General features: G+C 64.3%; 88 protein-coding genes, 1 tRNA gene and 3 pseudogenes (2 of these 92 running past the window's edge). 55 read left to right on the top strand and 37 right to left on the bottom strand.

The features are described from left to right. From rpoC to LR961_RS04920, 8 genes are all read left to right on the top strand, one after another. A protein-coding gene (rpoC, locus tag LR961_RS04885) for a DNA-directed RNA polymerase subunit beta' (RefSeq protein ID WP_232147304.1) crosses the window boundary here: on the top strand, positions 1 to 1,452 show its 3' portion. Its footprint begins 2,775 nt before the window's first position; 1,452 of the gene's 4,227 nt are visible here — the last part of the coding sequence; its start codon lies off the left edge, out of view; the stop codon is at positions 1,450 to 1,452. A 227-nt stretch (positions 1,453 to 1,679) separates the two neighbouring features. Next, positions 1,680 to 2,054, top strand: coding sequence for a 30S ribosomal protein S12 (rpsL, locus tag LR961_RS04890; RefSeq protein ID WP_004145320.1), 375 nt, complete (start codon positions 1,680 to 1,682; stop codon positions 2,052 to 2,054). 10 nt (positions 2,055 to 2,064) lie between these two features. Then, on the top strand, positions 2,065 to 2,532 hold the full coding sequence (gene rpsG / locus LR961_RS04895) for a 30S ribosomal protein S7 (RefSeq protein WP_057635971.1): 468 nt from the start codon (positions 2,065 to 2,067) through the stop codon (positions 2,530 to 2,532). Positions 2,533 to 2,670: 138 nt separating this feature from the next. After that, positions 2,671 to 4,812 carry an elongation factor G gene (fusA, locus tag LR961_RS04900; protein WP_232147305.1) on the top strand — a complete coding sequence of 714 codons (2,142 nt, stop codon included), beginning with the start codon at positions 2,671 to 2,673 and terminating at the stop codon, positions 4,810 to 4,812. Between the two features lie 51 nt (positions 4,813 to 4,863). Further along, positions 4,864 to 6,054 (top strand): elongation factor Tu, encoded by a 1,191-nt coding sequence (tuf, locus tag LR961_RS04905; RefSeq protein WP_232147306.1) that lies wholly within the window; start codon positions 4,864 to 4,866, stop codon positions 6,052 to 6,054. A 345-nt stretch (positions 6,055 to 6,399) separates the two neighbouring features. Beyond that, positions 6,400 to 6,771: a BlaI/MecI/CopY family transcriptional regulator gene (locus LR961_RS04910; protein ID WP_232149207.1), complete on the top strand. Its 372-nt coding sequence runs from the start codon at positions 6,400 to 6,402 to the stop codon at positions 6,769 to 6,771. Next, complete coding sequence (locus tag LR961_RS04915; RefSeq protein ID WP_232147307.1) at positions 6,758 to 8,335, top strand: TonB family protein; 1,578 nt, start codon at positions 6,758 to 6,760, stop codon at positions 8,333 to 8,335. Before LR961_RS04910 ends, LR961_RS04915 begins: the two co-directional genes overlap by 14 nt. A gap of 2 nt (positions 8,336 to 8,337) precedes the next feature. Further along, on the top strand, positions 8,338 to 8,910 hold the full coding sequence (locus tag LR961_RS04920) for a hypothetical protein (protein WP_232147308.1): 573 nt from the start codon (positions 8,338 to 8,340) through the stop codon (positions 8,908 to 8,910). A gap of 39 nt (positions 8,911 to 8,949) precedes the next feature. Here the strand turns inward: LR961_RS04920 and LR961_RS04925 are convergent, their stop codons facing one another. Both LR961_RS04925 and LR961_RS04930 read right to left on the bottom strand, forming a co-directional pair. Beyond that, the gene (locus tag LR961_RS04925) at positions 8,950 to 9,768 is read right to left on the bottom strand and encodes a S1/P1 nuclease (RefSeq protein WP_232147309.1); all 819 of its coding nucleotides are present in this window, start codon (positions 9,766 to 9,768) and stop codon (positions 8,950 to 8,952) included. 199 nt (positions 9,769 to 9,967) lie between these two features. Then, complete coding sequence (locus tag LR961_RS04930) at positions 9,968 to 10,612, bottom strand: OmpW family outer membrane protein (protein WP_232147310.1); 645 nt, start codon at positions 10,610 to 10,612, stop codon at positions 9,968 to 9,970. A gap of 211 nt (positions 10,613 to 10,823) precedes the next feature. On the opposite strand from LR961_RS04930, the gene gap reads away from it, so the two are divergent. The 3 genes from gap (at position 10,824) to LR961_RS04945 (ending at position 16,182) form a co-directional block, all read left to right on the top strand. After that, positions 10,824 to 11,825 carry a type I glyceraldehyde-3-phosphate dehydrogenase gene (gene gap, locus LR961_RS04935; RefSeq protein ID WP_232147311.1) on the top strand — a complete coding sequence of 334 codons (1,002 nt, stop codon included), beginning with the start codon at positions 10,824 to 10,826 and terminating at the stop codon, positions 11,823 to 11,825. A 254-nt stretch (positions 11,826 to 12,079) separates the two neighbouring features. Continuing rightward, positions 12,080 to 14,803: a DUF2339 domain-containing protein gene (locus LR961_RS04940; protein ID WP_232147312.1), complete on the top strand. Its 2,724-nt coding sequence runs from the start codon at positions 12,080 to 12,082 to the stop codon at positions 14,801 to 14,803. Next, positions 14,800 to 16,182 carry a DUF3999 family protein gene (locus LR961_RS04945; RefSeq protein ID WP_232147313.1) on the top strand — a complete coding sequence of 461 codons (1,383 nt, stop codon included), beginning with the start codon at positions 14,800 to 14,802 and terminating at the stop codon, positions 16,180 to 16,182. The genes LR961_RS04940 and LR961_RS04945 overlap by 4 nt, the downstream gene beginning before the upstream one ends. Before the next feature lie 75 nt (positions 16,183 to 16,257). On the opposite strand, the gene LR961_RS04950 is transcribed toward LR961_RS04945, so the two are convergent. Then, positions 16,258 to 16,815 (bottom strand): GNAT family protein, encoded by a 558-nt coding sequence (locus LR961_RS04950; RefSeq protein WP_232147314.1) that lies wholly within the window; start codon positions 16,813 to 16,815, stop codon positions 16,258 to 16,260. Between the two features lie 82 nt (positions 16,816 to 16,897). Between LR961_RS04950 and LR961_RS04955 the strand changes: the two genes are divergently transcribed. From LR961_RS04955 to LR961_RS04975, 5 genes are all read left to right on the top strand, one after another. Then, positions 16,898 to 18,076, top strand: coding sequence for a phosphoglycerate kinase (locus LR961_RS04955; RefSeq protein ID WP_232147315.1), 1,179 nt, complete (start codon positions 16,898 to 16,900; stop codon positions 18,074 to 18,076). After that, positions 18,073 to 18,717 (top strand): HAD hydrolase-like protein, encoded by a 645-nt coding sequence (locus tag LR961_RS04960; protein WP_232147316.1) that lies wholly within the window; start codon positions 18,073 to 18,075, stop codon positions 18,715 to 18,717. The genes LR961_RS04955 and LR961_RS04960 overlap by 4 nt, the downstream gene beginning before the upstream one ends. A 481-nt stretch (positions 18,718 to 19,198) precedes the next feature. After that, complete coding sequence (gene pyk, locus LR961_RS04965) at positions 19,199 to 20,665, top strand: pyruvate kinase (protein WP_232147317.1); 1,467 nt, start codon at positions 19,199 to 19,201, stop codon at positions 20,663 to 20,665. A 161-nt stretch (positions 20,666 to 20,826) separates the two neighbouring features. Beyond that, entirely contained in the window at positions 20,827 to 21,831 is a 1,005-nt protein-coding gene (locus tag LR961_RS04970; protein WP_232147318.1) for a class I fructose-bisphosphate aldolase, read from the top strand. A 411-nt stretch (positions 21,832 to 22,242) separates the two neighbouring features. Continuing rightward, the gene (locus LR961_RS04975; RefSeq protein WP_232147319.1) at positions 22,243 to 23,835 is read left to right on the top strand and encodes a M1 family metallopeptidase; all 1,593 of its coding nucleotides are present in this window, start codon (positions 22,243 to 22,245) and stop codon (positions 23,833 to 23,835) included. A 219-nt stretch (positions 23,836 to 24,054) separates the two neighbouring features. On the opposite strand, the gene LR961_RS04980 is transcribed toward LR961_RS04975, so the two are convergent. The 3 genes from LR961_RS04980 to cysG form a co-directional block, all read right to left on the bottom strand. Continuing rightward, positions 24,055 to 24,645, bottom strand: coding sequence for an O-acetyl-ADP-ribose deacetylase (locus LR961_RS04980; RefSeq protein WP_232147320.1), 591 nt, complete (start codon positions 24,643 to 24,645; stop codon positions 24,055 to 24,057). 172 nt (positions 24,646 to 24,817) lie between these two features. Further along, on the bottom strand, positions 24,818 to 25,777 hold the full coding sequence (gene cysK / locus LR961_RS04985) for a cysteine synthase A (RefSeq protein ID WP_232147321.1): 960 nt from the start codon (positions 25,775 to 25,777) through the stop codon (positions 24,818 to 24,820). A 21-nt stretch (positions 25,778 to 25,798) separates the two neighbouring features. Continuing rightward, on the bottom strand, positions 25,799 to 27,262 hold the full coding sequence (gene cysG, locus LR961_RS04990) for a siroheme synthase CysG (RefSeq protein WP_232147322.1): 1,464 nt from the start codon (positions 27,260 to 27,262) through the stop codon (positions 25,799 to 25,801). Between the two features lie 166 nt (positions 27,263 to 27,428). Here cysG and LR961_RS04995 point away from each other — a divergent pair, with 166 nt between their 5' ends. The 5 genes from LR961_RS04995 (at position 27,429) to LR961_RS05015 (ending at position 32,248) form a co-directional block, all read left to right on the top strand. Beyond that, positions 27,429 to 28,412 (top strand): LysR family transcriptional regulator, encoded by a 984-nt coding sequence (locus LR961_RS04995; protein WP_232147323.1) that lies wholly within the window; start codon positions 27,429 to 27,431, stop codon positions 28,410 to 28,412. Between the two features lie 6 nt (positions 28,413 to 28,418). Continuing rightward, positions 28,419 to 28,712, top strand: a complete 294-nt coding sequence (locus LR961_RS05000) for a hypothetical protein (RefSeq protein ID WP_232147324.1) — start codon at positions 28,419 to 28,421, stop codon at positions 28,710 to 28,712. Positions 28,713 to 29,125: 413 nt separating this feature from the next. Then, entirely contained in the window at positions 29,126 to 29,593 is a 468-nt protein-coding gene (locus tag LR961_RS05005) for a DUF2946 family protein (RefSeq protein WP_232147325.1), read from the top strand. A 72-nt stretch (positions 29,594 to 29,665) separates the two neighbouring features. After that, entirely contained in the window at positions 29,666 to 31,726 is a 2,061-nt protein-coding gene (locus LR961_RS05010; protein ID WP_232147326.1) for a TonB-dependent copper receptor, read from the top strand. Between the two features lie 84 nt (positions 31,727 to 31,810). Next, a complete protein-coding gene (locus tag LR961_RS05015) occupies positions 31,811 to 32,248 on the top strand; it encodes a BLUF domain-containing protein (protein ID WP_232147327.1) in 438 nt (145 codons plus the stop codon). Positions 32,249 to 32,498: 250 nt separating this feature from the next. On the opposite strand, the gene LR961_RS05020 is transcribed toward LR961_RS05015, so the two are convergent. The 3 genes from LR961_RS05020 to LR961_RS05030 are packed head-to-tail and all read right to left on the bottom strand — an operon-like array spanning position 32,499 to position 36,891. Further along, the gene (locus LR961_RS05020; RefSeq protein WP_232147328.1) at positions 32,499 to 33,230 is read right to left on the bottom strand and encodes a phosphoadenylyl-sulfate reductase; all 732 of its coding nucleotides are present in this window, start codon (positions 33,228 to 33,230) and stop codon (positions 32,499 to 32,501) included. Continuing rightward, positions 33,227 to 34,990 carry an assimilatory sulfite reductase (NADPH) hemoprotein subunit gene (gene cysI, locus LR961_RS05025; protein ID WP_269670641.1) on the bottom strand — a complete coding sequence of 588 codons (1,764 nt, stop codon included), beginning with the start codon at positions 34,988 to 34,990 and terminating at the stop codon, positions 33,227 to 33,229. Before cysI ends, LR961_RS05020 begins: the two co-directional genes overlap by 4 nt. A 35-nt stretch (positions 34,991 to 35,025) precedes the next feature. Then, entirely contained in the window at positions 35,026 to 36,891 is a 1,866-nt protein-coding gene (locus LR961_RS05030) for an assimilatory sulfite reductase (NADPH) flavoprotein subunit (protein ID WP_232147330.1), read from the bottom strand. A 197-nt stretch (positions 36,892 to 37,088) separates the two neighbouring features. Here LR961_RS05030 and cysD point away from each other — a divergent pair, with 197 nt between their 5' ends. The 6 genes and pseudogenes from cysD (at position 37,089) to LR961_RS05060 (ending at position 47,801) form a co-directional block, all read left to right on the top strand. Then, positions 37,089 to 38,000 carry a sulfate adenylyltransferase subunit CysD gene (gene cysD / locus LR961_RS05035; protein WP_232147331.1) on the top strand — a complete coding sequence of 304 codons (912 nt, stop codon included), beginning with the start codon at positions 37,089 to 37,091 and terminating at the stop codon, positions 37,998 to 38,000. Continuing rightward, a pseudogene (gene cysN / locus LR961_RS05040) lies at positions 38,000 to 39,865 on the top strand (sulfate adenylyltransferase subunit CysN); the annotation flags it as partial. The gene cysD and the pseudogene cysN, both read left to right, overlap by 1 nt. Before the next feature lie 739 nt (positions 39,866 to 40,604). Further along, positions 40,605 to 41,687 carry an efflux RND transporter periplasmic adaptor subunit gene (locus tag LR961_RS05045; protein ID WP_232149209.1) on the top strand — a complete coding sequence of 361 codons (1,083 nt, stop codon included), beginning with the start codon at positions 40,605 to 40,607 and terminating at the stop codon, positions 41,685 to 41,687. Then, positions 41,684 to 44,809, top strand: coding sequence for an efflux RND transporter permease subunit (locus LR961_RS05050; RefSeq protein WP_232147333.1), 3,126 nt, complete (start codon positions 41,684 to 41,686; stop codon positions 44,807 to 44,809). The genes LR961_RS05045 and LR961_RS05050 overlap by 4 nt, the downstream gene beginning before the upstream one ends. Before the next feature lie 622 nt (positions 44,810 to 45,431). Beyond that, positions 45,432 to 46,934: an alanine/glycine:cation symporter family protein gene (locus LR961_RS05055; protein WP_232147334.1), complete on the top strand. Its 1,503-nt coding sequence runs from the start codon at positions 45,432 to 45,434 to the stop codon at positions 46,932 to 46,934. A gap of 15 nt (positions 46,935 to 46,949) precedes the next feature. Continuing rightward, positions 46,950 to 47,801 (top strand): TrmH family RNA methyltransferase, encoded by an 852-nt coding sequence (locus LR961_RS05060; protein WP_232147335.1) that lies wholly within the window; start codon positions 46,950 to 46,952, stop codon positions 47,799 to 47,801. Positions 47,802 to 48,198: 397 nt separating this feature from the next. On the opposite strand, the gene LR961_RS05065 is transcribed toward LR961_RS05060, so the two are convergent. Further along, entirely contained in the window at positions 48,199 to 49,614 is a 1,416-nt protein-coding gene (locus tag LR961_RS05065) for a M20/M25/M40 family metallo-hydrolase (RefSeq protein ID WP_232147336.1), read from the bottom strand. Between the two features lie 318 nt (positions 49,615 to 49,932). Here LR961_RS05065 and LR961_RS05070 point away from each other — a divergent pair, with 318 nt between their 5' ends. Continuing rightward, positions 49,933 to 50,889 (top strand): hypothetical protein, encoded by a 957-nt coding sequence (locus tag LR961_RS05070; protein ID WP_232147337.1) that lies wholly within the window; start codon positions 49,933 to 49,935, stop codon positions 50,887 to 50,889. Between the two features lie 95 nt (positions 50,890 to 50,984). Here LR961_RS05070 and mscL read toward each other — a convergent pair whose 3' ends face one another. From mscL to LR961_RS05085, 3 genes are all read right to left on the bottom strand, one after another. Then, on the bottom strand, positions 50,985 to 51,401 hold the full coding sequence (mscL, locus tag LR961_RS05075; protein WP_232147338.1) for a large-conductance mechanosensitive channel protein MscL: 417 nt from the start codon (positions 51,399 to 51,401) through the stop codon (positions 50,985 to 50,987). A 58-nt stretch (positions 51,402 to 51,459) separates the two neighbouring features. Next, the gene (locus LR961_RS05080; protein WP_232147339.1) at positions 51,460 to 52,164 is read right to left on the bottom strand and encodes a fumarylacetoacetate hydrolase family protein; all 705 of its coding nucleotides are present in this window, start codon (positions 52,162 to 52,164) and stop codon (positions 51,460 to 51,462) included. A gap of 122 nt (positions 52,165 to 52,286) precedes the next feature. Next, positions 52,287 to 52,568 (bottom strand): hypothetical protein, encoded by a 282-nt coding sequence (locus LR961_RS05085; RefSeq protein WP_232147340.1) that lies wholly within the window; start codon positions 52,566 to 52,568, stop codon positions 52,287 to 52,289. A gap of 176 nt (positions 52,569 to 52,744) precedes the next feature. Here LR961_RS05085 and LR961_RS05090 point away from each other — a divergent pair, with 176 nt between their 5' ends. Next, positions 52,745 to 53,098: a Rieske 2Fe-2S domain-containing protein gene (locus tag LR961_RS05090; protein WP_232147341.1), complete on the top strand. Its 354-nt coding sequence runs from the start codon at positions 52,745 to 52,747 to the stop codon at positions 53,096 to 53,098. Positions 53,099 to 53,194: 96 nt separating this feature from the next. Here the strand turns inward: LR961_RS05090 and LR961_RS05095 are convergent, their stop codons facing one another. The 4 genes from LR961_RS05095 to thiS form a co-directional block, all read right to left on the bottom strand. After that, positions 53,195 to 55,042 (bottom strand): SLC13 family permease, encoded by a 1,848-nt coding sequence (locus tag LR961_RS05095; RefSeq protein WP_232147342.1) that lies wholly within the window; start codon positions 55,040 to 55,042, stop codon positions 53,195 to 53,197. A 118-nt stretch (positions 55,043 to 55,160) separates the two neighbouring features. Next, positions 55,161 to 55,913 (bottom strand): tRNA (guanosine(46)-N7)-methyltransferase TrmB, encoded by a 753-nt coding sequence (gene trmB, locus LR961_RS05100; protein ID WP_232147343.1) that lies wholly within the window; start codon positions 55,911 to 55,913, stop codon positions 55,161 to 55,163. Next, positions 55,913 to 56,707, bottom strand: a complete 795-nt coding sequence (locus LR961_RS05105; RefSeq protein WP_232147344.1) for a thiazole synthase — start codon at positions 56,705 to 56,707, stop codon at positions 55,913 to 55,915. Before LR961_RS05105 ends, trmB begins: the two co-directional genes overlap by 1 nt. A gap of 176 nt (positions 56,708 to 56,883) precedes the next feature. Continuing rightward, positions 56,884 to 57,084: a sulfur carrier protein ThiS gene (thiS, locus tag LR961_RS05110; protein ID WP_232147345.1), complete on the bottom strand. Its 201-nt coding sequence runs from the start codon at positions 57,082 to 57,084 to the stop codon at positions 56,884 to 56,886. 172 nt (positions 57,085 to 57,256) lie between these two features. On the opposite strand from thiS, the gene LR961_RS05115 reads away from it, so the two are divergent. The 6 genes from LR961_RS05115 to LR961_RS05140 all read left to right on the top strand — a co-directional run bounded on the left by LR961_RS05115 (position 57,257) and on the right by LR961_RS05140 (position 63,136). Beyond that, a complete protein-coding gene (locus tag LR961_RS05115) occupies positions 57,257 to 59,047 on the top strand; it encodes an autotransporter domain-containing protein (RefSeq protein ID WP_232149211.1) in 1,791 nt (596 codons plus the stop codon). Between the two features lie 128 nt (positions 59,048 to 59,175). After that, positions 59,176 to 59,249 (top strand) — tRNA-Gly (locus tag LR961_RS05120). Between the two features lie 176 nt (positions 59,250 to 59,425). Further along, a complete protein-coding gene (gene rimK, locus LR961_RS05125) occupies positions 59,426 to 60,301 on the top strand; it encodes a 30S ribosomal protein S6--L-glutamate ligase (protein WP_232147346.1) in 876 nt (291 codons plus the stop codon). Between the two features lie 196 nt (positions 60,302 to 60,497). Further along, positions 60,498 to 60,989, top strand: a complete 492-nt coding sequence (locus LR961_RS05130) for a hypothetical protein (RefSeq protein WP_232147347.1) — start codon at positions 60,498 to 60,500, stop codon at positions 60,987 to 60,989. 133 nt (positions 60,990 to 61,122) lie between these two features. Continuing rightward, a complete protein-coding gene (locus tag LR961_RS05135; RefSeq protein WP_232147348.1) occupies positions 61,123 to 61,800 on the top strand; it encodes a response regulator transcription factor in 678 nt (225 codons plus the stop codon). Beyond that, entirely contained in the window at positions 61,793 to 63,136 is a 1,344-nt protein-coding gene (locus LR961_RS05140; RefSeq protein WP_232147349.1) for a HAMP domain-containing sensor histidine kinase, read from the top strand. The genes LR961_RS05135 and LR961_RS05140 overlap by 8 nt, the downstream gene beginning before the upstream one ends. A 225-nt stretch (positions 63,137 to 63,361) precedes the next feature. Here LR961_RS05140 and coaE read toward each other — a convergent pair whose 3' ends face one another. The 3 genes from coaE to LR961_RS05155 form a co-directional block, all read right to left on the bottom strand. After that, positions 63,362 to 63,988, bottom strand: coding sequence for a dephospho-CoA kinase (gene coaE / locus LR961_RS05145; protein ID WP_232147350.1), 627 nt, complete (start codon positions 63,986 to 63,988; stop codon positions 63,362 to 63,364). 293 nt (positions 63,989 to 64,281) lie between these two features. Then, positions 64,282 to 65,142: an A24 family peptidase gene (locus tag LR961_RS05150; protein ID WP_232147351.1), complete on the bottom strand. Its 861-nt coding sequence runs from the start codon at positions 65,140 to 65,142 to the stop codon at positions 64,282 to 64,284. Positions 65,143 to 65,149: 7 nt separating this feature from the next. After that, on the bottom strand, positions 65,150 to 66,409 hold the full coding sequence (locus LR961_RS05155) for a type II secretion system F family protein (protein WP_232147352.1): 1,260 nt from the start codon (positions 66,407 to 66,409) through the stop codon (positions 65,150 to 65,152). Positions 66,410 to 66,953: 544 nt separating this feature from the next. Between LR961_RS05155 and LR961_RS05160 the strand changes: the two are divergent. From LR961_RS05160 to LR961_RS05170, 3 genes and pseudogenes are all read left to right on the top strand, one after another. Next, positions 66,954 to 67,058, top strand: a pseudogene (locus tag LR961_RS05160) (prepilin-type N-terminal cleavage/methylation domain-containing protein); the annotation flags it as partial. A 276-nt stretch (positions 67,059 to 67,334) separates the two neighbouring features. Beyond that, a complete protein-coding gene (locus tag LR961_RS05165) occupies positions 67,335 to 69,260 on the top strand; it encodes a hypothetical protein (RefSeq protein WP_232147353.1) in 1,926 nt (641 codons plus the stop codon). A gap of 146 nt (positions 69,261 to 69,406) precedes the next feature. Further along, a pseudogene (locus tag LR961_RS05170) lies at positions 69,407 to 69,544 on the top strand (prepilin-type N-terminal cleavage/methylation domain-containing protein); the annotation flags it as partial. Between the two features lie 310 nt (positions 69,545 to 69,854). Here LR961_RS05170 and LR961_RS05175 read toward each other — a convergent pair. From LR961_RS05175 to LR961_RS05195, 5 genes are all read right to left on the bottom strand, one after another. After that, a complete protein-coding gene (locus tag LR961_RS05175) occupies positions 69,855 to 70,493 on the bottom strand; it encodes a glycosyltransferase (RefSeq protein ID WP_232147354.1) in 639 nt (212 codons plus the stop codon). A 511-nt stretch (positions 70,494 to 71,004) separates the two neighbouring features. After that, positions 71,005 to 71,820: a class I SAM-dependent methyltransferase gene (locus LR961_RS05180; protein WP_232147355.1), complete on the bottom strand. Its 816-nt coding sequence runs from the start codon at positions 71,818 to 71,820 to the stop codon at positions 71,005 to 71,007. Then, positions 71,817 to 72,764 (bottom strand): YbhN family protein, encoded by a 948-nt coding sequence (locus tag LR961_RS05185; protein WP_232147356.1) that lies wholly within the window; start codon positions 72,762 to 72,764, stop codon positions 71,817 to 71,819. Before LR961_RS05185 ends, LR961_RS05180 begins: the two co-directional genes overlap by 4 nt. Continuing rightward, positions 72,761 to 73,579 (bottom strand): class I SAM-dependent methyltransferase, encoded by an 819-nt coding sequence (locus tag LR961_RS05190; RefSeq protein WP_232147357.1) that lies wholly within the window; start codon positions 73,577 to 73,579, stop codon positions 72,761 to 72,763. Before LR961_RS05190 ends, LR961_RS05185 begins: the two co-directional genes overlap by 4 nt. A gap of 26 nt (positions 73,580 to 73,605) precedes the next feature. After that, positions 73,606 to 74,463: a glycosyltransferase family 2 protein gene (locus tag LR961_RS05195; RefSeq protein ID WP_232147358.1), complete on the bottom strand. Its 858-nt coding sequence runs from the start codon at positions 74,461 to 74,463 to the stop codon at positions 73,606 to 73,608. 153 nt (positions 74,464 to 74,616) lie between these two features. Between LR961_RS05195 and pilB the strand changes: the two genes are divergently transcribed. Next, a complete protein-coding gene (gene pilB, locus LR961_RS05200; protein WP_232147359.1) occupies positions 74,617 to 76,347 on the top strand; it encodes a type IV-A pilus assembly ATPase PilB in 1,731 nt (576 codons plus the stop codon). Between the two features lie 130 nt (positions 76,348 to 76,477). On the opposite strand, the gene LR961_RS05205 is transcribed toward pilB, so the two are convergent. Together LR961_RS05205 and LR961_RS05210 are read right to left on the bottom strand one after the other, a co-directional pair. Next, positions 76,478 to 77,866, bottom strand: a complete 1,389-nt coding sequence (locus tag LR961_RS05205) for a sigma-54 dependent transcriptional regulator (RefSeq protein WP_232147360.1) — start codon at positions 77,864 to 77,866, stop codon at positions 76,478 to 76,480. Positions 77,867 to 77,994: 128 nt separating this feature from the next. Then, a complete protein-coding gene (locus tag LR961_RS05210) occupies positions 77,995 to 79,617 on the bottom strand; it encodes an ATP-binding protein (RefSeq protein ID WP_232147361.1) in 1,623 nt (540 codons plus the stop codon). Between the two features lie 258 nt (positions 79,618 to 79,875). Between LR961_RS05210 and sucC the strand changes: the two genes are divergently transcribed. The 4 genes from sucC (at position 79,876) to LR961_RS05230 (ending at position 84,255) form a co-directional block, all read left to right on the top strand. Further along, a complete protein-coding gene (gene sucC / locus LR961_RS05215; RefSeq protein WP_057635839.1) occupies positions 79,876 to 81,045 on the top strand; it encodes an ADP-forming succinate--CoA ligase subunit beta in 1,170 nt (389 codons plus the stop codon). 21 nt (positions 81,046 to 81,066) lie between these two features. Then, positions 81,067 to 81,942 carry a succinate--CoA ligase subunit alpha gene (gene sucD, locus LR961_RS05220; protein WP_232147362.1) on the top strand — a complete coding sequence of 292 codons (876 nt, stop codon included), beginning with the start codon at positions 81,067 to 81,069 and terminating at the stop codon, positions 81,940 to 81,942. Positions 81,943 to 82,235: 293 nt separating this feature from the next. Then, positions 82,236 to 82,616: an endonuclease domain-containing protein gene (locus LR961_RS05225; RefSeq protein ID WP_332311016.1), complete on the top strand. Its 381-nt coding sequence runs from the start codon at positions 82,236 to 82,238 to the stop codon at positions 82,614 to 82,616. Position 82,617: 1 nt separating this feature from the next. Then, positions 82,618 to 84,255, top strand: coding sequence for an NAD+ synthase (locus tag LR961_RS05230; protein WP_232147364.1), 1,638 nt, complete (start codon positions 82,618 to 82,620; stop codon positions 84,253 to 84,255). A gap of 217 nt (positions 84,256 to 84,472) precedes the next feature. Here LR961_RS05230 and LR961_RS05235 read toward each other — a convergent pair whose 3' ends face one another. Beyond that, the gene (locus tag LR961_RS05235; RefSeq protein WP_232147365.1) at positions 84,473 to 85,354 is read right to left on the bottom strand and encodes an outer membrane protein assembly factor BamD; all 882 of its coding nucleotides are present in this window, start codon (positions 85,352 to 85,354) and stop codon (positions 84,473 to 84,475) included. A 115-nt stretch (positions 85,355 to 85,469) separates the two neighbouring features. Here LR961_RS05235 and rluD point away from each other — a divergent pair, with 115 nt between their 5' ends. Genes rluD through LR961_RS05250 form a run of 3 tightly spaced genes read left to right on the top strand, consistent with a single transcriptional unit; the run spans position 85,470 to position 87,771 of the window. Further along, entirely contained in the window at positions 85,470 to 86,459 is a 990-nt protein-coding gene (rluD, locus tag LR961_RS05240; RefSeq protein ID WP_232147366.1) for a 23S rRNA pseudouridine(1911/1915/1917) synthase RluD, read from the top strand. After that, positions 86,459 to 87,238, top strand: a complete 780-nt coding sequence (pgeF, locus tag LR961_RS05245; protein WP_232147367.1) for a peptidoglycan editing factor PgeF — start codon at positions 86,459 to 86,461, stop codon at positions 87,236 to 87,238. The genes rluD and pgeF overlap by 1 nt, the downstream gene beginning before the upstream one ends. Then, entirely contained in the window at positions 87,235 to 87,771 is a 537-nt protein-coding gene (locus tag LR961_RS05250) for a DUF4166 domain-containing protein (RefSeq protein ID WP_232147368.1), read from the top strand. The genes pgeF and LR961_RS05250 overlap by 4 nt, the downstream gene beginning before the upstream one ends. A gap of 233 nt (positions 87,772 to 88,004) precedes the next feature. Here LR961_RS05250 and otsA read toward each other — a convergent pair whose 3' ends face one another. The 5 genes from otsA to LR961_RS05275 all read right to left on the bottom strand — a co-directional run bounded on the left by otsA (position 88,005) and on the right by LR961_RS05275 (position 96,285). Next, on the bottom strand, positions 88,005 to 89,375 hold the full coding sequence (otsA, locus tag LR961_RS05255) for an alpha,alpha-trehalose-phosphate synthase (UDP-forming) (protein ID WP_232147369.1): 1,371 nt from the start codon (positions 89,373 to 89,375) through the stop codon (positions 88,005 to 88,007). Next, positions 89,372 to 91,153: a glycoside hydrolase family 15 protein gene (locus LR961_RS05260; RefSeq protein ID WP_232147370.1), complete on the bottom strand. Its 1,782-nt coding sequence runs from the start codon at positions 91,151 to 91,153 to the stop codon at positions 89,372 to 89,374. Before LR961_RS05260 ends, otsA begins: the two co-directional genes overlap by 4 nt. Before the next feature lie 14 nt (positions 91,154 to 91,167). Next, entirely contained in the window at positions 91,168 to 91,920 is a 753-nt protein-coding gene (gene otsB, locus LR961_RS05265; RefSeq protein WP_232147371.1) for a trehalose-phosphatase, read from the bottom strand. A gap of 272 nt (positions 91,921 to 92,192) precedes the next feature. Continuing rightward, positions 92,193 to 93,500 (bottom strand): OmpA family protein, encoded by a 1,308-nt coding sequence (locus LR961_RS05270; RefSeq protein ID WP_232147372.1) that lies wholly within the window; start codon positions 93,498 to 93,500, stop codon positions 92,193 to 92,195. Between the two features lie 346 nt (positions 93,501 to 93,846). Next, entirely contained in the window at positions 93,847 to 96,285 is a 2,439-nt protein-coding gene (locus LR961_RS05275) for a TonB-dependent receptor (protein ID WP_232147373.1), read from the bottom strand. A 183-nt stretch (positions 96,286 to 96,468) separates the two neighbouring features. Here LR961_RS05275 and LR961_RS05280 point away from each other — a divergent pair, with 183 nt between their 5' ends. From LR961_RS05280 to LR961_RS05295, 4 genes are all read left to right on the top strand, one after another. Next, positions 96,469 to 96,936, top strand: a complete 468-nt coding sequence (locus tag LR961_RS05280; protein WP_232147374.1) for a DUF3574 domain-containing protein — start codon at positions 96,469 to 96,471, stop codon at positions 96,934 to 96,936. A gap of 123 nt (positions 96,937 to 97,059) precedes the next feature. Then, the gene (locus LR961_RS05285) at positions 97,060 to 98,634 is read left to right on the top strand and encodes a hypothetical protein (RefSeq protein ID WP_232147375.1); all 1,575 of its coding nucleotides are present in this window, start codon (positions 97,060 to 97,062) and stop codon (positions 98,632 to 98,634) included. 215 nt (positions 98,635 to 98,849) lie between these two features. Further along, positions 98,850 to 101,438 (top strand): ATP-dependent chaperone ClpB, encoded by a 2,589-nt coding sequence (gene clpB, locus LR961_RS05290; protein ID WP_232147376.1) that lies wholly within the window; start codon positions 98,850 to 98,852, stop codon positions 101,436 to 101,438. Positions 101,439 to 101,745: 307 nt separating this feature from the next. Further along, complete coding sequence (locus tag LR961_RS05295; protein ID WP_232147377.1) at positions 101,746 to 103,032, top strand: aminotransferase class I/II-fold pyridoxal phosphate-dependent enzyme; 1,287 nt, start codon at positions 101,746 to 101,748, stop codon at positions 103,030 to 103,032. 169 nt (positions 103,033 to 103,201) lie between these two features. Here LR961_RS05295 and LR961_RS05300 read toward each other — a convergent pair whose 3' ends face one another. Continuing rightward, on the bottom strand, positions 103,202 to 103,852 hold the full coding sequence (locus tag LR961_RS05300; RefSeq protein ID WP_232147378.1) for an NAD(P)-dependent oxidoreductase: 651 nt from the start codon (positions 103,850 to 103,852) through the stop codon (positions 103,202 to 103,204). Positions 103,853 to 103,975: 123 nt separating this feature from the next. On the opposite strand from LR961_RS05300, the gene LR961_RS05305 reads away from it, so the two are divergent. Together LR961_RS05305 and LR961_RS05310 are read left to right on the top strand one after the other, a co-directional pair. Then, a complete protein-coding gene (locus LR961_RS05305; RefSeq protein ID WP_232147379.1) occupies positions 103,976 to 104,911 on the top strand; it encodes a LysR family transcriptional regulator in 936 nt (311 codons plus the stop codon). Positions 104,912 to 104,954: 43 nt separating this feature from the next. Beyond that, positions 104,955 to 105,845 (top strand): GyrI-like domain-containing protein, encoded by an 891-nt coding sequence (locus LR961_RS05310; RefSeq protein ID WP_232147380.1) that lies wholly within the window; start codon positions 104,955 to 104,957, stop codon positions 105,843 to 105,845. 270 nt (positions 105,846 to 106,115) lie between these two features. Here the strand turns inward: LR961_RS05310 and ybaL are convergent, their stop codons facing one another. Beyond that, entirely contained in the window at positions 106,116 to 107,831 is a 1,716-nt protein-coding gene (ybaL, locus tag LR961_RS05315) for a YbaL family putative K(+) efflux transporter (protein WP_232147381.1), read from the bottom strand. A 416-nt stretch (positions 107,832 to 108,247) separates the two neighbouring features. Next, complete coding sequence (locus LR961_RS05320) at positions 108,248 to 110,626, bottom strand: TonB-dependent receptor (RefSeq protein ID WP_232147382.1); 2,379 nt, start codon at positions 110,624 to 110,626, stop codon at positions 108,248 to 108,250. A 309-nt stretch (positions 110,627 to 110,935) separates the two neighbouring features. Between LR961_RS05320 and LR961_RS05325 the strand changes: the two genes are divergently transcribed. After that, positions 110,936 to 112,813: an ABC-F family ATP-binding cassette domain-containing protein gene (locus LR961_RS05325; RefSeq protein ID WP_232147383.1), complete on the top strand. Its 1,878-nt coding sequence runs from the start codon at positions 110,936 to 110,938 to the stop codon at positions 112,811 to 112,813. 303 nt (positions 112,814 to 113,116) lie between these two features. Here the strand turns inward: LR961_RS05325 and LR961_RS05330 are convergent, their stop codons facing one another. Beyond that, positions 113,117 to 113,986 (bottom strand): LysR family transcriptional regulator, encoded by an 870-nt coding sequence (locus tag LR961_RS05330; protein WP_232147384.1) that lies wholly within the window; start codon positions 113,984 to 113,986, stop codon positions 113,117 to 113,119. Between the two features lie 167 nt (positions 113,987 to 114,153). On the opposite strand from LR961_RS05330, the gene bla reads away from it, so the two are divergent. Next, positions 114,154 to 115,047: a class A beta-lactamase gene (gene bla, locus LR961_RS05335; RefSeq protein WP_232147385.1), complete on the top strand. Its 894-nt coding sequence runs from the start codon at positions 114,154 to 114,156 to the stop codon at positions 115,045 to 115,047. Positions 115,048 to 115,119: 72 nt separating this feature from the next. Further along, a protein-coding gene (locus tag LR961_RS05340; protein WP_232147386.1) for a cation:proton antiporter crosses the window boundary here: on the top strand, positions 115,120 to 115,343 show its 5' portion. Its footprint extends 1,012 nt past the window's final position; 224 of the gene's 1,236 nt are visible here — the first part of the coding sequence; its start codon is at positions 115,120 to 115,122; its stop codon lies beyond the right edge, outside the window.

Genomic DNA, 115,343 nt, shown 5'->3' on the forward strand with positions numbered 1-115,343 from the left:
GAGCCGGGTACCCAGCTGACCATGCGTACGTTCCACATCGGTGGTGCGGCATCGCGTGCGGCTGCGGTGGACAACATCACCGTCAAGACCACCGGTTCGGTGAAGTTCTCCAACCTCAAGCACGTCGAGCAGGTCAGCGGTGCGCTGGTGGCGGTGTCGCGTTCGGGCGAAATGTCGGTCCTGGACCCGCATGGCCGTGAGCGTGAGCGCTACAAGCTGCCGTACGGCGCGACCATCACCGTCAAGGACGGTGCCGAGGTCAAGGCTGGCCAGACCGTGGCCAACTGGGATCCGCATAACCACCCGATCGTGTCGGAAGTGGCCGGTTTCGTGCGCTTCATCGACTTCATCGATGGCATCACCGTCATCGAGAAGACCGACGAACTGACCGGCCTGGCATCGCGTGAAATCACCGATCCGAAGCGTCGTGGTTCGCAGGCCAAGGATCTGCGTCCGCTGGTCCGCATCGTCGATGGCAAGGGCAATGACCTGACCATCCCGGGCACCGACCTGCCGGCACAGTACCTGCTGCCGCCGCGTTCGATCGTCAACCTGCAGGATGGCGCCCCGGTGGGCGTGGGCGACGTGGTCGCCAAGATCCCGCAGGAAGCATCGAAGACCCGTGACATCACCGGTGGTCTGCCGCGCGTGGCCGACTTGTTCGAAGCACGCAAGCCGAAGGATCCGGCGATCCTGGCCGAGCGTTCGGGCATCATCAGCTTCGGCAAGGACACCAAGGGCAAGCAGCGCCTGATCATCAAGGACACCGATGGTTCCGAGCACGAAGAGCTGATTCCGAAGTACCGTCAGATCATCGTGTTCGAAGGTGAACACGTGACCCGCGGTGAAACCGTGGTGGACGGCGAGCCGAGCCCGCAGGACATCCTGCGCCTGAAGGGCGTGGAAGAGCTGGCGCGCTACCTGGTCAAGGAAATCCAGGACGTGTACCGCCTGCAGGGCGTGAAGATCAACGACAAGCACATCGAAGTGATCTCGCGTCAGATGCTGCGCAAGGTTGAAATCACCGATCAGGGCAGCAGCAAGTTCCTGAACGGCGAACAGGCTGAACGTCAGCGCGTGATCGAGGAGAATGCCAAGCTGGTTGCCCGCAACGAGCTGCCGGCGCAGTTCGATCCGGTGCTGCTGGGCATCACCAAGGCGTCGCTGGCGACCGAGTCGTTCATCTCGGCCGCATCGTTCCAGGAAACCACCCGCGTGCTGACCGAGGCTGCCGTGCGCGGTACCTCCGACAACCTGCGCGGCCTGAAGGAAAACGTGATCGTCGGCCGCCTGATTCCGGCGGGTACCGGTCTTGCGTACCACACCAAGCGCCGTCGCGGCGCCTCCGGCCTGACCGAGTCGGAGATCGAAACCCTGGCCGGTACGGCTGCGGTGGTCGAGTCGGAGGTTGCGGCACCGGAAGCTGAACAGGCTGCTGGTGGCGAAGAGTAATAGTTAGATTCGCCGGTCCGTTCGCGGGCCGGCGGTTCGACCTGAACGGGGTGCACGGAGGCCCCCCTGTAACGGCTCTGGATCAGGGCTGGCCTGGAGGGTGCGCAATTGACCGCGTACTTGACAGGTTGCTACAATCGTCTGTCTCAGCAGGCCAAAAATTTGGCCTGCTTTACATTTTCCGCATCCTATGGCCGTTTTACGGCCCCAATCAGAAGAACCTACTGATGGCGACGATCAACCAGCTGGTACGCAAGCCGCGGCAAGCGACCACCTACAAGAGTGCCTCCCCGGCCCTCGACAAGTGCCCGCAGCGCCGCGGCGTCTGCACGCGCGTGTACACCACCACCCCGAAGAAGCCGAACTCGGCCCTGCGTAAGGTCGCCAAGGTGCGCCTGACGAACCAGGAAGAGGTCATCAGCTACATCGGTGGTGAAGGCCATAACCTGCAGGAGCACTCCGTGGTCCTGATCCGCGGCGGTCGCGTCAAGGACCTGCCGGGTGTGCGTTACCACACCGTCCGTGGCTCGCTCGACGCCGCCGGCGTTGCCAAGCGTCGCCAGGCGCGTTCCAAGTACGGCGCCAAGCGTCCGAAGGCCTGAGGAGTAAGACATGTCCCGTAAAGGTAATACCCCCCAGCGTTCGGTCCTGCCTGATCCGAAGCACGGAAGTGAAACCATCGCCCGCTTCATCAACATGGTGATGCTGAGCGGCAAGAAGTCCGTTGCTGAAAAGATCGTCTATGGCGCCATGGATGTGATCAGCGAGAAGAACCCGAACGCAGTTGAGCTGGTGCAGAAGGCACTGGACAACGTCGCTCCGGGCGTTGAAGTGAAGTCGCGCCGCGTCGGTGGTGCCACGTATCAGGTCCCGGTCGAAGTGCGCGCTTCGCGCAAGATGGCTCTGGCGATGCGTTGGCTGATCGATTCGGCTCGTAAGCGTGGTGAAAACACCATGCCGCGCAAGCTGGCAGCCGAGCTGCTGGACGCTTCGGAAAACCGTGGCGGCGCCATCAAGAAGCGTGAAGAAACTCACCGCATGGCGGAAGCGAACAAGGCCTTCGCTCACTACCGCTGGTGATCCCCAGGGGGCCTTGGAAACAGGGCCCCTGGCACCCATTAATGGTGCCAATGTGGCGCTTGGAGCGCCGCGTCAATCCGAAGGCCGCCGCAAGGCGGCGTTCGGCCATCCGAATTCCAAGAAATTGAGAGGCTCCCCGTGGCCCGTACCACTCCCATCGAGCGTTACCGTAACTTCGGCATCATGGCTCACATCGATGCCGGCAAGACCACCACGTCCGAGCGCATCCTGTTCTACACCGGTAAGAGCCACAAGCTCGGTGAAGTGCACGACGGCGCCGCCACCATGGACTGGATGGAGCAGGAGCAGGAACGTGGCATCACGATCCAGTCCGCTGCCACCACCGCGTTCTGGAAGGGCATGGACAAGTCCCTGCCGGAGCATCGCTTCAACATCATCGACACCCCCGGGCACGTTGACTTCACCATCGAAGTCGAGCGTTCGCTGCGCGTGCTCGACGGTGCCGTGTTTGTGCTGTGCGCCGTCGGTGGCGTGCAGCCGCAGTCGGAAACCGTATGGCGCCAGGCCAACAAGTACCAGGTGCCGCGCATTGCGTTCGTCAACAAGATGGACCGCACCGGCGCGAACTTCTTCAAGGTCCGTGACCAGCTGAAGGCCAAGCTCGGCGCCGTCGCCGTGCCGATGCAGCTGCCGATCGGCGCTGAAGAAGGCTTCAAGGGCGTTGTCGACCTGCTCAAGATGAAGGCCATCCATTGGGATGAAGCCTCGCAGGGCATGAAGTTCGAGTACGGCGAAATCCCGGCTGAACTGCAGGCGCAGGCTGAAGAAGCCCGCACCTTCATGATCGAGACCGCGGCTGAAGCCAGCGAAGAGCTGATGGAAAAGTACCTGGGCGGCGAAGAGCTGGCCGAGGCTGAAATCATCGAAGCGCTGCGTACCCGTACGCTGGCTGTGGAAATCGTGCCGATGTTCTGCGGCTCGGCGTTCAAGAACAAGGGCGTGCAGGCCATGCTCGACGGCGTGATCCAGCTGCTGCCGTCGCCGGTCGACGTGCCGGACGTGAAGGGCGTGGACGTCGACGATGACACCATCGAGATGACCCGCAAGTCCGACGACAAGGCTCCGTTCTCGTCGCTGGCGTTCAAGATCATCACCGACCCGTTCGTGGGCGCGCTGACCTTCTTCCGTGTCTACTCGGGCACGCTGAATGGCGGCGACACCGTGCTGAACTCGGTGAAGAACAAGAAGGAGCGCATTGGCCGCATCCTGCAGATGCACTCCAACAACCGCGAAGAAATCAAGGAAGTGTTGGCCGGTGACATCGCCGCGGCTGTGGGTCTGAAGGACACCACCACCGGTGACACGCTGTGCTCGATCGATGCACCGATCGTGCTGGAGCGCATGGTGTTCCCGGAGCCGGTGATCTCGATGGCTGTCGAGCCGAAGACCAAGTCCGACCAGGAAAAGATGGGTCTGGCTCTGGGCCGCCTGGCGCAGGAAGATCCGTCGTTCCGCGTGAAGACCGACGAAGAATCCGGCCAGACGATCATCTCGGGCATGGGCGAACTGCACCTGGACATCATCGTTGACCGCCTCAAGCGCGAGTTCAACGTTGAAGCCAACGTGGGCAAGCCGCAGGTTGCGTACCGCGAAACCATCCAGGCCGCTGACGTCAAGTCGGATTACAAGCACGCCAAGCAGTCCGGTGGTAAGGGTCAGTACGGTCACGTCGTGATCGAGCTGTCGCCGATCACCGCTGAAGACCGCGCCGATCCGAAGCTGGCTGCCGCCATCAAGGACGACTTCCTGTTCATCAACGACATCACCGGTGGCGTGATCCCGAAGGAATTCATTCCTTCCGTGGAAAAGGGCCTGCGCGAAACCATCACCAGCGGTCCGCTGGCTGGCTTCCCGGTGGTGGACGTCAAGGTCAAGCTGGTGTTTGGTTCGTACCACGACGTTGACTCGTCGGAAATGGCGTTCAAGCTCGCCTCGTCGATGGCCTTCAAGCAGGGCTTCGCCAAGGCCAAGCCGGTGCTGCTGGAGCCGATCATGAAGGTCGAGATCGTGACTCCGGAGGATTACCAGGGTGACGTGATGGGCGACGTGAGCCGCCGTCGTGGCGTCCTGCAGGGTTCGGGCACCACCGGTGACGGTTCGGCCAGCATCATCAACGCGATGATCCCGCTGGGCGAAATGTTTGGTTACGCCACCGCGCTGCGTTCGCAGACCCAGGGTCGCGCAACCTTCACGATGGAGTTCGACCACTACGAGCCGGCGCCGAACAACATCGCCGAAACCGTCATCAAGAAGGCCTGAGTCAACTGACTCAGGCTCTCCCATCAAATTTCAGATAATCAAGGAACTACAATGTCCAAGGGTAAGTTCGAACGTAATAAGCCGCACGTCAACGTCGGCACCATCGGCCACGTCGACCATGGCAAGACCACGCTGACCGCCGCACTGACCAAGATCGGTGCAGAGCGTTTCGGTGGCGAGTTCAAGGACTACTCGGCGATCGACGCCGCGCCGGAAGAGAAGGCTCGTGGTATCACGATCTCGACCGCGCACGTTGAGTACGAATCGGCCAACCGTCACTACGCCCACGTGGATTGCCCGGGCCATGCTGACTACGTCAAGAACATGATCACCGGTGCTGCCCAGATGGACGGCGCGATCCTGGTGTGCTCGGCCGCTGACGGCCCGATGCCGCAGACCCGCGAGCACATCCTGCTGTCGCGTCAGGTCGGCGTGCCGTACATCGTCGTGTTCCTGAACAAGGCCGACATGGTTGACGATGCCGAGCTGCTGGAACTGGTTGAGATGGAAGTCCGCGAGCTGCTGAGCAAGTACGACTTCCCGGGCGACGACACCCCGATCGTGCACGGTTCGGCCCGTCTGGCGCTGGAAGGCGACCAGAGCGACATCGGCGTGCCGGCCATCCTGAAGCTGGTCGATGCACTGGACAGCTGGATCCCGACCCCGGAGCGTGACGTCGACAAGCCGTTCCTGATGCCGGTGGAAGACGTGTTCTCGATCTCGGGCCGCGGCACCGTGGTGACCGGTCGTATCGAGCGCGGCATCATCAAGGTGGGCGACGAAATCGAAATCGTCGGTATCCGTCCGACCCAGAAGACCACCGTCACCGGCGTGGAAATGTTCCGCAAGCTGCTGGACCAGGGTCAGGCAGGTGACAACGCCGGTCTGCTGCTGCGCGGCACCAAGCGTGACGACGTCGAGCGCGGCCAGGTTCTGGCCAAGCCGGGTTCGATCACCCCGCACACCCAGTTCGACGCCGAAGTGTACGTGCTGTCGAAGGACGAAGGCGGCCGTCACACCCCGTTCTTCAAGGGCTACCGTCCGCAGTTCTACTTCCGTACCACCGACATCACCGGCGCTTGCGAACTGCCGGAAGGCGTCGAGATGGTGATGCCGGGTGACAACGTGAAGATGTCGGTCACCCTGATCAACCCGGTGGCAATGGACGAAGGTCTGCGCTTCGCTATCCGCGAAGGCGGCCGTACCGTCGGCGCCGGCGTGGTTGCCAAGATCATCAAGTAATACCGCTGCGTTTCCTTCGGGAAGCAAGGTGTAGAAAAGGGCGGCCTTCGGGCCGCCCTTTTTTTGTGTCCTGCCCGGTGGGAGCCAGGCGCAGTCATGCGCGTGGGCCCGGTGCCACGGCGATGCGAGGGGCGAGCTGGTGGCCTGTGGTCGGCGGCGTGATCTGGCACCGAGGCCTTGGCGCAGACGGTCAAAGCGGGCATACGGTTGGTTGCTTCTTGATATCCGAAGCTTTGGCCCCTGTGGTTCCAGGCCGAGCTGGTCGGTCGAAGCTGTTGCCGGGAGCGGCTTGACATCAGTTCCGTTTACCAATGTAATCGATAAAAATTACGAGCGTAAACGATGATCAGGATCAGCGAAGCCGAAGCGGTCGTCATGGAGGTGTTGTGGGGGCAGCATCCGCTGTCCGCCGACGAGGTGATGGCGCGTTTGCCGGGCGGCAATGACTGGGCCGAGGCGACGGTCAAAACCCTGCTCAACCGGCTGCTCAACAAGGGCGCGATCGAGGCGCAGAAACAGGGCCGGCGCTATCTGTACACGCCGCTGGTCGAGCGTGACGCGTGGGTGCTGGAGGAAAGCAGCAGCCTGCTGGACCGCCTGTTTGATGGCCGCGTTGCCCCCTTGGTGGCGCATTTCAGCCAACACCGACGACTCAGCCGCGATGACGTGGCGCAGCTGCGCAAGCTGCTTGAGGAGCTTGATGATGAACAGCACTGAGTTCCTCGCGGCGCTGTTTGAAACCACGCTGGCGAGCAGCGTGGCGGTGCTGCTGGTGTTGCTGCTGCGTCGGCCGGTGCGCAAACGGCTCGGAGCCAGCGCGGCGTACCTGCTGTGGTTGCTGTTGCCGGTGGCGATGCTGGCGGTGCTGCTGCCGGCACCACGTGTGGCCCCGGTTCCGATGGTGGTCAGTGGTGCGGTGACCCGGTTGGGGGAAATGTCAGCGGTGACAACGACGAGCGCACTGCATTGGTCGCTGTGGCTGATCCTGGTCTGGCTGCTTGGTGCGTTGCTGATGGCCGTCGTGCTGTTCGGCCAGCAGCGCCGCTTCCTGCGTGGGCTGGGTGAGCTGGTCCCCTGCGGGGATGGTTGCTGGCAGGCACAGGTCGTCGCCGGCCTGCCGGCAGCAATGGGGTTGTTGCGGCCGAGGATCGTGCTGCCGGAGGACTTCGAACAGCGATACACCGCGCGCGAGCAGGAGCTGGTGTTGCTGCACGAACGCCTGCACCTGCGTCGTGGCGACATCGCGGTGAACGCGATGTTGGCGCTGTTGCACTGCGTGTACTGGTTCAACCCGTTGCTGCTGATCGCATTGCGACGTTGCCGGGAAGACCAGGAGTTGTCCTGCGACGAGCGTGTCGTTGCGCGCGCGGCCGGTGATCGCCGCTGTTATGGCCAGGCCATGCTCAAGACCGGTTTGGCGTCGTTCCCGTTGCCGGTGGGTTGCCACTGGCAGAACAACCATCCCTTGAAGGAGCGTATTGAGATGTTGAAGCGTCCGGTTCCAGGCAGGAAGCAGTGGGTCTTGATGTTGATGCTGGCGACCGTGTTGTCGTCGGGACTGGGCTACGCGGCGTGGGCGGCGCAGCCGGTACGGCAGGAGTCATCGGCCGAAGGTGAGTTGTATGCCACCTTCGTGCAGGCCACTGCCGATGGCAGCCAGCAACGCTTCGAGCTGCGGCAGGCGGCGGGCATGCCGTTTGCCTTCAAGCTGCGCTCGGGCAAGGGGGTGGAATGGGAGGCGGAGTTCATCGTGGAGCCGGCGGATAGTGGCCTGCTGCGTTTGAAGGGCAGTCTGAAAGCCGACGGTGCGTTGGTGTCATCTCCGACCCTGCTGGTGGAAGCGGACAAGCCGGCAGGGATTGAAGTCTCCACGTCGGACGGCCGTTCGCTGCTGGCCCTGGAGCTGCGTTCCTCCTCGCTGGCAGCACGCGCGCCGGTAGCGGCCGGAAGGATCACCGCCGAGCCGGAGTCGGGAGACTCGATGCCAATCACCGAACGCATGTCGCCGCCGACCTATCCGAAGGAAGCGTTCGCCCAGGGCATTACCGGCAAGGTGCTGCTGTACATCGACGTGGATGCACAGGGCAAGGTTGCCGACGTCAGGGTGGGCGAGTCCCAGCCGCTGGGCGTGTTCGATGCCGCTGCGGTGGCTGCTGCACGGCAATGGGTTTTCACGCCGGCACAGAGGGACGGTAAGGCCGTGGCCGGCAGGATCCAGGTGCCGGTCCAGTTTGATCTCGACGAAAGCGCAGCGCAGGCTGATCCCGGCAACGGGGGGTGAGCATGCGCAGGTGCATCGCTGCAGCGCTGTTGTTGGGGCTGACCGGCTGCGCCAGCGTGCCGCGCGACGAAGAAGTGGCGGACGGCAGCTACAACATCAACCAGCAACTGCTGAACGAGGAACTGGGCGCCGGTGCCGCGGGCGCCATTGAGCCTTACCGGTTGGCGCCGACGGAGGCGTTCCGTATGCCGGAGCCGATTCGGGCTGCCCCGCCGGAGCTTCCGCCCGGCTACGCGCAACGTTCCTTGCCGCCCACCACATTGTGCGTGCGGGTAATCGTGGATGCCGACGGCAGTGTGTTGCGCACCGAGCCGCTGCTGGCGCATTCGCAATGTGGCGCGGGCGCACAGTCACAACATGCACTGCTGCTGCAGGCGGCAGTGGCGGCAACGTCGCGGTGGAGTTTCCAACCGGCCGCGGTTTGCCACTTTGCGGCTGGCAGCGTGCCTGCTGCATCCGGTGATTGCAGCGGTGCCATGCAGGTGGAAACGGTGCCGGTCACGCTGGCCTATGCCTTCACGTTTGAAGTGGAGCAGGGCCGGGCGACGGTGCGCACGCGGGGCGGGCTGCGCTGAGTCTTGCTGCCTGCCGCATGAGCGCGGCAGACGTGGTGATCAGGGCTGCGCTGCGGGCTGGCCGAGCAGTTCGTTCAACACCGCTGCAAGGCGTTCGCCAGCCAACCGTACCTGCGCCTCGGCGACCGGGCGCCAGGTGTCGGCGTAGTCTTCGTCGATCTTGTGGCCACTGGGATACAGGCCCTTGCGGATGGCGATGCGGCAGGTCTGCTCGGCCCAGGGTGCGGCGCTGCGCTGCAGGTTTGGACGGCTGTCGTCGGTGACGACGGGCAGGGTGAGCAGGTGCGCCAGGAACTGCGCGTCGTCGCGTTGCTGGGTATAGAACATGCCGCTGTCCCAGACCGAATGCAGGTTGGTACCGCGACCGCCGTACTGCAGCTGGTAGGTGTTGCCGCCACGGTCATGGCCATAGCCGGCGTGCAGCGGCTGATGGATGTCGCCGACCAGATGCACCACGAATTTCAGTGCCTGCAGGCGCTGTGCATCGGGAAGCTGCGGGTTGGCGAGCAGTGCGCCCTGGTCCTTCAGTGCCTGCACGACGCAATTGCCGTTGCGGCAGTGCTGGGCCGGATCGTAGGTGCAGCCGCCTTCGGCCATGTTGATGTAATGCCAGCCTGCCGAACGCCTGCCCAGGTCCGGATCCTGCGCGCGCAACTGGTCGGCCCACGGCGCGATGCTGTCCAGGGCGGCGCCGGGTTCCAGTGCGAGCAGGCGGTCGACTTCAGCCTTGGCGCGCGGATTGAGCTCGGGTTCGGCGATGCGTGCCACCAGTCGGTGGCCCTGCGCGCCCCAGGCATGGGCGTCGGTGGTGACAAGGGACAGGGCCAGCGCGGCGGGAATCAATGCGGCGATTTTCATTGCCGGTATCTTAGCGGCGCCATTGCAGGCCTGCTTGTCGTGATCTGGCTGTGACCGTTGCCGGCGCGCTGCCGATGACGCCACGCGAACATGTTCGGATAACCGTGTCAGGCAGGTACGGCGGTGATGAAAAAAGCCCCGGCGCATGCCCGGGGCAATAGTGCTGCGGAACGCTGTGTGGAGTATCCGGTGCGGATACTCAGAACTTGAAGACGTAGGCCATGCCGTATACCAGCGGGTCGATCTTGGCGGTGCCCAGCTTGTTGCCGTTGACCTTCACCTTGGTGTCGATGTCGGCCCAGCGCAGGTCCACGCGCAGTGCGCCCTTCTCGCTCAGCGCGAAGTCCAGGCCGGCGTGCGCGGCCAGGCCCCAGGAGTCTTCCAGCCTCAGCTTGGTGCCTTCCAGGGCGCCCTTGCTGTCGGTGCTGAAGAACTTGGTGTAGTTAACACCCAGGCCGACGAACGGGGTGACCTTGCTGCTGTTGGCGAAGTGGTACTGCAGCGAGACCACCGGCGGCAGCTGCTTGGTTTCACCGACCTTGCCGACGCCGTCGATGCTGATTTCATGCTTGAACGGCAGCGCTGCCAGCACTTCGATGCCCACGTTGTCGGCGACGAAGTACTCGAAGGTGACGGTCGGCTTGACGTCGCTGTCGACCTTGGTCGGCAGCGCGCCAAGGCCCAGGGCCGAGCCGTTCAGGTCGCCGGCGTCGGACTTCGGGTCGACGGCGTGGACGCCGACGCCCAGCGTCCAGTCGCCCTTGGACTGGGCCATGGCGGGGGCGGCGGCCAGGGCCATGGCGGCGGCCAGGCCGGAGAGCAACAGGGCGGAGGTCTTGCGCATGTTGTAATTCCGTTACGTGGTGGAGGTGGGGCCAGTGTCCCGGCGGGACCCCGAAGCCGCTTTGATCCTGATCAAACACCACCCGGCGCTCAGCTGGCGGTCAGCCCCACGGTGCGCATCGCAGGGTCAGTGAATGCGGCCGGTCCTGCTAGAATGGCGGCCCCTTTCAACCCCCGCCGCAACGGGCTTGCGGCTGCAGGAGCTTGTGAACATGGCAATCAAGGTCGGCATCAACGGTTTCGGGCGCATCGGGCGCAACGTGCTGCGTTCGGCAGTGCTGAACTTCGGCAACGACATCGAGATCGTGGCCATCAACGATCTGCTGGAGCCGGATTACCTGGCCTACATGCTCAAGTACGACTCCGTGCACGGCCGTTTCAAGGCCGACGTGGCCGTCGAAGGCAACAACCTGCTGGTCAATGGCAAGAAGATCCGCCTGACCCAGGAGCGCGACCCGGCCAACCTGAAGTGGGACGAAGTGGGCGTGGACGTGGTGATCGAGTCCACCGGCCTGTTCCTGACCAAGGAAACCGCGCAGAAGCACATCGATGCCGGCGCCAAGAAGGTGATCCTGTCGGCCCCGTCCAAGGACGACACGCCGATGTTCGTGTTCGGCGTCAACGACAAGACCTACGCCGGCCAGGCGATCATCTCCAACGCTTCGTGCACCACCAACTGCCTGGCCCCGCTGGCCAAGGTCATCAACGACAAGTGGGGCATCAAGCGCGGCCTGATGACCACCGTGCACGCGGCTACCGCCACGCAGAAGACCGTTGACGGCCCGTCCAACAAGGACTGGCGCGGTGGTCGCGGCATCCTGGAAAACATCATTCCGTCCTCCACCGGTGCAGCCAAGGCTGTCGGCGTGGTGATCCCGGAACTGAACAAGAAGCTCACGGGTATGAGCTTCCGCGTGCCGACCTCGGACGTGTCGGTGGTCGACCTGACCGTCGAGCTGGAGAAGGAAGCCACCTACGCCGAAATCTGCGCCGAAGTGAAGGCACAGAGCGAAGGCGCGCTGAAGGGCATCCTGGGCTACACCGAAGACAAGGTCGTGGCGACCGACTTCCGTGGCGAGACCCACACCTCGGTGTTCGATGCCGAAGCCGGCATCGCCCTGGACGGCACCTTCGTCAAGCTGGTCAGCTGGTACGACAACGAGTGGGGCTATTCCAACAAGTGCCTGGAAATGGTGCGCGTTGTCGCCGCCTGATCCGCAGCTGGCATGAATGAAAAAAGGGCGCCTTCGGGCGCCCTTTTTTTGGGGCGGGCAGTCGGGGTGGGGGTAGAGCGCAGCCATGCTCCGCAGGGGCTTTGCCGGGAAGGCCCAGCGAGCATGGCTCGGCGCTACCGGGGGCGATCCCTGGCACGGCCCAGCGTTACGGTGGTTGAGGGGGCGGGGCTTCTTGCGTTTCCATCGTGCGTGGATAAGGTGGTTCGGCACCCCATTGGGGACAAGGACGGCAAATGGACGACACGTTGGTGATCTTGGGAGTGTTGTTGCTGGTGGCGGTGCTGGCCATGCCGGTGCTGTTGGTGATCGCTTTGGTGTCGGTGGCATCGCTCAAGCGCCGGGTAGCCGCGCTGGAGACGGCCATGGCCCAGCCACGGCCTGAAGCCGAGCCAGCCGAAACGACACAGCAACCGTATGCGTGGATGCAGTCCGAGTCCGATGGCGAAGGGGCAGCAACGCTTACCGAGGAAGCGCCGGTCCCGTCGGAGCAGGCACCGCCTGCCGTCGCCATGCCAGTAATACCCCCGTTGCCGGAGCCGGAGCGTCCCATTCCAGCCCGCGCCGCGCCGGAACCTGCCACTGTCGTGCCGGTCGCCCGCGTGGAGCAGGCATGGACGTCGCCACCGCCTTCTGAGCCGGGCGTGGTCGAGCGCGGCATCGAACACATCAAACGCTGGTTCACCAGCGGCAACGTGCCGGTCAAGGTCGGCATGCTGGTGCTGTTGGCCGGTGTGGCGGCATTGCTGAAGCACGCCACCGACCAAGGCTGGTTCAGCATCTCCGATGAGTTCCGCTTGATCGGTATCAGCGCGGCGGCACTGGTGGGACTGGTGTTTGCCTGGCGCAAGCGCGAAAGCCATCGGACGTTCGCGCTGGCCTTGCAGGGCGGGGCGATCGGCGTATTGCTGTTGACGGTGTTTGCCGCGTTCAAGATCTACGGCTTCATCGATGCCGTGCCGGCGTTGTTGATCAGCGTGGTGCTGATTGCCGGGCTGTCGGTGATGGCGGTGCTGCAGGAGTCGCGCACGCTTGCCATTCTCGGCGTGCTGGCCGGGTTCATGGCGCCGATCTGGCTGTCCAGCGACAGCGGCAACCATGTCGGCCTGTTCTCGTATTACGCCCTGCTCAATGCCGGTATCTTCGCCATTGCCTGGGTGCGGCCATGGCGCATCCTCAACCTGCTGGGTTTCGTGTTCACCTGGGGCATCGGTACCGCATGGGGCGTGCTGGCGTACGAGCCGGCCAAGTTCAGCAGCACCGAACCGTTCCTGGTGCTGTTCTTCGCGTTCTATCTGTTGCTGCCGCTGCTGTACGCCCGCAAGGCGGCGACCAAGGGCAGTGCGCGGATCGATGGCTGCCTGTTGTTCGGCACGCCGTTGATCGCGTTCTCGTTGCAGGCAGGGCTGCTGCAGGGTGAGCGCATGCCGCTGGCGTTGTGCGCGCTGGGCGTTGCGGTGTTGTATGCGGTGCTGGCCCGCGCATTGATCAACAAGGAACGGTTGGAAGTGCTTGCGCGCGGTTACGCCATCCTCGCGGTGGGTTTCGCCACGCTGGCGGTGCCGTTGGCATTGTCGGCGCGAGCTACCGCATCGGTATTCGCGCTGGAAGGTGCGGGACTGGTCTGGCTGGGCCTGATGCAGGATCGTCGTCTCGCACGCTGGAGCGGCATCGGCCTGCAGTTGGTCGCCGCTGCGGCGATGGTGCTGGGCTCCAGCAGGGGGCTGCATGCCGACACGACGGTGATTGCCAACGCGGCGTTCATGGGTGCGTTGTTGATTGCGTTGGCCGGCTTCACTACCGCCTGGTTGTATCGCGGCGCCGGCAAGCTGCAGGTTGCCACCGTTGCCTATGTGTGGGGCCTGGCCTGGTGGCTGGGCAACATCACGATGGAGATCAGCGACTTCGTGGACTTCGGTAGCCGCCTGCATGCGGTGCTGGTGATGCTGGGCGTGACCGGTTGGTTGGCGGCCGAAGTGCACCGCCGTACGCCGGCGCAGGCCTTGTCATTGACCACGCTGGGCTGCCTGGTGCTGGCCTTCCCCGTGGCGTTCCTGCAGGTGTCCGAGTACGGCCAGCCGTTCGCCGGTCACGGTGCCTGGGCGTGGCCGCTGTTCGCTGCATTGGGCATCCGCAGCCTGCTGTGCCTGCGCGCCGGCAGTGGCACGGTCGCCGGGTTGTCGCAGCTGGCGTGGTGGCTGTTGTGGCCGACGGTACTGTCGTTGCTGGCCTGGCATATCGGTGATCGTTTCCAACTGGCCGAAGGCTGGGTTGGTCTGTTGCTGGCATTGCCGTGGTTGCTGCTGGCCTGGCTGTCGATGCGCTGCTGGATGTGGTTGAGGCAGCCGCTGGGAGCAGAGTTTGATCGCTACCGACCGGCATTGCAGGCCGGCGTGTTCGGTCTGTTGGGGTTGTGGTGGTTTGCGGCGCTGGCCAGCGCCGGCAGTGCCGCGCCCTTGCCGTGGATCGTGGTGTTCAACCCGCTGGAGCTGGCGCAGATCGCGGTGCTGGTGCTGGTTGCGATGTGGTTGTGGCAGGGGCGTGACGCACGCATCCCGCCGGCGCAGCTGGTCGGCATGGCGTTGGCCGCGTTGGCGCTGGTCACGGTGATGACGTTGCGCGCGGTGCATCATTGGGGCGGTGAAGCGTGGGGCGACCGACTGATCGGCACGCAGCTGGCGCAGACCAGCCTGACGGTGGTGTGGAGCCTGCTTGGCGTGGTGGGCTGGGTGTCCGGCTCGCGTCGCGGGCAGTGGGGCTTGTGGCTGGCCGGCGCGATCCTGATGGGCGTGGTACTGGCCAAGCTGCTGCTGATTGACCGCGGCAACCTGGGTGACCTGCTCGGCATTGGTGCGTTCATCGCCTATGGGTTGCTGTGCACGCTGGTCGGTTGGCTGGCGCCTGCGCCGCCACGGCGGATGGTCGAAGCAACGAACAACAACGAGGAAGCGTCCACATGATCAAGCGTCTGCTGTGGCTGGCCCTGCTGCCGTTGAGCGCGCAGGCTGCCGATGATTTCGCCCGGCAATGGCCGTTGCAGTTGTCGCAGCCCGATGCCGGCGCGTACCGGGTGCCGCTGGACGCGTCGGTCTACGCTGCCGCGCATTGGCGCGACCTGCGCGATGTGCGGGTGATCGATGCCGATGGCAAGCCGGTTGCCAGCGCGGTGTATGCGGCGGCAACGCCATTGTCCGGGCCGGTGCGCCGGGTGGAGCTACAATGGTTCGCGTTGCCGGTGGCGGCCACGGCCGATGACGACCTGAGCGTGGTGGTCGAGCGCGACACGCGCGGCAAGGTGCTGTCGATCCGCAACTCGGTCGGTAGCGGTGGCAGTGCTGGCGCTGCGGCACCGGTATGGCTGGTGGATCTCGGCGATGACGCCGGCAGGGTGCGTGCATTGCTGGTGGACTGGGCCGATGCCGGCGCGTCGCTGGACCTGGGCTACCGGTTGGAAGGCAGCGACGACCTTCGTGGTTGGCAGGTGCTCGATCCGCAGGTGCGGCTGGTGCAGTTGAACAACCAGGGCCGCGAGCTGCGCAACAACACCATCAAGGTGGACAGCGCGCTGCGTTACCTGCGTCTGGTGCCGCTGCAGCGGACCAGCGCACCGGCGCTGCGCGCGCTGCGTGGCGAAGTGGTGGATGCGGTCGATAGCGGTGACTGGCAATGGCTGGAGCTCACCGCCGCAGCCGGTGGCAGCGCCAAGGACGGTTATCAGTACCAACTGCAGGGACGCCCGCCGATCCAGCGTATGGACGTGCGGATGCCGGCCAACAGTGCGGTGAGCTGGAGCGTCTTCAGCCGCGATCCGGATCGCCCCGGTGCCGACGGCATCAACCCGGATTGGCAACTGCTGCGGCGTGGCTGGAATGCCTGGAGCCTGAGTGAGGCCGGCCAGCAGCAGCGTTCGTCGCCGTTGGAAACTTCCGGCGTGATCACCGACAGGCAGTGGCGGTTGTTGGCCGAGGCGGGTTCGGTGCCATCGGAAGCACCGCTGCTGCGACTGGGTTACCGCCCGGGCAGCGTGGTGTTTCTTGCGCAGGGGCGCGCGCCGTATCTGCTGGTTGCAGGCAGCGCGAACGTGGGTGACATGCAGGCGGCACTTGATCCGATGCTGGACGCCTTGCGCGCACGCAATGGCGCGCAATGGCAACCGGCATTCGCCACGCTTGGCGGCAGTGCCGCGCGCGCGGGCGAGGCGGCCTATCAGCCGGCCAAGCCGCCGCGCGATTGGAAGAACGTGCTGCTGTGGGCGGTGCTGGTGATCGGTGCGCTGGTGGTTGCCGGGTTTGCTTTCAGCCTGGTGCGCAGCAGCCGCGTGGACAAGAACGAAACCTGAGGTAGTGCCGAGCCGTCCTCGGCAGGAGCGACTCAGCGGTGAGACCCCGGCGGAGCGTGGCTCCGCCCTGCCGTTTCAGCTTGCTTTGAAATCCCGCCGTAGCAAGCCGTAAATCGCGGTATCGCAGATTTCATCGTTGACGTGCCAACGTTCGCGCAGCAGGCCTTCACGGATGAAGCCCAGTTTTTCCAGCAGCCGCCATGAGGCCTCATTGCGCGGGTCGATGTCGGCTTCAACGCGGCGCAGCTGCAACTGGTCGAACAGATAGCCCAGGATCAGGCGCAATGCTTCGGTGGCCAAGCCGCGTCCCTGCCACTCCGGATGCAGGCTGTAACCGATCTCGGCGCGTCCCTGCTTCAGATCCAGTGCAAACACCGCGCTGGTGCCGATCAGCCGGTCGCTGGCGGCATCGGCGATGGCCCAGACCAGGATGTCCAGTTCGAGGCGTTGGCGCTGGATGTCGGCCACCTTCTGTTCGGCCTGGGCCAGTTCAGTCCAGGCCGGGTAGCTCCAGTAGCGCATCACCGACGGGTCGGAGTGGATGCTGAACAGCGCCGGGGCGTCGCTGATGCGGACGTCGCGCAGGTGCAGCCGGTCGCTGCGTAGTTCAGGTTGGGGAAGGCGTGTCTGCATCGGATTGACCCTTGGGTTTGCCCCCAGCTGACGGGGCGGGCGAAAATGGGAGTTTCCTACCCCCTGCGGAGCAGATCCTGCCATGTCCATCGTTCGCATGACCGACCTCGACCTTTCCGGCAAGCGCGTATTGATCCGCCAGGATCTGAACGTGCCGATCGACGAGAACGGCAAGATCACCTCCGAACAGCGCATCTCCGCCTCGCTGCCGACGCTGAAGCTGGCGCTGGAGAAGGGCGCTGCGGTGCTGGTCACCTCGCACCTGGGCCGCCCGAAGGAGGGTGTGTGGAGCGAGGCCGATTCGCTGGCGCCGGTGGCCAAGCGCCTGTCCGAGCTGCTGGGCGTGGACGTGCCGCTGGTCAAGGACTGGGTGGATGGCGTTGAAGTGGCCCCGGGCAAGATCGTGCTGCTGGAAAACTGCCGCATGAACGTGGGCGAGGGCAAGGACGACGAAGCGCTGTCGAAGAAGTACGCCGCACTGTGCGACGTGTTCGTGATGGATGCCTTCGGCACCGCGCACCGCGCGCAGGCTTCCACGCATGGCGTGATCCGCTTCGCACCGGTCGCCGCTGGCGGCCCGCTGCTGATGGCCGAGCTGGATGCCCTAGACAAGGCGCTGGCCAACCCGGCACGTCCGCTGCTGGCCATCGTCGCCGGCTCCAAGGTGTCGACCAAGCTGGAGCTGCTGTCCAGCCTGGTGGGCAAGGTGGACCAGCTGATCGTCGGTGGCGGCATCGCCAACACCTTCATCGCCGCCGAAGGCCATGGCGTGGGCAAGTCGCTGGTCGAGAACGACCTGCTCGACACCGCCCGCAAGATCGATGCTGACGCCAAGGCACGCGGTGCCGAAATCCCGCTGCCGACCGACGTGGTCGTTGCACCGGCCTTCGCCGCCGACGCACCGGCCACCGTCAAGGCGGTTGATGCAGTGGAAGCGGACGACATGATCCTGGACATCGGCCCGCGGACCGCCGCGCAGTACGCCGAGCTGATCGCCAAGGCCGGCACCGTGGTGTGGAACGGCCCGGTGGGCGTGTTCGAGTTCGACGCGTTCGGCAAGGGCACCGAGGCACTGGCCCGCGCCATCGCCAGCTCGCAGGCGTTCTCCATCGCCGGTGGTGGTGACACGCTGGCCGCCGTGGACAAGTACGGCATCGCCAAGGAAGTGAGCTACATCTCCACCGGCGGCGGCGCGTTCCTGGAGTTCCTGGAAGGCAAGACCTTGCCGGCAGTCGCCGCGCTGGAGGCCCGCGGTTCGTGAGCCGCGATGTATTTTTCTTCGACCTGGACGGCACGCTGATTGATTCGGCGGTCGGCATCACCCGCTGCGTAGCGTACGCGCTGGAAAAGATGCAGCAGCCGGTGCCGCCGATGGTCGAGCTGCGCAAGTGGATCGGCCCGTCGCTGCGCACCAGCTTCACTCCGTTGCTCGGCGACGCGCAGCGGGTGGAGCAGGCGGTGGAGTTGTACCGGGAGCGCTTTGAAGTGATCGGCTGGCAGGAACACGACATCTACGCCGGCATCGGCGAGGTGGTGCAGGGCCTGCATGCGGCCGGTCATCGGCTGGCGGTGGTCACCGCCAAGAACGAGCCGCATGCACGCCTGATCATCGAACACCTGCCGTTTGGTGGCTGCTTCGAGGATGTGATCGGCGCCACCGCCGATGGTTCGCGCAGCAGCAAGCCGCAGTTGATTGCCGAGGCGCTGCAGCGGCTGTCACTGCAGCCGACGCAGTGCTGGATGATCGGCGACCGCCGCATGGACATCGAAGGCGCGCGTCATCACGCCATGCGCAATGTCGGCGTGCTGTGGGGCTTTGGTGGCCGCGAGGAATTGCAGGCCGCCGGTGCCGGAGTGTTGGCTTCGACGCCGGAAGAGTTGGCGGCGTTGCTGCGCGCCTGATCGGGTCGCGCATGATTGGACCAAGGGCTCCGGTTTCCGGGGCCTTTGTTCTTTCAGGGGGATGGCATTTTCCTTGATCCGTCATTGCTGCCTTCGCGGGAATGACGATCCTGACGCTGCGCGGGAGATCTCCTGCCAGGGCGGCGCAGGCATTCGCACCGCCGCATCTTGCCGCCATCGTGATGGCTTGATGGCTCGGTCATGTCCTGTGTGTCCTTCGCAGGCGGCAACAGTTGTCCTTCGCTGACGCTGCCGCCGACGACGCAACTGCAAGGCTTCAGCCACGGCGCGATCACTGCCGTCTGGCACCCCATGCAGGACAGCCGCAGGACCTGCGTTGTCATACCGTACGGTATGTCCGGACGCACTGTCCGCGCTGTCTTTGGGACAGTGCAGAAAGTGATTTATGAAATCGTATGCGACATCGTTGTCATGCAATGGATGTGCTACTTTCGGAGGCTTCATAGGGAGAAGAAGCACCATGACCGAACGCCAGCGACGCACCAAGATCCTCGCCACCCTCGGGCCGGCTACCGACGCCCCAGGCGTGCTGGATGATCTGTTCCGCGCCGGCGTCAACGTGGTCCGTCTGAACTTCTCCCACGGCGATCCCTCCGGCCAGGCCAAGCGTGCGGCCGATGTCCGTGCCGCTGCGCAGCGCGTGGGCGTGGAAGTGGGCATCCTGGCCGACCTGCCGGGCCCGAAGATCCGCATCGAGCGCTTTGCCGAAGGCAAGGTGCAGCTCAAGGCCGGTGACCGTTTCGACCTGATCGCCAGCACCAGTGCACCTGCCGGCGATGCCAGCCAGGTGGGCGTGAGCTATCTGGGCCTGCCGCAGGACGTGGGCCCGGGTGACGTGCTGCTGCTCGATGACGGCCTGATGCAGTTGCAGGTGGTCGAAGTGCAGGGCGAGCGCATCATCAACACCGTGCTCAACGACGGCGTGCTGTCTGACCGCAAGGGCCTGAACAAGCAGGGCGGTGGCCTGTCGCTGGGCGCATTGACCGAGCGTGACAAGGAACTGATCGGCATCGTCGCCAAGATCGGCGTGGACTTCATCGCCGTGTCGTTCTGCCGCAACGCGCAGGACATGAACGATGCACGCGCCATCGCCCAGCAGCACGGTTGCGATGCGGCGCTGGTGTCCAAGATCGAGCGCACTGAAGCCATCGAGAACCTCGAGGAAATCGTCGACGCCAGCGATGTGGTGATGGTGGCGCGTGGCGACCTGGGCGTGGAAATCGGTGATGCCGAGTTGCCGGGCCTGCAGAAGAAAATCATCAAGGCCTCGCTGGCGCAGAACAAGGTGGTGATCACCGCCACGCAGATGCTGCAGTCCATGGTCGAAAGCCCGATCCCGACCCGTGCCGAAGTGCTGGACGTGGCCAACTCGGTCATCGACGGTACCGACGCGGTGATGCTGTCGGCTGAAACCGCAGCCGGTGCTTACCCGGTCAAGGCGGTCGAAGCGATGGCCCGCATCTGCCTGGGCGCCGAGCGCCAGTTCCAGACCGAAACCGACTTCAACGCTTCGCCGCGCAACCTGGAGCGTGCCGACCAGGCGATTGCCATGGCGACGATGTTCCTGTCCCAGCACGTGGGCGTGCGCGCCATCGTGGCGATGACCGAATCCGGTGGCACCGCGCGCTATCTGTCGCGTTTCCGTGCCAAGTCGCCGATCTACGCGGTCACCCGCCACGACGGTGCGCGTCGGCAGATGGCGTTGATGCGTGACGTGTTCCCGATCAACTTCGACAGCCGCGGCTTCACGCCGCGCGAAGCGGCACGCGGCAGCATCCGCCTGCTGGTCGAGTCCGGGTTGCTGGAAGCCGGCGACCGCGTGGTGTTCACCAGTGGCGAGCACATGGAAACCCATGGTGCCACCAACACCTTGCGCCTGCTGGAAGTGGGCGCCGATGGGCGCGCCGGCGGCCTGGGCGACCTCTGAGCGGACTTCAGCAAGCCACCGCTCCGGTCAGAAACTGATCGGAGCGGACAGGAATTGTCCCGGTAAAACCCCTGAAAGCGGTTCCAGACCTTGCCGGCGGCCAGCCGGTGAGCGGGGCGGGCTATAATCCCGGTTTTCCCGCACCCTGTTACAGGAACCTCATGAGCATCGAACTGCTGGCCGAAACCGCCCAGGCAATGGTCGCCCCGGGCAAGGGCATCATCGCCATTGACGAATCCACCGGCACGATCGCCAAGCGCTTTGCCAGCGTCGGCATCGAGAACACGGAAGAGAACCGCCGTGCCTACCGCGAGCTGCTGCTGACCACGCCCAAGCTCAACGAGCACATCTCCGGCGCGATCCTGTACGACGAAACCATCCGCCAGTCGACCAAGGACGGCGTGCCGTTCGCCAAGTACATGGCCGACAACGGCATGATCCCGGGCATCAAGGTCGACAAGGGTGCGCACCCGCTGGCCGGCTGCCCGGGCGAGCTGGTCACCGAAGGCCTGGACGGCCTGCGTGAGCGCCTGCAGGAGTACTACAAGCTCGGCGCCCGTTTCGCCAAGTGGCGTGCGGTCATCAACATCGGCGAGAGCATGCCGTCGGGCACCTGCATCGAGTCCAACGCCCACGCGCTGGCCCGTTATGCCGCCCTGTGCCAGGAATGCGGCCTGGTGCCGATGGTCGAGCCGGAAGTGATCATGGACGGCGACCATGACATCGAAACCTGCTACGAAGTCACCGAAGCCACCCTGCGTTCGCTGTTCGACGCCCTGTACCAGCAGAACGTGGTGCTGGAAGGCACCATCCTGAAGGCTTCGATGGTCATCCCGGGCAAGACCTGCGACGAGCAGGTTGACGTGGAAGAAGTGGCCGAATCGACCGTGATGTGCCTGAAGTCGACCGTGCCGGCCATCATGCCGGGCATCGTGTTCCTGTCCGGCGGCCAGAGCGACGAGCAGTCCACCGCTCACCTCAACGCCATGAACCAGGTCGGCAACCTGCCGTGGCCGCTGAGCTTCTCCTACGGCCGCGCCATGCAGCAGGCCGCGCTGAAGCTGTGGGCCAAGGACATGAAGGGCAACTACGCCGCTGCACAGAAGACCGTGTACGAGCGTGCCAAGGAAAACGGCCAGGCTGCCCTGGGCAAGTGGAACGGCTGATCGCCCACCGCTTGTGATGGATTGAAAACGCCGGCCCAGTGCCGGCGTTTTCGTTTGTGTGGCATGTGGTGGTGGGCGAGGCCTGCATGCTTCCCTCGTACTTGTGGGAGCCGCGTTCGCAGCGAAGCCGATGAAGGGGGGGGCGAGGAGCTGGCTTGCCATTGCAAGTTGCCCATTGCTTGCGATGGATTGAAAACGCCGACCTTGTGCCGGCGGTTTCGTTTGCGTGGTTGTGCTGGTGGGCGACGTCCGCATGCCCCTTGTAGGAGTGGCGTAAGCCGCGAAGCCGGTGACGGAGCGGAGGCGAAGGCCTGATCTGCAATTGTAGGTGGCCGCATGCTCGCTGCGGGGATGGCTTCGCGGTTTGCGCCGCTGCTAAGAACTGTTCACGGGCGAAGTAGAAGCGGCGCAATGTGCTTTCCGCAGCTTGTTTGCAGTTGCAGGAACTTACCCCTCCCCAACCCTCCCCTTGCCTGCGGCAAAGGGAGGGGGCAGATCATGAAGGGCGGCACGCCGCCGCGCGCGCGTGGCCACTGCTTTTTTGCTCCCTCCCTTTGCCGCAGGCAAGAGGAGGGTTGGGGAGGGGTGCTTTTCGCGACATCGCACAAACCCCGCAGCGCCCCGGGCTACGCGTCGCCGTGCTTACAATCGCTGCTTTCCATCAAGGGCTGCAGGATGCGCAAAGGCATGATTCGAAGGGCGTGCGTGACGCTGCTGATGATGTCGTCGATATCCGCTGTCGCAGCAGAAAAACGAGGCTTCGACGTCCTGCATTACACGACGACGCTGGATCTGGATATCGCCGCCGGTGAAGTGCATGGCGAGCAAGTGGTGCGCTTTCGCGCGGCCGATGCGCCGTTGCAGCAGCTGGTGCTGGACAGCGGTGCGCTGGTCGTCGCATCGGCGCAGCACAACGGCAGGCCGCTGGCCTTCGCGCAGGAAAATGGAAGGCTCATCATCAACCTTGCCGAGCCGCTGCAGGCGGGCAAGGAGTCCAGCGTTGAGCTGAAGTATCAGGGCAAGCCAGCATTCGGGCTGGAGTTCGCTGCGGCCCGCAACGAGGTTTATACGATCTTCTCCACCAGCCAATGGATGCCCTCCATCGATGCGCCTGATGAGCGCGCGACGCTGGAACTGGCATTGCGTCTGCCGAAAGAGTTGCTCGCGACCGCGGTGGGCGATGCGTTGCCATCACGTGATCTGGGTGGCGGGCGCATGGAGCACCGTTGGCATCTGCGTACACCGATGCCGGGTTACGTCTACGGATTTGCCGCCGGCCCTTACCGGCATGTGCAGCAGATGCATGGCAAGACGAGGCTTAATTACTACGCGGTGGATCGTTCGCAGGCGGAGTTGCAGCAGGTGTTCACCGCAACCGGGGGCATGCTGGATTTCTTCGCCGATCGCGCCGGGCTTGCCTATCAAGGTGACTACAGCCAGGCGCTGGTGGCGCGCACGATCGGCCAGGAAATGGCGGGCTTGTCGGTGATGTCCGAAGCCTATGGGCAGCGGGTGCTTGATGATCCATCGCAACTGGCGCTGATGGCACACGAGGCCGCGCACCAATGGTGGGGCAATCGTGTGACCTGTGCTGGTTGGGAGCATTTCTGGCTCAACGAAGGCATGGCCAATTTCATGACCGCAGCGTGGTTGCAGCAGTCACAGGGAGAGGCGGCGTACCAGACGATGGTGGAGAGCTGGCGTACGCGAGTGCAGGCGTTGCGCGCGAAGGGCAGCGACCGCGCGCTGGTGTACCCGGACTGGAACAAGCCCAGTGCCGATGATCGTGCGGTGGTCTATCAGAAAGGTGCGTACGTACTGCACCGCTTGCGGCAGACGCTGGGCGAGGAAGTGTTCTGGCGTGGCCTGCGTGAGTACACGCGGGCCAATGATGGCCGCTCGGTGGTGACGGCGGATTTCCAGGCGGCGATGGAAACGGCTGCCGGGCATTCGCTGCAACCGTTCTTCGATGATTGGGTTTACGCGACTGGCGGCGAGCTCTGAGGTTGTTTGTGGGCTTGGGTGGGACGGGTGAGGTTTCTGCTGTCGGGAAGCTACCCCTCCCCAACCCTCCCCTTGCCTACGGCAAAGGGAGGGAGCGATTCATGCTGTTCGGACAGGACGCAGGGTTACTGCTTTCAGGCCCCCTCCCTTTGCCGCAGGCAAGGGGAGGGTTGGGGAGGGGTAAGCACCAGGGGTTCTACAACAATCAGCTGCACCGACTCAGTGCGCGGGAACCCAGCCGTTGGCCGGTGGCGCGACAGACGAAGCCACGGGCTCCTGCGCGAGCCCGGCGCCGGCCAATGCCTGTTGGTAGATCTTGAAGGCCGTTGCGTTGTACGCGACCAGGATGATACGCAGCGGCCGGGCGTGGCTCTTCTGCCAGGTGACGGTTTCGGTGATGGCGATGCTGGCAGCCTGGTGCAGCGGGTATCCATAGACACCGCAGCTGATCGCCGGAAACGCGATGGATTCCAGCTCCATCCGTTCGGCCAGACGCAGCGATTGCCAGTAGCAATTGGCCAGCAGCGCCGCTTCGTCATGGCGACCGTCGCGCCACACCGGGCCGACGGTATGGAACACATGCCGGGCCGGCAATGCGTAACCTGCGGTGGCACGCACCTCGCCGGTGGGGCAACGTACGCCGGGGCGCAGTTCCGGCAAGCGCTCGCATTCGGCCAGCAATCCAGGGCCGGCGGCGCGGTGGATGGCGCCATCCACGCCGCCACCACCCAGCAGGGTTTCGTTGGCCGCGTTGACGATGGCGTCAACGGCCAGTTCGGTGATGTCGCCCTGCCAGACTTCGATGCTCATGATTCTGATCTTCCACCGCCATGAATGAGAAAGACGTGACGGACGCGTACACGCCCGGCGTCGGGGAAGTCTGGGCGCGCGCTGTCTCAAACGCCGCGATTGGATGACGGAAAGCACGAAGGCCGCACCAGGGCGGCCTTCATGGTCAAAGTGTGACGGCGGGTAACGGGTATTACGGAAGGCCTGCCAGCCAGTCGTCGTCCGAGCCGTCGTTGATGTCGGCGAACAGTGGGGTGGAGAAGTAGCGCTCGCCGGTATCGGGCAGTACGGCCAGGATCACCGAACCAGCTTCTGCCTTGGCAGCGACTTCCAGTGCGGTAGCCACCGTGGCGCCGGCCGAGATGCCGACAAAGATGCCTTCCTCGGCCGCCAGCCGGCGCGAGACTTCAATGGCGCGTTCGTCCTGGATTGAATACAGCTCGTCGTAGACCTCGCGGTTGAGCACTTCCGGCACGAAGTCCGGGGTCCAGCCCTGGATCTTGTGCGGGGTGAATTCCTTGCCGGCCAACAGCGCGGCGCCTGCCGGTTCGGTGGCGATGATGCGGGTGTCCGGGCGCGCCAGCTTCAGCACTTCGCCAACGCCAGTCAGAGTGCCACCGGTGCCCCAGCCGCTGACGAAGTAATCCAGGCGCTTGCCGGCGAAGTCGCGCAGGATTTCGGCGGCGGTGGTCTGCCGGTGGAAGGCCGGATTGGCAGGATTGGTGAACTGGCTGGCCAGGAACCAGCCATGCTGGTCGGCCAGTTCCTTGGCCTTGCGCACCATGCCGCTGCCACGCTCGGCGGCCGGGGTCAGGATGACCTTGGCGCCGTAGGCGCGCATCAGCTTGCGGCGTTCGATGGAAAAGGTTTCCACCATCGTCGCCACGAACTTGTAGCCGCGCGCGGCGGCGACCATCGCCAGCGCCACGCCGGTGTTGCCGGAGGTGGCTTCGACGATGGTGTCGCCGGGCTTGAGCAGGCCTTTCTTCTCGGCATCGAGAATGATGGCCAACGCCAGGCGATCCTTGACCGAGCCGCCGGGGTTGAACGATTCCGCCTTGGCGTAGACATCCACGCCGGCCGGCGCCAGACGGTTGAGTTTGACCACCGGGGTGTTGCCGATGGTGTCCAGGATGCTGTTGTAGATGGCCATTGGGAGCTCCGTGAAAGGCGATCAGGCGGCGTCGGCCAGTGTGGCCGGCGAGGTCTTTGCGGGAAGTGAGGAAATGGTGGATGCGGCATGCAGCGGGGCGCTGCCGAACCAGTGCAGCTCGTCGGCCAGCGCGGCGACATCGCCCAGGATCAGCAGGGCCGGTGATTGCACCTGATGCTGACGGGCGGTGTCGGGCAGATCACGCAGCTGGCCGGTGACGACACGCTGGTTGCTGCGTGAGCCGTTCTCGACCAGGGCGAACGGGGTGCTGGCGGGCAGGCCGGCACCGGTCAGGCGCTCGCGGATCTGCTCCAGCGCGGCCACGCCCATGTAGAACACCAGCGTCTGCCGGGCCTTGGCCAGCTCCGGCCAGTCCAGCGTGTCCATCGAATCCCGGCAATGCGCGGTGACCAGACGCAGCTGCTGGGCGTGGTCGCGGTGCGTGAGCGGAATGCCGGCGTAGGCGGCGCAGGCCAGTGCGGCGGTGATGCCCGGGACGACTTCGTAGGGCACGTCATGGGCGCGCAGGAACTGCAATTCCTCGCCGCCACGGCCAAACACGAAGGCATCGCCGCCCTTGAGCCGCACCACGCGGCGGCCGGCGCGGGCATGTTCGAGCATCAGTGCGTGGATGTGTTCCTGCGCGGTGCTGCGGCCCTGCGCGGACTTGCCGACCTCGATGTACTCGGCATCGCGCCGGGCCAGTTGCAGGACCTCGATGCTGACCAGCCGGTCGTAGAGGATCACGTCGGCCTGGTTGAGCGCGCGCAGCGCGGCCAGGGTGAGCAGGCCCGGGTCGCCGGAACCGGCGCCGACCAGCACCACCGAGCCATGCGTGGTGGCTGCCTGGCCGGCGATGGTCTGTGCCAGCAACGCCTGCGCGGCACCGTCCTGGCGGCGTCGCAACAGGCCCAGCAACGGGCCTTCGATCAGGCGATCAAAGAACTGGCGACGCGCGCCCAGTTCCGGAAACCGGCTGCGGATGCTGCCGCGGTGCTGGCCGATCAGTTCCACCAGAGCACCCCAGGCGCCATCGAACAGCTGTTCCAGCTGGCGTCGCACATGACGGGCCACCATCGGTGCAGCGCCGCCACTGGAAATGGCGATCTGCAGCGGGCCGCGTTCGACCACGGCCGGCACGTGGAAGCTGGACAGTTGTGCGTCGTCCACCACGTTCACGAACAGCCGGCGGGCTTCGGCAGCGCTGGCGACGGCACGGTTGGTGGCGGTGTCGTCGGTGGCGGCGATCACCAGCCAGATGTCATCGGCCAGCCATTGCGGGTCGAATTGGCCCTGCAGCCACTGCACCCGCAAGCCTTGGTGCAGCTGGGCCAGTGCAGGCGACAGCTCGGGCGAAACTAGCCGGGGCAGGGCGCCGGCATGCAACAGCGCCAGTACCTTGCGCTCGGCCACCGCGCCGCCACCAACAACCAGCACAGCCTTGCCCTTGAGGGAGGCGAACAGCGGGAACAAGGCGGTGTCCAAGGTGGCGGAGGTGGTTTGGGTGATGGCCGCTGACCGTAGCCCCGGCCCCGGGCGCCCGGAAATGACATGCATCGCCGTAAAAATAACTTTCAGTTATAAGAAGCGTTGGTGATTTGGCCTACAGTCAACCTGCGCTTCTTTCTGACGCCTCAGCCCCGACACTGCGATGACCCTGACCCAACTGCGCTACCTCGTTGCCATTGCCGACGCCGAGCTCAACATCACGCTCGCCGCGACGCGGGTGCATGCCACCCAGCCGGGGTTGTCCAAACAGCTCAAGCAGCTGGAGGATGAATTGGGCTTCCTGTTGTTCGTGCGCAAGGGCCGCAGCCTGGAGTCGGTGACGCCGGCCGGAGAGGAAGTAATCAGCCGCGCCCGTGCGGTGCTGGCCGAGGCCAACAACATCCGCACCTACGCGGCCAACCAGCGCCGCGAGAGCCATGGTCAGCTGATCCTGACCACCACCCACACCCAGGCGCGCTTCGTGCTGCCGCCAGCGGTGGCGCGGATCAAGATGGCCTATCCGCAGGTCAGCGTGCACCTGCAACAGGCTGCCGAAAGCGACGCACTGGACCTGCTCAGCCAGGGCGATGCCGACATCGCCATCATCAGCACCGCAGGCAGCGAACCGACCACCGGCATCGCCGTGCCGCTGTACCGCTGGCGACGGTTGGTTCTGGTCCCCAAGGGGCATCCGCTGGAGCGTGCCGGCAAGACACCGGACATGGCCGCATTGGCCGAGCATCCGCTGATCAGCTACGAATCCTCCACCCGCGCCAGTTCATCGCTGCGGCGTGCCTTCGCATCGCAGGGCCTGGAGCCGGATCTGGCGTTGACCGCGCTGGATGCGGACCTGATCAAGACCTACGTGCGTGCCGGATTGGGCGTGGGCCTGCTGGCGGAAATGGCGGTCAGCGGCAACGACACCGATCTACGCGCATGGCCGGCACCGGCGGCGATCCCGGAGTGCATTGCCTGGGCGGTGCTGCCGCGCGACCGCGTGCTGCGTGATTACGCCTTGGAGCTGGTGCATGTACTGGCCCCGCAGATCGACAAGCGCGACCTGCGCCGCGTGCTGGACGGCAACCAGGAAGCTAATTGGCCCAAGCCGCCAACGTGGGAATCGTTGACGCAGACGATTACGAGTTGAGTCGACGTGTCTGCCAATCACGCCGCATATCACTTCAGCATCACCTGCAGAACCGGCGACGTCACGGTGCTGCACTGCCTGCGTGCGATTGCCCAATGCGTCGAGCAGGCACCTTTTCCGCAGATCGGGTGGGGTGGCAGCACGCATGCGTCGTGGAAGCGAAGCGGCGGCGAGTTCACTATTCGCTTTACTGACGCCGCATACCGTTCAAACTTCGTTTCCGAGTCCAATCGATTGCTTGCCGGCCATTGGTCAATTGTGACGACTCATGATGATGACCCGGCGTCACCCCAGCGCTGAATCGGTAATCGCGGAGAACATGGCCGTCAGCGGGAATGGGCGCAGCGCAACGCCCGCCGCGCAATGTTCAGCGATGGAGGTGCTGTTGTCGTAGGAGCGGCGTAAGCCGCGAAGCTGATGCGGGTTCGGGTTGCAGGAACAGCTGCAATTGCACACAAGCTGGTTGCGGCGATAACACTGGCTTCGCGGCTTACGCCGCTCCTACAAGGTTGCGGACGTCGGTCGAGATTCGGGCGCGTAGGCCTTCCATCGGATGCAGCGCGTAATGGCGGACGTATCGGTATTCATCGGAATGCCAGCTCCGCGGCCGAGGCCACTCCTACGTTCGGCTGCTGCGGTCGCCGCGGTTGCGTCAAACGGTCGCACCCCGCACAGCGGGGCAAACAGATGCGCGCCGATAGAATGCCCGGCTCATGCGCGCGACCCGCTTCCAATCTGTCCTGCTCCTGCTGGCTTTCGCCGCTGCGCTGTTGATGGCGGTGGCGCCGGTGGTCAGCCGCTGGGTGCAGGCCGGGCAGATGCAGCACGCCGGAATGACCATGGCGATGCACTCCGATAGCGGGGCTGCGATGGATCACGGCGTGCACGCAAATGCTCACGCCGGCCATCACGGCATGGACGGCACCGGGCACGCCCTGCACATGGCAGGCGGCAACGCTGAAGCGGCAGAACAGAAAGCGCCGGCCGATCCGCACGCCGCCCACGGTGAGGCCTGCGACTACTGCACCATGGCTTCGCGGCTGTTGCCATGGCTGGCCGTGTTGTTGGTGCTGGCACCGTTGCTGTACCGGCTTGCGCCGGAATCCCCGCGCAATATTACCTTGCCGAGCAGCCTGCGCTGGCCGGCACATCCGGCGCGTGGCCCACCGCTGTTCTCCTGAAAGACACCTACCACTTTCTTTGTCGCGCGCTGCTTTCCGGCAGCGCGTGGCTGTGTCGTATTGGAGAGCCTCATGTACTTTTCTTCCCGCATGCCGGGTGTTCCGGCGTGCCTGTCCGCCTGCGTCTGCCTGGCGCTGTTTCCGCAACTGGCGCGCGCCGATGATCGCCAAGCCACCCAGACCCTAGATACGCTGGTGGTCACCGCCGCCGCACCGTCCTCACCGTTGCATTGGGTGACCGATCCGCGCCTGCCGCGCCAGCCCGTTCCGGCCAGTGATGGCGCCGATTACCTGAAGACCGTTCCGGGCTTCGCGGCCATCCGCAACGGCGGCACCAATGGCGATCCGGTGCTGCGCGGCATGTCCGGTTCGCGGCTTAACATCCTCAGCAACGATGGCAACCTGATCGGTGCCTGCCCATCGCGGATGGACAATCCGCTGTCCTACATCGCGCCGGAAACCTACGACCGCTTGACCATCATCAAGGGGCCGCAGAGCGTGCGTTGGGGCGCCGGTGCATCGGCCGGCACCGTGCGCTTCGAGCGTGATACGCCGCGCTTCACCGCGCCGGGCATGGAACTGCAGGCCAGCGCGCTGACCGGCTCCAACAACCGCAACGACCAGATGCTCGATGCCAGTTTCGGCAGCACGCCGGGTTACGTGCGGATCAACGGCAACCGCTCCGAGTCGGATGATTACCGCGATGGAAACGGCGATGTGGTGCCGTCGCGCTGGCGCAAATGGAATGCCGATGCGGCCATCGGCTGGACGCCCGATGCCGATACCGTGCTTGAACTCAGCGCAGGCACCGGCAATGCGCTGGCCCGTTATGGCGGGCGTGGCATGGACGGGGCAGCGTTCGAGCGCAGCAGTTACGGCCTGCGCTTTGAAAAGGACAACCTGCCAGGCGCCTGGGACAAGCTGCAGGCCAACCTGTACTACAACAATGCCGACCACGTGATGGACAACTACACGCTGCGCACGCCGAACCCGGACAGCAGCATGCCGATGCCGATGGCATCCAACGTGGAGCGCCGTACCACCGGCGGCCGGGTGAGCAGTGAATGGCGTTGGCAGGATGTGGCCATCGTGGCCGGCATCGATGCCCAGGACAGCCGCCATCGCAGTCGTAATGGGATGGGGCGGGGCACCTACAAGCAGACGCCATGGACGCGCGATGCCGAATTCCACTCCCACGGCGTGTTCACTGAGCTGACCGTCGGCGAGGGCACCGCGCAGCGTTGGATCAGCGGCCTGCGCATCGACACTGCGGAGGTCAAGGACCTCCGCCAGCGCGTCGGCATGATGAACATGCCCAACCCGACCGCTGGCAAGACCCGTCAGGAACAGCTCGGCAGCGGGTTCCTGCGCTACGAGCGTGACCACGGCCAGGCCTGGACCTGGTACGCCGGCCTGGGCCACAGCGAGCGCATGCCCGACTACTGGGAACTGTTCTCCGCTGATACCGGCCCGGCCGGCAGCGTGAATGCCTTTGCCGGAGTGAAGCCGGAGACCACCACCCAGCTGGATCTGGGCCTGCAGTTCCGCAGCCAGGAACTGGATGCCTGGGTGTCGGCCTATGCGGGCCGGTTGCAGGACTACATCCTGTTCAACTACCGCAGCGGCGGCATGATGGGCAGCAGCACCCAGGCCAGCAACGTGGACGCGCGCATCGCAGGCGCCGAAGCAGGCCTGGAATGGCGCCCGGTGCAGGGTTGGAAACTGGGCAGCACGCTGGCGTACGCCTGGGGTGAGAACCGCGATGAGAGCCGGCCGCTGCCGCAGATCCCGCCGTTGGAAGGCCGCTTCAGTGCGGCCTACGAACGTGAGCGCTGGTCGGCCGGTGCGTTGTTGCGCGTGGTTGCCCAGCAGAGCCGCGTCAGTCCGGGGCAGGGCAACGTGGTGGCGCAGGACCTTGGGCCAACGGCGGGATTTGCCACGTTCGCGCTCAATGCCAGTTACCGCATCAACCGGAGCGTGCGGGCCAGTGCCGGCGTCGACAATCTATTTGACCGGACATATGCCGAGCATCTGAATCTCGCCGGTAATGCGGATTTCGGTTTTCCTGCCGATCCGGTGCGGATCAATGAGCCTGGCAGATCTTTCTGGCTGAAACTGGATTATCGCTACTGAGTGATGCGAAGTGCCCCGATACCACTTAACGGTAGCGGGGCACTGTGGCATGCTCCGTTCAGCCTCCAGCAAGGATGACTGAGCGTGGCATATCGTGCAGTGGCATACCTGAGTACCGCTGTAGCGGGTTTGACTCTGGCAGACATCGACCATCTGCTGGTGGATGCGCGTGCCCACAACCAAGTGGCCGGCGTCACCGGCGTGCTGTTGTACGACGGGCATCAGTTTTTTCAGTACTTCGAAGGCCCGGAGGAAAACGCGGAGCGCATCTACGAGCGCATCCGCAACTCGCGCATGCACGTGGAGATCAACGAGCTGCACGACTACACGCTGCACCGGCCGCGTTTCCATCATTGGCACATGAGCTGTCGGAACCCGCACGGCAGCGTGCTGCAGAAGCTCTGCAACACGGAATGGCTGCACGCGCTGGAGCAGCTGCAGGAAGAGGTGGGCCAAGGCAGCGGCACGCCGGCATTGCGGGACCTGCTGGCGTTCTGGGAGCGGCAGGTGCGTGTGGCCTGATGGATGCCTGGGCGCCGTGGACGCTGCAAGGATGCTCGCGTGGATGAGTCAACGCTGCGTCCGCCAAGCGCCGTCGCGATCTCGACGTGCGAGGTGCATTGGGTGCTCCCGCGTTTGCGGGTGAGCACCTGGCTTCTGGAGTGATCCCCGCCTGCGCGGGAATGCCGGGACGAGCCCGTGCCGTGATTGCAAACTGGCTGAATGGAGGCGACGCAAGTCCACCTCCATTCGTGCCATACCGCCGCGCGAATCAGATCTCTTCGTGCAACCCGCATTCGCGCTTGAGGCCGAAGAAGCGGGTGTCTTCCTCGCGCATGCCCGGTTCCCAGCGGCGCGTGGTGTGGAAGTCGCCGATCGACACGTAACCCTGTTCCCATAGCGGGTGGTAGGGCAGGTCATGCTGCTTGAGGTACTTCCATACTTCGCGGTCATTCCAGTCGGCGATCGGGTTGACCTTGTAGCGCTCGCCGCGACGTTGCAGCACCGGCGTGTTGGCGCGGCTGGCCGACTGGCTGCGGCGCAGGCCGGTAAACCAGGTGCCGACCTGCAGGTCGTCGAGCGCGCGCTTCATCGGTTCGACCTTGCGCAGGTTGTTGTACTGCTCGATGCCGACCACGCCCTGTTCCCACAGCCGGCCATGGCGCGCCTCCATCCACGCGCGGCTGACCAGCGGGCGGTACACCTTGAGGTTGAGCTTGAGGCGATCGGTCAACTCGTCGGCAAAGCGGTAGGTTTCCGGGAACAGGTAGCCGGTGTCGATCAGGATCACCGGAATATCCGGCCGCTGGCTGCTGAGCAGGTGCAGGGTGACTGCCGACTGTGCGCCAAAGCTCGATGACAGCACATGCGAAGCCGGTGCGTATTCCAGCGCCCAGCGCACGCGTGCCTGCGCGTCCATCGCTTCCAGCTCGGCGTTGAGCACGCCAAGGTCATCCGGAAGCGGAGAGATGGCATCGTTCGAGGATCGGGGCAGGGCGCTCATGCGTGCAGTTCCACGGGAATCTGGCGGTGGGTGGGGTAGGTGGGCAGCTCAACGATGCCGGCGCGATGCAGGAAGTCACCGAAGCCTTCGTCGCTGGAGCGTTCGCCGGCATAGCGCGCGAACAGCGGTTCCAGCGCGGCGAGGATGTCCGGCTCGGTGATGTTTTCGCGGTACAGCGTGTTCAGACGCTGGCCGCGATGGTCGGCGCCGAGCATCAGGTTGTAGCGGCCCGGTGCCTTGCCAACCAGTGCGATCTCGCCCAGGTAGGGGCGTGAGCAACCGTTCGGGCAACCGGAGATGCGCAGCAGGATCGGCGCGTCGCTCAGGCCGTGCTGTTCCAGCAGCGGCTGCAGCTTGGCGCTGAAATCGGGCAGGTAACGTTCGGCCTCGGCCATGGCCAGCCCGCAGGTGGGCAGGGCGACGCAGGCCATCGCCGCGCGCGCCAATGCGGTCGGTGCCTGGTTGCCGGCATCCAGCCCGGCGGCCTGCACCAGTGCATCGATCTGCGCGCGCTGCGCGGCCGGTACGCCGGCGATGACCAGGTTCTGGTTGCCGGTCATGCGGAACTCGCCCTGGTGGATGCGCGCGATTTCCCGCAGTGCGGTCAGGTGCGGCGCGCCGGCGACGTCGGCGATGCGCCCGGCCGACAGCGACAGGGTCAGGTGCCAGCGGCCGTCCTCGCCTTCATTCCAGCCGTATCGGTCGCCGTTGTGGGCAAACGGCTGCGAGCGGCTCGGCTGGAAGGTGATGCCGGCGCGGCGTTCAATCTCGGCAATGACCGTGTCCAGACCATGGTCGTCGATGGTGTACTTGAAGCGCGCACGCTTGCGCACGTCGCGGTTGCCCAGGTCGCGCTGCGTGGTGACCACGGCGGTGGCGACATCAAGCAGGGCGTCACGCGGAATGAAACCGGCGATGTTGGCGATGCGCGGATAGGTTTCGGTATCACCGTGGGTGGCGCCCATGCCGCCGCCGATGCTGACGTCATAACCGAGCAGCACGCCGGTATCGTCGAGCACGCCGATGAATCCCAGGTCGTTGGCGAACACGTCCACATCGTTGATCGGCGGCAGCGCGAAGCCGATCTTGAACTTGCGCGGCAGGTAGCGCTCGCCGTAGATCGGCTCCTCCTCGCTGCCGCTGCCGGCCACGCGTTCCTCGTCCAGCCAGATCTCGTAGTAGGCACGGGTGTTGGGCAGCAGGTGTTCGGAAGTGCGTGCGGCGTCGGCCTGCAACGTGGCATGGGCGCTGGACAGCAGCGGGTTGGCGGCCACCAGCACGTTGCGGTTGACGTCACCGCAGGCGGCCAGGGTGTCGATCAACGCCGCGTTGATGGCCTGCATCGTGGCCTTGAGTTCGCGCTTGATCACGCCATGGAACTGGAACGCCTGGCGGGTGGTGATGCGCAGCGAGTGGTTGCCGAAGCGGGTGGCGATGGCGTCCAGCTTGAGCCATTGCTCCGGGCTGATCACGCCACCGGGAGTGCGGGTGCGGATCATGAACTGATACGCCGGCTCCAGCTTCTGGCGGCGACGCTCGTCGCGCACGTCACGGTCATCCTGCTGGTAGCTGCCGTGGTACTTGATCAGGGTCTGGTCGTCCTCGCGCAGTGCGCCGGTGACCGGGTCGGACAGGCTTTCCAGCAGCGAGCCGCGCAGACGGTTGCTTTCGGCCTTGATCGATTCGACGGAATGGGTGCTCATGTTCTCTTCGCTATGCCTGGAACGTGTGTGTAGGAACGGCGTGCGCCGCCAAGCCAGTGCTGCCGCAGATCGCAGTCAGCACCGCTCAACCGTCAGTACACATCCCGGCCATAACGCCCCTCCGTGTGCAGTTGCGTTAGGTACTCGCGGGCGGCGTCCTCATCCAGCCCGCCGTGTTCGCGCACCACATCCAACAGCGCGGCGTGCACGTCCTTGCCCATGCTGATCGCGCCGCACACGTACAGGTGCGCGCCGTTGCGCAGCCAGTCGTACAGATCGCGGCCACGCGTGCGCAGCCGCTGCTGCACGTAGATCTTGTCGGCCTGGTCGCGGGAGAAGGCCAGATCGAGGCGCTGCAACTCCTTGCGGCGCAGGGCGTCCTGCCACTCGGTCTGGTAAAGGAAATCGGTATTGAAGTGACGCGCACCGAAGAACAGCCAGTTGCGTCCGCTTGCGCCAACCTCGGCACGTTCCTGCACAAAGGCGCGGAACGGCGCCACGCCGGTGCCCGGGCCGATCATGATGATGTCGCGGTTGCCGTCGGCGGGCACGCGGAAGCGTTCGTTGGCTTCGATGAAGACCGGCACCTGGGCGCCTTCCTCCAGCGCGGCCAGGAAGCTGCTGGCCGCACCCTGATGGACGCTGCCGTGCGCGTCGTAGCGCAGTTCATCGACGGTGAGATGGACTTCGTCACCGACGCGCTTGCGGCTGGAGGCAATGGAGTACAAGCGGTGTGCCGCCGGGCGCAGCGTACCGAGCAGGGCTTGCGCGCTCCATTCGGCCGGCCAGCGGCGCAGCACGTCGATCAGCTGGTGGTCGTCGAACACGCGGGTCAGTTCGGCCTTGTGCTCCGGCTCCAGCAGGCGGCTCAGTTCAGGATGCGCGCTGCGCTCGGCCACGCTGGTGAGCAGCGGGCGCGAGATGCGGGTCAGTTCGCGATGCTCCGCCAGCCATTGGGAGAGCGGCCGGCTGTGGCCGTCGTGGGTGACATCGGCATCGCCGCTCAGGCCGGTGGCAGAAAGCACCGCCTCGACCAGCTCCTGCGGATTGCGGTGCACGATGCCCAGTGCATCGCCCGGCTCGTAATGCAGGCCGCTGCCTTCCAGCGACAGCTCGATGTGGTGCACGCGCTTGTCGGCCACGCCGTAATGGGCGTAGGCCGGGCCCTTGAAGTCACGGCCGCTGATGACCTGGCGCGACAGCAGTTCGGCGGCGAATGGATGCTGGGCGCTGTAGGCGCTGTAGGCGCTGTAGGCGCTGTAGGCGCTGACGTGACGCAGCGGGGTGACGTTGCTCGGTGACGGAGCCGCCGTTTCGGCGATGTTGGCGCGGGCATCGGCCAGCGCCTGCACGCGCCACGGCGTAGCCACGGTGTCGATGTCCAGATCGGCCTCGCCGGCCGGCTGCAGGCGTGTGGCGCCCAGTTCGGCCAGGCGGGTGTCCAGCTTGCGGGCGATGCCACAGAACTCGGCGTAGCTGGAATCGCCCAGGCCCAGCACCGCGTACTTCAGTTCCGGCAGCTTGGGGGCGCGCTTGCCGGCGATGAATTCGACCAGGCCGATCGCATCGTCCGGCGGGTCGCCTTCGCCCTGGGTGCTGATGACGATGTAGAGCAGGCGCTCGTTGGCCAGTTCGCGGGTCGGGTAGACGTCGGCGCGGACCAGGCGCACCGGCAGGCCGGTGGCCTCGGCATCGGCCACCAACTGCTCGGCGGCGCCCCGGGCGTTGCCGGTCTGGCTGCCGTAGATCACGGTCAGGCGGTTCTGGCTGGACTGGGCGGCCGACTGGCCGCCGGGGATCACCGCCAGCGCCGGCGCAGGGTGCCCCTGCGCCAGACCCGCAGCGAAACCGGACAGCCACCACAGGCTGTTGCCGTCCAGGCCTTCCACCAGTTGCGTCAGCAGGGCCTTGCGGTCGTCGGGCAAGGGGCTGGGAGGCACGGTGGCGGCGGCGGTCATTTCCAGTCCGGTCTGATAAGGGATGACCGATGCTAGGTAAAGGTTTCGTTGGGCGGAAAGGACCAGCGGTTATCGCTTCATGCCCTGCGTTTATTTCAGCTGGTATGGGCGCCAGCCCCACACTCGCCATCCAGCCTGGGCTTTGTCCGGGTACTGTGTAGCCCTGACCGGGCATTGCCTCCGCCGACCACTTGCTGATGACCGCCAACAGATCCCTGTCCCACCTCGATCGGCTGGAAGCCGAGAGCATCCACATCCTGCGGGAAGTCGCCGCGGCCTTCGACAACCCGGTGCTGTTGTACTCGGTGGGCAAGGACAGTTCGGTACTGCTGCATCTGCTGATGAAGGCGTTCGCCCCGGGTGTGCCGCCGATTCCGCTGCTGCACGTGGACACGCGCTGGAAGTTCGGCGAGATGATCGCCTTCCGCGACCGTCGCGTGGCCGAGACCGGCACCGAGCTGCGGGTGCACATCAACCCGGATGGCATCGCCCAGAACGTCGGCCCGGTGTCGCATGGCCCCAGCGTGCATACCGACGTGATGAAGACCCAGGGCCTGAAGCAGGCATTGGACAAGTGGAAGTTCGATGCGGCCATCGGCGGTGCGCGTCGCGACGAGGAAAAGTCGCGGGCCAAGGAGCGGGTGTTCTCGTTCCGCAATGACCGCCATCGCTGGGACCCCAAGAACCAGCGTCCGGAGCTGTGGAACCTGTACAACGCCCGCATCCACCAGGGTGAAAGCGTGCGCGTGTTTCCGCTGTCCAATTGGACCGAGCTGGATATCTGGCTCTACATCTACCGCGAAAAGATTCCGGTGGTGCCTCTGTACCTGGCGGCCGAGCGGCCGGTGGTGGAGCGCGATGGCAGCCTGATCATGGTTGACGACGAACGCCTGCCGCTGCATCCGGGCGAGGTGCCACAACTGCGCAAGGTGCGTTTCCGCACGCTGGGCTGCTATCCGCTGACCGGCGCGATTGAGTCGGAAGCGGACACGCTGGAAAAAATCATCGCCGAGATGCTGGTGTCCACCAGCTCCGAACGGCAGGGGCGCCTGATCGACCACGACCAGTCCGCCTCGATGGAGAAGAAGAAGCTGGAGGGCTATTTCTGATGAGCGCGGTTGCCACTTCTTCCGATATCTCCACTTACCTGCAACAGCACGAATCCAAGCCGCTGCTGCGCTTCATCACCTGCGGCAGCGTTGATGACGGCAAGAGCACGTTGATCGGCCGCCTGCTGTACGAAAGCAAGCGCCTGTTCGATGACCAACTGGCCGCGCTGGAGGCCGACAGCCGCCGTCACGGCACGCAGGGCGAACGCATCGATTACGCGTTGCTGCTCGACGGCCTGGCCGCCGAGCGCGAGCAGGGCATCACCATCGACGTGGCCTATCGTTACTTCGATACCGACCGTCGCAAATACATCGTTGCCGACTGCCCCGGACATGAGCAGTACACCCGCAACATGGCCACCGGCGCTTCGACCGCCGATGTGGCGGTAGTGCTGGTGGATGCACGCAAGGGCCTGCTGCCGCAGACCCGTCGCCACAGCTACATCATTTCGTTGCTGGGTATCCGTCAGGTGGTGCTGGCGGTGAACAAGATGGACCTGGTGGACTACGACGCCGAGGTGTTCGCGCGCATCGTGCAGGACTACCAGGCGCTGGCTGCGCAGTTGGGCATTGCCCATGTGCAGGCGATTCCGCTGTCGGCACTGGAAGGGCAGAACCTGTCCAGCCGCTCGACGCTGACGCCTTGGTACGACGGTCCGAGCCTGCTTGAGCACCTGGATTCGGTGGTGCTGGAAGATCGTGATGCGGTCAGCGGCCTGCGCTTGCCGGTGCAATGGGTCAATCGCCCGAACCAGGATTTCCGTGGCTTTGCCGGCACGATTGCAGCCGGGCAGGTGCGTGTAGGTGATGCGGTGGTGGTGCTGCCGTCGTCGCGCCGTTCCACGGTCAAGCAGGTGCTGGGCCCGGATGGCCCGTTGGACGTCGCCTCGGCCGGCCAGGCGGTGACGCTGACGCTGGCCGACGAGGTTGATGTCAGCCGTGGCGACGTGATCGCCGCTGCGGATGATCCGCCGGAGGTGGCCGACCAGTTCGCCGCGCACGTGCTGTGGATGGATGATGCCGCGCTGTTGCCCGGGCGCCCATACTGGCTGCAGATTGGCAGCCGTACCGTGGCTGCCAGCGTCAGCGAGATCAAGCATCGCGTGGACGTGAACACACAGGAGCACCTGGCCGCCAAGCGTCTGGAGCTCAACGAAGTTGGCTATTGCAACCTGTCGCTGGATGAGCCGGTGGCGTTCGCCGCCTATGCGCAGAACCGCGCGCTGGGCGGTTTCATCCTGATCGACCGGCAGAGCAACGCCACGGTCGCCGCCGGTACGCTGGACTTCGCCCTGCGCCGCGCCGGCAACGTGCATTGGCAGCATCTGGACGTGGACAAGGCCGCGCGTTCGCGCATCAAGGGCCAGCAGCCCAAGGTGCTGTGGTTTACCGGCCTGTCCGGCGCGGGCAAGTCGACCATCGCCAACCAGGTGGAAAAGCGCCTGCATGCGCAGGGCCGGCATACCTTCCTGCTCGATGGCGACAACGTCCGCCATGGTCTGAACCGGGACCTGGGGTTCACCGACGAAGACCGCGTGGAGAACATCCGCCGCGTGGCCGAAGTGGCGCGGTTGATGGCCGATGCAGGGCTGATCGTGCTGGTCAGTTTCATCTCGCCATTCCGTGCCGAGCGGCAGATGGCGCGCGAGCGTTTCGAGCCGGGTGAGTTCATCGAGGTGTTCGTCGATGTACCGCTGGAGGTTGCCGAAGCACGCGACGTGAAGGGCCTGTACCGCAAGGCCCGCGCCGGGCAGATTCCCAACTTCACCGGCATCGATTCGCCCTATGAAGCCCCGGAAGCCCCGGAGCTGCACCTGCATGCCGATCAGCAGGACACCGCCGCGCTGGTGGAGCAGGTGCTGCGGCTGCTGGAACAGAGCTGAGGCAGGGCAGCGGCTGCGCGCGCCGTTGCCTGATGCTTGCGACATTCGCGCTCCCAATGATGGGAGAAGGTGTCCGCAAGGCGAATGAGGGTGGCAGTTCAGTTCAATTGCCGGGAAGCAGAAGCTCCCCTCATCCGGTGCCGCGCATCTCCTTCTCCCGCTGGCGGGAGAAGGGAGGTAAAGCCTGGTCGCTGGTTTGATACGTGGTGCCGGGAGCGCGGGGCGAAGCGCTGAAGGCTGAGATGCGTTGGGCTAGGTCCTGTCTGTCTTTGCCGGGAGGCGGAAGAGATCCCCTGATCCGATGCGGCGCATCTCCTTCTCCCGCTGGCGGGAGAAAGGACTGGGTGCTGACTCGATGCGTGAGAAGGGAGCCAAAGCCTGACCGCTGGCTTGGTGCCTGGAGCCGGGCACGGAGCGAGGTATGCGAAGTGACGGGGCCCGCGGATTGAAGTGGGCTGGAATACTCCCTTCTCCCGTGCACGGGAGAAGGTGGTGCGCAGCACCGGATGAGGGCCGCTTCTGCTCCGGCGTCCTCGCCCGAGCTTGGCGCATCCCCGCCGCAGGTCTTTCGCCGCCGCGGTGAGCCTTGGAAGGAGCCAACGCCAGGCAGCTTGCCGGCCCTGCCAATTCAGACAGAGACCACCACCACCCCCCTAACGGCACATACCAGCGTCATCCGCGCTCGCTAGACTGCGCGATCGTGTATCAGATGGGACTGTGTATGTTGGGGCGTTTTGTCGTCACCGCTGTCGGTGGCACTGTCTTGGCGCTGGCTTTGGCCGGTTGCAGCCGCAAGAGCGCCGATGCACCGCGCCCGTCGGGCGATGTCGTGCCGGTCACCACCCAGGTGGTCAAACACGCCGCCTGGAACGACACGCTGCAGGCCATCGGTACCGCCAAGGCGCGTGAATCGATCATCGTCACCGCCAAGCTCAGCGAGATCATCGACAAGGTGCATTTCGAGAGTGGTCAGCACGTGGATGCCGGCGCGCCGCTGGTCACCCTGCGCGGTGATGCCCAGCAGGCGGCGCTGTCCCAGTCCCAGGCCACCTTCGCCGAAGCCGACCGTTTGTACCTGCGCCAGCGTGAATTGGCTGCGCAGCAACTGGTCGCGCACTCCACATTGGACACGCAGAAGGCGATCCGCGATGCCGCCGAGGCACGGGTGCGGCAGATGCGCGCGGACATCAGCGACCGCCAGGTGCGCGCGCCGTTCGCCGGCGTGCTGGGCATCCGCCAGGTCAGCCCCGGTTCGCTGGTTACCCCGACCACCACCATTGCCACGCTGGATGACATCTCGCGTGTACACGTCGATTTCCAGGTGCCCGAGGCTGAACTGGCCTCGCTCAAGCCCGGCGACAAGGTCAGCGGCAGCAGCATCGCCTATCCGGGCCGCACCTTTGAAGGTGAGGTGAGCACGGTCGATGCACGGGTCGATCCGGGCAGCCGCGCGGTCACCGTACGCGCCGATTTCGCCAATGCCGACCACGCGCTGCGTCCAGGCATGCTGCTGGATGTGCATGTGTTCCGCCCGGAACGGCAGGCGCTGGTGATCCCGGAGATCGCCGTGGTGCAGGTTGGTCGTGATTCCTTCGTTTACCGGGTCAAGGACGATGCCAGCGTCGAGCGCGTCGATGTGAAGACCGGCACCCGCCGCGCTGGCGTGGTCGAGATCATCACCGGCATCAAGGCCGGTGAGCGCATCGTGGTTGATGGCACCGGCAAGCTGCGCCCGGGCATCCGTGTTGAAGACACCAAGCCGGCCAAGGCCGCCGCACCGGTTGCAAAGGCGACCGCCGGATGAAGCTGTCCGACCTTTCGATCAAGCGGCCGGTACTGGCCGTGGTGATGAGCCTGCTGCTGGTGGTGCTGGGCGTGATGTCGTTCAACCGCCTGACCCTGCGCGAGCTGCCGGCCATCGACCCGCCCATCGTCTCGGTCTCGGTGGACTACACCGGCGCCTCGGCGGCGGTGATCGAGAGCCGCGTCACCCAGGTACTGGAAGACGCGCTGGCCGGCATCGAAGGCATCGATACGATCAACGCCCGCAGTACCAACGGGCGCTCCTCGGTCAGCATCGAGTTCACCGCCAACCGCGACATCGAGGCCGCTGCCAACGACGTGCGCGATGCGGTCAGCCGCGTTGCCGACCGCATGCCCGAGGAAGCACGGCCGCCGGAAATCGCCAAGGTCGAGAGCGATGCCGACCCGATCATCTGGTTCAACATGGCCTCCTCGGCGATGGATACGCTCGAACTGAGCGACTACGCCGAGCGTTACGTGGTGGATCGCTTCTCCAGCATCGATGGCGTGGCCCAGGTGCGTATCGGCGGGCGTCAGCGCTACGCCATGCGCATCTGGCTGGACCGCGACCAGCTGGCCGCACGCGGACTGACCGTGGGTGATGTTGAAACCGCGCTAGGCAACGAGAACGTGGAACTGCCGGCCGGCCGCATCGAATCGGCTGATCGTGACTTCACCCTGCGCGTGGAGCGCAGTTATGTCGCGCCGGCCGACTTTGCCAGCATTCCGCTGGGCAAGGGCAACGACGGCTACGTGGTGCGGCTGGGCGACGTGGCCAAGGTCGAACTGGCCTCGTCCGAGCGCCGCGCCTACTACCGCAGCAACGGCGAGCCGGGTATCGGCCTGGGCATCGTCAAGACTTCCACCGCCAATGCGCTGGACGTGGCCAGGGCCACCCGCGCCGAGGCCGAACGCATCGCCCAGACCCTGCCCAAGGGCACGCAGATCTTCGTCGCCTTCGACAACACCACCTTCATCGAGGCCGCAGTCGAGCGCGTGTACGCCACCCTGGTAGAGGCGATGATCCTGGTGCTGGTGGTGATCTGGCTGTTCCTGGGCAGCCTGCGCGCGGCATTGATTCCGGCGGTGACCGTGCCGGTGTGCCTGGTGGCCGCGTTCATTGCGCTGTTCGCGTTCGGGTTCTCGATCAACCTGTTCACGCTGCTGGCGCTGGTGCTGTGCATTGGCCTGGTGGTGGACGATGCCATCGTCGTGGTCGAGAACGTGCAGCGCCGCATCGACCTGGGCGAACCACCGCTGGTGGCTGCACGCCGGGGCACCACGCAGGTGGCCTTCGCGGTGATCGCCACCACCGCGGTGCTGGTGGCGGTGTTCCTGCCGGTGGGTTTCCTGGAGGGCAACACCGGCCGTCTGTTCCGCGAACTGGCGGTGGCGCTGGCGGCGGCGGTGGCCTTGTCAGCCTTCGTGGCGCTGACCCTGACGCCGATGATGGCGTCCAAGCTGCTCAAGCCGCATAGCGAACAGAAGCCCGGCCGCATCAGCGGCTTCATCAACCGGCAGTTGGACCGGGTGTCGTCGACGTACGCACAGATACTGGAGCGGCATGTTCAGCGCACCTGGGTGTTCGGTGTGCTGATGCTGGCCGCGCTGGCGGCGAGCTGGTGGTTGTTCACCCTGCTGCCGTCGGAGCTGGCTCCGGCCGAAGACCGTGGCTCGTTCCAGATCATGATCGATGGCCCGGAAGGCGCCGGCTACGACTACACGGTCGGCCAGGTGCAGCAGGTCGAACAGATCGTCTCGCGTTTCGTTGGCCCGGAAGAGCCCATCGTGCGCGCCAATCCACGCGTGCCCGGTGGTTGGGGCAACAGCGAGGAAATGCACACCGGCCGCATCAGCGTGTTCCTGCAGCCGTGGCGCGACCGCACCGAGGCCACCACCGATGTGGCCAACGACCTGCAGAAGGAACTCAACGGCCTGAGCGGCGTGCGCGTGCGCACGATGGTCGGCGGCGGCCTGGTGCGCAGCATGGGCCAGCCGTTCCAGATCGTGCTCGGCGGCCCGGAATACGAGGAGATCGCGCAGTGGCGCGATCGCCTGCTGGCGCGCATGGACGAATACCCGGGGCTGGTCGGTGCCGATTCGGACTACAAGGAAACCCGCCCGCAGATGCGGGTGAACATCGACCGCCAGCGTGCGGCCGACCTGGGTATTTCGGTCACCGAGATCGGGCGCGCACTGGAAACGATGATGGGCTCGCGCCGCGTCACCACCTTCGTCGACAACGGCGAGGAGTACGACGTGCTGGTGCAGGCCGGCCGCGAGGGCCGCGCTTCACCGGCCGACCTGTCGGCCATCCAGGTGCGTGCGCGTTCCGGTGAGCTGGTGCCGTTGTCCAATCTGGTCACGCTCAGCGAAGTGGCCGAGGCGGGCAGTCTCAACCGCTTCAACCGCCTGCGCGCGATCACCATCAGCGCCAACGTGGCCCAGGGCCACACGTTGGGTGAGACCATTGCCTGGGTGCAGCAGGTGGCCCGCGAGGAGCTGCCCGAGTACGCGCAGATCGACTGGAAGGGCGAGTCGCGCGAGTACCAGAGCACCGGCGGTGCGGTGGTGCTGACCTTCGCCATGGCCTTGCTCGTGGTGTACCTGGTGCTGGCCGCACAGTTCGAGAGCTTCATCCACCCGCTGGTGATCATGCTGACCGTGCCGCTGGGCGTGCTCGGCGCCTTCATCGGCCTGTACATCAGCGGCGGAACGCTCAACCTGTTCAGCCAGATCGGCATCGTGATGCTGGTGGGCCTGGCGGCCAAGAACGGCATCCTGATCGTCGAGTTCGCCAACCAGCTGCGCGATGAAGGCCGCAACGTGCACCAGGCCATCGTCGAGTCGGCGCGGGTGCGGCTGCGGCCGATCCTGATGACCTCGATTGCGACCGTGGTCGGTGCGATCCCGCTGGTGGTTGCCGGCGGCCCCGGTTCGGCTAGCCGCGCCACCATCGGCATCGTGGTGATCTTCGGCGTCACCGTGTCCACGCTGCTGTCGCTGTTCGTGGTGCCGGCGTTCTACGCGCTGCTGGCGCCGTACACGCAGTCGCCGGAAACGGTGGCCAACGAACTGGAAAAGCAGGAGCGGGAAACGCCTTCGGTGGGCGGGCACGCCTGAGTACAGGCAGAAGCCGGGTTCCTGTAATGGCTTGCGAGGTTTCAGCCCTTCTCCCGTGAATGGGGTGAAGGGCATGCGGCTCATGAACCATGGGTTCATGCATGTCCAAACGCCCAGCGCGCTGCGCTGGGCCGGGGCGCGTAGCGAGGTGCTCCGAAGGCGCGGATGAGGGCAGGACCTGCGGCCGTTGCCGGAAACAACAGCGGCGGCCAGCAAGTGTGAATGCAGCGCAGGCGGCGCTGATCAAAGTGGTGACATGGCCGATGTGGGGGCGTTGCTGGGACTCGCTCCCAGCCGGGCGTCGGGGTGAGTGTGAAGGCCTGCGTGTCGGCGGATCCTGTGCCGCAGGCAACACCGGAGCTGGGCAGTACCGGTTGGCGGCGCGGGCGATGGCGGGCAATCCCGCCTCGGCCTGGCTGCCGCTCAAGAATGGATTCGTAGGGGAAGGCGCGGAGCGCCAATCCGTTTTCCAGAACCGGCAACTGCATGCCATGCGCTGTTTCGGCCGTTTTGGGACTTTGCTGCAATTGCTGGGGTCACTCTGCACATCGCGGCGTAATCGTGGAAGAATCGGCCGGTCCCGGAGCTTGGGGCAGCCACCTTCAGCTTTCCGGGGAACTACGTGGAATCCATCGTCGAATTCATCAACGGCATCATCTGGAGCAACGCGCTCATCTTCATGTGTCTGGGGGCCGGGCTCTGGTTCACCCTGCGCACCCGCTTCATGCAGATCCGCGGCTTCGCGGAAATGTGCCGTCTCACCGTGCGCGGGCAGAAATCCGATGCCGGTGTTTCCTCCTTCCAGGCACTGGCCATGTCGATGGCCGGGCGCATGGGCATCGGCAACATCGCCGGCGTGGCCACGGCCATCGCCTACGGCGGCCCGGGCGCGATCTTCTGGATGTGGGTGATGGGTTTCCTGGGCGCCTCCACTTCCTACGTGGAAAGCACCCTGGCGCAGATCTACAAGGTCAAGGACGCCGAAGGCCGCTACCGTGGCGGCCCGGCGTACTACATCGAAAAGGCCATGGGCCTGAAGTGGTACGCGGCAACCTTCGCGGTGGCCACGGTCATCGCTGCTGGCTTCCTGCTGCCGGGCGTGCAGGCCAACGCCATCGCCGACAGCGCGGTCAACGTGCTGTGCAAGGGCGCTGATGCCTGCGCCTCGGTGGGCGGTGCCGGCAGCATGAAGCTGTGGATCGGCATCGCGGTCGCAGCCGTGCTGGGTGTGATCATCTTCGGTGGCGTCAAGCGCATCGCCAGCTTCGCCGAGGTGGTGGTGCCGTTCATGGCACTGGGCTTCATCCTGATGGCCATCGTGGTGATGATGCTCAATGCCGACAAGGTGCCGGCGATGTTCTCCGACATCTTCTCCAGCGCCTTCGGTGCGCATGCGGCCTTCGGCGGCATCATCGGCCAGGCCATCGCCTGGGGCGTGAAGCGTGGCATCTACGCCAACGAAGCCGGTCAGGGCACCGGCCCGCACGCCGCCGCCGCCGCCGAGGTCTCGCACCCGGCCAAGCAGGGTTACGTGCAGGCCTTCGCGATCTACTTCGACACCATGCTGGTGTGCACTTCGACCGCCTTCCTGGTGCTGTCCACCGGCATGTACAACGTGTTCCGCGAAGTCACCGTCGGTGGTGTGCAGAAGCTGGAGGCCGTATTCACCGGCGTGCCGGGTGTGGCTCCTTCCGAAGGTGCGCTGTTCACCCAGGCCGCGGTGGAGTCGGTGATGCCGGGCTGGGGCGCGGGTTTCGTGGCGCTGGCGCTGTTCTTCTTCGCCTTCACCACGATCATGGCCTACTACTACATGGCCGAAACCAACCTGACCTACCTGGCCGGCAGCAACCGCACGCACCCGGCGGCAACGCTGGTGCTGCGTCTGGGCATCATGGGCATGGTGATCTTCGGTGCCTTCCACAACGCCAAGATGGCCTGGGCACTGGGTGATATCGGCGTCGGCCTGATGGCCTGGTTGAACGTCATCGCCATCCTGATCCTGCAGAAGCCGGCCATGCTGGCGCTGCGTGATTACGAACAACAGAAGAAGCAGGGTCTGGACCCGGTCTTCAATCCGGATGCATTGGGCATCAAGAACGCCGACTTCTGGCGTGGCAACAAATAAGCGAGTAACCGAGCTGTGAGTAATCCCTGGAACAACCGTCGTCCATCCGCCCGCCCGCCACGGGCCACGCCACTTCCGGCCAACCCGCGCGAGGGCGCGGGCACCGGTGCAGGTGGGCCGCCGGTACGCGGCAGCGACGAGCTGCGCCTGTACGGGCTCAACGCGGTGCAGGCGATGTTCGCGCGCCGCCCGCAGGCGCTGCGCAAGCTGTACCTGGCCGAGGACATGATTCCGCGCGTGCAGCCGATGCTGAAATGGTGCGTGGCCAACCGCGTCGGCTACCGCGTGGTGGCCGATGGCGATCTGAACAAGCTCGCTGCAACCACCCATCACGAAGGCATCGTGGCCGACGTTGTGCGCCAGGATCCGTTGACGCTGGCGGCATGGCTGGCCGGTTTGGGCGCTGGCCCGGCGCTGGCGTTGTGGCTCGACGGCGTGGGCAACCCGCACAACTTCGGTGCGATCCTGCGCTCGGCGGCGCACTTTGGCGTTGCGGCGATCCTGCTGCCGGCCGAAACGACGTTGGCGTTGTCCGGCGCGGCTGCGCGCGTGGCTGAAGGTGGCGCGGAGTCGGTGCCGCTGGTGCGGCTGCCGGCATTGCCGCAGGCCGTGGCGCAACTGCGCGATGCTGGTTTCGGCCTGGCGGCGACGCTGGTGGAGGGGGGCGACAATCTGTTCAACACCGCGTTGCCGGCGCGCATGGTCTACGTGATGGGCGCTGAAGGCCAAGGCATGGACCGTGACTTCGCGCAGAGCTGCGATCTGCGTCTGTCGATTCCGGGCTCGGGTGCGGTGGAAAGCTTGAACGTGGCTTCGGCCACGGCGGTGTTCCTGTCGAGCTGGTGCAGCCAGCGTGGCAAGGGCTGATTCAACGGATTGCACGAACAACAAAGGCGCCGGAAGGCGCCGTTGTTGTTTCTGCCGATAGCGCGGTAGAGCGGGGCCATGCTCCGCTATGGCCTTGCCTGTGATATTCGTATCGAGCATGGCTCGGTGCTACCGCTTCGTGTGCTTCATCGCTGGTGGCAGCGCTTTTGATATTCGTGCCGGGCATGAAGAACAGCCCTTTCCCCCTTCTCTTGCCTGCGGCAAAGGGGAGGAGGCGAGAGCGGCTTTCGCTGCAATCCGACGGCCCTCGCAGCGCACGCCCTCCCTTTTGCGTAGCAAATGGGAGGGTTGGGGAGGGGTAGCTTTCATCCAGGCAATCAAAAGCCAAGAACGAAGAAGGCGCCCTTTGGCGCCTTCTTCGCTACCACTCGCGCACTCACTCGCGCGGCGGCACCACATCCTTGGCTTCACTGCCAAAGCTGCCGTCCGACTCCGCGGCCAGGTAGGCGAACACGGTGTACGCGGCCACGTTCTGTGCCAATGCCTTCGGGTCGATCTTGTCGAGCGTGTCGTTCGGGGTGTGGTGCAGGTCGAAATAATCGGTCCCGTCCTGCGCCAGCCATGCCCATGCGCCGCCCTTGGCAGCGAGCGGGCTGACGTCCGGGCCGGGGCCGCCTTCGTTGGCGCGGTATTCGATGCCCAGCGGCGCGAGCGCTTCGGCAATCTTGGCAGTGGCTTCGCGCGAACCGGCGGGGTTGCCTGAGCCGGTGTTGAACGCATAGATGCGGCCAGCGCCGAAGTCGCTTTCAGCAGCGATGTGCTGCTGCACGATTTCACCGGCGGTCGCGCGCGCTGCGGCATAGGCCTTGCCGCCGTGCAGCCCCTGTTCTTCGTTGGCGAAGGCGATCACGCGGATGGTGCGCTTGGGGGCCTGCTTGAGATTGCCGATCAGATGGCCGGCGGCCATGGTGATGCCGATACCGGCGCCATCGTCGATCGCCCCGGTGCCCAGGTCCCAGGAATCCAGGTGGCCGCCGATCACCACCACTTCCTTGGGCAGGCTGCGGCCGGTGATCTCGCCGATCACGTTCTGCGAGGTGTAACTGCCGTCCCAGCCGCAATCCAGTGCGATGCGGATACGGGTGGCACCACGCGCGACCAGGCGGTTGAGCTGATCCGCATCCGGCCCGGACAAGGCGGCAGCCGGGACCGGCGTGAGGCCTTCGTCGAAACGGGTGATGCCGGTATGCGGCATGCGGTGCGAGTCGGTGCCGGCCGAACGCATGATGTAGCCGATGGCGCCCTTGCGGATGGCTTCGGACGGACCGCGGCTGCGCACGGTGCCGCCGATGCCGTAGTCCATGCCGTTACGGCTGCGGTTCATGGTGAAGTCGACATAGGCGATCTTGCCGGCCAGCGAACCTTCCGGCGCGGCCTTGAGTGCATCCAGGCCCTCGAAACGGACGACCTCGGCTTCGACCGTGCCGGCCGGGCTGCCGCCGAGCGCGGTGATGGTCAGGGGCTGCGGATGCGCGCCGAGTACCGAGGCGTGTTCACTGCGACGCTCCCATTTCGGGAAGGTGACCGGCTCGGTCCAGACCTTGTCGAAACCCAATGCCTTGAACTTGGCCTTGGCCCATTCCACTGCACGGGCATCGGCTTCACTGCCGGCCATGCGCGGACCGATTTCGGTGGTCAACGACTCCACCACCTGCCAGCCGGTGTTGTCGGCCAATGCCTGCTCGCGCAGCTGCGCGGCGGTGGTCAGTGCGCCATCAGGAATCCGGGTGGTCGCTGCGCTGGCCGAAGCACACAGCAGCAAGGTGGCAAGAGCAAGGGCAGTGCGGCGCATCGAGTCAACTCCGAGGGGCGATCGTGAAGCTTAGCAGTCGTTGCCTGGCTGGCCATGTGCCAGTTGGGATAGGGCGTGCGGGTTGCAGGAGCAGTGCGTGCAACGCACTGCCGCCGCTTCTCGACCAAGCCGTTGCCGCAACTGCGGACTAGATCGGAAGTGGCATGAAAACAGGCCATTACGACATGCATTCACGACATGCATTTGGGACTTTCCCCATAGCCGCGTCGCACCTGCGCAAGCGAGCCTGAGCAGCCACCAGGTCGGTGGATCAACCCGCAGGAGTACAGGATGAAACGGCAGTGCAGAGCAGCAGGGATGCTGTTGGCGATGGTGGTTGTGCCGACAGGTACATGGGCGCAGGCGCGCTCGATGGAGGATGCACGCTTCACTGGCCCATTGCTGACCTCCAGCGCCAACGCACAGGCGCCGGGAGCGTTCTTCATGCAGCCCTATCTGATCCACACGCGCACGAGTGGCAGCTATGACGGGAAAGGTGACCGCCACCGTCTGGAGGAGCGTGGCCGCGATACAAAACTCAGCGTGCTGATGGGCTACGGCATCAGCAAGCGGCTGACCGGGGAGTTGTCGGTCAATGGTGGGCGTTCGTCGTCGGGCCGGCAGCATGGCGACGGGCTGCGCTTTGGTGATAGTTCGGTGCGCTTGAAGTACGTGTTGCGCCCCGGTGATGCGTTGACCAGCAGGATGACGGTCAGTGCCATGCTCAACCAGTCGCTGGCTACCGGCAGTCATGACCGGCTCGGTGACAATGTGCTCAACGGGCGCGGAAACGGCAGCTATCGCACGGGGCTTTCACTGCTGGGGCAACAAGTGTTGTGGATGCCGAACGGGCGTCCGCTGCGTTGGCGCTGGCAGGCGAACTGGAGCCCATCGCCGGGTGATGTGCGGGTTCGTGGCAGCAGCGTGTATGGCACGGGTGCCGGCTTCGATGGTCATGCCAGCCCTGGCGTCAACAGCAGCGCGCTGTTGGCAATGGAATACAGCATCAACCGCAACTGGGTGGTGGCGATGGACCTGCGGGGCAGTCACAAGGGCCGCACCACGCTGGAGGGCAATGACATGAACCGTGACGGATACAGCCAGTGGACGCAGCGGGTGGGCAGGAGCAGTCGCAGCTTCAGTATCGCGCCAGCGGTGGAGTACATCATCAACGACAACGTTGGCGTGTTGGCCGGTGTGCAGGCGTCGTTGCCGGGTGGGCGCAACAGCGCCTCGTTCGTCAGCCCGCAGGTGTCGATGACACTGTCTTTCTAGGCAGCGATGGGGCGGTGATGTTCAACGCACGCCGGCGCTGAAAAGAAAACGGCCAGGAGCAACTGCTCCTGGCCGTTCTCGTTTGTCACGTTGGCTCAACGCTTGTTGAGGCTGTCGCGGATTTCGCGCAACAACAGCACTTCTTCGCTCGGTTCGGCCGGAGCCGCCGGAGCTTCGGTCTTCTTGCGCGAGAGCCTGTTGACCACCTTGACCAGCATGAAGATGGCAAAGGCCACGATGACGAACTGGATCAGGGTGTTGATGAAGTCGCCATAGCCGAGCACAACGGCCGGGATCTCCTTGCCATCGGCACCGATCTTGGCCGGGGACAAGGTCAGGGCCAGGCTGGAGAAATCGACATTGCCGACCAGCATGCCGATCGGCGGCATGATCACCTTGTCCACCAGCGAGGTGACGATCTTGCCGAATGCACCACCGATCACGACACCGACCGCCAGGTCGATGACGTTGCCGCGCATGGCGAATTCCTTGAACTCGCTGATCATTCCCATGAGTTTCTCCTGTGTATGCGGGTAGGGGCGCCGCCGCAGCGTACCCCAGTGGATGTCATCAGGCGATCAAGCCATCGCATCGAGCCACATCGCCCAGACGCGCGCTGAAGCGATCACCAGGTTGCAGCGCGGCAACGCCGGCCGGTGTACCCATGAACACCAGGTCGCCCGCGCGCAGTGCATACAGTTTGGAGAGTTCGTGCAGGATGTCCGGCACGTTCCAGATCATCTGATCCAGCGTCGACTTCTGTCGCAGCTGGCCGTTGATTTCCAGCGACAGTTCCAGCGATGCCAGCGCACCCACCTGCTCGGCGAGCACCAGTGTGCTGACCGGGGCGGAATGATCAAAACCCTTGGCGATATCCCAGGGGCCACCCTTGGCCTTGGCGGCGGCCTGCAGGTCACGGCGGGTGAGGTCCAGGCCAACGCCGTAGGCCAGCACCAGCGACATCGCATCGGCGACCGGCAGCACCCCGGCCGGCGCGTCCTTGCCCAGCGCGACAACCAGTTCGACCTCGTGGTGCAGGTCGTCCGTGGCGGGCGGGTAAGGCACGGCGGCATCGCCGATGACGACGGCGTCGGCAGGCTTCATGAAGAACATCGGCTGGCCACGCTCGGCGTTGGACGCCGGTGCGGCGGCGCCCATCTCGCGGGCGTGGTCGGCAAAGTTGCGGCCCACGCAGTAGATGCGGTGCACGGGGAACGTACCGCCACCGGCCACCGGGATGCGTGGCTGGGGCAGGGCGGGAATCAGATCGGTCATGGTTGGCGTCCACGTGAAACGACGCCGAAGTCTAACGGAGCCAGGCAGCCCTGTAGAGCGCAGCCATGCTGCGCTGGGGCTCTACCGGTGAAGTTCTGCCGAGCATGGCTCGGCACGACGGATTACAGCGTATGCGGCAGCGGTGCCTTGGGCACCACGCGGTACTCGGCGTCCACCACGTTGGGGTCGGCCTTTTGGACGGCGCGGTTCCTGCGTGCGGCCAACAGCTTCCATGCCAGGCCACCGAGGATCATCGCGGCACCCACGAACACACCGACCACCACCAGCAAGGCAAGAATCGCCAGGCCAAGCAGACCCAGGGCAATCCGCACCAACGGATTGCGCGGCTTGCGCGGCGCGAACAGGTTGCGGAGCTTGGCGAACTGGATGTAGTGGATTTGCATGAAGATCAGGTGACAGTGAGTCTGCCCCGGAGTATCAGGGGCGATGTCCGCCAATGCGTGAATTTGTCGTTAAATCAGAGTGCAATCCAGTGGTCTGGAAGGGCTGCCGGTCAGCTTTGTCCAACCGGTCACAGTACGCATGCGACAATCCGCACCTGTTTTTGCGCGGTGTTCCAATGTCCAGCTCCTTGCCCCACGAAACTGAATTGGCCTTGTTTGATGCGTTGCCGGACCAGGGCTTCCATGCGGTGACCGCCGTGCTCGATGGCGACGCCGAACCGATGGTGTTGTACCGCGACGGTGACCAGGTGCGAGCCTGGTTGAACGTCTGTCCACATGCAGGGCGTGCATTGGACTGGGCGCCGGGGCAGTTCCTCAAGAGCCGTGAAGGGCATCTGGTGTGCGCTGTACATGGTGCGTCGTTCGAGCTGCAGCACGGCACGTGCGTGGCTGGACCCTGCAAGGGTGATTCACTGCGCGCGGTACCGGTGCAGGTGCGTGACGGCCGGGTGTTGCTGGGCGGAGTGTAAGCAGCGGTTGTAGCCTCCGCGTCGGGATGCTCGGCGTGAAAGAGCATGCTGGGGGCACCCGGGCTTGCGTCGCCTGCGCTGCAGGCACGCTGCGGCTCAGAACATGATGTTGATCATCACCACCACGATCAGCGTGTAGAGCAACGACAGCGGCCCACCGACGCGCCACATCTCGCGCGGGGTGTACTTGGCCGGGCCCATCGCCATCGAGATGACCGGGTTGGAAGCGGTCATCAGGTTGTTGGAGGCCGACAACGCCACGATCAACGCGAACGCGGTGGGGTTGCCGCCAGCAGCGAGCGCCAGGTTTACCGCGATGGGCACCATCACGATGGTTGCGCCGACATGGCTGATCACCAGCGAGAACGCGGTGGTCAACAGCGCCAGTGCCAGTTCCAGCGCCCATACCGGAATGCCACTGGGCAGCTTGTCGATGGTGTGGCCGGCAATCCAGGCCGCGGCGCCGCTGCTGTCCATGGCCCAGCCCAGTGGAATCAGGCCGGCCATCATGAAGATGGTTTTCCAGTTGATCGCCGCGTAGGCCTCGTCCATGCGCAGCACGCCAGTCAACAGCATGCCGGCCACGCCGGTAAGCAGTGTCAGCGCGACCGGCAGGTGCGAGGTGAGGGCGATGATGATGGTGATGGCGAAGATCGCCATCGCGATCTTGAACTTGTGCGGGCGCTGCTCGCCTTTCGGGAAATCGGTGACCACCACGAAGTCGCGGCTTTCCGCGGCGGTGGCCAGATCTTGCCAGATGCTGTGGAACACCAGCATGTCGCCAGCGCGCAGCGGTGTGTTGCGGACATCCTCGCGGATGACCTGCTTGTCACGGTTGATCGCCAGCAGGCTGATGCCGCGCTCCTTGCGCAGGCGCAGTTGCCCGGCGGTCTTGCCGATGATGCGCGAGGTGGGCGGGATGACCGCTTCGGAAATGCCGGCGCGGGCGGGGTTGAACAGGTCGCCTAGCTGGCGCAGGCGTGAGGACATGCGCAGGAACTGGTTCTGCGCGAAGTCCGATACCTGCTGCTTCGGCCCCATCGCGCCGATCACGCTGCCCACCCAGATGCGCATGTCGGCCGGCGGCGACAGGCGCGTGTCGTTGCCGGTCTTCAGTGCCAGCAGCAGTGGCGCGTCGAAGATGTTCTCGGCTTCGCCCACGGTCATGCCAACCAGCGGGCTTTCGGCGCTGACCAGCAGCTCGAATACATCACCTTCGATACCGTAGGCCTTAGCGAAATAGCTTTCGGTACGCGCCGGAGCCTGGCCGTCCTCGGTTTCGCCTTCTTCTTCCCTGAGCTTGCGGCTGCCGTAAAAGCGGAAGTACAGCAGCGAAGCCACCAGCAATGCCACGCCGATTGGCAGCGGCGCGAACATGCGCAGCGGCTCGATGGTGGCGGTGCCGGAGGGCAGGTTGTTGTTGGCCGACATCAACAGATCGTTGAGCAGGATCAACGGGGAATTGCCGACCATGGTCAACGCGCCGCCCATCACGATGGCGGCGGAGATCGGCAGCAGCTGGCGCTTGAGTGTGAGTGCGGTGCGCGAGGCCAGCCGCGAAGCCACCGGCAGGTACAGCGCCATCACCGACGGGTTCTGCATGAACGAGGAGTTCAAGCCGGCCGTGGCGCTGGTCAACAGCAGCAGGCGCTGCTCAAGCCCATGCGAGCGTCGCAGCAGCCAGCCGGCCAGTCGGTTCAGCGCGCCGGTGCGGTCCAGCCCGGCGCCGAGAATGGTGGTGGCGATGATGCTCATCACCGCGTTACCGGAGAAACCGCCGAAGATTTCCTCCGGAGCGATCAGCCCGGTAACGCCCAGCACCACCATCACCACCAGCGCGACCACGTCGGCGCGGATGCGTTCGAACAGGAACATCGCCATCGTGAAACCGACCAGCCCGAGGACGAGCTTCATGTCGGTTGTCAGCGTCAGCGCGGTATCCATTTAGAGCAGCGAACCCGGAGTGGAGAGTGGGGAGTGGAAGCGGTGCTGCACGTGAGCCTGCACCGCGTCCATCAGACATGCGTCGGCTTCACTGGCGCGTGAACGCATCATCGCAGTTTCATTCCCCGATGCCCGTTCCCTGCTTGTCATACAGCAGATCCCAGACGCCATGACCCAGCTTCTGGCCGCGGGTCTCGAAGTGCGTCTGCGGGCGCCAGTCCGGGCGCGGCACGCTGCCACGCGGGCCGGCGCGGTTGACCAGCCCCTCGGTGACATCCAGCACGTCCCACATCTGCTCGGCGTAGTCGGCCCAGTCGGTGGCGCAATGCAGGCGGCCACCCGGGCGCAGCTTGCGCACCAGCAGCTCGGCGAAGGACGGCTGCACCAGGCGGCGCTTGTTGTGGCGCTTCTTGTGCCACGGATCGGGGAAGTAGATGCGCACTTCGTCCAATGCGCCGTCAGCGATTTCCTTCTCCAGCACTTCCACCGCATCGTGGTGGTAGAGCTTGACGTGGTCGGCGTTGTCGTCGGCCAGCGCGTTGAGCAGGCGGCCCACACCCGGGGCGTGCACTTCGATGCCGATGTAGTCCTTGGACGGATCGAACTGCGCGGCATAGCGCAATGCCGCGCCGTTGCCGAAGCCGATTTCCAGCACCTTGGGCGCGACGCGGCCGAAGGTGGCATCCAGATCACGCGGCTCGCCATTGAAGTCGATGCCGAAACGCGGCCAGCGTTCGTCGAACGCGCGCTGCTGGGCCGGAGTGAAACGGCCCTGGCGCAGCACGAAGCTGCGCACTTCGCGGCGGCCTTCGGTCACGGTGAAGGGCTTGGGCGGTGCCTTGGAGCCGGCGCTTTCAAAGGGATTGGTCATCAGCCGATCAACCCATCCACCGGGGAGGACGCGCTGGCATAACGCTTGCGCGGAATACGGCCGGCCAGGAACGCTTCGCGCCCGGCTTCCACGGCCTTGCGCATGGCGCTGGCCATCAGCACCGGGTTGCGGGCGCCGGCAATGGCGGTGTTCATCAGCACGCCGTCGCAGCCCAGTTCCATCGCGATGGCGGCATCGGAAGCGGTGCCGACACCGGCGTCGACGATGATCGGCACCTTGGCGTTTTCGATGATCTCGATCAGGTTGTACTTGTTCTGGATGCCCAGGCCCGAACCGATCGGCGCGGCCAGCGGCATCACCGCAGCGCAGCCGATCTCCTCCAGGCGCTTGGCCAGGATCGGGTCGTCGGAGGTGTAGACCATGACGTCGAAGCCGTCCTTGACCAGTTGCTCGGCGGCCTTGAGGGTGGCCATCACGTCCGGGTACAGGGTCTTCTGGTCGCCCAGCACTTCCAGCTTGGTCAGGTTGTGGCCGTCGAGCAGCTCACGCGCCAGGCGGCAGGTGCGCACCGCGTCCTCGGCGGTGTAGCAGCCGGCGGTGTTGGGCAGGATGGCGTAGCGGTCCGGCGGCAGCACGTCGAGCAGGTTGGGCTCGCCGGGGTTCTGGCCGATGTTGGTGCGGCGGATGGCCACGGTGACGATCTGGGCGCCAGCGGCTTCGGTGGCCAGGCGGGTTTCTTCCAGATCCTTGAACTTGCCGGTGCCGGTCAGCAGCCGGGAGGAATAGGTCTTGCCGGCGATGACCAGCGAGTCAGAGGGGGCATTTGCATTCATGCGCGGAATTATCACCCATCAAGGCCCGCATCGTGGTGCACGCGCTTCGCGTTATCGCCGGGCCACACGCGGCGGGAGCGATGCCGGAATGTGCCGGCACAGCCAAGCCATGCTCGGCTCGAGTCATGCCGGGGGTGCGGCTGCCGGGCACGGCGCGTCACTACCGCTGAGAAGACTCAGCCGCCGCCCAGCGCGTGCACGATCTCGACCAGGTCACCGTCCTGCAGGACATGTTCACCATGGCGGCTGCGCGGCACGATCTCGCCATTGACCTCGATGGCTACCCGGCGTTCGGCCAGCCCTTCGGCGGCGAGCAGTTCGGTCAGGGTCAACGGAGCCGGGAATGGGCGGGTTTCGCCATTGAGCTGGATGTTCATGCCGCCATTTTCGCCAGTGCGCCGGCAAAAGCCCAGCGGCCATGCGGCGTCGCAGCGTGTACGTCTTACGGCGGAATGAAAAACTAACAACGTGCGGCGGCGTACGTGCCCCGTCCTTCCCTCATGCAAGGAGCTTCACATGTCCCTTTTTTCCCGCCCGCTGCGTTCGGTGCTGGCCGTCGCCTGCGCACTGGCCGCCATGCCGGCCATGGCCCAGGCGCCGTTCTCCAAGACCGTGTTCTTCGGTGACAGCCTGACCGACACCGGCTATTTCCGCCCGGTGCTGATGAAGGTGAACCCGAATGCGTCGATGGTGGGCCGCTTCACCACCAATCCGGGCTGGGTCTGGGCGGACCATGTGGCCAATCATTTCGGTACCAGTTCGCTGCCCAACGGCAACGGCCAGACTGGCGACAACTACGCTGCCGGCGGCGCCCGTGTGGGCGTTGATGAATTGGGGCAGCTTGGGCCGACTCCTTCGCTGAGGACCCAGGCAGCCGGTTATCTGGCAGCCAATGGCGGCAAGGCCGATGCCCGCGCGCTCTACACCGTCTGGGGCGGGCCGAACGACGTGTTCGCCGCGCAGAGGAACCCGGCCCAGGCGCAGGCGATCATTGGTGCGGCGGTAACCGACCAGATCACCCTGGTCGGCACGCTGAAGGCGGCCGGTGCCCAGTACGTGCTGGTGCCGAACCTGCCGGATATCGGCCTGACCCCGATGGCGCGTGATGGCCAGGCTGCCGGCATGGCAGCAGGCACCGCTGCGGCCAAGGCCTACAACAACGCGTTGTACGGTGGTTTGAAGCAGGCCGGGATCGAGTTCATCCCGCTGGACACCTTCACCATCCTGCAGGAAATCGTCGCCAACCCGGGCGCCTACGGCTTCACCAACGTCAGTGACCGCGCCTGTACTTCGGGCTCGTCGCTGACCTGCACTCTGCAGAATTTCGCTACCCCCGACGCCGCCAACACCTACGTGTTCGCCGACGACGTGCATCCGACCACCGGTGCGCACCAGATCCTGGGCGAGTACGCCATCTCGGTGATCGAAGCGCCGCGCCTGCAGCAGATCCTGAGCCACTCGGCCCAGACCACTGGCCGTGCTCGTGCCGACCAGGTGGGTGCACACCTGGGTGGCCGTCCGGCCGACGGCATGAGCTGGTGGGGCAATCTGCGTGGTGACATCCAGCGTTATGCTCATGCCGACCTGTATGACGGCATGGCGCCGGCTGGTCTGTTCGGCGTGGATTGGGCGCGTGATGGCATGGTGCTGGGTGGTTTTGCCGGCTACGGCCGCATGGACGCGGACTTCGGCAACAGCCAGGGCGACTTCACCCAGGACGACACCACGCTGGGCCTGTTCGCCGGCTGGTACGGCGACAAGGCGTGGGTCAATGGTCAGGCCAGCTACAGCTGGTTGGGTTATGACGTGACCCGCAAGGTCCAGCTTGGCCCGGCCACCCGTGAGCACAAGGGCTCGCCGGACGGCAGCAACCTCACCGTCGCTGTGAATGGTGGTTACGACTTTGGCCAGGAAGGTGGTTTCCGCCATGGTCCGGTGGCCGGGGTAACCTGGCAGAAGGTCAAGCTTGACGGTTACAGCGAGAGCAACGTCAGTGCCACGGCGCTGGGGTATGGCGACCAGGACGTGGACTCCATGGTGGGCCGCATTGGTTGGCAGGCCCGCTTCGATGGCGGCAATCTCAAGCCCTACGTGCAGGTCACCTACGACCACGAGTTCGAAGACGGCGAGTCGCAGGCCAGCGCGTGGCTGCAGACCGTGGCCGACGCGGGTACCTACAAGGTGCCGGGGTTGGAGTTCGACCGCAATTACGTCACCGCCGTACTTGGCGCACGAGTGAACCTTTGGGGCCTGAGCAGCAATATCGGTGTCAGCACCACGACGATGCAGAAGTCGGCACGCGATGCCACGTTGTTTGCCAGCTTCGGCGGCAGCTTCTAAGCCATCGACTGTGTGAGCGGAAGGCGGTGCCGGTCATCGGCATCGCCTTCCTTTCGTCCGAGAAACGGTGCAACGAGCCGGCCCCCGTTGCGCTGCACAGGCGCGCCCGCATAGACTTGCCGCCTGATGCGGGTGTAGCTCAATGGTAGAGCAGAAGCTTCCCAAGCTTACGACGAGGGTTCGATTCCCTTCACCCGCTCCACGGCGCGACGCGTACGTGTCCCAGGCCTGATCGGTGTGATCGCAACGGCCTGCTTCCCTCCTCGCGAACGCCCATGACCAGTGCGCTGTGCGCCGGGTCGAACGCATGTGGCTGTTTGTCGTCATGGTTGATCAGTCCCGCGCTATGCTGCGCGCCTCCCGCCCGGCACTGCCGCGATGAAACTGGCCATCCTCTCCCGTAATACCAAGCTCTACTCGACGCGGCGCCTGGTCGAGGCCGGCCGTGCGCGTGGCCACACCGTGCGCGTACTGGATCCGCTGCGTTGCTATATGCGCATCACTGCCGGCGGCTTCAGCATGCATTACAAGGGCCGGCCGCTGGCGGGTTTCGACGCGGTGATACCGCGTATCGGCGCCTCGATCACCCGTTATGGCACGGCGGTGCTGCGCCAGTTCGAGCTGATGGGCGCGCGCACCCCCAATCCGTCCGATGCGATCCTGCGCGCCCGCGACAAACTGCGTGCCCACCAGCTGCTCGCGGCCAAGGGCATCGACATGCCGATGACTGTGTTCGGCGACAACCCCGATGACACCGACGACCTGCTCTCGATGCTGGGGCCGCCGCCGCACGTGGTGAAGCTCAGCGAGGGCACCCAGGGCCGGGGGGTGATCCTGACCGAGAAGCTCAGCGCGTCCAAGGGCACGGTGGAAGCGCTGCGTGGTCTGTATGCCAACTTCCTCGTACAGGAGTTCATCGCCGAGGCCGAGGGGGCGGATCTGCGTTGCCTGGTGGTGGGCGACCAGGTGGTGGCGACCATGCGTCGGCAGGCCCAGGAAGGGGATTTCCGCTCCAACCTGCATGCCGGTGGCAGTGCCCAGGCAGTGGTCTGCAGCAGGGCGGAGCAACAGGTGGCGGTGCGGTCTGCCAAGGCCTTGGGGCTGGGCATTGCCGGCGTCGACCTGATCCGCTCCAAGCGCGGCCCGCTGGTACTGGAGGTCAACTCGACCCCCGGCCTGGAAGGTATCGAGAGCATTTCCGGGGGGGATGTGGCCGGGCGGATGATCGAATACGTGACCGGCCTCAAGCGCTGACGGGCAGCCTGCAATTTGTTTGCATGGATTTAACAGGCCTTTAATCCGCCTGGCCCTAGCCTGCTTGCACTGTACTTCGCCCTCCTCAGCGGGTCCGGTGATCGGGAATCTTTCAGGCCCTGGCGGAATCCGCCAGGGCCTTGTTTTTACTGGCTATTTTTTTGTTGTTGTTGTGTCGTTTGGCTGGCGTTAAAGTGTGAACAAGTCCAAGGAGAGGGTGTTCATGGTTCGGAAATTTTTGTTCGCAGCATTGTTTGCATTGCCCATCACCGTTTTGGCTGGCTCATCGGAGTTGCCGTTGCGGCCCAATGCTCCCTTCCAGGCGCAGCAGGTAAAGGTGCGCTCGGACCTGATGGGAGGCGAGGCTTATAGTGAGATCGCTGCCGCCGATCGTGATCGGGTGATTGCTGCGCTTGATCGCATGTCGTTGATTATTGGGAATGGAACGCTTGAAGCACTGAGTCCGGATCAGCAGGTCCAGGTCTTCAATGATCAGGAGTTCGTCAACAACGTGTTGACGAAGGCGCGTAGCGATAGTCGCCTTGTGTGCCGCAGGCAGAAGACGATTGGTTCGCACATGCCAGCCACCCAGTGCCTGACGGTGGCAGAGCGTGAGCGTATGCGCCGTAATGTTCAAAATCAGGTTGGACCGCTGCGTACCGGGAAAAACACCGAATTCAGCAACTAAGCTCGGTACGATGAACTGGTGTGGCTCGCTTTTGCTTTCGACTTGCGGGAAGTTAATAAAGGCTGTGCTGTAATTCCTGACAAGCGAGCCTCCGGCTCGCTTGTACTTTCCAAGACATAAGGTGCCCGCACACGTGCGTATTCTTGTAATCGAAGACAACAGCGACATCGCGGCCAACCTCGGTGACTACCTGGAGGACCGTGGCCACACGGTGGATTTTGCCGCCGATGGCGTCACTGGCCTGCACCTGGCCGTGGTGCATGATTTCGATGCGATCGTGCTCGATCTCAACCTGCCGGGCATGGACGGCATCGAGGTCTGTCGCAAGCTGCGTAACGATGCGCGCAAGCAGACACCGGTGCTGATGCTCACCGCCCGTGATTCGCTGGACAACAAGCTCGCCGGCTTTGATTCCGGCGCCGATGATTACCTGATCAAGCCGTTCGCCCTGCAGGAAGTGGAAGTGCGGCTCAATGCGCTGTCCCGTCGTGGCAAGGGCGCACACACACGGGTGCTGGAAGTTGGCGATCTGGAGTACAACCTGGACACGCTCGAAGTGCGTCGTCAGGCCAAGCTGCTGCAGTTGAACCCGACTGCACTGAAGATCCTGCAGGCGCTGATGGAGGCCTCGCCAGCGGTGGTCACCCGGCAGGAGCTGGAGACCCGCGTCTGGGGTGAAGAGCTGCCGGACTCGGATTCCCTGCGTGTGCATATCCATGGCCTGCGCGCGGTGGTGGACAAGCCGTTCGGCGCACCGATGATCCAGACCCGCCACGGCATCGGGTACCGTATCGCCGCCCCAGATGCCTGAAAAAGCAGCGCCTGGGCCGGTGCGCAAGCGGGGGCGCTATCGCCGCCGCCTGCGCAGCCGCATTATCCTCTCGTTCCTGTTGTTGGGCTTCTGCCTGACCGCATTGTTTGCGTTCGCGACGAACTGGGCGCGCCAGCGGGTAGAAAACCAGCTGGTCGAGGATGTCATGAACCGCAATTTGGACGCATCCTGGCAGAGCTACATCCGCAGTGGCGGCAAGGATGTGATGGCGCCGGTGCAACAGATCCGCGCGATCCTGATCCGTCCGGACATGCCGGACAAGCTTGAAAGCCTGCGCCGGGACTATCCGGAATGGGAGAGGTTGCAGGACGGTATTCACAACATCAGTGGCGAAGATGCGGACGGCAAGCCGTTCTATTACAAGGTGGGCGTGCGCAAGACGCCGGATGCCTGGTTCTTCATCGCTTATGATATGAGCCAGGCAATGCGCGGCGAGCAGCAACTCAAGCGCGCATTGTTCCTGTCGGTGGTCGTTTTCAGCCTGTTGTCCTGGGTGCTGGGTTGGTGGTCGGCATCGCGGGTGATGCGCCCGGTGTCGGATCTGGCAGCGCGTCTGCGCGCGTACCGCGGTGGCACGAAACATCCCGAGCCGCTGGCACCACGCTTTCCGGATGACGAAGTCGGGCAGTTGGCCGAAGCCTTGGACGACTACTCGACGCGGCTGACCGAAGTGGTGCAGCGCGATCGTGAGTTCAATGCCGACGTCAGCCATGAACTGCGCACACCACTGGCGGTGATTCGCGGTGCAACCGAGTTGTTGCTGGCGCGTCCCGGTCTGGATGACAAGGTGCTGCAGCGCTTGCAGCGTATCCAGCGTGCCGAGCAGCAGTGCAGTGACTTGATTGGTTCATTGTTGTTGCTGTCGCGCAACGAGCGCGGGCAGGGCAGCAGCAATGTGGCCAGGGTGGCCGAGCAGTTGCTTGAGTCGCACCGTGCGCAGTTGGGTGGCAAGCCACTGGAGCTGGAGCTGGAGGGTGAGCGCGATCTGGTCATTGATGCACCGGAAGCGGCACTTTCTGTCGCGCTCGGCAACCTGATCGGCAACGCGGTCAAGTACACGCAGGATGGGCGGGTGTTGGTGCGGGTTGGCAAGGAGGCGGTGGAGGTCATCGACTCCGGCCCAGGGCTCAGCGAGAAAGACGCTGCCAGCCTGTTTCAGCGTGGTTATCGCGGTACCCATGCCGGTTACTCGCAGGGTGGTGGTATCGGCTTGTCTATCGTCAGCCGGCTCTGCACGCTCTATGGCTGGCAGGTGAGCATTCGTCCGGGCGAAGAGCGCGGTGTGGTGGCTACGCTGACCTTTGCGCCCGGCTGAAAAGCTCTGGGCGCAGCTACATCAATGCTGTGCACGAATGCGGGGCTGAAGCCGCAGTGGCGGCACAAGCGGAAGCCGCAAATCCAGGTGGAATTCACATCTGCCTTCTCCCGAGGTGGGGGAGGGGGATGCGCGGCGTTGGGCGATGGGGCTTTGCACCTCCTGTACATGGCAGACAGCGTGGGTTGGTCGGGCTGCCTCATGGCCTCGCGCCCGACACCGCTCCTACAGGAGAGTGGGGCTGGCTGCGGCCAGCTCCCGATAACGTAGGTCAAGCATTTCGATGTGCGCCTGCAACCGATCTGGATGGTCATCGTTAACGATGACATCGTCCGCCAATGCCAACCGCTGCTCACGGCTGGCCTGGGCCTGGATCATGCGGTCGGCCAGCCCGGCATCAATGTTGTCGCGGCGGAGCAGGCGCGCGTGTTGGATGGCCTGCGGTGCATCCACGACCAGGATGCGATGCAGCCACGGATAGGCGGGGCGGCCGCCGGCTTCGGTCAGTAATGGGATTGCGGCGATCGCATAAGGGCTGTCAGCGGCTTCGCAGACAGCGCGCACGCGGGCGCGGATGGCCGGGTGGGTGATGGCTTCCAGGGCGCGACGTTCTTCCGTATTCGCAAACACGCGTTGCCGTAGTTTGGCGCGGTCCAGATTGCCGTCGGTCAGCAGGATGTCGGTACCGAAGCGATGGGCTATTTCCTGCAGTGCCGGGCTGCCGGCAGCGACAACCTCGCGTGCCGCGACATCCGCATCGGCGACCGTAACGCCCAGCGCCTCAAAACGACGGCTGACCTCGCTCTTCCCTGAAGCGATGCCGCCGGTAAGGCCGACAATGAAGTTGCTCATGTGTGCGCGCTGATCCGGAACGGTGAGCGCAATGATAGCGTCGAAGGAGGGGGCGGCTGGTCAGCCGACCCAGAACGTAGCGCTGCGGGAACGGCCTGAGCCGTGAGGCCAGCAGCGCGGAGCCGTAAGGATGCTCGGATGCATGCGGGCGAACAGTTTGGTTGCGCGCAGTACAATCCGGCGATGCGCGGGAAGGTCTTGTCAGTTCTGCTGCGCCGGCAGTACTTCCGGTGAGCAATGCGTAACCTGTCGGCTTTGACGTTTCTGCAGCCCCTGCGAAGCTAGCCTCAGCGCTACCATCCTGCCAGCTGCTTGTAGCCGTCGATCATCGGGTCGCCCCACATGAAAACCAGCCAGCCAGCGATGGCCAGGTAAGGACCGAACGGAATGGGCGTGGCGCGGTCGCGGCCGCGCGAATACAGCCAGATCGAACCGACGATGGCGCCGACCAGCGAGGACAGCAGGATGATCGGCAGAATGCCCTTCAGCCCGCACCAGGCGCCCAGTGCGGCCAACAGCTTGAAGTCGCCGTGACCCATGCCTTCCTTGCCGGTGAGCTGTTTGAACAGCCACCACACCGTCCATAGCGACAGGTAACCCACCGCCGCGCCGATCAATGCCGGCTTGGCCGGCATGTACAGGTTGTCCATGCTGCCGATCAGACCCAGCCACATCAGCGGCAGCGTGAGCTGGTCGGGCAGCAGTTGGGTGCGCAGGTCGATACCGGACAGGGCGACCAGGAAGCAGCTCAGCACGATCGCGCCAAAGCCCTGCCAGCCGAAGCCGAACTGCCAAACGCTGGCCAACACCATCAGCGCAGTGACCAGTTCCACCAGTGGATACTGGAGGGAGATGGGTGCCTGACAGTGCCGGCATTTGCCGCGCTGGATCAACCAGCTGAACAGTGGAATGTTCTCGTACCAGCTCAGCTTGTGTTTGCAGTGCGGGCAGTGCGACGGCTCGACCACGATCCCCGGCGGTGGCGGTTCGTAGATGTCCGGCTCTTCAAGGATTTCGCGCGCGTCACGCTTCCACTGCCACTCCATGCGCTTGGGCAAGCGCAGAATCACCACATTGAGGAAGCTGCCAATCAGCAGCCCCAGCCCTGCTGCAGCGGGATAGCCAAGGCCGGGGTGCTGGTCGAGAAATGCCATGCGTCAATTATCCAACAATCGAGGCGAGCTTGAAGATCGGCAGGTACATGCCGATGACCATGCCGCCGACGACTACGCCGATGAACACCATGATCAATGGCTCGATCAGGCTGCTCAGCGCATCCACGGCATGGTTCACTTCCTGCTCGAAGTACTCGGCGACCTTGAACAGCATGGTGTCCAGCGCACCTGCTTCCTCGCCGATGGCGGTCATCTGTACGACCATGTGTGGGAACAGGCCGATCTGTTTCATGGCCATGTTGACCGGGTAACCAACAGCCACGTCATCGCGCATGCGGAGCACCGCTTCTTCGTAGACGCTGCTGCCGGTGGCGCCGGCGACGATGCTCAATGCTTCCACGAGCGGGACGCCAGCCTTGAACGTCACCGCAGTGGTGCGAGCGAAGCGTGCGATGGCACTGTTATGCAGGATCTGCCCAATCACCGGGACCTTGAGTGCGAGCTTGTCCATGCCGTGTTGCATTGCTGTGGAACGCTTGTACGCAGCAATAAAGCCGACAACCGAGCCGATGACGAGGAGCAATATCAGCCACCACCAGCCGACCATGAATCGTGACGCCGACACGATCATCTGGGTGAAGAAGGGCAGGTCCGCACCAAACCCCTTGAAGACTTCCTCAAACTGCGGAACAACCCAGATCAGAAGGATGGAGCTGACCAACAGTGCAACGGCGATGGTCATCGCCGGATAAAAGAGCGCCTTCTTGATCTTGCCCTTCAGGGTCTCGAGGTTCTCCTGATAGTTGGCAATCGTGTCCAGCACGGTTTCCAGCACACCGGCGCCTTCGCCTGCGCGGACCAGGTTGCGGTAGAGCTCATCGAACTGTACCGGGTGCTTGCTGACGGCTTCATACAGCGAAGCGCCGCCTTCCAGGTCTGCCCGGATCGTGCCCACCAGTTTGGCCATGCGCGGGTTCTTGTGGCCGCCTCCAATGATCTCCAGCGCCGTCACAATCGGAACGCCGGACTTCATCATCGTCGCCATCTGGCGGCTGAAGAAGGCGATGTCCTTTGGCTTGATCGGCTTACCTGCGGCGCCGAACAGTGGCTTCGGCTTGGGCTTGACCACCGTGGGGGTGATGCCCAGGCGGCGCAGCTCGGCCTTGAGCAGGTTCATGCTCTTGGCATCCTGCTCACCCTTCATTTTGACGCCCCGCTTGTCGGTCCCCTCCCAGACAAACGGCTGCATCTGGCTGGTGCTGCGCCCAGCCGGCTCTTTACTGATCGCGTTGCGGGTAACGGCCATTTTCTCTCCCCGTCCAGCCATCCCCAGGCCAGACAACAGCCGCATGGTAGCCGGTCAAGAGGCTGTAGGCACAGTCTGACAATGGACTTTGGCGGCATCCGTCACATCGGCGGGTCCTCGGCCTGCTGGCCTGATGGGGCGGGCAGCTTGGCATTAGTAGAGCCGGATTCGTAGCCGTGGCCTTGGCTGCGACGCCACGGCCATTCTTGCAGTGTGTGGTCCGGCGGGAGTTCGTGGTTTCGCGGGCAAGGCCACCCTCGCGCATGCTGGCGCTGGATGAAGCCAGCCGGCCGTCGTCGGTTCGAGTTGATGCAGTTGCCGCAAAGGGGGGGGGGGTGTCACATTGTGACGTGACGTGTCACCTTGAGGTGCCGTTCCGGAAACCCGTAACTGGGGCTTCCCTTCTCTGAAGATGCTGCCATCATTGCTACCGGGGAGCGGGGAAGTGTTCGATCAGTTGGCATGCAACCTGCTTTGTAACCCCATGCGAGCGGGCGTTTCGCCTGTAACCATGTCCACTACCAAACCTCTAGGGGATGTACTCATGAAGAAGCAGCAGGGCTTTACCCTGATCGAACTGATGATCGTCGTTGCGATCATTGCCATCCTGGCCGCCATTGCGCTGCCGCAGTACCGCAACTACACCCAGCGTTCGGCCAATGGCGCCTGCCTGGCTGAAGCGAAGGCCTACATGGGCGCTGCGGTTGCCAATCTGGCCGATGACCGTACTGCTCCGCCGTACGCTGCTGGTGATGCGAAGGCATGTTCTGGCGTTGATGCAGTGCCGACGACGTCTATGTACAGCACTGGCGGTTCGGTGACCTTCAGTGCCCAGACCAAGGGCAATGCAAGCATCAAGCAGGATACCAAGTGCAACGTGGGTAGTGGTTCGTGTGACCTCATTCCCTGATTTGACGCTTGTTGCTTGAAAGAAAAGCGCCGAGAGGCGCTTTTCTTTTTTGCGAACGGCCACGATGTTTGCCAAGATTTGACGGACTTTCCTGGATACTTAATGGCTCTTTCATCAAACCGCTTTCTGATTCTGGCAGCTGTGTTGACTGCACTGGCGGTATGTCTTTTTCTGCCAGGCATGGGTGGCGGCTTCATTTTTGATGACAAGCCCAACATCGTGACGAATGCGAATCTGCATGTCACGCATCTGGATTCGGAGAGTCTGTTCTATGCCGCTTATAGCTTTGAGCCGGGGCGTGGCTCACGGGCGTTGCCGATGCTTACGTTCGCGCTGGATCATTTGCGCGGTGGTTTGGATGCTCGGGTGTTCAAGAGTACCAACCTTCTGATTCACGCTCTGACGACTTTAGCGCTTGCGTTTTTCCTGCGCCAACTGTTAATCCTGAACCAATGGGCGCCGAGGCGTGCTGCGATTGCGGCGCTGGTGCTGGCTTTCCTCTGGGCCATCCATCCGTTGCAGGTATCGTCGGTACTTTATATTGTGCAGCGGATGCAGACGCTCTGCACGTTGTTCATGGTATTGGCGCTGTGGGCATATCTTTTGATGCGGCAAGCGCAGTGCGAGGGTAATCGCAGTCGCTTATACGCTGTCTTGCTGGGATTGTTCTGGGCGTTGGGGATGGCGAGCAAGGAAGACGCTGCGCTGCTCCCCGTGTATACGCTTGTCATTGAGCTGACGGTCTTCCGATTTGCGGCCGCGCGCCCGGTGCTGGCTGCGGTATGGCGCTGGGGTTATTTGTTTCTTGCTATTGTTGGGGTTCTGGTTTACGTCTTTGTGGCCATTCCTCAGTATTGGCATTCGGGGGCTTATGCGGGGCGGGATTTTTCGAGCTACGAGAGGTTGCTGACCCAGGGGCGGGTTCTTTCGATGTATCTGCAGCAGATATTGCTGCCGCTTCCTGATTCGATGCCGTTCTACTACGATGATCTCGTTGTTTCCCGAGGTTGGTTTCAGCCCTTGTCAACAGTGTTGGCCTGGTTGGCGCTGCTGGGTTTGGCGATGTGGGCAGTTGTTTGGCTGCATAAACGGCCGCTGTTTAGCCTTGGTATTCTTATTTTCTTTGCTGGCCATGTGCTGACGAGCAATATATTCAATCTGGAGCTTGCCTTTGAGCACCGAAATCAGATCCCAATGATGGGTGTTCTTATTTCGCTGGCGGATTTGACGGTTCTGGCATTCCAGTATTTGCGATTAAGGTGCGGGCCATTGACGGTTGCGCTGCTGGGCGCTGTGCTCTGTATTCTGGGTGCGGCTACAGTAATGCGTGCTTACAGCTGGGGGGATCCCCTGCGTTTCGCTGAGAAGAGTGTCGAATTGGCGCCTGACTCTGGGCGGTCCTGGTTGATGCTTGGTTCGGTCTACGCTGATCGAAGTGGGTTGGATCCTCGCAGTCCTTGGTTCCCTCTGGCAATCAGTACAAGTGTGTCCGGCGCCAGGCGTACTCAGTCAGCGCCGCTCATGGTGAATGTCGTAACATTTAAGACTATTGCTGGGCAGGTGGTTGAAGCGGATTGGGATAGGCTTCTGCTTCGTATGCGGGTGGTGCCAATGAGTGCCGAGAATGTCAATATACTCTGGGTTCTTCTCGGGAATGCGGAAAAGGGAATTCCGGTGGATGAGCGAAAGTTGCTGGAACTGATGGAGATAGTTTCGAGTAGGACTTCATTGGCTCCGGGAGAGTATCTTCGGATTGGCGCCTATATTCACAATGATTCAATGCAGCCAAGTAAGGCGTTGTCTTATCTAAAGACGGCGGTTAAGGTTTCAGAGCCGGGTGATCCGGATATTGCCAGAATGATGGAGCAGCTGAGCGCAGCTGGCAGGGGGGACTGGGTAGAAGAGCTTCGCATGGTCAAGCCCGATGGAGGGAGGGGCTGATGGTGCATCACTTCCTGCCCGGCTGAGCGTCAGGAACAAGGGCTCCGATTATTCGATTCGGTCACATGTCAGGCTTATGCCAATGAGTAGTTGGCATGCTTCATGCTTGGGTTTTGGTACATCAAGGGGATTTGGAGTTGCGAAAGATGTCTAGGGATGCCAGCGGTTTTACGTTGATTGAGCTCATGATCGTGGTTGCTATCATCGCTATACTGGCGGCAATTGCATTACCGCAGTATCGAAATTACACCCAGCGTTCAGCGAATGCCGCTTGCTTGTCGGAGGCTAGGGCCTACATGAGCACTTCGGTTACCGAGCTTGCACAGTACACACTTCCGCCAGCATTTGAGCCTAAAGCTTGCGATACTACGACTAATCTCGGCTTGACCACTGGGGACTTTGCAACCCCGCGAACTGTAACTTTTGATAGCCGGGCTAGAGGTAGTGCTGGTGCCAAGAAGGATGTAGATTGCAACACCGGAAGTGCGCAGTGTCAGTTGCAGCCCTGATTCTTAAAGTCGATCGGAGTATCGGCTGCTTGGAAGTGATCGCAAGCATCGCTACGTTAGCGCGTGTAGCGGATCCTTCGAAGTCTCAATGTAGGTTCTCTATCAGTTGACGCCAGCGCAGGCTGAGTGACGAGTTGGAGAGAAACCGTTGGAAGTATTGTGAGGCATCGTGCCCCAGCTGAAGCCTTCGTTCGGCAGACGAGGCTAGGGATCGGATGGTTTTGGCAAGTTCCACTGGGTCCGCCATTGAGTGGATCATTGGGGGCTGGGGAGTGCCCAGCGGTAGGCTGAAATTTCCTTGAGAAATGACTGCTTTGCCTGCTGCAAGTGCCTGGTAGATTTTGAAAGGCAAGACCCTTGAAGCCTTGCCGTCACCGCCGAAAATGCCAAGACAAATATCTGCCTGAGACAGATGCTCTGAGAGGGTATCCGGCGATTGCCAGGTTCGTATCCAGGTAACGGAGTCGTTCGCATGGAGCCATGGGGCAGCTGCAGCAGACTCTTGACCATCGCCGATTATTACGAACTCGATGTCGGTTTCGGTGCGCAGTGCGTGAATGGCTTTCGCAATGACTGTTGTTCCTTGTAGAGGAACAAAAGTGCCGATGAATAGGACTTTTACTTTCTTGCGGTGAATGGTGGGGGGCATTTTTTCTGGTTGTGGATGCAGCGCCAGAGGGATGCTGAGAATGCGCTCGCGTGGAACGTGGAAGGTGCTGCTCATGTGATCTGCATTGGCCTCCGTGTCGCTGATTATTACTTCCGCGGCGCGAAGTGCACGTGACTCAATCTTGAGAAGTACTCGGCAAGCTAGGCCTTTGGCGTTCCCGAGGCCCCGATCCTGATAAAGTGAATCCCAAATGGTTATATAAGCGTCGCAAATGCAGCGGGGCCGGATGCCTTTGGGTAGCCATGAGAGTAGCCAGAGGGTGATGATGCCGGGGTAAGGGATGTAGGTAATGCTGGATTTTGGGCTTAGTGTCAGGAGCTTCACGCATGACGCTAGGTTGTAAATGAGGATCCTGCTGATGGAGTAAATGGCCTTGTGTACAGGCGCACTAGATAGCTTCCAGAGGGTTAGGTTGGAGGGAAGCCAGAAGCTGCAATCTGTCACTTTGGCCAGCTTGGTTGATCGAATTAGTCCGATCGTATTCCAAGCATTTGGGTAGCCCTCTCCGCGGAGCCCGGCGCCGGCGATGAAAATGTGATTCGGAGAGGACTTTGGCATCTGCATTCTATTTCTGAGCGGTAATGATGAGGTTCAGCGAGTTTTCGGCTTCCTCGTCGATGATGAAGTCGCGTTCGTCGAAGCAAAACTCATTAATTTCTGATGCATTGCGCGGCCGATTTCGTGCTGCGAGTACTCTGTGGGCAAGGTTGAGAGCGGCAATGCGGATTGAGTCAGGCAGAAAGGGGAGGGTTGCTGGTAGGCATAACCACTTGGTGCGTCTATAGCGGTTGATCTCGACGGATGCTATTTTCCAGCTGGCACCCATTCGAAAGCGCTTGGTGATCGATAAATGTCTGCCGATCAAGTTGGCGAGAGTATCCATGTCGTACTCGCGGAGATGCCACCTATTCCAAGGTTTTTGACCTGGGAACAGGCGGTTTCTTCTGTCTGGTGTAATAACGATTAGCGTGCCGCCGGGTGCAAGGACCCTGCGTGCTTCTTGGAGGTAGCCATCTTCGTCACTTACGTGTTCGATTACCTGAAAGGAAAGGACGACATCGAAGCTGCTGTCCGGAAATGGCAATCGCGCATCCGGCTCAATCTTCTGGAAGTGCAGATTATCGCGCTGATAGTTTTCATCAGCGTAGGCGATGGCTTCGCCTGAAATATCTACGCCGTATACTTCTGCTGCTTTCTGTGACAGGCGCATGGCGCCATAGCCGGAGCCACAACCTAGATCCAGCACTTTCTTATCACCACATATTTCTTCAGCAAAGCGATAGCTTGCTGCGTGCATTGAGTAAATGGTGTACGCACCTAGTGTGTGCATGTAAGCGTCTTCGATGACGCGCTCGCCTGTGGGCTCAAGTTCGATTTTCATGGTGGTGTCGGTTGATGGCTTCGGCGGGTTCGCAGAATCAAAATGGAGACGGCAAAGGCCAGTAAGTCTCCCAGCATGCTGCTCGCGCGTGCAAGCATGACCAGTTGGATTATCTGGTCGTTGCTTCCATGGCCCTTCAGTATCAAGAGCATGATGCCCTCTCTGGCCCCTAGGCCTGCAGGTGCGCCTGGGGCTAAAAAGCCCAGTATCCAGGCGATGGCAAATGATGAGGTCGCAACTGCGTAGCTGATGTTCCCGTCGACCCCGATAGCCAAAGCCAGTAGCCAGATTCCCAGACCAATGGCAAGGTAGTTGAGGCAATAGGCCGAAAGAGCCTTGAATGTTGTTATCGGCCCCGGCAGGCCGCCCATCCAGTAGAGCAGTTTGTCGAAACGGCCATTTGTGGAGAGATTCTTGGTGGGTACATCAATGCAGAGCAACAAGATCCCTGTACAACTGGCCAGAAGTGCAACGAGCACCAAGGGCATGTGACCAGAGATCTCGGGCCGCCATGCATTCGGCGCAAGTAGCAGGGCGCCAACCAATATGCTTGCTGCAGCGGCCAGGATGGTTTCCTGAATTACAGTGCCGGCATATGCCGGCATGGGAATGCCTTGCTTCAGCGACAGTGTGACGCGACAGATATGCTGTGCGACATTGCCCGGTATGTATTTGGCCAGTTGTGTGGCGCCCATCAAGCTGCTTAATTGTATTGAATCGTGCTTATGGCCTTGGCGCAGGAGAAGTTGCCGCCAAGCTACGCCACTGAGTGGGTAGATCATTGCATAGCAAAGGCTTGCCAGAGCCAGAGCAATGATGGTGCTGGCATCACTCAGCGTTGCTTTGAGAAGGCTTAGGTCGAGGTGCTTCCAGCAGAACCAGAAGAAATATCCAGTCAACACGGTGGCTGCTAATAGGCTAAGAAGGCGCCAGGCAAGCTTCATCTGCGACTAGCCATTACCAAGTAACCACTTCCCCAATTCCGGTTTCTCGTCACGTATTGCGCGCCCGAGGCTACGGCTATCAGTGCTCGTCCGGGGAGCGAGTGTGTCCATCGGCTAATACGGAGATAGTTGCGCCGATCAATGCCGCTCGCGGCGGTAGCCTCGCTTTTGGAGTCGGTTTTTCGCTCAATGAGCATCCTGCTATAAATGAGGTTGCCCAGAGCTTCAGTGGCATTTGCCAGGGGGAAACCGTAGCACTCGAAGTGGTCGATTTTCAGTCCGCAATCAATGATTAGTTTTCGTATGTCGTTACGGTCGTAGCGGCGCCAGTGCCCAGCCCACGCATCGCCTGAGCCCCAGCGTGATCGGTGTGCGGGTACAGAAAGAACGATCTTGCCTTGAGGCCGGAGCCAGTGAAGCCACTCCTCAATTGCGGCGTAGTCATCTTCGATATGTTCAAGAACATCAAATGCACATATGACGTCAAAATTTCCGCTCCAATCCGCATGCGGGATTGGACTGATGTCATGTGTGCTTTGTGCGGCCCTGGCTAGTTGAGATGCCATTACCAAAGCTCGTGAAGATGTTTCCAGACCCTGCGCGGAATAGCCGCGACGCGCAAGGTCACAGAGCAGCGCGCCTGCACCACAGCCGATCTCCAACAGCTTTGTTGAAGGAGAGGTTTCCTTAAGGAGGGAAAGGATACGGGCGCGTCGTAAAAGGTAGCGAATTGGAGGTGTCCAGCCGATCGCAGGCGCAACGATTCCCAACTCCTCGGAATACTTGACTTGCGATGTTGGGCTACTGTCATTCATGGGCTTGGATGGGTGTCACTGCGTCGTCAACTGTCGCGACGGTACGTTAGATTGGTGATCTGTTCTGAGATCAGACCGATGAGAAAAATGATCACTGCCGCGCTGAACAGTAGTGTGCTCATGTTGGTGAGCCGATGCACGGTTGCATACGTATATCCGTAGTAGCCAAGTCCGGTGAGGAAGAATGCCAGCGCGATCGGCGCAAACAATTTCATCGGTGAATACAACGTCGCAATCTTGAAAATGATCAGCAGAAAGCGAATGCCATCCTTGATCGGTCGAATATGGCTGCCATTCCCGACACGTTTGGCGACAGGAATCGGCACATAGGCCACCGGGTACGCGCTGCGAAAGAACGCCATGGTGCTGGTGGTCGGGTAGCTGAAGCCATTCGGGAGCAGGTGCAGGAATTCGCGGAACTTGCCTGCGCGCACCGCGCGGAAGCCGGAAGTGAGGTCGTCGATCTGATGGCCGGTCATGTGGCTGGCCAGTCGGTTGTAGAACGCATTGGCCAAACCCCGGTGGAGGTTGGCCTGGCCGTCGCTGTCGCGGGCGCCAACGACCATGTCGAAGCCTTCTTCGAGTTTGCTCAGCAACTGGCCGATGTGGCTTGCACTGTGCTGGCCGTCAGCATCCATGAATACCAGGATGTTGCCGCTGGCTGCGCGGGCTCCGCGTTTGATGGCGGCACCGTTGCCCATCGAGTAAGGGCTGCTGAGTACGGCGGCCCCTAGTTCCTGCGCGACCTGTGCGGTCTGATCGGTTGAGCCATCGTTGACCACGATGATCTCCGCATCCGGATAGGCTGCCCGCAGAGCGGGCAGGGTGCGTTTCAATCCTTCGGCCTCGTTTTTCGCGGGCAGGATGATGCTTAGTTCTGGCACGACTGGTTACCGGTAGTTCTCCCCGCTGCCATAGTAGCCGGGTTCGCGGAGGGGATGAGGGACGCCGGGCCGGTTTTTGGCAGCGGGCGTGGCTGGTGGGATACTTCGGCATGCGTACAATTGCCGGGCAATCGTCCGGCCCAGGGGAACTCAATGAATACCGCCGTCACCGCCAACCTGGTTGGCATCACCGGGATTGCCCGGCGCCTGGTCCAGGATGGGGCCCTGGAAGAGGCCGTTGCGCGTAGCGCGATGGCGCAGGCGGCCGATGCCAAGGTGCCGTTGTCGCAGTGGCTGTCTGACAAGAAGCTGGTTTCTGCGGCGAACATGGCCGCGGCCAATGCGATGGAATTCGGCATGCCGTTGCTGGATGTGTCGGTGTTCGACGCCAACCAGAACGCAATGAAGCTGGTCAGCGAGGAGTTGCTGCGCAAGCATCAGGTGCTGCCGCTGTTCAAGCGCGGCGGCAAGTTGTTCGTCGGTACCTTCAATCCGACCCAGCCGTTGGACGAGATCAAATTCCACACCAACCTGGTGGTCGAGCCGATCCTGGTGGACGAGGACCAGATCCGGCGCACGCTGGATCTCTGGCTTGCCAGCAACGACAGCATCGGCGGCGCGCTCGGCGGCGACGATGAGGAAATGGGCGATCTGGATGTCAGCGCCGGCGACGAGGACATGTCCGGCGGTGGCGATGCGGGCATCGACGCCAAGGGTGACGATACCCCGGTCGTGAAGTTCGTCAACAAGGTGCTGGTGGATGCGATCCGCAAGGGCGCTTCGGATATCCACTTTGAACCGTACGAAGACGATTACCGGGTGCGCTTCCGCATCGATGGCCTGCTCAAGACCGTGGCCAAGGCGCCGATCAAGCTGAACCAGCGCATCGCCGCGCGCCTGAAGGTGATGGCGCAGCTGGATATCGCCGAGAAGCGCGTGCCGCAGGACGGCCGCATCAAGCTCAATCTGTCCAAGAGCAAGCAGATCGACTTCCGCGTCAGCACGCTGCCGACGTTGTTCGGCGAAAAGACGGTGCTGCGTATCCTCGATGGCAGCGCGGCCAAGCTCGGCATCGACAAGCTGGGTTACGAGCCGGAGCAGCAGAAGTTGTTCCTGGAGGCCATCCACAAGCCGTACGGCATGGTGCTGGTCACCGGCCCGACCGGCTCGGGCAAGACGGTGTCGCTGTACACGGCCTTGGGCATCCTCAACGATGACACGCGCAATATTTCCACCGCTGAAGACCCGGTGGAAATCCGTCTGCCCGGCGTCAACCAGGTGCAGCAGAACAACAAGCGCGGCATGACCTTCGCCGCTGCGCTGCGCTCGTTCCTGCGACAGGATCCGGACATCATCATGGTCGGTGAAATCCGTGACCTTGAAACGGCCGAGATCGCCATCAAGGCCGCGCAGACCGGCCACATGGTGCTGTCCACGCTGCACACCAACGATGCGCCGCAGACCATCGCACGTCTGATGAACATGGGCATCGCGCCGTACAACATCACCTCGTCGGTGACGCTGGTGATCGCACAGCGACTGGCGCGCCGGTTGTGCAACAACTGCAAGCGGCCGGCGCAGCTACCGGAAAATGCGCTGTTGGCCGAAGGTTTCACCGCCGCACAGATCGCCCAGGGCATCCAGTTGTATGAGCAGGTCGGTTGCGATGAATGCACCGAGGGTTACAAGGGGCGTACCGGCATCTACCAGGTGATGCCGATGACCGATGAGATTGCTGCCATCGTCCTGCAGGGCGGCAACGCGATGGATATCGCCGAGGCCTCGCAGAAGATTGGGGTCAATGACCTGCGCCAGTCGGCATTGGCCAAGGCCGCGCAGGGCATCACCAGCCTGGCGGAGATCAACCGCGTCACCAAGGATTGAGTGCGGCGGGGTTGTCGTAAACGAGAAACGCCGGGCATTGCCCGGCGTTTTCGTATCTGCAGTGCCGAACCATCTCCGGCAGCGGGTATGGCCGGGCAACCCCCAGCGGAGCTTGGCTCCGTTCTACCGGCTATTCCATGCCCAGCTTTTTCAGCTTGTAGCGCAGGGCACGGAAGGTGATGCCGAGTTGGGCGGCGGTCCGGGTCTTGTTCCAGCGATTCTCTTCCAGCGCCTTCTGGATCGCGGCGCGCTCGAGTTGCTCGATGTAGGAAGGTAGGGCGGCGTTGCCGGTTTCAGCATCGGCGGGGCTTTCCTCAGGCGCGGCGAATGTGACCGGAGACTCCGGTCGCAGGGCCGGTGGTGAGGCAGGCAGGCGCAGGTCGCTGGCACCGATGCTGTCGCCATCGGCCAGCGCCAGGGCGCGCTCAAGGATGTTCTCCAGTTCGCGTACGTTGCCCGGGAACGGGTGGCTGGCCAGCGCGCCGACGGCCGAAGGCGTCAGAACGGGGGTGTTCTGGCCCTGTGCCAGCGCCAGGCGCTTGAGGATGGTAGCGGCCAGTTGCGGCAGGTCGTCGCGGCGTTCGCGCAGGGGCGGTACCCGCAACTCGATGACATTGATGCGGTAATACAGGTCATGGCGAAACTGGCCTTCCTGCACCTGTGTGCCCAGGTCCTTGTGGGTGGCCGAAAGGATGCGCACATCCACCGGGACTTCCGTGGAAGCACCGACCGGGCGGACTGACTTTTCCTGGATGGCGCGCAGCAGCTTGACCTGCATCTGCAACGGCAGCTCGGCCACTTCGTCCAGAAACAGGGTGCCGCCATTGGCCGCCTGGAACAGGCCCTGCTTGTCGGCATGGGCGCCGGTGAAGCTGCCCTTGCGGTGGCCGAAGAATTCGCTCTCCATCAGCTCGCCGGGAATGGCGCCGCAGTTGACCGGAATGAACGGACCAATGGCCCGTGCGCCCTGGTCGTGGATGGTGCGGGCCACCAGTTCCTTGCCCACGCCTGATTCGCCCAGGATGTAAACCGGCGCCTGGCTGCGCGCCACCTTGGCGATGGTTGCGCGTAGTTCGTCCATTGCCGGGGAACTGCCCAGCAGGCGGGTGGCGTTCTCCTGGGGCGCCGGCGTGGTGGGGCGGCTGGCGTTGTTCAGTTCGAGCGCGTGACGCACCAGGCCGCGCAGCACGTTGATGTCCACCGGCTTGCTCACGAAGTCAAAGGCGCCGGCCTTGAGCGCCTCAACCGCCAGGTCCATGCTGCCGAAGGCGGTGATCATCGCCACCGGCGTGCGTGGATGGTCACGGGCGATCTCGGTGACCAACTCGATGCCGTTGCCATCGGGCAGGCGCATGTCGGTCAGGCACAGGTCGAAAGGATTGCTTGCCAGTAGCTCGCGCGCCTCGGCCAGGTTGGCGGCAGTGCTGATGCGCAAGCCCATTCGGCCGAGCGTCAGTACCAGCAGTTCGCGGATGTCGCGCTCGTCGTCGACGATCAGGGCGCTATGTGTTGCAGTCATGGGCAAAACGATAGCCGAGGAAGCTGCGCACGCCAAATGCCCAGCCTGAAAGAGCGGAGCGGGTTCGCACAAATGGGCGGGAAGTTGCCGGTTGGAGTTCCATTCCAGCCTCCGCCTCCACCCGCATGTCAGGCGCTGGCGCTGGTGAAAGTGGTCTTGGGGGTTGCCAGCGTCAGGCGGAAACAGGCGCCGCCGGCGGGCACGGAAACGTAGTCCAGTTGCGCCTGGTTGGCCCGGCACAGCTCGCGGGCGATGTACAGACCCAGGCCGGTGCCGTGCTCGGAGGTGGTGTAGAACGGGCGGAACAACTGGGCGGCGATGGCATCGGGAATGCCCGGGCCGCGGTCCATTACATCGATCACCGCTAGGCGCTCGCCCCGGGTGACGCGGATGCGCACCCGCGCCGGTTCGTCGACCAGGCGCCCGTACTTCAGTGCGTTGTGGACCAGCGCGCTCAGCACCTGGTGCAGATGGCGCGGGTCCATCAGCGCCGGCACCGAGGAATCGCGGATCGATGCTTCCAGGCTGTCGGTTTCCAGTGACAGGGTCTGGCGGTGCTCGATCACAAAGCGGCGTACGAAGGCGGCAAGATCCAGATTCTCCGGGTTGGCGCGTTCGCGCCGCGCCAGCGCCAGCACGCTTTCGACGATGCCATTGGTGCGCTGGCATTGCTGGTGGATGATCTGCAGCAGGCGTCGGTCGGCGTCGCCCAGGTCGGTGGATTCCTCCAGCAATTGGGTGGCGTAGTTGATTGCCGCCAATGGGTTGCGGATCTCGTGGGCCAGGCTGGCCGAGAACCGTCCCAGGGTGGAAAGCGTCAGCGACTCGGCGCGCTTGGAGACCACGGTTGTGTCGTCCAGAAACACCAGGGTCATGTCACTGTCGGCCAGTAGTCGCGCAAAGCGCGGCAGGACCTCGGCCTGGTCGGGCATCAGTTGCAGCGCCTGTTCTTCTTCGCGCCAGCCGCCGCGCCAGCGCTGCAGGCGTCGGGCCAGCTCCGGTGATGCCGAGGCCAGGGTCGTGCGTTCGGTGGCCAGAGTGCCTTCCATGTCGCCGAGCAGGGCGGTGGCTGCTTCATTGGCCAGGGTGATGCGGCCGTGGATATCCACCACCAGCACACCGGTGCGCATGCGGCGGATGATCAGTTCGTTGACCTCGAACAGGTTGGCCACCTCGGCGCCACGCCGATCCGCCAGCTGCTGGGTGCGGCGGGTGCGGCTGCCGATCTGGTAGCAGATGAAGGCCAACGCAAGGTAGCTGGTGACGAACATCGCCAGCTCGGCCAGGGTGCGGTTGGCAGGGCTGTTTTCCAGGGCGTTCCAGATGAACGCGGCAACGCTGGCGATGCTGGCCAGCAGGGCCGCCAGCATCGCCCGTGGCAACGGCAGCAACAATCCGGCGGCGGCGATGTTGAACAGCAACGACATCGAAATGCCGGCGCCCGCTTCGGGCAGCGCGTGGTTGAGCAGGGTGGCGGCAACGATGTCCACCATCACGCTCCAGAACACGATGGCCTGCAGCCAGCGCTCGTTGCGGCCCCAGAACAGCAGTGCGACGCTGACCACCAGGTAGCTGATGGACACAGTCTCGGCCAGCAGGGGCCGTTGAGGCTCGGCCACCAGCATGGTCATGGGGCTGAACACCAGGGCGCACAGCAAGGACGCAACCAGCACCCGGTACAGCGCGAAGAAGTACAGCTCTCGACGCGGAATCGATTCGATGCGGTCGATGAGCGAGGGGCTGGGGGCCAAGCCGAAGCTCCAGTTCAGGCGGAATCGTCCGAGTATAGGTGCGCAGGGGCCGGTGCAGGGCACTGGAGCCGCCGCCGCCGGTGGTTGGCAAGTTGCTGAAAAACCGCCAGAAAACGTGCCGAGGCTGGCCACTTGTACAGACTTCTTTGCGCCTCGACGTTCGCTCGGCCACAATAGTGGGCCCGCCGCGGTCCACGCTGGCGCCCCACGCGGGGCCCGAGGAGATGCGTGCGGTCGTTCCTATTCCCACGGTGACGCATGAATTTCCACGAATACCAGTCAAAACAACTGCTTGCCGAGTACGGCATCCCGGTCCCGGCCGGCAAGGTCGCGGCTACCCCGGACGAAGCCGTTGCAGCAGCCCAGTCGCTGGGCCAGGGCCCCTGGATGGTCAAGGCGCAGATCCATGCTGGCGGTCGCGGCAAGGCAGGCGGCGTCAAGTTCTGCAAGACCACCGACGACGTGAAGGCCGCTGCGGCCAAGATGCTCGGCACCAAGATGGCCACCTACCAGACCGCCGGCGTCGAGCTGCCGGTCAACCTGGTGCTGGTGACCACCGCCGGTGAGATCGTCAAGGAACTGTACCTGTCGGTGCTGGTTGACCGTGGCACCAAGACCATCACCTACATCGCTTCTTCGGAAGGCGGCGTGGAGATCGAGCAGGTTGCCGCTGAAACCCCGGAGCTGATCCACTCGCTCAACGTCGACTTCGTTGAAGGCGTGCAGGGTTACCACGGCCGTGATTTCGGCTTCAAGCTGGGCCTGACCGCCAAGCAGGCCGGCCAGTTCGCCAACATCATGGTGAACCTGTACCGCCTGTTCAATGAAAAGGACCTGGCGCTGGTTGAAATCAACCCGCTGGCCATCCTGGACGACGGCAACCTGTACGCGCTGGACGGCAAGTTCGACAGCGACGACAACGCCGCGTTCCGTCAGAAGGCACTGGTCGCCATGCGCGACAAGACCCAGGAAGATCCGACCGAAGTGATCGCTTCGGAGCTGGACATCAACTACGTCACCATGGACGGCAACATCGGCTGCATGGTCAACGGTGCAGGCCTGGCCATGGCCACCATGGACGTCATCAAGCTCAACGGCGGCGAGCCGGCGAACTTCCTGGACGTGGGCGGCGGTGCCAACAAGCAGCGCGTCATTGAAGCGTTCAAGCTGATCCTGTCCTCGGACAAGGTCGAAGGCATCTTCGTCAACATCTTCGGCGGCATCGTCCGTTGCGACATGATTGCCGAAGGCATCATCGCCGCCGTGAAGGAAGTGGGCGTCAAGGTTCCGGTCGTGGTGCGCCTGGAAGGCACCAACGTGGAAGAAGGCAAGCAGCTGCTGCGTGACAGCGGCATGGCCATCATCCCGGCTGACAACATCAACGACGGCGCCAAGAAGGTCGTTGAAGCTGTCAAGAACGCCGCCTGATCCGACACCGAAGGAAATCCAATGTCAGTTTTGATCAACAAGAACACCAAGGTGATCGTGCAGGGCTTCACCGGCCAGCAGGGCACCTTCCACGCCACTCAGATGATCGAGTACGGCACCCAGGTTGTCGGCGGCGTGACCCCGGGCAAGGGCGGCACCACCCACATCGACCTGCCGGTGTTCAACACCGTGGCCGATGCCGTGCAGAGCACCGGCGCCAACGCTTCGGTCATCTACGTGCCGCCGCCGTACGCGGCTGACGCGATCCTGGAAGCCGCTGCTGCCGGCATCAAGGTCATCGTCTGCATCACCGAAGGCATCCCGGTGCTGGACATGCTGCGCGTCAAGAACGTGCTGACCCGTTCGCATCCGGACACCGTGCTGGTCGGTCCGAACTGCCCCGGCGTCATCACCCCGGGCGAGTGCAAGATCGGCATCATGCCGGGCCACATCCACATGCCGGGCAAGATCGGCATTGTGTCGCGTTCGGGCACGCTGACCTATGAAGCCGTCAAGCAGACCACGGAAGTTGGCCTGGGCCAGTCCACCTGCATCGGCATCGGTGGTGACCCGATCAACGGCCTGAACTTCGTCGACTGCCTGAAGCTGTTCAACGAAGACCCGCAGACCCTGGGCATCATCATGGTCGGCGAAATCGGCGGCGACGCTGAAGAAGCCGGTGCCGAGTACATCAAGAACCACGTCAAGAAGCCGGTCGTCGGCTTCATCGCCGGTGCTTCGGCTCCGGCCGGCAAGCGCATGGGCCACGCCGGTGCGATTGCATCGGGCGGCAAGGGCACTGCCGAAGGCAAGTTCGCGGCGATGGAAGCCGCTGGCGTCGTTACCGTCCGCTCGCCGGGCGACCTGGGCGCTGCCATTGCCAAGCTGGTCAAGTAACAGCTGACTGCTGGTGATGTTTTGAGAAGGCCGCCCTTGGGCGGCCTTCTTTTTTGGTGAAGCTGAAGGCTTGCCCTCACCCCTGCCCCTCTCCCGTAAACGGGAGAGGGGAAAGCCAAAGCCAGAGGCAAAGCACGAGCAGTAGCAGTAGCAGGCTGCTGCTGTCCCCTCTCCCGTTTACGGGAGAGGGGTGGGGGTGAGGGCGGCTTTCCGAGCAGAACAAATAGCTACCCCTGATTCCGGGGTCAACACGTTCAAAAGATCCTTCTTCCTCCAACGGAAGTAGCGATCCCATGCGGAAAGGGGCCAAAACCAACAGCGCCCGAGCCCTGCGCCGGCGCATGACCGATGCCGAGCGTCGGCTCTGGTATCACCTGCGCGATCACCGCCTGCCTGGCTTCAAATTCCGTCGCCAACACCCCATCGGCCCCTACATCGTCGATTTCGTCTGCCTCGAACATCGGCTTGTCGTGGAACTGGATGGTGGCCAGCATGCCGCCGACCCCGATGATCCGGTTCGTGAAGCCTTCCTGAGGGGCAAGGGCTACCGCATGCTGCGCTTCTGGAATAATGAGGTCCTGAAGCACACCGCCGCGGTCTGCAAAAGCATCCACCGCGAAATGTCGGTCAATCCAGTCCCCGCCGGGTGCGGGGGCCAAGCAGAAGGCTGTTGATATGTCCCAATCGCTACGCATCGCCCTGGCCCAGTTCGATTTCCCGGTGGGTGATGTGACCGGCAATGCCGGCCGCATCATCCAATTGATGCACGAGGCGCGCGATGAGTACGGCGCCGATGTGGTGCTGTTCCCGGAACTGGCCATCAGCGGCTATCCACCGGAAGACCTGCTGCTGCGTCCGGCCTTTCTGCGCGACTGCGAACAGGCCATTGCCCGCATTGCGACCGAGGCAACCGGCGTCGTGGCGGTGGTGGGCTGGCCACAGAGCGCTGGGGCGGTGGTCTACAACGCGGCCAGCGTGCTGCGCAACGGCGAAGTCGCGACCACCTACCGCAAGCGCGAGCTGCCCAACTACGCGGTCTTCGACGAACGGCGTTACTTTGACGTGGACCCCGATCGTGACAACTGCGTGTTCGAGGTCAACGGCGTGCAGGTCGGCCTGGTGATCTGTGAGGACCTGTGGTTCTCCGAGCCGCTGATGGGCACCGTGAAAGCCGGTGCCGAGGTGGTGCTGGTGCCCAACGCCTCGCCCTACGAACGCGGCAAGCACGCCCAGCGCGATGCGCTGTTGGCCGAGCGGTGCAGTGAGAGCAAGGTGGGCATCGCCTACCTGAACACGGTGGGCGGCCAGGACGCGCTGGTGTTCGACGGCGCGTCGGTGGTGGCCGATGGCGATGGTTCCGTGCATCCGGCGGCGGTGGCATTCGCCGAGGAGATGCTGGTTGTCGAGTACAACGTGGAAGCGCGCAGTTTCATGCCGCTGCGCTGGATCGACGACGGCGACGAAAGCATGGACGCGCTGGCCTGGCGTGCGGTGACCCGTGGAATCCAGGACTACTGCAGCAAGAATGGCTTCAGCAAGGTCTGGCTGGGGCTCTCTGGCGGTATCGACTCCGCACTGGTACTGGCACTGGCGGTGGATGCGCTGGGCGCGGACAACGTCACCGCGGTGAGCCTGCCCTCGCGCTACACCGCCGATCTGTCCAATGATCTGGCGGTCGAACAGTGCCGCGCGCTGGGCGTGAAGCTGGAGACGGTGCCGATCGAACCGGCGTTCCAGGGGCTGATGCAGTCGCTGTCGGCGATGTTCGAGGGCCAGGCAGCGGACGTGACCGAGGAGAACCTGCAGTCGCGCAGCCGTGGCGTGATCCTGATGGCGCTTGCCAACAAGTTCGGCGGCCTGTTGCTGACCACCGGCAACAAGAGCGAGTACGCGGTGGGCTACGCCACCATCTATGGCGACATGTGCGGTGGCTATGCGCCGCTGAAGGACCTGTACAAGACCGAGGTCTACGGGTTGTCCAAGTGGCGCAACACCGTAGGCGGTGCGCCTGTGATCCCGCCCGCGGTGATCGCCCGCGCACCGTCGGCCGAGCTGCGTGAGAACCAGACCGATCAGGATTCACTGCCGGCCTACGACGTGCTGGACGGCATCCTGTATCGCTTCATCGACCAGGAACAGTCGCGCGAGGACATTATCGGCGCGGGCTATTCGCCTGAGGTGGTGGACCGGGTGTTGCGACTGGTGCGCATCAGCGAATGGAAGCGGCACCAGGCCGCGCCGGGGCCGAAGGTCTCGCGCCGTGCGTTCGGTCGCGAGCGGCGCTACCCGATCAGCAACGGCTACTGGGGTTGAGGGGTTTCTCTCCTTCTGGTGCGATTGCCGAGCCCCTTTGTCCCTTGCATCAGCGCAAGGACGGGGGGCGCGGAGCGGCGGCGCAGGGGAGGAGTGGGAGGTAGCCCGAAAGCGGGGGCTTGATCCCATCCCGGACCAAGCAGGCGCCCGATCACGCGGGCAAAAGAAAAGGGGCCTTGCGGCCCCTTTTCAGTATCAGTCGTCGAACCGTGCAGCCTTAGTCGCGATTCATGGTCGCATTGCTCTGACCAGTGGCCACGGACTTCTCGCCAGCGAACGGGTTGAGCTTGCGGATCATCCACGGGTACTTCGGCCAGTTGCCGGCCAGCCAAGGGTGCTCGGGCTGGTTCAGCTCCAGCACGCGGCGGGCGTCGTCGGCCAGGGTCTTGTTGCCGATGTGGGTGTAGGCCTCGCCCAGCAGCGCCACGGCGTCGTACTGGAAGGCGCTCTGCGGGTAGGTTTCCAGCAGGTAGTTGGCGCGGCCGGCGGCCGAGACCCAGGCGCCGCGACGGGCGTAGTACAGGGCGTTGTCCAGCTCGTGCTGGGCGAACACGTCGCGCAGCTCGACCATGCGCTGGCGTGCGTCGGCGGCGTAGCGGCTGTTCGGGTAGCGCTCGGTGACGATGTTGAAGTCGGCATAGGCCTGGCGCGGGGTGGCCAGGTCACGACGGCTCGGGTCAAGCGACCACACCCGGCGCAGGAATACCGTGTCGCGGTTGCCGTTGGCCAGGCCGCGCAGGTAGTACAGGTAGGCGATGTTGCGGTGGGTCGGGTAGGTGCGGATGAAGCGGTCGATGCTCGACACCGCGTCATCGTTCTTGCCGGCCTTGTACTGGGCATAGGCGGTTTCGATCATCGCCTGCTCGGTGTATGGGCCGTACGGATACTGCGCAATCAAGCGCTTGAAGCTGCTTTCGGCGCCGGACCAGTTGCCGCCCTCCATCAGCTTGTGGCTCTTTTCAAAGAGCTGTTCGACCGGCGCGCCTTCGTCGGCGTCCTTCTTCTTGTCGCCGCGGTGGCAACCAGTAGCGACGAAAACCAGAACCAGCAGCAGGGCGGTAAGGCGGACGGGCGCGGACAGCAGGGAGCGTCGGATCATGGGTCGGGGCAGGACGCGGCAGGAATACGAAGGGGCGATGATAGCCTAGTGGCCTGTCCTGCGACTGACTGTTGCCGTCAGGACCCCCCAAATCGCCTCTACCCGGTCCAGAAACATGTCCGAGAACACCTCCTCCAGCCAGCGCCAGGCGCTGGTCCCCGATTCGGCCGCAGGCCGCCGCTTCGACGCGGTGCTGGCCGAACTCTTCCCCGAATTCTCCCGCTCACGGCTGACCGAGTGGATCAAATCCGGCGCAGTGCTGCTCGATGGCGAGCCGGCACGTCCGCGTGATCCGGTTCGCGGTGGCGAGCTGGCTACGCTGAATGCGGTGCTGGAAACCGAGGTCAACGCGCTGCCGGAGGACATCCCGCTGTCCATCCTGTACGAGGACGAGCACGTGTTCGTCATCGACAAGCCGGCCGGTCTGGTGGTCCACCCCGGCGCCGGCAATCCCACCGGCACGCTGGTCAATGCGCTGCTGTTCCGTGACCCGGAAATCGCCAAGGTGCCTCGCGCCGGCGTGGTCCACCGCCTGGACAAGGACACCAGCGGCATCATGATGGTGGCCCGTACGGTGCAGGCGCAGACCGCGCTGGTGGAGCAGTTGGCTGCCCGTGAGGTGCACCGCCAGTACCTGGCCGTGGTGGTTGGCGCGCTGGTCTCCGGCGGCAGCGTGGATGCGCCGATCGACCGCCACCCGCGTGACCGCCTGCGCATGGGCGTGCGCGAGGACGGCAAGGACGCGGTGACCCATTACCGCCTGCGTGAGCGCTTCCGCGCGCATACGGCGCTGGAGTGCCGCCTGGAAACTGGTCGTACCCACCAGATCCGCGTGCACATGGCGCATCTGAAGCACGCCATCGTCGGTGACCCGCTGTACGGCGGCGCGCTGAAGCTGCCCAAGGGCGCCAGCGACGAGCTGGTCGCGCAGCTGCGCGGCTTCAAGCGCCAGGCGCTGCATGCCGAAACGCTGGAGTTCCAGCACCCGATCACCGGCGAGACCATCAGCAACACCGCGCCGGTGCCGGCCGACCTGCTGGCACTGATGAAGGCGCTGCGCGAGGACTCCAAGGCGTTTGCCGAGCGCGACCGGGACCGCTGGTAATGGCCGACGCGTTGCCGCTGCTGATGGCCGATTGGCCAGCGCCGCCGGGCGTGCATGCCTTCACCACGCAGCGGCATGGCGCGGGTGGCTCGCTGCCGCCGTTCGATACGTTCAACCTGGGCAACCGGACCGCGGCCGATGGCGATGATCCGGCGCAGGTGCAGCGTAATCGCGACGAACTGATCCGGCTTGCCGGGCTGCCGTCCGCGCCGCACTGGCTGCGTCAGGTGCACGGCACCGGTGTGCTGCGTTTCGAAGCGCCGCCCCGAGGGCAGGGTATCGAGGCCGAGCCGGCTGCCGACGCGGCGGTGACGTCGGTGCCCGGCGTGGTGCTGGCCATCCTCACCGCCGATTGCCTGCCGGCGGTATTCGCCGCGCGCGACGGCAGCGAAGTCGCCGCGGCCCATGCGGGCTGGCGTGGCTTGGCCGACGGCATGCTGGAGGCCACCTTGGCCGCGATGCAGACGCCGGCTGCTGAGGTGGTTGCCTGGCTCGGGCCGGCGGCAGGCCCGGACAATTACGAGGTCGGCAGCGACGTGCGTGATGCCTTCCTGGCCCATTCCGGTGCCGCCGAGCTGGCATTCACGGCGACTCGCCCGGGGCATTGGCGGGTTGATCTGTACGCACTTGCCCGGCAGCGCTTGCAGGCGGCCGGTATGAAGCCGGCTGACATTCATGGTGGTGACCACTGCACCATCGGCGAGGCCGCACGCTGGTTCTCGCACCGGCGGGATCGACGCAGCGGTCGTATCGCAACGCTGGTGTGGATGGCGCCATGACCCGGCCGTTGTTCGAACAGGTGCTTGGCGCCGGGTTCGGGCAACTGCCGCCGCAACTCCGCGCGCTGCATTCGGTGCGAGGGAGGCAGCGCTGGAGTGGGCAGGGTGAAGTCCTGCGTGGCACGCATTGGCTGGTGGCGCCATGCGCGTGGCTGGCGCGCTTGCCGCCTACATCTTCAGTGCCGGTCAGCGTTGAGTTCGTGGTGGATGCGAACGGTGAACAATGGAACCGCCAGTTCGGCCCGGCGCGCATGGCGTCGCGGCTGTGGCAGCGCAATGGGCAGCTGATGGAACGGCTGGGGGCGATGCGCTTCTGCTTTGCACTGGACGTGGTGGAGGGGCAGATCCTGTGGCGGGCACAGCGCGTGTGGGCGTTCGGCATCGTGCCGTTGCCGGCACGCTGGTTTGCCCAGGTGCATTGCCGTGAGCGCGAGCGTAATGGGCGCTACGAGTTTCTGGTGGATGTCGCGATGCCGGTGATCGGGCGGTTGATCCGATATGAGGGTTGGCTGTTGCCGGACGGGAGCAGGTGAAGGGCGAAGAGCTACCCTCACCCCAACCCCTCTCCCGCCGGCGGGAGAGGGGCTAGTTCACTGCGAGTCGATGCATCCGCTCTCTCGCAGGCGGGAAGGCGGCTAGCTCATTGCGAGTCGCCGCATTCCGCTCTCCCACATGCTGGAGAGGGACTGCTTACTTACAAGTCGGCGCATTCAGAGCCTCTCTCCCGTTTAAGGGAGAGGGGTTGGGGTGAGGGCAGGCTCCTGCTCTACACGCCTGCTTCCAACGCCTGCAGGTAATCCCGCCGCCAGCGGTTGATGTCGTGCTCGCGCAGGTGCTCCATCATCACCCGCCAACGTTCGATGCGTTCGGCGCGCGGCATGTTGGCGGCGGTGGCGATGGCGTCGGCCACGCCGTCCAGGTCATGCGGGTTGACCAGCAGGGCCTGCTTCAGTTCGTCGGCTGCACCGGCCAGCAGGGACAGCACCAGCACGCCGGGATTGTCCGAGTCCTGTGAGGCCACATACTCCTTGGCCACCAGGTTCATGCCGTCGCGCAGCGGCGTTACCAGCCCCACCGCTGCCTCGCGATAGAAGCCGGTCAGGGTGCTGTGCGCATAGTTCTGGTTGACGTAACGCAGCGGCGTCCAGTCGGCGTCGGCATGGCCACCGTTGATATGCCCGGCCAGTTGTTCCAGTTCACTGCGCAGCCGGCGGTACTCGTTGACACTGCCGCGCGATACCGGCGCGATCTGCAGGTAGGTCATGCTGCCTTTCTGTCGCGGATAACGGCGCAGATAGTGCTCGAAGCCGTGAAAGCGTTCAGGCAGGCCCTTGGAATAATCCAGCCGGTCCACGCCGATGGCGAGCTTGCGGTTTTCCAGGCTTTGTCGCAGTGCACGCACCGACTTGATGCTGGTCGCGGTGCGGGCCTGTCGCGCGATGTGCTCGGTGTCGATGCCGATCGGAAAGGCCGAGGTACGTACCCGGCGGCCATCGGAGGCCTGGATCCAGTTGGCGTCGATCAGGCGGCCGCCGCCGAACAGGCGCGCATAGGACTGGAAGCGGTCCACGTCGCGGCGGGTCTGGAAGCCCAGCAGGTCGTAGGCATACAGCGTTGAAAACAACGAGCGGTGATCGGGCAGGGCCTGGATCAGGTCCGCCGAAGGCACCGGCACGTGCAGGAAGAAGCCGATGCGACAACCGATGCCACGCTCGCGCAGCAGTGCCGCCAGTGGAATCAGGTGGTAGTCGTGGATCCACACCGTATCGTCTTCGCGCAGCAGCGGCGCTAGCTTGTCGGCGAACAACGCATTGACCCGCCAATAGCCTTCGCGCTTGCGCCGGTCGTAATCCACCAGATCCAGGCGGAAATGCAGCAATGGCCACAAGGCGCGGTTGGAAAAGCCGTTGTAGTACGCATCCAGATCCGGCTTGGAGAGATCCATCGTGACGAAGCGGATGCCGCCCTCGGTCTGTTCGCTCAGTGCGCCGCTGGGCTCCGATACGCTGCGCCCGCTCCAGCCGAACCACATCCCGCCACGCTCCTGCAGCGCTGCAAGCAGTCCCACCGCAAGCCCGCCGGCGCGGTTTTCGCCCGGCTGCGCGACGCGGTTGGAGACCACCACCAGTCGGCTCACGAAGCCTCCTGCCAGTTGCGCGACAGGCGCATCGCCGCCGTGATCAGGCCGACGTGCGAGTAGGTCTGCGGGAAGTTGCCCCATTGTTCGCCATCGCTGAAGGCCAGGTCTTCGGACAGCAGGCCGACATGATTGCGCTGGGCCAGGACGTTCTCGAACATCTCGCGTGCTTCGTCGATGCGGCCGATGGCGGCCAGTGCGTCGATGTACCAGAACGTGCAGATGGTGAAGCTGGTTTCCGGCGTGCCGAAGTCATCCGGTGCGATGTAGCGGAACAGCGCGCCCTCATGCTTGAGATCGCGGCCGATGGCCTGGACCGTGGCGATGTAGCGCGGGTCCATCGCATCGATGAAGCCGATGTCGGCCAGCAGCAACAGGGAGGCGTCGAGGTGATGGCCGTCCCAGGCATCGGTGAAATGGCCACGCACCGGATTCCAGGCGCGCTCCAGCACCCGCTCACGCACGACGTTGGCGCGCTCGCGCCACAGCGTTGCGCGCTCATGCAGGTCCAGCCGGGTGGCGATCTTGGACAGCCGATCGCATGCGGCCCAGCACATCGCCGAGGTGTACGTGTGCACCGACGTACGGCCCCGGAACTCCCACAAACCGGCATCGGGTACGTCGTGCAGGGCATGGGCGCGCTCGCCCAGCAACTCCAGTCGCGCGAAGGTATGCGCATCGCCGGGCGCTTCCAGTCGCTGGTCGAAGAACAACTGGGTGGAGGCAAGCACCACCGAACCGTACACATCGTGCTGCTTCTGCACCCAGGCCAGGTTGCCGCGCCGCACCGGGCCCATGCCGCGATAACCGGCCAGTGATGGTACTTCGTGTTCTTCCAGATGCGTTTCCATGCCAATGCCGTACAGCGGCTGCAGCGTGCCGTCGGTGCTGGCCAGATTGAAGATGTAGCGCAGGAACTCTTCCATCGAGCGGGTCGCGCCGAGGCGATTGAGCGCACGCACGACGAAGGCGGCATCGCGCAGCCAGCAATAGCGGTAGTCCCAGTTGCGGGAGCTGCCCGGTGCCTCCGGGATGGAGGTGGTCATCGCCGCGATGATGGCGCCGCTGTCCTCGTATTGGCACAGCTTCAAGGTGATGGCGCTGCGGATGACCGCTTCCTGCCATTCCAGCGGAACGGAAAGGTAACGAACCCATTCGCGCCAGTAGTCGGTGGTGCGCTGCTGGGCTTCCTGGGCATAGCCGGAGAGCGTGCGTTCGAGGGTTTCATCCACGCCCAGCACCAGCTCCATCGGTTGTGCGAGTACGAACGGCAGTCCATCGCGAACGAAACGCACCGGTACGTCGGTGGTAAGGCGCAGGGTGAAACCGGGCAGCAGCCAACGCAGATGATTGCTGCCCCACGTGCTTTCGGGCTTGCGCGCGCCCCAGTCGGCCAGTGGCCGCACGTGGACGCGGATGCGTGGGCTGCCCGACAGCGGACGGATGCGGCGGATCAGGCTCGGCGGCCGGTAGATGCGCCCGTGGCGTTTCCAGCGTGGCGCGAAATCGATCACTTCCACCGCGCCGCCGTGGCTGTCGTGCAGCACGGTACGTACGATGGCGGTGTTGGCGATGTAGTGCTGTTCGCTGTCGGCGAAGTCTTCCAGCTCGATAATGAAATCGCCGCCTTCCTGCTCGCGCGGGGAGAGCAACGCGCAGAACGCCGGATCACCATCGAAGGCGGGCAGGCAGCTCCAGACGATGCGGGCGCGTTTGTCGATCAGTGCGCCGTAGCTGCCATTGCCGATGACGGCCAGGTCGAGGTTGGCCTGGTGCATGGGTTCTCCTGTTGTCAGGTGGATCGGGCGGCGTTGTGCAGCCACGCATGGACGGCGGCCACATCCGCCAGCGCGTAGCGCGCAAGGCTGTGCGTGCGTGCGCCGACCAGCACGCCGTGGCCACCGAGCTGTGCGGCGATGCCAAAGCCGTGTTCGTCGGTGAGGTCATCGCCGATGAATACCGGGCGGCGGCCAGCGAACGGCGGTGCTTCCATCAACGCCAGCAGGGCCTTGCCCTTGTCGTGGTCGGCGGCGATGAATTCGATGACGTGGTTGCCGGGTTGCACGCGTACGCCGGGCAGGTGCGGCAGTTGCGCGCGGGCGAAGGCGATGACTGCCGAAGCGGCGTCGGGCGCATTGCGCCAATGCAGCGCCAGCGCCTGGCCCTTGTTTTCCACCAGCATGCCGGGGTGGCGCTGGGCGAGGTTTTCCGCTTGCCGGTGCAATGCATGCAGCCAGTGCGCGGTGGCTGAGACGGGCGGGTCAGCGTTGGCTGTGTGCCGCAGTTGCGCGCCATGCAGGCCGGCAGCCGGTAGTCGCACCGGTGAGAACAGCGCATCGAGTTGGGAAATGCTGCGGCCGCTGACCAAGGCCAACGCGCCTTTCAGGCGCAGCGATAGCAGGGCTAGCAGATGCGGTAGGTCGTCGGCTGGAATCACCTTGTCCGGGTGGTCGGCAAAAGCGACCAAGGTGCCGTCGACATCGAGAAACAACGCATCGTTGTCTGCCAGCGCCGGGGGAGGCGAACGCTGTAGTTCTTCGAGCATGCGGCCACTATGACGCAGGGGATGTTAGGGGGAGGTGTGCGGTGGTTGTGCTTTGGAGTGGCTCTCACTCTGAACCCCTTGAAAAGCAGCGCTCACCCTCATTTCCCAGAAGAGTTGCGCTCACCCCACCCCCTCTCCCGCACGCGGGAGAGGGGGTGGGGTGAGGGGAGTCTTGAAGTTTTTCTCGTCAGCGTTGCGCATTCAAAGAAACGCTGAAAACAACAAGCCGGCCATGTGGCCGGCTTGTCATCAACAACCGCTGCAATCGCGCATCACTTGGTCACGGTGAACTCGATGCGGCGGTTCTGCGCCTTGCCTTCCTCGGTGTCGTTGCTGGCACGCGGCTTGTCCTGACCGTAGCCCTTGCTGCTGAGCGTGCCGGCAGCTACGCCCAGTTCGCTCAGCTTGGCCACCACCGCATCGGCACGCTGCTGGCTCAAGGTCACGTTGGCGGCGGCATCGCCGGTATTGTCGGTGTGGCCGCCGACCTCGATCCTGGTACCAGCCGGTGCCTGCTTGATCGCATTGGCGGCACTGGTCAGCGTTTCGGCGCTGTCGCGGGTGATGGTGGCCGACCCGGTGTCGAAGTAGATGTTCATCAGGTTCAGTGCCTTGACCAGGTCATCGCCGCTGAAGCCGGCCTTGAGCCCTGCCAATGCCGCTGCTGCCCGATCCCACAGGCCGCTGATCTCGAAGCCGCCGAACAGGCCACGCAGTTTGTCGCTGAGGGCGAAACGCTCGGCTTCGGTCAGCTTGCTGGTGTCGATGCTGAGCTTGTTGCCGTCGAAGCCGAACTTCAGGCCGTTGGCCTTCAGGTCGGGCAGGGCGGTGATCAGCTTGTCCAGCCAGCCAGCGGGAAGGGTTGCCCGGTCGACAGTGATGTCGCCGGACAAATTGCCTTCGCCGAAGTTGGCTTTCAACGCATCCCAAAGACGGGTCTTGTCTGCTTCGCTGGGGACCTGGCCGCTGACCGTGACCTTGCCGTCCACGTTCTCGAAACCGAAGCGGGGTTCAGCCTGTGCGACGGGCGTTGCAGGCTGCATGGTGGTGGCCGGTTCGACCGGAGCCGGTGCCACGGCTTCTTCCTTCTTGCAGTTGCGGAACAACGCAAGGATGGCCAGCAGCACCAATAGTGGAATCAGCCATTTCCACCAGCCACCGCCGCTCTTGGCCACGGGCTTGTTGGGCGTGGTGCCAAACCAGTTGTTGTAGTCGGCCGGAAGCGATGTGGGGATGGTGCCGCCGCGGGTGAGTTGGCCCACGATCTTGGGCAACAGCCAGGCGCCGGCCATGTTGACCGCTGCGGCCGGAATGCCGAGCTTGGTGGCAATGCCACTGGCGATGTTCTGGCCGAAACCGGCGCTGAACTGGTCCGGCTGCAATACGTTGTCGCCGGGGGTGGTGCCGATCCAGGACGAGAAAAGCCCGTCCAGTCCGGCATCGGTGAAGCGTTTCTGCAGGCCGGCAAAGCCGCCGTTGGCAGGGTTGAAGATGGCATCGACAAGCAGGCGCACAAGCTGTCCTGCGTTGTCGCCGAGATGGAAGCGGTTTGCCGCTTCCCGGATCAGCAACTGGAACATATACGTCTCCAAACGGGGGGTTGGACCGGGCTTGTGTGATGCCGGTAGACGTAAGGGAAGCGATGGGCCGTTAAATCGGCATGAATGGGATTTAAACGCGATCGTCACCTGGGGTTTTTCGGGTTTTGGCGCCTTGCCGAGCTCCAATGAAGCTTCCCCTCACCCCAACCCCTCTCCCGCAGGCGGGAGAGGGGCTTCAAGCAGCAAGCCGAGCAGCACTGCGCCCCTCTACCGTGCACCAGGGAGGGGCTGATGCAACTACAAGCCGACGCCGTGCTGGCCCCTCTCCCGCCTGCGGGAGAGGGGTTGGGGTGAGGGCAGCTTCCCGCAAGTTATCGATCAGAACTCAGAACACGTAACGCACGCGCCCGTACCAGTACGCGCCGTTGCTGCCGACCGGCGAGAGCACGTCGTAGGGCAGGTTGCCGAAGTAGTAGATGTCTTCGTTCGACTTGTCCGGGTAGTTGTCGGTCAGGTTCTGCCCGCCGATGGCCACGCTCCATTGCGGGGTGATGCGGTATTCCACTTCCGCATCCAGCTGCCATTCCGCGCCGTATGTCTGCGTCGGCACGTAACCGCCGCCGAAATCGAACACGCGCGTGACCGAGCCGTAACGGCTGACCCGGCTGCTCAGCGACCAATCGTCATTGGCCCAGCTGGCGGCCAACTGCGCGCGGGTACGCGGTGCGGCGTCGGTGAGCGTGTTGCTCTCCTCGACACCGAACAGCACGTAGTCCGGGTCCAGTGCCAGCAGCTGCGACGGCGTGGCCACCACGTTCTTCAGTTCGGTCTTGGTGTAGCTCCAGGTACCGGTCAACAGCAGGTCGCCATTGCCGAGCGACTGCCGCCAGTTGGCGACGAACTCGGCGCCCCGGCTGCGGGTGTCGGCTGCGTTGACGAAGTAGTTGGCGCTCTCGATGCCACCCACGCCGAACCGCTGCTGCACGAAATCGGTCAGTGCATCACCGCTGATGCTCTCCGACAGTGCGATGCGGTCGTCGATATCGATCTGGAACAGGTCCAGCGACATGTCGAAATGGTTGCCGATCTGGCTGGTGAAACCGAGGCTGATGTTGGTCGATTTTTCCGGTTTCAGCTCGGTGGCGCCCAGCGCACGCGCGATGGGGTTGTTCACCGACAGCAGGCGGCCCTGCACCAGCTGGCCGCCGGCGGTGTAGCCGGTGGAAGTGGATTCGTAGCCGATCTGGCTCAACGACGGCGCGCGGAAGTTGTTGGAGATCGAACCGCGCAGCGCGAACGCCGGCACGAACGCATAACGCGCGCCGAGCTTGCCGGTCAGTTCACCGCCGAAATCCTGGTAGTGCTCGTAACGCGCGGCGATGTCGGTGGAGAATTTCTCGCCGAAGGTGGAGGACAGGCTGGTGTAGGCGCTGATGACATCGCGCGACAGGTCCGCTTCGTCCTGCGGGGTCAGGCCGCCGCCGGCCTGGGAGCCGGTCGGGCGGTCGGTGTACGGGCCGGCCGCGTAGCTGGCCGGGTCGCCGGCGCCGGTTTCGTAACTTTCGTGGCGGCCTTCCACGCCAAAGCCCAGGCTGTGGCTGTCGTTCTCGCGCACGAAGATGCGGCCAAGATCGAAATTGGCGGTGGTCTGCTCGAAACTGAAATCGCCGGTCTTGAAACGGGTGGGGCTGCTCGGGCCGAGCGAGGCGTTGAGCGAATCGCGCAGGCGGTAGGTGAACTCGTTGCGACCGTGGTCCAGGCTGGCGTCGTAGTTCCACTCGCCCCACTGGCCGCGTGCGCCGCCGACCAGTTGCACGTCGAGGTTTTCGCCTTCGGACACCGGCCGGTAGCCATTGGGGTACAGCTCCCGCCAGTTGGCTTCGCCATCCGGATAGCGGAAGTAATTGGCGCCTTCGGTATCGCGCTGGTTGTAGGTGCCGAATGCGTAGGCCTTGGAGGTTTCGCCAAACGGAATTTCGGCGTTGAACCAGGCGTTGAGGTCCTTGCTGGCACCATCGCCAAGCGCGTAGTTGCGCTTGCCGGCCAGGGCCAGGTTGTCCGGCGTCTGCGCTTCCCACGGCGGGATCTGATCAAAGCCGGCCCGGTTGGTGGCTTCGCGGTTCTTGTATTCCAGGCCGACGCGCAGGAAGCCACCGTCGTCGGTCAGGGCGGTGCCGACCTTGGCGCTGACGTAGCTGCTCTGGCCGTCGGTGAGGGTGCGGTTGATCGGCTCCAGATCGGTGTGGTGCGCGCCGAAGCTCGCCTCGATGGCGCCGCCTTCCGGGGCGTCGTCGAGGATCACGTTGATCACGCCGGCCACCGCGTCCGAACCGTACAGCGCGCCGGCGCCGTCACGCAGCACTTCGATGCGCTTGATCGCGCTGACCGGGATGGCATTGAAATCCACCGGCGTGGTGCCCTTGCCGATCTTGCTGTCGGTATTGACCAGCGCGGTGTTGTGGCGGCGCTTGCCGTTGATCAGCACCAGCACCTGGTCCGGTGACAGGCCGCGCAGCTGTGCGGCACGCACGTGGTCGGCGCCGCCGGAGTTGGACTGGCGCGGGAAGTTGAACGACGGCAGCAGCGCCTGCAATGCGCTGCCCAGCTCGCCGTTGACCACGCCGGCCTTGCGGATGTCCTCGGCGGTGAGTACGTCCACCGGCGAGGTGGATTCGAGCACGGTGCGGTCAACGGCGCGGGTGCCGGTGACGATCACCGTGTCCAGCGTGGTGGCGCTGCCAGGCGCGGCATCCTGGGCAAAAGCAGGGGAAGACAGCACCAGCGCGATGGCCAGGCCGAGCGGGGCCGAGGTGGGGCGGGACATGCGAACTCCGGAAAAACGTGGGGAAGGACGAAATGCGTACATCCATCCGGATGAAGCGATATATTATCTTCGCGTTAACGCATGGCCGCTTGCAAGCGCCATCGGCAATCTGCTCATGAGCAGACGCGATATCCCCAGCGGTGCAATGGATGCCACCGTATTTCCTGTTTCCGGAGGTTTTCCATGAAGTTGCATGCCGTTTTCCTACCCTTGCTGCTGTGTTTTGCCGGCAGCGTCATTGCCGCGCCGCCGGTGGAAAAACCCACCGCCTCGCTGCACGGCGATGCCCAGCGCCCCGCCGAAGCCGGTGGCTGGGTGCGCAGTGAGCTGTATTTCGGGGTGGGCGAGGAGGGCGGTGCCTCCGCGCGTGCGCAGACGGATGTGATCAGCGAGGCGCAATGGCGGGCCTTCCTGGACAAGGAAGTGACGCCGCGCTTCCCGGACGGCCTGACCGTGTTCGACGCCTATGGCCAGTGGCTGTTCCGCGGCGCTGCCGAGCCCAACCGCCTGCGCACCAAGGTGCTGGTGGTGCTGCATGAAGACAGCCCGCAGCGGCGCAACGACATCGAGGCGATCCGCCTGGCCTGGAAGCAGGCCACCAGGCACCAGTCGGTGCTGTGGTCGCGGCAGGCGGTGGAGGTTTCGTTCTGATAGCGGCTTCGGCAGCCGTGTTTCTGGCGCATAGTTCGCCTTCCGCTTCTGCTGTACTTCACCCCTTGCCCTCACCCCAACCCCTCTTCCGCTTACGGCAGCGGGGCTCAAGCTGACTCCCCCATGTCCACATCGCAGCATTCCTCCCGCCGCTGGTTCGTCCCCGGCGATCTCAATGGCTTCTTCGGCCTGGTGGTCGACAACCTGTCGATCCTCGGCTTCATCGCGATGGCGTTGACGGTCATCTTCCAGTTCCCGGCCGAGGTGGTATTCGGGCGGATGTTCCCCGGTACCGCCTTTGGCGTGCTGGTGGGCAACCTGATGTACACGTGGATGGCGCGACGACTGGCCACGCGCACTGGCCGTGATGACGTCACCGCGATGCCGCTGGGCCTGGATGCGCCCACCAGCATCGGCATGGCGCTGCTGGTGCTGGGGCCGGCCTTTGTTGGCTTCAAGCAGCAGGGACTGGACCCGCACGCGGCGGCGATGGCCACCTGGCAGTTGGGCATGGCCTCGCTGGTGGTGATGGGCCTGCTCAAGCTGGTGCTGTCCTTTGCCGGTGATGCGGTATCGCGGCATGTGCCGCGAGCGGCCTTGCTGGGTTCCATTGGTGGCGCCGCACTGATGCTGCTGGGGTTTCTGCCCTTGATCGAAAGCCTGCGCCAGCCGCTGGTCGGCCTGGTCACGCTGGGCGTGCTGCTGTACGTGCTGGTGGCGCGCGGCGTGGTGCCGTTGCGCCTGCCGGGCGTGCTGTTCGCGTTGCTGGTGGGTGTGGCGCTGTACTACGGGCTGGGTTCGGCCGGCGTGTTGACCGGCTTCCAGTGGCCGCCGGCGATTTCGTTCGCACTGGCGCTGCCGCTGCCGTCGCTGGGCTTCGTCGACGGCCTGCCGTTGACCGTGCCGTATCTGTCGCTGCTGCTGCCGTTCGGCCTGCTGATGGTGGTCGGTGGCATCAACGTGGCCGAGAGCGCGCGTGCGGCCGGTGACGATTACCGCACCCGCGATGTGCTGCTGGTCGAAGCCATTGCAACGCTGGTGGCCGGCGTCTGCGGCGGCGTGGCGCAGACCACGCCTTACATCGGCCAGCCGGCGTACAAGCGCCTGGGTGCACGTACCGGTTACACGCTGCTGACCGGCCTGTTCATCGGTATCGGCGGCATGCTGGGCGTGGTGGCCGGACTGGTGCAATGGCTGCCGGTGGCGGTGCTGGCGCCGATCATCGTGTTTGTCGGGCTGGACATCACCGTGCAGGCGTTCCAGCAGACCAAGCGCGAACACGCCATCGCCGTGGCATTGGCGTTCCTGCCGGCGGTGGCCTACCTGATCAACATTAAGTTCGGCACCTGGGTCACGCCGGACGCGGCGGCGGCAATGTATGCGGCAGTGGATGGCCACGGCTTGTCGGACGTGGCCACGCTGCAACTGCTGGGCAACGGTTTCATCATCACCGCGATGTTGTGGGCCGCGGCACTGGTGGCCCTGATCGAGCGCCGCCCGGGCGTTGCGGTGCTGCTGTTGCTGGTTGGCGGGGTGCTCAGCGCATTTGGTGTGATCCATTCCACCGATCCGCGCGGCGGCATCTATCTGCCGTGGCAGCTGGAAGGCCTGCGCCAGCAGATCACCCTGCAGGTGACTGCTGCATACGCGGTGCTGGCAACGGTCATCGGACTGATGTCGCTGCAGAAGCAGCGGTGAGGGCTGCGAGGGCCGGGAGGGAATCCCGGTCCTCGAATGACCGGTGATGCCGGGCCCTGCTCGGCAGGGGCGTTGCCGGAAACGTCTCCAGCGCAGCATGGCTGCGTTCCATAGCGTGAATGGGCAGGCGCGCTGCCCTTGAATCACGCCGTCGCAACCGCATCTGATCCAGTATCGCCAGCAATGTTGGCACTTCATACTGAGGAAGAAGACCCATGCGGATGGATAAGCTCACCTCCAACTTCCAGAAGGCGCTGTCCGACGCGCAGTCTCTGGCCGTTGGCCGCGACAACAACATCATCGAACCGGTGCATGTGCTCAGCGCATTGCTCGACCAGCCCGGCGGCAGCAGCCGTCCGTTGCTGGCGCAGGCCGGCGTCAACGTGCCGGTGCTGCGCGAGCGCCTGGCCGAATCACTGGATGCACTGCCCAAGGTTTCCGGCCAGGCCGGCAACCTGTCGATGGGCAATGACCTGAGCCGCCTGCTCAACAACACCGACAAGCTGGCCCAGCAGCACAACGATCAGTTCATCGCCAGCGAGTGGTTCCTGCTGGCAGCGGTGGATGACGGTGGCGCGGCCGGCATGGCGCTGCGTGCAGCCGGTGCCGACAAGAAAAAGATCGAAGCCGCCATCGACAAGCTGCGCGGCGGCGAAACCGTGCAGAGCGAAAACGCCGAGGAGCAGCGCCAGGCGCTGGAGAAGTACACCATCGACCTGACCGCGCGTGCCGAAAGCGGCAAGCTTGATCCGGTGATCGGCCGCGACGAGGAAATCCGCCGCACCATCCAGGTGTTGCAGCGTCGCACCAAGAACAACCCGGTGCTGATCGGCGAGCCCGGCGTGGGCAAGACCGCCATTGTCGAGGGCCTGGCCCAGCGCATCATCAACGACGAAGTGCCCGAAGGCCTGCGTGGCAAGCGCGTGCTCTCGCTGGACATGGGCGCGTTGATTGCCGGTGCCAAGTTCCGTGGCGAGTTCGAGGAGCGGCTGAAGGCCGTGCTCAGTGATCTGTCCAAGAACGAAGGCCAGATCATCCTGTTCATCGACGAACTGCACACCATGGTCGGCGCCGGCAAGGCCGATGGCGCGATGGATGCGGGCAACATGCTCAAGCCGGCGTTGGCGCGCGGCGAGCTGCATTGCATCGGCGCCACCACGCTGGACGAATACCGCCAATACATCGAAAAGGATGCCGCGCTGGAACGTCGTTTCCAGAAGGTGTTCGTGGGCGAGCCGACGGTGGAAGACACCATCGCGATCCTGCGTGGCCTGAAGGAACGCTACGCGGTGCATCACGGTGTGGAGATCACCGACCCGGCGGTCGTTGCCGCCGCGACGCTGTCCAACCGCTACATCACCGACCGCCAGCTGCCGGACAAGGCCATCGACCTGATGGACGAGGCCGCTTCGCGCATCCGCATGGAAATCGATTCCAAGCCGGAGGAACTGGATCGTCTGGAACGCCGTTTGATCCAGCTCAAGATCCAGCGCGAGATGTTGAAGAAGGAGAAGGACGAGGCCTCGCGCAAGCGTCTGGCTGACCTGGAAACCGATATCGACACGCTGGAGCGCGAGTTCTCCGACCTCAACGAAATCTGGAAGTCGGAAAAGGCCGCGTTGCAGGGCGCTACCAAGATCAAGGAGCAGGTGGAGAAGGCCAAGCTCGACCTGGAGGCCGCACAGCGCCGGCAGGATTTCGCCAAGATGAGCGAGATCCAGTACGGCGTGCTGCCCAACCTGGAGAAGCAGTTGCAGGCCGCGCAGGAAATGGAGCACAAGGACTTCCGGTTGGTGCAGGACCGGGTGACCGACGAGGAAATCGCCGAGGTCGTCTCGCGCTGGACCGGCATTCCGGTCAGCAAGATGCTGGAAGGCGAGCGCGACAAGCTGCTGCGCATGGAAGACATGCTGCACAACCGCGTTGTCGGCCAGGAAGAGGCGATCCGCGTGGTGTCCGATGCGGTGCGTCGTTCGCGTGCGGGGCTGTCCGATCCGAACCGTCCCAGTGGCTCGTTCCTGTTCCTCGGCCCGACCGGCGTGGGCAAGACCGAGCTGACCAAGGCCTTGGCGGACTTCCTGTTCGATTCGCCCGACGCGATGGTGCGCATCGACATGAGTGAGTTCATGGAGAAGCACAGCGTGTCGCGCCTGATCGGTGCGCCCCCGGGCTACGTGGGCTACGAGGAAGGTGGCTACCTTACCGAAGCGGTGCGCCGCCGCCCGTACAGCGTGATCCTGCTGGACGAGGTGGAGAAGGCGCATCCGGATGTGTTCAACATCCTGCTGCAGGTGCTGGACGATGGCCGCCTGACCGACGGTCAGGGCCGCACCGTGGACTTCCGCAACACCGTCATCGTGATGACCTCGAACCTGGGCTCGCACCAGATCCAGGACATGAGCGGTGACGACAGCCCGGAGGCGTACACGCAGATGAAGGCGGCGGTGATGGGCGTGGTGCAGGCGCACTTCCGTCCGGAGTTCATCAATCGCCTGGACGACATCGTCGTGTTCCATCCGCTGGACAAGCAGCAGATCAAGCAGATCGCGCGCATCCAGATGCGTGGCCTGGAGAAGCGGCTGGGCGAGCGTGGATTGGCACTGGATGTGTCCGACTCGGCGTTCGATGTGTTGAGCAACGTCGGCTTCGACCCGGTCTATGGCGCGCGCCCGTTGAAGCGTGCGATCCAGGCGCAGCTGGAGAACCCGTTGGCGCAGAAGATCCTGTCCGGCGAGTTCGTCAGCGGCGACACGATCAAGGTGGAAGCCGGTGGTGGCGGGCATCTGCAGTTTGGCAAAGGCTGAAAGCTAAAAGCTAAGTACTGAAAACCGCCCTCACCCCAACCCCTCTCCCGTACACGGGAGAGGGGCTTTTTTTGTGACTTACAGATGGCTCTCCTGCATGCAGAGGAGGGGCCTTTACAAGCAATCCGGCAGATGGCTCCCCTCTCCCGCGTGCGGGAGAGGGGTAGGGGTGAGGGCGCTGTTGAGTTTTTGAACCAACAGGCATCAGCTCATTCCAACGGCTCACAAGTAACCACTGCAACCGTTCCCGGCAACGCACATGCATTGGGCTAAGGTCAGCGATTCTTTACTTCGCGTGAGCCTCCCGATGACCAACCCGCAGTGGAAGCCTGAAACCATCGCCGTGCACGGCGGCTATTCGCCCGATCCCACCACGCGCGCGGTGGCGGTGCCGATCTATCAGACCGTTGCCTACGCCTTCGACGACACCCAGCACGGTGCCGATCTGTTCGACCTGAAGGTGCAGGGCAACATCTACACGCGCATCATGAACCCGACCACCGATGTGCTGGAAAAGCGCATCGCCGCGCTGGAAGGTGGCATCGGCGCACTGGCGCTTGCCTCCGGGCAGGCCGCCATCACCTATGCCATCCAGACCATCGCCGAGGCCGGCGACAACATTCTGGCCTCCAGCGCGCTGTATGGCGGCACCTACAACCTGTTCGCGCATACCTTGCCGCAGTTCGGCATCCAGACCCGCTTCGCCGACTACCGCGATCCGCAGGCCTTCGCCGCCTTGATCGACGAACGCACCAAGGCGGTGTTCGTCGAGTCGATCGGCAACCCGCGCGGCAACATCACCGACGTCGAAGCCATCGCCAAGATCGCGCATGCGCACGGCGTGCCGGTGATCGTCGACAACACCGTGGCCACGCCGTATCTGCAGCGCTCGTTCGATTTCGGCGCCGACATCGTCGTGCATTCGCTGACCAAGTACCTGGGCGGTCATGGCACCAGCCTGGGCGGCGCGATCGTGGATTCGGGCCGTTTCCCCTGGGCCGAGCACAAAGACCGCTTTCCGCGTCTCAACACTCCGGACGTGAGTTATCACGGTGTGGTCTATACCGAGGCATTGGGGCCGGCGGCGTTCATCGGCCGTGCGCGCGTGGTGCCGTTGCGCAACATGGGCGCGGCGATTTCGCCGTTCAACGCGTTCCAGATCCTGCAGGGCATCGAGACGCTGGCACTGCGCATGGATCGCATCAACAGCAACACGCTGGCGGTGGCGCATTACCTGCAGAGGCACGCCAAGGTCGCGTGGGTGAATTACGCCGCACTGCCGGATCATCCCGAGCATGCGCTGGTGCAGAAGTACCTGCGTGGCCATGGCTCGGGCGTGCTGACGTTCGGCCTGCCGGGTGGGCGTGAGGCCGGTGCGCGGTTCCTGGATGCATTGCAGCTGTTCACACGGCTGGTGAATCTGGGCGATGCGAAATCGCTGGCCACGCATCCGGCCTCCACCACGCATCGGCAGCTGGACGAGGTGGAATTGGAGAAGGCCGGCGTGACGTTGGACACGGTGCGGCTGTCGGTCGGCATCGAGCATATCGATGACTTGTTGGCCGATCTGGAGCAGGCGCTGGCGGAAGCTTGAGTTTGGGTTTGCTTGTTAGAGGCTTCCCCTCACCCCAACCCCTCTCCCGCAAGCGGGAGAGGGGCTAGTGAACCACGGGTGCAAGCAATACGAGCCCCTCTCCCGTTTACGGGAGAGGGGTTGGGGTGAGGGCAGCTTCCAGCGCATTGCCCTCGCCCAGCAGCACAACTCACCAAGCAACCGTAAACCGCTCGCCAACATGCTTCGGCGCTTCCAGCTCATCAACCACCGCCAACGCCAGATCAGCCACGCTGATGGTGCCAGGGCCATCGCCGGTGTTCAGCGGCGTGTCGCCGCCGACACGGTACTTCCCGGTGCGCTCGCTCGGGCCACCCGCATGGAAGGCAACTGGCGGGCTGAGCTGGGTCCAGTCCAGCGTGGATTCCTGCTTCAGTTCGGTCAGGCCATCGCGTGCGGCGCTGGCGCCTGGGTAGATCGCGGCCGGGAACTGCGGCGAATCCACCAGTTGGGTGCCATCCGGCGCATACAGGCTGCCGGCGCCACCGATCACGATGTAACGCTTCACGCCCGCTGCCTTGGTACCGGCAACAATCGCGCGGGTGCCGCTCATGAAGTCCTGGTAGATGTTCGGGTTGGCCCAGCCGGGGTTGAACGCGCTGATCACCGCGTCATGGCCGGTGACCGCGGCCTGCACCTGGGCCGTGTCCTGCACGTCGGCCCTGATCACATGGAGGTTCGGGCGGGCGGCCAGCTTGTCCGGGTTGCGGACCAGCGCGGTGACGTCGTGGCCACGGGCCAGCAGTTCTTCCAGTAGGGCATTGCCGACGAAACCGGTGGCGCCAATCAGTGCGACTTTCATGGGGGTTCCTGAGGTTGGTTGGGACTGGTGACAGGGTCCGCTGCCGCGAGTGAAGGCGGCAGTCGCTCAAACCCACAATCACCTTGAAGCCATGCTTCACAATGGCCGCAAAGGAGGTGGCCGATGGACAGCTTCAAACGCATGGCCCTGTTTGCTCAGGTGGTGCAGCACGGTTCGTTGAGTGCGGCGGCGCGCGCACTGGGCATGAGTACTTCGGCGGTCAGCCAGCAACTGCGTGCGCTGGAGCGCGATGCTGGCGTACCGCTGCTGCATCGCTCGACCCGCCGTCTGGCCCTGACCGACGTGGGCAGCCGCTACTACGCGGCCTGTGCGCGCCTGCTGGATGCCGCCGGCGAGGCGCAGGCCGAACTGTCCGCCGCGCGTGAAGCCCCCAGCGGCGAGCTGCGTCTGTCGGCACCGTTGGGCATGGCCGATCACATCGGCCCGGCACTGGGCGCCTGGCTCAGCGAGCACCCGCAGCTGCGCGTGCATCTGTATTTCGAGGATGGCTGGACCGACCTGTTGCAGGCCCGTATCGACGTGGCACTGCGTTTCGGCCAGCTGCCTGACAGCGACTGGATGGCGCAGCGAATCGGCAGCCTGCAACGCTGGCCGTGCGCGGCGCCCGCGTGGTTGCAGGCGCACGGGGTTCCCGATGATCCGCTGCAGGTGCCCGCCGGCGAATGGCTGGGCCTGCCGCAGGTGCCGGGGCTGGTGTGGCGTCACTCGGTGTCGGGCGAGGAGCGGCGGGTGCCGGCGCATCCGCGCATCGTCAGCCAGAACCAGCCAGCAGTACGGCAGCTATGCGTGTCCGGCCTCGGTGTGGCGGTGCTGACCTGTCTGGACGTGGCCCCGCTGCTGGACAGTGGCGCGCTGCTGCGGCTGCTGCCCGGCTGGGAAGTGCCGGCCTTGCCGGTCTGGGCGGTGACGCCGCACCGGCAAAGCCAGCCGGCCAAGGTGAAGCAGGCGATTGCCTTGTTGCAGGCGCATCTGGCGCGCATGCCCGGTGGCAGCGGGGAAACGCTCGAACCTGCGCAAGATCGGAAACGCGGCCGTTAGTCGATCGCGCTGCAATGCATGCACGGCCCCTCGGAGAGCACCCATGAAAGCCAACGCCGCGCACCTGCCAAAACTTGATCGCGTTATCGCCTGCCTGCAACAGGCCGTTGCCAGCGGAGGAGCGCTGCCGGATCTGGACGCGCTGGCCGCTGTGGCGCACTACTCGCCGTATCACTTCCATCGCGTGTATCGGGCCATGACCGGCGAAACCGTCGGCCGCACCGTGCAGCGGCTGCGCCTGCTCAAGGCGTTGCAGCGGTTGCGCGAAAGCGATGCCAGCATTACCGAAATCGCCCTGCTGGCTGGCTACGACACGCCGCAGGCGCTGGCGCGGGTGATGCGCGAAACGCTGGATGCCAGCCCCACCGAACTGCGGGCCGACCCGATGTTGCTGGCGCGCCATGTGGAACGGCTTTCGCGTCCGAGCGCTGCGCCGATGCAGGCGGAGGCACCGTTGAGCGTGGAGGTCATCACGCTGGAGCCGTTCGAAGTGGTGGCACTGCGCGCACAAGGTGCCTTTGACGACCTGGATGGCAGCTTTGGCGAGCTGTTTGGCTGGGCTGCGGAGCAGGGCCTGATCGAGCAGGTGCGGCAGTTGGTCGGCATCCCGCTCGGCGATCACCGCGAACTGCCCGCCGAGGAATTGTTGTTTGATTGCGCGCTGCTGGTGGCAGCAGAACTACCGGAACTGCCGCAGCCGCTGCATCGCCTGCAACTGGCAGGTGGTCAGGTGGCACGTCTGCGGCATGTGGGCAGCTACGCGCTGCTGGAAGACGCAACCGACCGGTTGTTGGCCGAATGGTTGCCGGCCAGCGGCCATGCCCTGCGTGATGCGCCGCTGCATTACCACTTCCTGGACGACCCCGAAGAAGTCCCCGAAGCCATCCTGCGCGCCGACATCTACCTGCCGCTGGCGGCCAGTTCGGCTGGCTGACCTGCCAACACCGCCGGCCGCAGGCATGTAGGAGCGGCGTCAGCCGCGAAGCTGATGTCGCCACCCGCAGCAGCGAACATCTGCAATTGCAGGCACGTGCGCTTGCCGTCGCACTTCCAGCTTCGCGGCTGACGCCGTTCCTGCAGCCGCAGGCTTGCGGGTCGGTCACCCACCCGCCGACCAAACGCCGCTGGTCGCCGGGGCGGCATCAGCTTCGCGACCAAGGTCGCTCCTACAGCGAAGGACGCTGGGTCGTCGCCGGTGCGCCGATCAAACGCCGCTGGCCGCCGGGGGCTGCACCGCGCCGGGGCGCAGGCTGCGGTAGGGCGGGGTGGCCATGATCATCTCGGCCAGCGAATAGGCCAGCTCGCGCTCGGCCATCACCGTGCCATCGGCGCCGTGTTCGAGCAGGTGCTTCACTTCGGCATCGCTGTGCGCGCGCGCCAGCAGGGTCAGATCTGGGTTGATGGCGCGCAGCTTGGCCAGCGCCTCACCCGACTCCAGCGGCTGCGGGATCGCCAGCACTGCGATCTTGGCCCGCTCCGGGTGGGCTTCGGCCAGCACCTTGTCGGCGGCGGCGCTGCCACGGATGCCGGGAATGCCGGCTGCGTGCGCGCGCTCCACGTGCTCGCGGTTGTCGTCGATCACCAGCACCGGTACGCCGCGGTCGCGCAGCACCTGCGCCAGCTCGCTGCCGACGCGGCCGTAGCCGACCACGATGGCGTGGTCGTGCAGGTCCAGCGACGGACCGGGCGGGATGTCGGGTTCTTCCGGCTCCGGAAGGGTTTCCTTGTGGCGCGCCTGCCAGCGGTCGAGCAGGCCGAACACCAGCGGGTTGAGCATGATCGACACCAGTGCGCCGGCCAGCACCAGCGACTGGCCTTCCGGCGGCAGGATCTTCAGCGCAACGCCGAGGCCGGCGATGATGAAGGCGAACTCACCGATCTGCGCCAGCGAGGCGGAGATGGTCAGCGCTGTGCCCTTGCTGTGGCCGAAGGCACGCACGATGAAGAACGCGGCGGCCGACTTGCCGAACATGATGATCAGCACGGTGGCCAGCACCTGCCACGGGTGCTCGACGATGATCGCCGGGTTGAACAGCATGCCCACCGAAACGAAGAACAGCACCGCGAACGCGTCACGCAGCGGCAGCGAGTCGTGTGCGGCCTTGTGGCTGAGTTCGGACTCGTTGAGCATCATGCCGGCGAAGAACGCGCCCAGCGCGAACGACACGCCGAACAGCGCCGCCGCACCGAACGCGACGCCCAGCGCGATGGCCAGCACGCACAGGGTGAACAGTTCGCGCGAGCCGGTGCCGGCGACTTTCTCCAGCACCCACGGGATCACCCGGCGCCCGACCACCAGCATCACCGCCACGAACAGGCCCAGCTGTACGAAGGTCCAGCCGATCGAGGCGAGCAGGCCGGTCACGGACGGGCTCTTGCCGGAGGCGTCCGGGCCGAACACTTCGGCGATCACCGGCATCATCACCAGTGCCAGCACACAGGCCAGGTCCTCGACGATCAGCCAGCCCACCGCGATCTTGCCGCGCGTGGTTTCCAGCAGGCGGCGTTCTTCCATGGCCCGCAGCAACACCACGGTGGACGCGGTGGCCAGCGAGAAGCCGAAGATCACGCCATGCAGCGTCGGCCAGCCCATCAGCGCGGCAACGCCCCAGCCGAGCAGGGTGGCCACCACGATCTGGCCGATCGCACCGGGAATGGCGATTGCCTTGACCGCCATCAGGTCCTTCAGCGAGAAGTGCAGGCCGACGCCGAACATCAGCAACATCACGCCGATTTCAGCCAGCTGGTTGGCCAGCGCCTGGTCGGCCACGAAGCCGGGAGTGAACGGGCCCACGACAACGCCTGCGACCAGATAGCCCACCAGCGGCGACAGCCGCAGTTTGTTGGCCAGGGCACCGAGCACGAAGGCCAGGCCCAGGCCGATGGCGAGCATGTTGATCAGGGCGGTGTCATGGTGCATCGAGGCTCGCTTGGTGATTCGGGGGCAGCTCCCGATTCTAAAGGTGCACCGGTGTACACATCGGGAAGATTTTGAAAAATCTCACTTTTCGGGAAACGGTGTGTGCCGGGAATGTGAGGGCATTGCGCTTGGCCGCCCGGATTTTCTTCAAAAGGCAGCTTTGCCCCCAACCCCGCTCCGTGCCCTGGCGCTTGCGCTGGTGCATGGGCGTTCGGGGGCCTGCGAACCTTTGGTTCGCAAGCAGTCCCTCTCACCCCGCACGTCGGGGGAGGGGAAAGTGCACTGGCAGCTGACGCGATCAGAGCCCCTCTCCCGCACGCGGGAGAGGGGGTGGGGTGAGGGCAGCTCTGGATACCGCAGCCAGAAAAATGCCCCGGTTTCCCGGGGCATCTTCCTTGCACGACGTTGCTGCGGCCTTACCAGGTGTAGCTGATACGTCCGTAGACATAGGCGCCGTTGAAGCCGTACGGCGAGTAGTTGCTGTACGGCAACATGCCCCAGGTGGAGTTCTGCAGGTCCGCGGTGCGGTCCGGGTACTGGTCCAGCAGGTTGTCCGCGCCCAGGGTGAGCTTCCAGTTCTCGCTGGGCTTGAAGCTGGCCGAAGCGTCCAGCACCCAGCTCGCGTCGTAGGTCTGGTCACGCGCGGCGGTGGCCGAGTTGCGCACGGTGAAGCTGCCGTAGCGGGTCGCGGCCAAGCCCAGCTCCCAGCGGTCCGAGCGCCAGGTGCCGCTGACGATTGCTTTGTCGCGCGGATAGCTGTCCTCGATGCGGCCGATCTCGTCGCGGCCGATCAGCGACTGGGTGATGCCCAGTGCCGAGAACGCCGCCGGCGAGCCGTTGACCTGCTTCACCTCGGTCTCGTTGTAGCTGTAAGCGGCGGTCAGTTCCAGGCTGCTGGCACTGAACGGCAGCGTGTAGCTGGACACCACGTCCACGCCGCGGGTGCGGGTATCCAGTGCGTTGGTGAAGTAGGAGAACGCGGTCACCTGCGACAGGCCCAGGCCGGTCAGCAGCGTGGCGGCGGCCGGGGTGGTGGTGATGTTGGAGGACAGCGCGATGCGGTCGTCGATGTCGATCTGGTAGGCATCGACGGTCACGTACAGGCGATCAAGCGGCTGCAGCACTAGGCCGGCGCTGTAGCTGGTGGCGGTCTCTGCCTTCAGCGGTGAGGCACCCAGCGCTTGCGCCGCAGCGCTGGTGGTGGGGAAGGTGCCACGGTCGAAGAACACGCCGTTGATGATCGTGCTGGTCACCGCCTGGTAGCCCTGCTGGGCCAGCGACGGAGCGCGGAAGCCGCTGGAGGCGGTGGCACGCAGCGCGACCTTGTCGGTGAAGGCGTAGCGCGCCGACAGCTTGCCGGAGAACTTGTCGCCGAAGTCCGAGTAGTCCTCGTAGCGGCCGGTCAGGCCGGCGGAGAACTTGTCGGTCAGGTCGGCTTCCAGGCCGGCATAGATGGCGTAGTTGTGGCGGTCGGCATGCACTTCATTGATCGGGGTGAAACCGCCGAAGCCCTGTGCGCCGCTGCCGAAGTACGAGTTCGCCTCGCCCGGGGTCTGCTCCCACTTTTCCTTGCGGTACTCGCCGCCGAAGGACAGCGTGACCGGATAGGCCAGGCCCCAGTCCAGCGCCTTGGTGATGTCGGCGTTGAAGATGTCCTGCTGGTACTTCAGGGTGCCGTCGTAGAAGGAACTGGGGCTGTTGAGGCCCAGGCTGTAGCTGATGCTGTTGCGGGTGTGGAAATCCAGGGTGTTCTCACCGTGGTTGAGGCTCACATCCCAGGTCCAGCCACTCTCGGTGCTGCCCTTGACGCCGGCCACGGCCGAGCGGTCCTTGGAATACTGGTTGATCTGCGGCACGAAGCCGTCCGGATAGACCTGCGCCAGCAGTGCGCCCTGGCCGCTGTGGTTGGGCGAGCGGTAGAACGCGAACGAGGTGATGTCGCGGTTGCTCAGCAGCGCGTTGGCGTAGCCGGTGATGTTGTCGCTGAAGGCAAAGCTCAGGTTGGCCGAGGCCGCGCTGGCATCCACGCGCGGGTCGCCGACGATGAAGGTGGTTTCACCGATGGACGGGAAGTTGCCGGTGTTCGGCGTCGTGCCCCGGTACGGACCGGCGCGGTCGCTTTCGTCCTGCTGGCTGACCTGGCCGGCAAGGTGCAGCTTGCCGCGGCCGTCGGCGAAGCTGACGCCGGTGTCGCCGGAGAGCTGGTACTTGTTGCCATCACCGGCCGAATACTGGCCGTAGTCCACGGCCAGGCTGCCGCCTTCGCCGCTGCCCTTGAGCACGATGTTGATCACGCCGGCGATGGCGTCCGAGCCGTACTGGGCCGAGGCGCCATCACGCAGCACTTCCACGCGCTCGATGGCGGCGATCGGAATGGCGTTGATGTCCACCGCCGCCGAGCCACGGCCGATGCTGCCGTTGACGTTGATCATGGCCGAGGTGTGGCGGCGCTTGCCGTTGACCAGGACCAGCACCTGGTCCGGTGACAGGCCGCGCAGCTGCGCCGGGCGGATGCCGCTGGTGCCGTCGGTCAGGGCCGGGCGCGGGAAGTTCAGCGAGGGCAGGGCGCGCGACAGCGCGGTGGCCAGCTCGGTGGTGCCGGTGGATTGCAGCGCCTCGGGGGTGACGATGTCGATCGGCGACTGCGACTCGGCGACCGTGCGGTCGGCCACGCGGGTGCCGGTGACGATCACCGTGTCCAGGGTCTGTGCGGAGGATTGGGCGAGCGCGGGAACAGCCGGCGAAGCGAGTGCGATGGCAACGGCGACAGCGAGCGTACTGGACTTGCGGTTCATCAGTTTGCAGCTCCGGTAATGAGTGGCGACACCGACGATCGGGGGCCTGCCTCGGGATCGTGTGGGTGCGTCATCACGGATGAATGGAATGTTGGGTTGCCGTCAAACTCGCTCGCGCCAGCTAACCGTTTGCTTTGTCTGACAAATCTGCGCTGGCGGCGAGAGCGGGGCTGGGAGGACGGCGCCGGCCACGCGCTTTGTTGGGGGAGGTTGGGGTGGGGGAGTACGTCAAGTATTCGTTAACGCTAGAATCGCGTCGCAGGAATGTTGCTTACGTGCATATTCCTTTTCGTTATAACGGACCCCCTCATGATTTCCCTTCGTAATTTCGCCCTGCGCCGAGGCGAGCGCCTGCTGTTGTCCAACGTCGATCTCACCCTGCATGCCGGCTATCGCGTTGGCGTGGTGGGCCGCAATGGAGCGGGCAAGTCGAGCCTGTTTGCCGCCGTGCGCGGCGAGCTTGAGGCGGACAAGGGCGATGTATCGTTGCCGGGCAAGATCCGCATCGCCGACGTGGCCCAGGAAACCCCGGCGCTGCCGGACCGCGCCATCGACTACGTGCTCGGTGGCGACGACGTGGTGGCCAAAGTGCTGGCCGAAGAGGCCGCCGCGACCGCGCGCGAGGATTGGGAAGCGGTTGCCGATGCCCATCAGAAGATGGCCGAGCTCAATGCCTATGACGCCGAGGCCCGCGCCGGCAAGCTGCTGCACGGCCTGGGCTTTCCGGCCGAGACCCACGACCGCCCGGTGGCGGCGTTCTCCGGTGGCTGGCGCGCACGCCTGAACCTGGCGCGCGCGCTGATGATGCCCAGCGACCTGCTGCTGCTCGACGAACCCACCAACCACTTGGATCTGGACGCGGTGTATTGGTTGGAACAGTGGCTGCTCAAGTACCCGGGCACCTTGCTGCTGATCTCGCACGACCGCGAGTTCCTGGACAACGTGGCCACCCACACGCTGCACCTGCACGGCGGCAGCGCCAAGCTCTACGTGGGCGGTTACACCGACTTCGAACGTCAGCGTGCCGAACACCTGCGCCAGCAGCAGATCGCGCATGAGAAGGAACAGGCCGAACGCGCCCACCTGCAGAGCTTCATCGACCGCTTCAAGGCGCAGGCCAGCAAGGCCACCCAGGCGCAGAGCCGCATGAAGCGCCTGGCCAAGATGGCCGGCACCGAAGCGGTGCGCGCCGAGCGCGAGTTCCGCATCGAGTTCTCCGAGCCGGCCAAGCTGCCGTTCTCGTTGATCCGCCTCAATCACGTCAACGCCGGTTATGGCGATGATGCGGTGATCCTGAAGGATGTCGGCTTCGGCCTGGAGGCCGGTCAGCGTGTTGGCCTGCTCGGCCCCAACGGCGCAGGTAAGACCACGCTGGTGAAAACCCTGGTGGGCGACCTGCCGCCGCTGTCGGGCGAGCGCAACGCGCACCCGGACATGAAGATCGGCTACTTCGCCCAGCACACGGTTGAATCGCTGCGCGAAGGCGCCACGCCGATGGACCACTTCCGCGATATCGATCCGGACGGCGTGAACCAGAACTTCCGCGACTTCCTCGGCAAGTGGAATTTCCCGGGTGATCGCGCGTTCGAGCCGGTGGATGGTTTCTCCGGTGGCGAGCGTGCGCGTCTGGCGCTGGCCCTGATCGCCTGGCAGCAGCCCAACGTGCTGCTGCTCGACGAACCGACCAACCACCTTGATCTGGAAATGCGCGAAGCACTGGCCGAGGCCTTGGCCGTGTTCGAAGGCGCCATCGTGATGGTCTCGCACGATCGCCATCTGATCGGCCTGGTCTGCGATACGTTCTGGCGTGTGGCCGACGGCGTGGTCGAGCCGTTTGCCGGCGACCTGGACGAATACGCCGCATGGCTGCGCACCCGTGCCAGTGCGCAAGGTGCACGCAACAAGAGTGACCGGGTCGAGAAGGCGGAAGCGCCGGTGCCCGCGCAGGTGGTTGAGCCGGTCAAGCCGGTGTCGACAAAGAAGCCGGTCAATCCGCACAAGCTGGAAGCGGCTGAGAAGAAGGTGGAGCAGTTGGGCGCATCGCTGGCGGACATTGATCGTCAGCTTGCCGATCCGGCCAACTACGCCGACGCGGCGAAGATGAGCAGGCTCGGCGGCGAGCGTGAAGTGCTCGCGCAGCAGCTGGAGCAGGCTGAAGCGACCTGGATGGAATTGCTGGGCGACTGAGCGCCGGCAGGAGCGGCTTCGGCCGCGAAGCCGGCGGTGCTGGATTGCCTGCAGCCGCACAATCAAAGCCAACCCCTCCCCAACCCTCCCCTTGGCTGCGCCAAAGGGAGGGGGCAACAGCGGGCTTGGCGATGTTCTGCCAGATCGCATGACCCGCGCCCTCCCTTTGGCGCAGCCAAGGGGAGGGTTGGGGGAGGGGTAGCTTTTCTGCCCCCTCCCTTTGGCATAGCCAAGGGGAGGGCTGGGGAGGGGTAGCTTCCGCTCCTGTTCCTGTGACCCGCACCGTCCCTGCCGTAAACGCGCCTAGCCGCCTTCCTGCCCCACCAGCCACAGCCGGAACCGCTTCATTGCTTCGCGCTCTTCGCGTGAACGCAACCGCGTCAGCCAATACCGGCCCAGGTTCAAGGTCTGCGCGAACGGTTGCAGCAATCGCCCTTCGGCCAACTCCTGCTCGAACATGCGCAGTGGCAACAGCGCCACACCCGCGCCGGCTGCTGCCGCGCTAGCCAAGGTCAGCGACGAATCAAACATCGGCCCACGTGCTTCCACGCCACTGACGCCCGCCGCCTGCAACCAGCGCGGCCATTCGTCGCTGCGGTAGGAACGCAGCAGCGGAACGTTGCCCAGGTCGCGTGGCGTCCGCAGCTTGCGCGCCAGCGCGGGTGCGCACAGCGGTGCGAACGGTGCATCGACGATGGCGGTGCATTCCTGGCCCTGCCAGTCGCCGTCGCCGAAACGGATGGCGAAATCCAGGCCTTCGCCGGCCAGGTCGATGCGGTTGTTGTGGGTCTGCACGCGCAGTTCGATATCCGGATGCGCTGCCTCGAAGTCGGCCAGCCGTGGCAGCAGCCAGCCGGTGGCGAAGGTGCCGACCACGCCGACCGTCAGCACCTCGCGGAAGCGGCCACCGGTGAACCGGTCCAGCGCGATCGCCACCCGGTCGAACGCCTCGGTCAACACCGGGTACAGCGCGGCGCCTTCGTCGGTGAGCGCCACCCCGCGCGGCAGGCGGTGGAACAGGCTGACCTGCAGGCGGTCTTCCAGCGACCGGATCTGATGGCTCAGCGCCGCCTGGCTCACACACAGTTCCAGGGCCGCGCGGGTGAAGTTCAGGTGCCGGGCGGCGGCCTCGAAGGCACGCAGGGCGTTGAGCGGGAGCTGGGGGCGGATCATGTCGAGCCATTACCGAGAGTGATGGGCAGCGGCATTATTCCGGCATTGCTGCCCCTGTTGTGCACTGAGCTGCAAATAAAACTAATGACTCCTGATGAATTTTCGCGCTGGTGGGCGGCGGCGCTGGTCGCCACCATCGGCGCAACCCAACGCTCCGGAGAGTCCACATGTACGCCCGTCGTCAGTTCCTGAAATTCGGTGGTGCCGCCCTGGCCAGTGCGCTTGCCGTGCCCGCGCTGGCACGGGTGGCCAGCGCCACGACGCTCGCACCGGCCACCGCCGCTGATTTCGCCGCGCTGGAAACCGAAAGCCGCGGCCGCCTGGGCGTGTGCCTGTGGCATCCGGCCAGCGGCGCCCGCTATGGCCATCGCATGGACGAGCGGTTTCCGATGTGCAGCACCTTCAAGTTCCTGCTCTCTGCTGCGGTGCTGCACCATGCCGACCAAGGCAAGTTGTCGCTGGACCAGCGCGTGGCGGTGCGGGCGGGCGACATCATTTCCCACTCGCCGGGCACCGAGCGTCATGTCGGCAAGGACATGACCGTGCGCGATCTGTGCCGCACCACGATGGTTACCAGCGACAACGCCGCTGCCAACCTGCTGTTGCCGCTGGTTGGCGAGCCGGCTGGGCTGACCGCATTCCTGCGCGCGCAGGGTGACCCGGTGACGGTGACCGCCCGCTACGAGCCGGAGGCCAACCGCTTCGCACCGGATGACCCGCGCGATACCACCAGCCCGGCGGCGATGGCCGGCGACCTGCACCGCTTCGTCCTTGGCGACGTCTTGCGCCCGGCATCGCGGCAGCAACTGGCCGATTGGCTGATCGACAATGAAACCGGCGACGCGCGCCTGCGCGCCGGCCTGCCCAGCGGTTGGCGGGTCGGTGACAAGACCGGCAGCAACGGCAAGGACACCACCAACGACATCGCCGTGCTGTGGCCGGCCGGCGGCGGCACGCCGTGGGTGCTGGCCAGCTTCCTGCAGGGTTCTGCACTGGATGACGACGGCCGCAATGGCATCCTCGCGCGGGTGGGGGAGCTTGCCGGAGCCCGACTGCGCTGACAGGCACGCCTGCTCAGGGGCAGGGGCAGGTACGTGGACCTCCGCGTACCTGTTCGCAATCCCAAGGCCCCGATGAGCAAGGAACTGATTTATCTGCTGTTGATCTTCGCGTTGCTGGTCATCCCGCGCGCGTTGCAACGTTTCAGCATCCCCGCACCGCTGACCTGTCTGTTGTTCGGCATCGGTGCCATGTTGTGGCTGGGCGACAGTTCGCATGATCCGGTGGTGAGCCTGTTGGCGACGCTGGGCATCTCCTCGTTGTTCCTGTTCGCCGGCCTTGAGGTGGACCTTGCCAA

The sequence above is a fragment of the Stenotrophomonas sp. SY1 genome, assembly GCF_021202945.1.
GTDB lineage: Bacteria > Pseudomonadota > Gammaproteobacteria > Xanthomonadales > Xanthomonadaceae > Stenotrophomonas.

What these genes read in the sequence shown, in the direction of transcription:
- rpsL (WP_004145320.1), top strand. Translation starts at nt 1,680, where the DNA reads ATGGCGACGATCAACCAGCTGGTACGCAAGCCGCGGCAAGCGACCACC.
- rpsG (WP_057635971.1), top strand. Translation starts at nt 2,065, where the DNA reads ATGTCCCGTAAAGGTAATACCCCCCAGCGTTCGGTCCTGCCTGATCCG.
- tuf (WP_232147306.1), top strand. Translation starts at nt 4,864, where the DNA reads ATGTCCAAGGGTAAGTTCGAACGTAATAAGCCGCACGTCAACGTCGGC.
- LR961_RS04915 (WP_232147307.1), top strand. Translation starts at nt 6,758, where the DNA reads ATGAACAGCACTGAGTTCCTCGCGGCGCTGTTTGAAACCACGCTGGCG.
- LR961_RS04920 (WP_232147308.1), top strand. Translation starts at nt 8,338, where the DNA reads ATGCGCAGGTGCATCGCTGCAGCGCTGTTGTTGGGGCTGACCGGCTGC.
- LR961_RS04925 (WP_232147309.1), bottom strand. Translation starts at nt 9,768, where the DNA reads ATGAAAATCGCCGCATTGATTCCCGCCGCGCTGGCCCTGTCCCTTGTC.
- LR961_RS04930 (WP_232147310.1), bottom strand. Translation starts at nt 10,612, where the DNA reads ATGCGCAAGACCTCCGCCCTGTTGCTCTCCGGCCTGGCCGCCGCCATG.
- gap (WP_232147311.1), top strand. Translation starts at nt 10,824, where the DNA reads ATGGCAATCAAGGTCGGCATCAACGGTTTCGGGCGCATCGGGCGCAAC.
- LR961_RS04940 (WP_232147312.1), top strand. Translation starts at nt 12,080, where the DNA reads ATGGACGACACGTTGGTGATCTTGGGAGTGTTGTTGCTGGTGGCGGTG.
- LR961_RS04945 (WP_232147313.1), top strand. Translation starts at nt 14,800, where the DNA reads ATGATCAAGCGTCTGCTGTGGCTGGCCCTGCTGCCGTTGAGCGCGCAG.
- LR961_RS04950 (WP_232147314.1), bottom strand. Translation starts at nt 16,815, where the DNA reads ATGCAGACACGCCTTCCCCAACCTGAACTACGCAGCGACCGGCTGCAC.
- LR961_RS04955 (WP_232147315.1), top strand. Translation starts at nt 16,898, where the DNA reads ATGTCCATCGTTCGCATGACCGACCTCGACCTTTCCGGCAAGCGCGTA.
- pyk (WP_232147317.1), top strand. Translation starts at nt 19,199, where the DNA reads ATGACCGAACGCCAGCGACGCACCAAGATCCTCGCCACCCTCGGGCCG.
- LR961_RS04970 (WP_232147318.1), top strand. Translation starts at nt 20,827, where the DNA reads ATGAGCATCGAACTGCTGGCCGAAACCGCCCAGGCAATGGTCGCCCCG.
- LR961_RS04975 (WP_232147319.1), top strand. Translation starts at nt 22,243, where the DNA reads ATGTGCTTTCCGCAGCTTGTTTGCAGTTGCAGGAACTTACCCCTCCCC.
- LR961_RS04980 (WP_232147320.1), bottom strand. Translation starts at nt 24,645, where the DNA reads ATGAGCATCGAAGTCTGGCAGGGCGACATCACCGAACTGGCCGTTGAC.
- cysK (WP_232147321.1), bottom strand. Translation starts at nt 25,777, where the DNA reads ATGGCCATCTACAACAGCATCCTGGACACCATCGGCAACACCCCGGTG.
- LR961_RS04995 (WP_232147323.1), top strand. Translation starts at nt 27,429, where the DNA reads ATGACCCTGACCCAACTGCGCTACCTCGTTGCCATTGCCGACGCCGAG.
- LR961_RS05005 (WP_232147325.1), top strand. Translation starts at nt 29,126, where the DNA reads ATGCGCGCGACCCGCTTCCAATCTGTCCTGCTCCTGCTGGCTTTCGCC.
- LR961_RS05010 (WP_232147326.1), top strand. Translation starts at nt 29,666, where the DNA reads ATGTACTTTTCTTCCCGCATGCCGGGTGTTCCGGCGTGCCTGTCCGCC.
- LR961_RS05020 (WP_232147328.1), bottom strand. Translation starts at nt 33,230, where the DNA reads ATGAGCGCCCTGCCCCGATCCTCGAACGATGCCATCTCTCCGCTTCCG.
- LR961_RS05030 (WP_232147330.1), bottom strand. Translation starts at nt 36,891, where the DNA reads ATGACCGCCGCCGCCACCGTGCCTCCCAGCCCCTTGCCCGACGACCGC.
- cysD (WP_232147331.1), top strand. Translation starts at nt 37,089, where the DNA reads ATGACCGCCAACAGATCCCTGTCCCACCTCGATCGGCTGGAAGCCGAG.
- LR961_RS05045 (WP_232149209.1), top strand. Translation starts at nt 40,605, where the DNA reads ATGTTGGGGCGTTTTGTCGTCACCGCTGTCGGTGGCACTGTCTTGGCG.
- LR961_RS05050 (WP_232147333.1), top strand. Translation starts at nt 41,684, where the DNA reads ATGAAGCTGTCCGACCTTTCGATCAAGCGGCCGGTACTGGCCGTGGTG.
- LR961_RS05065 (WP_232147336.1), bottom strand. Translation starts at nt 49,614, where the DNA reads ATGCGCCGCACTGCCCTTGCTCTTGCCACCTTGCTGCTGTGTGCTTCG.
- LR961_RS05070 (WP_232147337.1), top strand. Translation starts at nt 49,933, where the DNA reads ATGCTGTTGGCGATGGTGGTTGTGCCGACAGGTACATGGGCGCAGGCG.
- mscL (WP_232147338.1), bottom strand. Translation starts at nt 51,401, where the DNA reads ATGGGAATGATCAGCGAGTTCAAGGAATTCGCCATGCGCGGCAACGTC.
- LR961_RS05080 (WP_232147339.1), bottom strand. Translation starts at nt 52,164, where the DNA reads ATGACCGATCTGATTCCCGCCCTGCCCCAGCCACGCATCCCGGTGGCC.
- LR961_RS05085 (WP_232147340.1), bottom strand. Translation starts at nt 52,568, where the DNA reads ATGCAAATCCACTACATCCAGTTCGCCAAGCTCCGCAACCTGTTCGCG.
- LR961_RS05090 (WP_232147341.1), top strand. Translation starts at nt 52,745, where the DNA reads ATGTCCAGCTCCTTGCCCCACGAAACTGAATTGGCCTTGTTTGATGCG.
- LR961_RS05095 (WP_232147342.1), bottom strand. Translation starts at nt 55,042, where the DNA reads ATGGATACCGCGCTGACGCTGACAACCGACATGAAGCTCGTCCTCGGG.
- trmB (WP_232147343.1), bottom strand. Translation starts at nt 55,913, where the DNA reads ATGACCAATCCCTTTGAAAGCGCCGGCTCCAAGGCACCGCCCAAGCCC.
- LR961_RS05105 (WP_232147344.1), bottom strand. Translation starts at nt 56,707, where the DNA reads ATGAATGCAAATGCCCCCTCTGACTCGCTGGTCATCGCCGGCAAGACC.
- thiS (WP_232147345.1), bottom strand. Translation starts at nt 57,084, where the DNA reads ATGAACATCCAGCTCAATGGCGAAACCCGCCCATTCCCGGCTCCGTTG.
- rimK (WP_232147346.1), top strand. Translation starts at nt 59,426, where the DNA reads ATGAAACTGGCCATCCTCTCCCGTAATACCAAGCTCTACTCGACGCGG.
- LR961_RS05140 (WP_232147349.1), top strand. Translation starts at nt 61,793, where the DNA reads ATGCCTGAAAAAGCAGCGCCTGGGCCGGTGCGCAAGCGGGGGCGCTAT.
- coaE (WP_232147350.1), bottom strand. Translation starts at nt 63,988, where the DNA reads ATGAGCAACTTCATTGTCGGCCTTACCGGCGGCATCGCTTCAGGGAAG.
- LR961_RS05150 (WP_232147351.1), bottom strand. Translation starts at nt 65,142, where the DNA reads ATGGCATTTCTCGACCAGCACCCCGGCCTTGGCTATCCCGCTGCAGCA.
- LR961_RS05155 (WP_232147352.1), bottom strand. Translation starts at nt 66,409, where the DNA reads ATGGCCGTTACCCGCAACGCGATCAGTAAAGAGCCGGCTGGGCGCAGC.
- LR961_RS05175 (WP_232147354.1), bottom strand. Translation starts at nt 70,493, where the DNA reads ATGAGCAGCACCTTCCACGTTCCACGCGAGCGCATTCTCAGCATCCCT.
- LR961_RS05180 (WP_232147355.1), bottom strand. Translation starts at nt 71,820, where the DNA reads ATGAAAATCGAACTTGAGCCCACAGGCGAGCGCGTCATCGAAGACGCT.
- LR961_RS05185 (WP_232147356.1), bottom strand. Translation starts at nt 72,764, where the DNA reads ATGAAGCTTGCCTGGCGCCTTCTTAGCCTATTAGCAGCCACCGTGTTG.
- LR961_RS05190 (WP_232147357.1), bottom strand. Translation starts at nt 73,579, where the DNA reads ATGAATGACAGTAGCCCAACATCGCAAGTCAAGTATTCCGAGGAGTTG.
- pilB (WP_232147359.1), top strand. Translation starts at nt 74,617, where the DNA reads ATGAATACCGCCGTCACCGCCAACCTGGTTGGCATCACCGGGATTGCC.
- LR961_RS05205 (WP_232147360.1), bottom strand. Translation starts at nt 77,866, where the DNA reads ATGACTGCAACACATAGCGCCCTGATCGTCGACGACGAGCGCGACATC.
- sucC (WP_057635839.1), top strand. Translation starts at nt 79,876, where the DNA reads ATGAATTTCCACGAATACCAGTCAAAACAACTGCTTGCCGAGTACGGC.
- sucD (WP_232147362.1), top strand. Translation starts at nt 81,067, where the DNA reads ATGTCAGTTTTGATCAACAAGAACACCAAGGTGATCGTGCAGGGCTTC.
- LR961_RS05225 (WP_332311016.1), top strand. Translation starts at nt 82,236, where the DNA reads ATGCGGAAAGGGGCCAAAACCAACAGCGCCCGAGCCCTGCGCCGGCGC.
- LR961_RS05230 (WP_232147364.1), top strand. Translation starts at nt 82,618, where the DNA reads ATGTCCCAATCGCTACGCATCGCCCTGGCCCAGTTCGATTTCCCGGTG.
- LR961_RS05235 (WP_232147365.1), bottom strand. Translation starts at nt 85,354, where the DNA reads ATGATCCGACGCTCCCTGCTGTCCGCGCCCGTCCGCCTTACCGCCCTG.
- rluD (WP_232147366.1), top strand. Translation starts at nt 85,470, where the DNA reads ATGTCCGAGAACACCTCCTCCAGCCAGCGCCAGGCGCTGGTCCCCGAT.
- pgeF (WP_232147367.1), top strand. Translation starts at nt 86,459, where the DNA reads ATGGCCGACGCGTTGCCGCTGCTGATGGCCGATTGGCCAGCGCCGCCG.
- LR961_RS05250 (WP_232147368.1), top strand. Translation starts at nt 87,235, where the DNA reads ATGACCCGGCCGTTGTTCGAACAGGTGCTTGGCGCCGGGTTCGGGCAA.
- LR961_RS05260 (WP_232147370.1), bottom strand. Translation starts at nt 91,153, where the DNA reads ATGCACCAGGCCAACCTCGACCTGGCCGTCATCGGCAATGGCAGCTAC.
- otsB (WP_232147371.1), bottom strand. Translation starts at nt 91,920, where the DNA reads ATGCTCGAAGAACTACAGCGTTCGCCTCCCCCGGCGCTGGCAGACAAC.
- LR961_RS05270 (WP_232147372.1), bottom strand. Translation starts at nt 93,500, where the DNA reads ATGTTCCAGTTGCTGATCCGGGAAGCGGCAAACCGCTTCCATCTCGGC.
- LR961_RS05275 (WP_232147373.1), bottom strand. Translation starts at nt 96,285, where the DNA reads ATGTCCCGCCCCACCTCGGCCCCGCTCGGCCTGGCCATCGCGCTGGTG.
- LR961_RS05280 (WP_232147374.1), top strand. Translation starts at nt 96,469, where the DNA reads ATGAAGTTGCATGCCGTTTTCCTACCCTTGCTGCTGTGTTTTGCCGGC.
- LR961_RS05285 (WP_232147375.1), top strand. Translation starts at nt 97,060, where the DNA reads ATGTCCACATCGCAGCATTCCTCCCGCCGCTGGTTCGTCCCCGGCGAT.
- clpB (WP_232147376.1), top strand. Translation starts at nt 98,850, where the DNA reads ATGCGGATGGATAAGCTCACCTCCAACTTCCAGAAGGCGCTGTCCGAC.
- LR961_RS05295 (WP_232147377.1), top strand. Translation starts at nt 101,746, where the DNA reads ATGACCAACCCGCAGTGGAAGCCTGAAACCATCGCCGTGCACGGCGGC.
- LR961_RS05300 (WP_232147378.1), bottom strand. Translation starts at nt 103,852, where the DNA reads ATGAAAGTCGCACTGATTGGCGCCACCGGTTTCGTCGGCAATGCCCTA.
- LR961_RS05305 (WP_232147379.1), top strand. Translation starts at nt 103,976, where the DNA reads ATGGACAGCTTCAAACGCATGGCCCTGTTTGCTCAGGTGGTGCAGCAC.
- LR961_RS05310 (WP_232147380.1), top strand. Translation starts at nt 104,955, where the DNA reads ATGAAAGCCAACGCCGCGCACCTGCCAAAACTTGATCGCGTTATCGCC.
- ybaL (WP_232147381.1), bottom strand. Translation starts at nt 107,831, where the DNA reads ATGCACCATGACACCGCCCTGATCAACATGCTCGCCATCGGCCTGGGC.
- LR961_RS05320 (WP_232147382.1), bottom strand. Translation starts at nt 110,626, where the DNA reads ATGAACCGCAAGTCCAGTACGCTCGCTGTCGCCGTTGCCATCGCACTC.
- LR961_RS05325 (WP_232147383.1), top strand. Translation starts at nt 110,936, where the DNA reads ATGATTTCCCTTCGTAATTTCGCCCTGCGCCGAGGCGAGCGCCTGCTG.
- LR961_RS05330 (WP_232147384.1), bottom strand. Translation starts at nt 113,986, where the DNA reads ATGATCCGCCCCCAGCTCCCGCTCAACGCCCTGCGTGCCTTCGAGGCC.
- bla (WP_232147385.1), top strand. Translation starts at nt 114,154, where the DNA reads ATGTACGCCCGTCGTCAGTTCCTGAAATTCGGTGGTGCCGCCCTGGCC.